This window comes from Rahnella sp. AA, from assembly GCF_002834385.1.
Classification (GTDB): Bacteria; Pseudomonadota; Gammaproteobacteria; order Enterobacterales; family Enterobacteriaceae; genus Rahnella.
Map to the genome: position 1 here is coordinate 1 of NZ_PITQ01000015.1, position 115,343 is coordinate 115,343.

At 52.7% G+C, this 115,343-nt stretch carries 100 protein-coding genes, 3 tRNA genes and 4 pseudogenes (1 of these 107 running past the window's edge); 45 read left to right on the forward strand and 62 right to left on the reverse strand.

What is annotated here, in order from left to right; all coding sequences use genetic code 11:
• From CWS43_RS27435 to CWS43_RS24460, 13 genes and pseudogenes are all read left to right on the forward strand, one after another.
• Window positions 1–549: pseudogene (locus CWS43_RS27435) on the forward strand (hypothetical protein); the annotation flags it as partial.
• On the forward strand, window positions 546–2,507 hold the full coding sequence (locus CWS43_RS24405; RefSeq protein ID WP_198555923.1) for a vWA domain-containing protein: 1,962 nt from the start codon (window positions 546–548) through the stop codon (window positions 2,505–2,507). The pseudogene CWS43_RS27435 and the gene CWS43_RS24405, both read left to right, overlap by 4 nt.
• On the forward strand, window positions 2,507–3,220 hold the full coding sequence (locus CWS43_RS24410) for an ABC transporter ATP-binding protein (protein ID WP_101079755.1): 714 nt from the start codon (window positions 2,507–2,509) through the stop codon (window positions 3,218–3,220). Before CWS43_RS24405 ends, CWS43_RS24410 begins: the two co-directional genes overlap by 1 nt.
• The gene (locus tag CWS43_RS24415) at window positions 3,210–4,424 is read left to right on the forward strand and encodes an ABC transporter permease (RefSeq protein ID WP_101079756.1); all 1,215 of its coding nucleotides are present in this window, start codon (window positions 3,210–3,212) and stop codon (window positions 4,422–4,424) included. Before CWS43_RS24410 ends, CWS43_RS24415 begins: the two co-directional genes overlap by 11 nt.
• 49 nt (window positions 4,425–4,473) lie before the next feature.
• Window positions 4,474–6,039, forward strand: coding sequence for an SUMF1/EgtB/PvdO family nonheme iron enzyme (locus CWS43_RS24420; protein ID WP_101079757.1), 1,566 nt, complete (start codon window positions 4,474–4,476; stop codon window positions 6,037–6,039).
• Between the two features lie 37 nt (window positions 6,040–6,076).
• On the forward strand, window positions 6,077–6,529 hold the full coding sequence (locus tag CWS43_RS24425) for an IrmA family protein (RefSeq protein WP_232777198.1): 453 nt from the start codon (window positions 6,077–6,079) through the stop codon (window positions 6,527–6,529).
• 304 nt (window positions 6,530–6,833) lie between these two features.
• Window positions 6,834–7,892 (forward strand): FHA domain-containing protein, encoded by a 1,059-nt coding sequence (locus CWS43_RS24430; RefSeq protein WP_101079759.1) that lies wholly within the window; start codon window positions 6,834–6,836, stop codon window positions 7,890–7,892.
• A gap of 6 nt (window positions 7,893–7,898) precedes the next feature.
• The gene (locus CWS43_RS24435; protein ID WP_101079760.1) at window positions 7,899–8,870 is read left to right on the forward strand and encodes a protein kinase; all 972 of its coding nucleotides are present in this window, start codon (window positions 7,899–7,901) and stop codon (window positions 8,868–8,870) included.
• A 388-nt stretch (window positions 8,871–9,258) separates the two neighbouring features.
• Window positions 9,259–10,434 carry a hypothetical protein gene (locus CWS43_RS24440; RefSeq protein WP_101079761.1) on the forward strand — a complete coding sequence of 392 codons (1,176 nt, stop codon included), beginning with the start codon at window positions 9,259–9,261 and terminating at the stop codon, window positions 10,432–10,434.
• A gap of 62 nt (window positions 10,435–10,496) precedes the next feature.
• Window positions 10,497–11,618 (forward strand): phosphotransferase, encoded by a 1,122-nt coding sequence (locus CWS43_RS24445; protein WP_101079762.1) that lies wholly within the window; start codon window positions 10,497–10,499, stop codon window positions 11,616–11,618.
• Complete coding sequence (locus tag CWS43_RS24450) at window positions 11,608–12,678, forward strand: T3SS effector HopA1 family protein (RefSeq protein ID WP_101079763.1); 1,071 nt, start codon at window positions 11,608–11,610, stop codon at window positions 12,676–12,678. Before CWS43_RS24445 ends, CWS43_RS24450 begins: the two co-directional genes overlap by 11 nt.
• On the forward strand, window positions 12,675–13,916 hold the full coding sequence (locus CWS43_RS24455; RefSeq protein ID WP_101079764.1) for a lanthionine synthetase LanC family protein: 1,242 nt from the start codon (window positions 12,675–12,677) through the stop codon (window positions 13,914–13,916). Before CWS43_RS24450 ends, CWS43_RS24455 begins: the two co-directional genes overlap by 4 nt.
• Before the next feature lie 24 nt (window positions 13,917–13,940).
• Complete coding sequence (locus CWS43_RS24460) at window positions 13,941–15,566, forward strand: protease pro-enzyme activation domain-containing protein (RefSeq protein ID WP_101079765.1); 1,626 nt, start codon at window positions 13,941–13,943, stop codon at window positions 15,564–15,566.
• Between the two features lie 167 nt (window positions 15,567–15,733).
• Here the strand turns inward: CWS43_RS24460 and nudI are convergent, their stop codons facing one another.
• On the reverse strand, window positions 15,734–16,159 hold the full coding sequence (gene nudI, locus CWS43_RS24465; protein WP_101079766.1) for a nucleoside triphosphatase NudI: 426 nt from the start codon (window positions 16,157–16,159) through the stop codon (window positions 15,734–15,736).
• A gap of 157 nt (window positions 16,160–16,316) precedes the next feature.
• On the opposite strand from nudI, the gene CWS43_RS24470 reads away from it, so the two are divergent.
• Both CWS43_RS24470 and CWS43_RS24475 read left to right on the forward strand, forming a co-directional pair.
• A complete protein-coding gene (locus CWS43_RS24470) occupies window positions 16,317–16,625 on the forward strand; it encodes an HNH nuclease (RefSeq protein WP_101079767.1) in 309 nt (102 codons plus the stop codon).
• Between the two features lie 2 nt (window positions 16,626–16,627).
• Window positions 16,628–16,885 (forward strand): bacteriocin immunity protein, encoded by a 258-nt coding sequence (locus CWS43_RS24475; protein ID WP_101079768.1) that lies wholly within the window; start codon window positions 16,628–16,630, stop codon window positions 16,883–16,885.
• Window positions 16,886–17,086: 201 nt separating this feature from the next.
• On the opposite strand, the gene CWS43_RS24480 is transcribed toward CWS43_RS24475, so the two are convergent.
• The 11 genes from CWS43_RS24480 to CWS43_RS24530 all read right to left on the reverse strand — a co-directional run bounded on the left by CWS43_RS24480 (window position 17,087) and on the right by CWS43_RS24530 (window position 23,064).
• The gene (locus CWS43_RS24480; protein WP_101079769.1) at window positions 17,087–17,401 is read right to left on the reverse strand and encodes a hypothetical protein; all 315 of its coding nucleotides are present in this window, start codon (window positions 17,399–17,401) and stop codon (window positions 17,087–17,089) included.
• A gap of 78 nt (window positions 17,402–17,479) precedes the next feature.
• Window positions 17,480–17,845: a VENN motif pre-toxin domain-containing protein gene (locus tag CWS43_RS24485; RefSeq protein ID WP_232777200.1), complete on the reverse strand. Its 366-nt coding sequence runs from the start codon at window positions 17,843–17,845 to the stop codon at window positions 17,480–17,482.
• A 7-nt stretch (window positions 17,846–17,852) separates the two neighbouring features.
• The gene (locus CWS43_RS24490; RefSeq protein WP_232777202.1) at window positions 17,853–18,368 is read right to left on the reverse strand and encodes a hypothetical protein; all 516 of its coding nucleotides are present in this window, start codon (window positions 18,366–18,368) and stop codon (window positions 17,853–17,855) included.
• A 332-nt stretch (window positions 18,369–18,700) separates the two neighbouring features.
• Window positions 18,701–18,925 (reverse strand): hypothetical protein, encoded by a 225-nt coding sequence (locus CWS43_RS24495; protein ID WP_101079770.1) that lies wholly within the window; start codon window positions 18,923–18,925, stop codon window positions 18,701–18,703.
• A 32-nt stretch (window positions 18,926–18,957) separates the two neighbouring features.
• Entirely contained in the window at window positions 18,958–19,254 is a 297-nt protein-coding gene (locus CWS43_RS24500; protein WP_157825434.1) for a deaminase domain-containing protein, read from the reverse strand.
• Window positions 19,244–19,474: a hypothetical protein gene (locus CWS43_RS27320; RefSeq protein ID WP_157825435.1), complete on the reverse strand. Its 231-nt coding sequence runs from the start codon at window positions 19,472–19,474 to the stop codon at window positions 19,244–19,246. The genes CWS43_RS24500 and CWS43_RS27320 overlap by 11 nt, the downstream gene beginning before the upstream one ends.
• A 982-nt stretch (window positions 19,475–20,456) precedes the next feature.
• Window positions 20,457–20,801 (reverse strand): hypothetical protein, encoded by a 345-nt coding sequence (locus CWS43_RS24505; RefSeq protein WP_101079772.1) that lies wholly within the window; start codon window positions 20,799–20,801, stop codon window positions 20,457–20,459.
• A 201-nt stretch (window positions 20,802–21,002) separates the two neighbouring features.
• Window positions 21,003–22,111, reverse strand: a protein-coding gene (locus tag CWS43_RS24515) for an IS3 family transposase (RefSeq protein ID WP_369825942.1) whose coding sequence is annotated in 2 segments (ribosomal slippage) — window positions 21,003–21,850 and window positions 21,850–22,111 — 1,110 coding nt in all. Because the reading frame shifts where the segments join, the coding sequence is not laid out codon by codon here.
• Between the two features lie 182 nt (window positions 22,112–22,293).
• Window positions 22,294–22,602, reverse strand: a complete 309-nt coding sequence (locus tag CWS43_RS24520; RefSeq protein ID WP_101079773.1) for a colicin — start codon at window positions 22,600–22,602, stop codon at window positions 22,294–22,296.
• On the reverse strand, window positions 22,599–22,712 hold the full coding sequence (locus CWS43_RS27855) for a polymorphic toxin type 50 domain-containing protein (RefSeq protein WP_101079774.1): 114 nt from the start codon (window positions 22,710–22,712) through the stop codon (window positions 22,599–22,601). Before CWS43_RS27855 ends, CWS43_RS24520 begins: the two co-directional genes overlap by 4 nt.
• Before the next feature lie 88 nt (window positions 22,713–22,800).
• Entirely contained in the window at window positions 22,801–23,064 is a 264-nt protein-coding gene (locus tag CWS43_RS24530; protein WP_101079775.1) for a hypothetical protein, read from the reverse strand.
• A gap of 178 nt (window positions 23,065–23,242) precedes the next feature.
• On the opposite strand from CWS43_RS24530, the gene CWS43_RS27325 reads away from it, so the two are divergent.
• Window positions 23,243–23,434: a hypothetical protein gene (locus tag CWS43_RS27325; protein ID WP_157825436.1), complete on the forward strand. Its 192-nt coding sequence runs from the start codon at window positions 23,243–23,245 to the stop codon at window positions 23,432–23,434.
• Between the two features lie 449 nt (window positions 23,435–23,883).
• A pseudogene (locus CWS43_RS24545) lies at window positions 23,884–24,312 on the forward strand (transposase); the annotation flags it as partial.
• Between the two features lie 20 nt (window positions 24,313–24,332).
• Here the strand turns inward: CWS43_RS24545 and CWS43_RS24550 are convergent.
• Entirely contained in the window at window positions 24,333–24,578 is a 246-nt protein-coding gene (locus tag CWS43_RS24550; RefSeq protein WP_101079776.1) for an Imm74 family immunity protein, read from the reverse strand.
• Window positions 24,575–34,870 carry a hemagglutinin repeat-containing protein gene (locus CWS43_RS24555; protein ID WP_101079777.1) on the reverse strand — a complete coding sequence of 3,432 codons (10,296 nt, stop codon included), beginning with the start codon at window positions 34,868–34,870 and terminating at the stop codon, window positions 24,575–24,577. The genes CWS43_RS24550 and CWS43_RS24555 overlap by 4 nt, the downstream gene beginning before the upstream one ends.
• Before the next feature lie 415 nt (window positions 34,871–35,285).
• Between CWS43_RS24555 and CWS43_RS27860 the strand changes: the two are divergent.
• Window positions 35,286–35,390 (forward strand): annotated as a pseudogene (locus CWS43_RS27860) (integrase); the annotation flags it as partial.
• Window positions 35,391–35,433: 43 nt separating this feature from the next.
• On the opposite strand, the gene CWS43_RS24560 reads toward CWS43_RS27860, so the two are convergent.
• On the reverse strand, window positions 35,434–38,466 hold the full coding sequence (locus CWS43_RS24560; RefSeq protein WP_101079778.1) for a UvrD-helicase domain-containing protein: 3,033 nt from the start codon (window positions 38,464–38,466) through the stop codon (window positions 35,434–35,436).
• 176 nt (window positions 38,467–38,642) lie between these two features.
• Window positions 38,643–39,017 (reverse strand): annotated as a pseudogene (locus CWS43_RS24565) (type I restriction enzyme endonuclease domain-containing protein); the annotation flags it as partial.
• A 389-nt stretch (window positions 39,018–39,406) separates the two neighbouring features.
• Here CWS43_RS24565 and zorA1 point away from each other — a divergent pair.
• From zorA1 to zorD, 4 genes are read left to right on the forward strand one after another with little or no spacing between them, the layout of a single operon-like run.
• Window positions 39,407–41,596, forward strand: a complete 2,190-nt coding sequence (gene zorA1, locus CWS43_RS24570) for a type I Zorya anti-phage system protein ZorA1 (protein WP_101079780.1) — start codon at window positions 39,407–39,409, stop codon at window positions 41,594–41,596.
• Window positions 41,597–41,609: 13 nt separating this feature from the next.
• On the forward strand, window positions 41,610–42,350 hold the full coding sequence (gene zorB1 / locus CWS43_RS24575; protein WP_101079781.1) for a type I Zorya anti-phage system protein ZorB1: 741 nt from the start codon (window positions 41,610–41,612) through the stop codon (window positions 42,348–42,350).
• Complete coding sequence (gene zorC, locus CWS43_RS24580) at window positions 42,347–44,029, forward strand: type I Zorya anti-phage system protein ZorC (RefSeq protein ID WP_101079782.1); 1,683 nt, start codon at window positions 42,347–42,349, stop codon at window positions 44,027–44,029. Before zorB1 ends, zorC begins: the two co-directional genes overlap by 4 nt.
• On the forward strand, window positions 44,029–47,271 hold the full coding sequence (zorD, locus tag CWS43_RS24585; protein ID WP_101079783.1) for a type I Zorya anti-phage system protein ZorD: 3,243 nt from the start codon (window positions 44,029–44,031) through the stop codon (window positions 47,269–47,271). Before zorC ends, zorD begins: the two co-directional genes overlap by 1 nt.
• A gap of 293 nt (window positions 47,272–47,564) precedes the next feature.
• Here zorD and CWS43_RS24590 read toward each other — a convergent pair.
• The 7 genes from CWS43_RS24590 to gpt all read right to left on the reverse strand — a co-directional run bounded on the left by CWS43_RS24590 (window position 47,565) and on the right by gpt (window position 53,062).
• Window positions 47,565–47,640 (reverse strand) — tRNA-Thr (locus CWS43_RS24590).
• Between the two features lie 219 nt (window positions 47,641–47,859).
• Window positions 47,860–47,935: transfer RNA gene (locus tag CWS43_RS24595), tRNA-Thr, on the reverse strand.
• A gap of 158 nt (window positions 47,936–48,093) precedes the next feature.
• The gene (proA, locus tag CWS43_RS24600) at window positions 48,094–49,347 is read right to left on the reverse strand and encodes a glutamate-5-semialdehyde dehydrogenase (RefSeq protein ID WP_101079784.1); all 1,254 of its coding nucleotides are present in this window, start codon (window positions 49,345–49,347) and stop codon (window positions 48,094–48,096) included.
• 10 nt (window positions 49,348–49,357) lie between these two features.
• On the reverse strand, window positions 49,358–50,461 hold the full coding sequence (gene proB / locus CWS43_RS24605) for a glutamate 5-kinase (RefSeq protein ID WP_101079785.1): 1,104 nt from the start codon (window positions 50,459–50,461) through the stop codon (window positions 49,358–49,360).
• 126 nt (window positions 50,462–50,587) lie between these two features.
• Complete coding sequence (crl, locus tag CWS43_RS24610) at window positions 50,588–50,989, reverse strand: sigma factor-binding protein Crl (protein WP_101079786.1); 402 nt, start codon at window positions 50,987–50,989, stop codon at window positions 50,588–50,590.
• A 63-nt stretch (window positions 50,990–51,052) separates the two neighbouring features.
• The gene (gene frsA / locus CWS43_RS24615) at window positions 51,053–52,303 is read right to left on the reverse strand and encodes an esterase FrsA (RefSeq protein WP_101079787.1); all 1,251 of its coding nucleotides are present in this window, start codon (window positions 52,301–52,303) and stop codon (window positions 51,053–51,055) included.
• Window positions 52,304–52,603: 300 nt separating this feature from the next.
• Complete coding sequence (gene gpt, locus CWS43_RS24620) at window positions 52,604–53,062, reverse strand: xanthine phosphoribosyltransferase (protein ID WP_056781475.1); 459 nt, start codon at window positions 53,060–53,062, stop codon at window positions 52,604–52,606.
• A gap of 294 nt (window positions 53,063–53,356) precedes the next feature.
• Between gpt and pepD the strand changes: the two genes are divergently transcribed.
• On the forward strand, window positions 53,357–54,817 hold the full coding sequence (gene pepD / locus CWS43_RS24625; RefSeq protein WP_101079788.1) for a beta-Ala-His dipeptidase: 1,461 nt from the start codon (window positions 53,357–53,359) through the stop codon (window positions 54,815–54,817).
• A gap of 3 nt (window positions 54,818–54,820) precedes the next feature.
• On the opposite strand, the gene dinB is transcribed toward pepD, so the two are convergent.
• Window positions 54,821–55,906: a DNA polymerase IV gene (gene dinB / locus CWS43_RS24630; RefSeq protein WP_101079789.1), complete on the reverse strand. Its 1,086-nt coding sequence runs from the start codon at window positions 55,904–55,906 to the stop codon at window positions 54,821–54,823.
• A 280-nt stretch (window positions 55,907–56,186) separates the two neighbouring features.
• On the opposite strand from dinB, the gene dpaA reads away from it, so the two are divergent.
• Entirely contained in the window at window positions 56,187–56,912 is a 726-nt protein-coding gene (dpaA, locus tag CWS43_RS24635; RefSeq protein WP_101079790.1) for a peptidoglycan meso-diaminopimelic acid protein amidase, read from the forward strand.
• Here the strand turns inward: dpaA and CWS43_RS24640 are convergent.
• Window positions 56,883–57,650 carry a class II glutamine amidotransferase gene (locus tag CWS43_RS24640; RefSeq protein WP_101079791.1) on the reverse strand — a complete coding sequence of 256 codons (768 nt, stop codon included), beginning with the start codon at window positions 57,648–57,650 and terminating at the stop codon, window positions 56,883–56,885. The genes dpaA and CWS43_RS24640 overlap by 30 nt on opposite strands.
• Before the next feature lie 26 nt (window positions 57,651–57,676).
• Window positions 57,677–58,258, reverse strand: a complete 582-nt coding sequence (gene lpcA / locus CWS43_RS24645) for a D-sedoheptulose 7-phosphate isomerase (protein ID WP_101079792.1) — start codon at window positions 58,256–58,258, stop codon at window positions 57,677–57,679.
• A gap of 268 nt (window positions 58,259–58,526) precedes the next feature.
• On the opposite strand from lpcA, the gene fadE reads away from it, so the two are divergent.
• Entirely contained in the window at window positions 58,527–60,995 is a 2,469-nt protein-coding gene (gene fadE, locus CWS43_RS24650; RefSeq protein ID WP_101079793.1) for an acyl-CoA dehydrogenase FadE, read from the forward strand.
• A gap of 199 nt (window positions 60,996–61,194) precedes the next feature.
• On the opposite strand, the gene CWS43_RS24655 is transcribed toward fadE, so the two are convergent.
• The gene (locus tag CWS43_RS24655) at window positions 61,195–62,598 is read right to left on the reverse strand and encodes a carbohydrate porin (RefSeq protein ID WP_101079794.1); all 1,404 of its coding nucleotides are present in this window, start codon (window positions 62,596–62,598) and stop codon (window positions 61,195–61,197) included.
• A 297-nt stretch (window positions 62,599–62,895) separates the two neighbouring features.
• Window positions 62,896–63,366 carry a DUF1456 family protein gene (locus CWS43_RS24660; protein ID WP_101079795.1) on the reverse strand — a complete coding sequence of 157 codons (471 nt, stop codon included), beginning with the start codon at window positions 63,364–63,366 and terminating at the stop codon, window positions 62,896–62,898.
• A 384-nt stretch (window positions 63,367–63,750) separates the two neighbouring features.
• Here CWS43_RS24660 and CWS43_RS24665 point away from each other — a divergent pair, with 384 nt between their 5' ends.
• From CWS43_RS24665 to CWS43_RS24680, 4 genes are read left to right on the forward strand one after another with little or no spacing between them, the layout of a single operon-like run.
• A complete protein-coding gene (locus tag CWS43_RS24665) occupies window positions 63,751–65,040 on the forward strand; it encodes an MFS transporter (RefSeq protein WP_101079796.1) in 1,290 nt (429 codons plus the stop codon).
• A gap of 50 nt (window positions 65,041–65,090) precedes the next feature.
• On the forward strand, window positions 65,091–65,849 hold the full coding sequence (locus tag CWS43_RS24670) for an oligogalacturonate-specific porin KdgM family protein (RefSeq protein WP_101079797.1): 759 nt from the start codon (window positions 65,091–65,093) through the stop codon (window positions 65,847–65,849).
• 54 nt (window positions 65,850–65,903) lie between these two features.
• Window positions 65,904–67,124 (forward strand): alginate lyase family protein, encoded by a 1,221-nt coding sequence (locus CWS43_RS24675; protein ID WP_101079798.1) that lies wholly within the window; start codon window positions 65,904–65,906, stop codon window positions 67,122–67,124.
• A gap of 19 nt (window positions 67,125–67,143) precedes the next feature.
• Window positions 67,144–69,165: a heparinase II/III family protein gene (locus CWS43_RS24680; RefSeq protein ID WP_101079799.1), complete on the forward strand. Its 2,022-nt coding sequence runs from the start codon at window positions 67,144–67,146 to the stop codon at window positions 69,163–69,165.
• Between the two features lie 55 nt (window positions 69,166–69,220).
• On the opposite strand, the gene mtnK is transcribed toward CWS43_RS24680, so the two are convergent.
• Window positions 69,221–70,420, reverse strand: coding sequence for an S-methyl-5-thioribose kinase (gene mtnK / locus CWS43_RS24685; RefSeq protein WP_101079800.1), 1,200 nt, complete (start codon window positions 70,418–70,420; stop codon window positions 69,221–69,223).
• Window positions 70,421–70,537: 117 nt separating this feature from the next.
• Between mtnK and mtnA the strand changes: the two genes are divergently transcribed.
• The 4 genes from mtnA to CWS43_RS24705 all read left to right on the forward strand — a co-directional run bounded on the left by mtnA (window position 70,538) and on the right by CWS43_RS24705 (window position 73,620).
• Window positions 70,538–71,566 carry an S-methyl-5-thioribose-1-phosphate isomerase gene (gene mtnA / locus CWS43_RS24690; RefSeq protein ID WP_101079801.1) on the forward strand — a complete coding sequence of 343 codons (1,029 nt, stop codon included), beginning with the start codon at window positions 70,538–70,540 and terminating at the stop codon, window positions 71,564–71,566.
• Window positions 71,567–71,887: 321 nt separating this feature from the next.
• Window positions 71,888–72,565, forward strand: a complete 678-nt coding sequence (locus tag CWS43_RS24695) for a CsgG/HfaB family protein (protein ID WP_101079802.1) — start codon at window positions 71,888–71,890, stop codon at window positions 72,563–72,565.
• Between the two features lie 15 nt (window positions 72,566–72,580).
• Window positions 72,581–72,958, forward strand: coding sequence for a DUF4810 domain-containing protein (locus CWS43_RS24700; protein WP_101079803.1), 378 nt, complete (start codon window positions 72,581–72,583; stop codon window positions 72,956–72,958).
• The gene (locus CWS43_RS24705; protein WP_101079804.1) at window positions 72,955–73,620 is read left to right on the forward strand and encodes a DUF799 domain-containing protein; all 666 of its coding nucleotides are present in this window, start codon (window positions 72,955–72,957) and stop codon (window positions 73,618–73,620) included. The genes CWS43_RS24700 and CWS43_RS24705 overlap by 4 nt, the downstream gene beginning before the upstream one ends.
• Window positions 73,621–73,685: 65 nt before the next feature.
• Here the strand turns inward: CWS43_RS24705 and CWS43_RS24710 are convergent, their stop codons facing one another.
• From CWS43_RS24710 to CWS43_RS24725, 4 genes are all read right to left on the reverse strand, one after another.
• The gene (locus CWS43_RS24710) at window positions 73,686–74,231 is read right to left on the reverse strand and encodes an acireductone dioxygenase (RefSeq protein WP_101079805.1); all 546 of its coding nucleotides are present in this window, start codon (window positions 74,229–74,231) and stop codon (window positions 73,686–73,688) included.
• 11 nt (window positions 74,232–74,242) lie between these two features.
• Complete coding sequence (gene mtnC, locus CWS43_RS24715; RefSeq protein ID WP_101079806.1) at window positions 74,243–74,929, reverse strand: acireductone synthase; 687 nt, start codon at window positions 74,927–74,929, stop codon at window positions 74,243–74,245.
• Window positions 74,926–75,540: a methylthioribulose 1-phosphate dehydratase gene (locus CWS43_RS24720; RefSeq protein WP_101079807.1), complete on the reverse strand. Its 615-nt coding sequence runs from the start codon at window positions 75,538–75,540 to the stop codon at window positions 74,926–74,928. Before CWS43_RS24720 ends, mtnC begins: the two co-directional genes overlap by 4 nt.
• 220 nt (window positions 75,541–75,760) lie before the next feature.
• Window positions 75,761–76,390, reverse strand: coding sequence for a hypothetical protein (locus CWS43_RS24725; RefSeq protein WP_101079808.1), 630 nt, complete (start codon window positions 76,388–76,390; stop codon window positions 75,761–75,763).
• A 236-nt stretch (window positions 76,391–76,626) separates the two neighbouring features.
• Between CWS43_RS24725 and CWS43_RS24730 the strand changes: the two genes are divergently transcribed.
• Entirely contained in the window at window positions 76,627–77,787 is a 1,161-nt protein-coding gene (locus CWS43_RS24730) for a pyridoxal phosphate-dependent aminotransferase (protein ID WP_101079809.1), read from the forward strand.
• Complete coding sequence (locus CWS43_RS24735) at window positions 77,775–78,548, forward strand: amidohydrolase (RefSeq protein ID WP_101079810.1); 774 nt, start codon at window positions 77,775–77,777, stop codon at window positions 78,546–78,548. The genes CWS43_RS24730 and CWS43_RS24735 overlap by 13 nt, the downstream gene beginning before the upstream one ends.
• Window positions 78,549–78,651: 103 nt before the next feature.
• Here the strand turns inward: CWS43_RS24735 and CWS43_RS24740 are convergent, their stop codons facing one another.
• Together CWS43_RS24740 and CWS43_RS24745 are read right to left on the reverse strand one after the other, a co-directional pair.
• Window positions 78,652–79,926: a nucleoside deaminase gene (locus tag CWS43_RS24740; protein ID WP_101079811.1), complete on the reverse strand. Its 1,275-nt coding sequence runs from the start codon at window positions 79,924–79,926 to the stop codon at window positions 78,652–78,654.
• Between the two features lie 297 nt (window positions 79,927–80,223).
• Window positions 80,224–80,730: a DUF1993 family protein gene (locus CWS43_RS24745; RefSeq protein WP_101079812.1), complete on the reverse strand. Its 507-nt coding sequence runs from the start codon at window positions 80,728–80,730 to the stop codon at window positions 80,224–80,226.
• Window positions 80,731–80,943: 213 nt separating this feature from the next.
• Here CWS43_RS24745 and CWS43_RS24750 point away from each other — a divergent pair, with 213 nt between their 5' ends.
• On the forward strand, window positions 80,944–82,212 hold the full coding sequence (locus CWS43_RS24750) for a gamma-glutamyl-gamma-aminobutyrate hydrolase family protein (protein ID WP_101079813.1): 1,269 nt from the start codon (window positions 80,944–80,946) through the stop codon (window positions 82,210–82,212).
• 2 nt (window positions 82,213–82,214) lie between these two features.
• Here the strand turns inward: CWS43_RS24750 and uraH are convergent, their stop codons facing one another.
• From uraH to CWS43_RS24795, 9 genes are all read right to left on the reverse strand, one after another.
• Window positions 82,215–82,565 (reverse strand): hydroxyisourate hydrolase, encoded by a 351-nt coding sequence (gene uraH / locus CWS43_RS24755; protein ID WP_101079814.1) that lies wholly within the window; start codon window positions 82,563–82,565, stop codon window positions 82,215–82,217.
• On the reverse strand, window positions 82,562–83,059 hold the full coding sequence (gene uraD / locus CWS43_RS24760; RefSeq protein WP_101079815.1) for a 2-oxo-4-hydroxy-4-carboxy-5-ureidoimidazoline decarboxylase: 498 nt from the start codon (window positions 83,057–83,059) through the stop codon (window positions 82,562–82,564). The genes uraH and uraD overlap by 4 nt, the downstream gene beginning before the upstream one ends.
• Window positions 83,056–84,330, reverse strand: coding sequence for an allantoate amidohydrolase (hpxK, locus tag CWS43_RS24765; protein ID WP_101079816.1), 1,275 nt, complete (start codon window positions 84,328–84,330; stop codon window positions 83,056–83,058). Before hpxK ends, uraD begins: the two co-directional genes overlap by 4 nt.
• On the reverse strand, window positions 84,330–85,568 hold the full coding sequence (locus CWS43_RS24770) for an alanine--glyoxylate aminotransferase family protein (protein WP_101079817.1): 1,239 nt from the start codon (window positions 85,566–85,568) through the stop codon (window positions 84,330–84,332). The genes hpxK and CWS43_RS24770 overlap by 1 nt, the downstream gene beginning before the upstream one ends.
• 18 nt (window positions 85,569–85,586) lie before the next feature.
• Entirely contained in the window at window positions 85,587–86,339 is a 753-nt protein-coding gene (locus CWS43_RS24775; RefSeq protein WP_101079818.1) for an amino acid ABC transporter ATP-binding protein, read from the reverse strand.
• Window positions 86,339–86,989 carry an amino acid ABC transporter permease gene (locus tag CWS43_RS24780; RefSeq protein ID WP_101079859.1) on the reverse strand — a complete coding sequence of 217 codons (651 nt, stop codon included), beginning with the start codon at window positions 86,987–86,989 and terminating at the stop codon, window positions 86,339–86,341. The genes CWS43_RS24775 and CWS43_RS24780 overlap by 1 nt, the downstream gene beginning before the upstream one ends.
• Before the next feature lie 2 nt (window positions 86,990–86,991).
• Window positions 86,992–87,657, reverse strand: coding sequence for an amino acid ABC transporter permease (locus CWS43_RS24785; RefSeq protein ID WP_101079819.1), 666 nt, complete (start codon window positions 87,655–87,657; stop codon window positions 86,992–86,994).
• Between the two features lie 24 nt (window positions 87,658–87,681).
• Window positions 87,682–88,473 (reverse strand): transporter substrate-binding domain-containing protein, encoded by a 792-nt coding sequence (locus CWS43_RS24790; protein WP_101079820.1) that lies wholly within the window; start codon window positions 88,471–88,473, stop codon window positions 87,682–87,684.
• A gap of 257 nt (window positions 88,474–88,730) precedes the next feature.
• The gene (locus CWS43_RS24795) at window positions 88,731–89,570 is read right to left on the reverse strand and encodes a MurR/RpiR family transcriptional regulator (RefSeq protein ID WP_101079821.1); all 840 of its coding nucleotides are present in this window, start codon (window positions 89,568–89,570) and stop codon (window positions 88,731–88,733) included.
• 196 nt (window positions 89,571–89,766) lie between these two features.
• Here CWS43_RS24795 and CWS43_RS24800 point away from each other — a divergent pair, with 196 nt between their 5' ends.
• The 4 genes from CWS43_RS24800 to hpxZ all read left to right on the forward strand — a co-directional run bounded on the left by CWS43_RS24800 (window position 89,767) and on the right by hpxZ (window position 93,407).
• A complete protein-coding gene (locus CWS43_RS24800; RefSeq protein ID WP_101079822.1) occupies window positions 89,767–91,353 on the forward strand; it encodes a gamma-glutamyltransferase family protein in 1,587 nt (528 codons plus the stop codon).
• Between the two features lie 15 nt (window positions 91,354–91,368).
• Window positions 91,369–91,563 (forward strand): oxalurate catabolism protein HpxX, encoded by a 195-nt coding sequence (gene hpxX / locus CWS43_RS24805; RefSeq protein WP_101079823.1) that lies wholly within the window; start codon window positions 91,369–91,371, stop codon window positions 91,561–91,563.
• Window positions 91,560–92,957 (forward strand): AtzE family amidohydrolase, encoded by a 1,398-nt coding sequence (locus CWS43_RS24810; RefSeq protein WP_101079824.1) that lies wholly within the window; start codon window positions 91,560–91,562, stop codon window positions 92,955–92,957. The genes hpxX and CWS43_RS24810 overlap by 4 nt, the downstream gene beginning before the upstream one ends.
• Before the next feature lie 66 nt (window positions 92,958–93,023).
• The gene (hpxZ, locus tag CWS43_RS24815; RefSeq protein ID WP_101079825.1) at window positions 93,024–93,407 is read left to right on the forward strand and encodes an oxalurate catabolism protein HpxZ; all 384 of its coding nucleotides are present in this window, start codon (window positions 93,024–93,026) and stop codon (window positions 93,405–93,407) included.
• Window positions 93,408–94,090: 683 nt separating this feature from the next.
• On the opposite strand, the gene puuE is transcribed toward hpxZ, so the two are convergent.
• Genes puuE through CWS43_RS24830 form a run of 3 tightly spaced genes read right to left on the reverse strand, consistent with a single transcriptional unit; the run spans window position 94,091 to window position 96,550 of the window.
• Window positions 94,091–95,065 (reverse strand): allantoinase PuuE, encoded by a 975-nt coding sequence (puuE, locus tag CWS43_RS24820; RefSeq protein ID WP_101079826.1) that lies wholly within the window; start codon window positions 95,063–95,065, stop codon window positions 94,091–94,093.
• A complete protein-coding gene (locus CWS43_RS24825; RefSeq protein WP_101079827.1) occupies window positions 95,058–95,816 on the reverse strand; it encodes an aspartate/glutamate racemase family protein in 759 nt (252 codons plus the stop codon). Before CWS43_RS24825 ends, puuE begins: the two co-directional genes overlap by 8 nt.
• A complete protein-coding gene (locus CWS43_RS24830; RefSeq protein ID WP_101079828.1) occupies window positions 95,816–96,550 on the reverse strand; it encodes a GntR family transcriptional regulator in 735 nt (244 codons plus the stop codon). Before CWS43_RS24830 ends, CWS43_RS24825 begins: the two co-directional genes overlap by 1 nt.
• 177 nt (window positions 96,551–96,727) lie before the next feature.
• Between CWS43_RS24830 and CWS43_RS24835 the strand changes: the two genes are divergently transcribed.
• On the forward strand, window positions 96,728–98,230 hold the full coding sequence (locus CWS43_RS24835; RefSeq protein ID WP_101079829.1) for an NCS1 family nucleobase:cation symporter-1: 1,503 nt from the start codon (window positions 96,728–96,730) through the stop codon (window positions 98,228–98,230).
• 83 nt (window positions 98,231–98,313) lie between these two features.
• Here the strand turns inward: CWS43_RS24835 and CWS43_RS24840 are convergent.
• From CWS43_RS24840 to aguB, 4 genes are all read right to left on the reverse strand, one after another.
• Window positions 98,314–98,390, reverse strand: a tRNA-Asp gene (locus CWS43_RS24840).
• 139 nt (window positions 98,391–98,529) lie between these two features.
• Window positions 98,530–99,267, reverse strand: a complete 738-nt coding sequence (gene dnaQ / locus CWS43_RS24845) for a DNA polymerase III subunit epsilon (protein ID WP_101079830.1) — start codon at window positions 99,265–99,267, stop codon at window positions 98,530–98,532.
• A gap of 140 nt (window positions 99,268–99,407) precedes the next feature.
• Complete coding sequence (aguA, locus tag CWS43_RS24850; RefSeq protein ID WP_101079831.1) at window positions 99,408–100,493, reverse strand: agmatine deiminase; 1,086 nt, start codon at window positions 100,491–100,493, stop codon at window positions 99,408–99,410.
• 3 nt (window positions 100,494–100,496) lie between these two features.
• Window positions 100,497–101,381, reverse strand: coding sequence for an N-carbamoylputrescine amidase (gene aguB, locus CWS43_RS24855; protein ID WP_101079832.1), 885 nt, complete (start codon window positions 101,379–101,381; stop codon window positions 100,497–100,499).
• 271 nt (window positions 101,382–101,652) lie between these two features.
• Here aguB and rnhA point away from each other — a divergent pair, with 271 nt between their 5' ends.
• Window positions 101,653–102,120 carry a ribonuclease HI gene (rnhA, locus tag CWS43_RS24860; RefSeq protein ID WP_101079833.1) on the forward strand — a complete coding sequence of 156 codons (468 nt, stop codon included), beginning with the start codon at window positions 101,653–101,655 and terminating at the stop codon, window positions 102,118–102,120.
• Window positions 102,121–102,141: 21 nt separating this feature from the next.
• Here rnhA and CWS43_RS24865 read toward each other — a convergent pair whose 3' ends face one another.
• Window positions 102,142–102,867: a methyltransferase domain-containing protein gene (locus CWS43_RS24865; RefSeq protein ID WP_101079834.1), complete on the reverse strand. Its 726-nt coding sequence runs from the start codon at window positions 102,865–102,867 to the stop codon at window positions 102,142–102,144.
• Window positions 102,868–102,910: 43 nt separating this feature from the next.
• Between CWS43_RS24865 and gloB the strand changes: the two genes are divergently transcribed.
• On the forward strand, window positions 102,911–103,666 hold the full coding sequence (gene gloB / locus CWS43_RS24870) for a hydroxyacylglutathione hydrolase (protein ID WP_101079835.1): 756 nt from the start codon (window positions 102,911–102,913) through the stop codon (window positions 103,664–103,666).
• A gap of 69 nt (window positions 103,667–103,735) precedes the next feature.
• Window positions 103,736–105,121, forward strand: a complete 1,386-nt coding sequence (mltD, locus tag CWS43_RS24875) for a murein transglycosylase D (RefSeq protein ID WP_101079836.1) — start codon at window positions 103,736–103,738, stop codon at window positions 105,119–105,121.
• An 83-nt stretch (window positions 105,122–105,204) separates the two neighbouring features.
• Here mltD and CWS43_RS24880 read toward each other — a convergent pair whose 3' ends face one another.
• Window positions 105,205–106,005, reverse strand: a complete 801-nt coding sequence (locus tag CWS43_RS24880; RefSeq protein ID WP_101079837.1) for an endonuclease/exonuclease/phosphatase family protein — start codon at window positions 106,003–106,005, stop codon at window positions 105,205–105,207.
• Window positions 106,006–106,199: 194 nt separating this feature from the next.
• Window positions 106,200–107,375 carry an MFS transporter gene (locus CWS43_RS24885; RefSeq protein ID WP_101079838.1) on the reverse strand — a complete coding sequence of 392 codons (1,176 nt, stop codon included), beginning with the start codon at window positions 107,373–107,375 and terminating at the stop codon, window positions 106,200–106,202.
• 107 nt (window positions 107,376–107,482) lie between these two features.
• On the opposite strand from CWS43_RS24885, the gene yafC reads away from it, so the two are divergent.
• Window positions 107,483–108,370 (forward strand): DNA-binding transcriptional regulator YafC, encoded by an 888-nt coding sequence (gene yafC / locus CWS43_RS24890; RefSeq protein WP_101079839.1) that lies wholly within the window; start codon window positions 107,483–107,485, stop codon window positions 108,368–108,370.
• Between the two features lie 662 nt (window positions 108,371–109,032).
• Here yafC and dkgB read toward each other — a convergent pair.
• The 8 genes from dkgB to CWS43_RS24930 all read right to left on the reverse strand — a co-directional run.
• On the reverse strand, window positions 109,033–109,836 hold the full coding sequence (gene dkgB, locus CWS43_RS24895) for a 2,5-didehydrogluconate reductase DkgB (RefSeq protein WP_101079840.1): 804 nt from the start codon (window positions 109,834–109,836) through the stop codon (window positions 109,033–109,035).
• Window positions 109,837–109,947: 111 nt separating this feature from the next.
• Entirely contained in the window at window positions 109,948–110,649 is a 702-nt protein-coding gene (locus tag CWS43_RS24900; protein WP_101079841.1) for a 4'-phosphopantetheinyl transferase superfamily protein, read from the reverse strand.
• A complete protein-coding gene (locus CWS43_RS24905) occupies window positions 110,650–111,879 on the reverse strand; it encodes a beta-ketoacyl-ACP synthase (protein ID WP_101079842.1) in 1,230 nt (409 codons plus the stop codon). It abuts the gene before it with no gap.
• The gene (locus CWS43_RS24910; protein WP_101079843.1) at window positions 111,876–112,607 is read right to left on the reverse strand and encodes a 3-ketoacyl-ACP reductase FabG2; all 732 of its coding nucleotides are present in this window, start codon (window positions 112,605–112,607) and stop codon (window positions 111,876–111,878) included. Before CWS43_RS24910 ends, CWS43_RS24905 begins: the two co-directional genes overlap by 4 nt.
• A complete protein-coding gene (locus tag CWS43_RS24915; protein WP_101079844.1) occupies window positions 112,604–113,083 on the reverse strand; it encodes a hotdog family protein in 480 nt (159 codons plus the stop codon). Before CWS43_RS24915 ends, CWS43_RS24910 begins: the two co-directional genes overlap by 4 nt.
• On the reverse strand, window positions 113,080–114,252 hold the full coding sequence (locus tag CWS43_RS24920; protein WP_101079845.1) for a beta-ketoacyl-[acyl-carrier-protein] synthase family protein: 1,173 nt from the start codon (window positions 114,250–114,252) through the stop codon (window positions 113,080–113,082). The genes CWS43_RS24915 and CWS43_RS24920 overlap by 4 nt, the downstream gene beginning before the upstream one ends.
• A gap of 1 nt (window position 114,253) precedes the next feature.
• Window positions 114,254–114,829, reverse strand: coding sequence for a DUF3261 domain-containing protein (locus CWS43_RS24925; RefSeq protein WP_101079846.1), 576 nt, complete (start codon window positions 114,827–114,829; stop codon window positions 114,254–114,256).
• Window positions 114,826–115,343, reverse strand: the 3' portion of a protein-coding gene (locus CWS43_RS24930) for an MMPL family transporter (protein WP_101079847.1). The gene runs 1,789 nt beyond the window's last position; the window shows 518 of its 2,307 coding nt (coding positions 1,790–2,307); its start codon lies off the right edge, out of view; the stop codon is at window positions 114,826–114,828. The genes CWS43_RS24925 and CWS43_RS24930 overlap by 4 nt, the downstream gene beginning before the upstream one ends.

A 115,343-nucleotide genomic window follows, 5' to 3' on the forward strand; every position in this document is an offset into this window, starting at 1 on the left:
CCAATATCCGCACCTGACGAACGTAAACCAAAATCGCCGTCATCTCGTGTTCCGATGATAGTTGCCGCACTGCTGGTGTTGTTGATTGTCGCGGGAGCCCTGTGGTGGTTTTTAGGGCGAGGGACCGCTGCCAATATGCCTGCGACAGCAGATAAACAACCTGAAGCCCCGGCAGCAGCGGCTCCACCGGCAACACCGGCAGCCAGCGAATGTTCGCCCGCCAGCCTCAGCAGCCAGAGCGAGCTCGATTTCGTACAAAATTGCGTGCAGCAAAAACTCGACAGCGACAAGCTGCTGGCCATCATTCAGGCGGCTAAAGATGCAAAAAAATGCGGTGTGGCACAGCGTCTTTACGCCAACCGGGCACAGGGCGGTGACAGTAAAGTAGCGCTCGCGTACGCAAGTGAATACGACCCTAAAGATCATAAGCCCAACGACTGTTTCAAAGAGGCGGACCCTGACACGGCGGCTTACTGGTATGAAACGGTACTCCAGACTGAACCGGATAACCAAAAGGCCAAACAACGTCTTGAGGAGCTGCGGAAATGATGAATATGTCTGTTTTACGGCGGGTTCTGCCTTTGTGTGGCCTGCTTCTTGGAAGCCACGTTTTTGCAGCGGATGGCGACAAACCGCTGCTGCAGGACGGGAAAAAAACCTTATATCAGCGGGTGCTCACGACCCCCGGCTGCAAGCTGGGTAAAACTGCCGGCGATGACAAAGGTGAATTACAACCGGCCTTTAGCAGCCTGTACGTTTATCAAAAAACCGATGCCAATGGCGAAAGTTGGGTCAAAGTTGGCCCGGACAGCTACGGGAAAACGATCGGCTGGTTGCCGAAATCGTGCACGGTTGACTGGAAAATGCAGCTGACGCTGGCCTTTACTAACCCCGCTAACCGCGATCGTCTGCTGTTTTTCAAAGAGAAAAAAAGCCTGGACGATATTTTCTCAGCCCCCGATCCGGTATCTCTGGTGGCGCCGCTGCGCGCGAAGTTAAAACGTGACGGCCACGCAGAGGGTGTGCTGGCTCAGGAGCCGGAATACTTTGTTGATCTGCAAAAGCAGTTTTATCTTTTGCCTATTTTGAGCGGTGAAGAGGTCATGACCGAAAACGGGTTCTATACCCGTTTACTGAACGTAGCCTCCGTGAGCAAGCCCGATCCCAACGCCAAAGAGGGAGACAGCGTTAACCAGCTTAAAGGATTTAATGCATCCGTTGTCTTCGTCATTGACTCCACGCTTTCAATGGGCCCGTACATTGAGCGCACCAAAGAAGCGGTGAACAAGATCTACGACAAGATCAAACAAGAGAACCTCCAGGGACAGGTTAAATTTGGGCTGGTTTCGTACCGGTCAAACAACAAAGTGGTGCCGGGCCTCGAATACCGGACAAAGATCTATGCCGATCCCAATCAGGTAAAAGATGGCGAGGACTTTCTGAAGAAGGTCGCCGACCTGAAAGAGGCCAAAGTCTCCAGCTCCTTATACGACGAAGATACTTACTCCGGCGTGCTGTCTGCTATTGACGACATTGACTGGAGCCCGTTCGGTGCACGTTACATGGTGTTAATCACCGACGCCGGGGCAATTGACGGGAGCAGCAAACTGTCAGGAACAGGCATGGATGCTAAACAGCTGAGGCTGGAAGCCGGCAACCGGGGGATCGCCATCTATACCCTGCATCTGAAAACGCCAAGCGGCAAAGATGACCATGCTAAAGCCGAAGCTCAGTACCGGGATCTCTCCAACTTTGACAGTACGCAATCCAACCTTTACCAGGCCGTGGATGCGGGTGATCTGAAAACGTTTGGTCAGCAGGTTGATACGCTTGCCGCAGCCATTACCGAACAGGTTAAATCCGCTTATATGGGCGAGCCTGCCATCGGAAGCGCACTCTATTCCAAAGATGAGGGTAAGAAGCTGACGCCGGAGCAGAAGTTGCTTCAGGATACGGCGCTGATTGGTCATGCTATGCAGCTGGCATACCTGGGTAAAAAGAATGATACCCGGGCACCGCTGGTGTTTAAGGCCTGGATCAGCGACCGCGACCTGATTAAGCAAAACATTCCCACCACCGACGTCCGCGTGCTGCTGACTAAAGGACAACTGAGCGACCTGAGCGATGCGGTGAGCCAGATCCTGCAAGCCGCTAATGAAGGCATGATCTCCCCCGCAAAAATGTTTGAACGGCTGCGTACCGTCGCGGCAACGATGGGTGCCGATCCCAATCAGCTCAAACAACAGGAAAATGCCAAAATTAATGACCTCGGCGTGTTAGGGGAATATCTCGCTGACCTGCCCTACCGCAGCGACGTCCTGAATCTTGATGAAGAGACCTGGAAAAGCTGGGATGGTTTATCGCAGGAGAAATTCATCCGCACCCTGTCTGCGAAGCTGCGCCATTACCAGAAATACAATGCTGATGTTGATCGCTGGGTTGAACTCGCAAAAGGCAGCGATCCGCGCGATCGCGTCTATCCGATCCCGCTGGAAATGATGCCCTGATGCTGCACATTGAAGATCTGTGTGTGGTACGCGGCGAAGGAGATCTGGCTCACCGTGTTTACCTGCCGCAGCTTGAGCTGCGACCAGGCCAGGTAATGGCGGTGACCGGCGAAAGTGGCTGCGGTAAAAGCACGCTGCTCGAGGCCATCGGCCTGTTGTTACGCCCCGACAGCGTAGGCCGCTTCGATCTGAGCGGGGCAAATCAGCAGCGTGATGTCGCGGCATTGCTCAGCACTCATCAGCAAGCACAACTGGCAGACATTCGCGCACGCCACCTCGGATTTGTGCTGCAAAATGGCGGCCTTCTGCCCTACCTGACAGTGCAGGACAATATACGGTTGCCCTGTCAGTTACTCGCAATGATCCCCGACAAAACTCTGCTGGCCAGGATAACCGATACCCTGAAACTCGGGCCACTGTTGTCTAAATACCCGGCACAGTTATCGTTTGGTGAAAGGCAAAGAACCGCATTCGCCCGCGCTATCTTGCACCGTCCTGCCCTGGTGCTGGCCGACGAACCCACCGCAGCGCTTGACCCCCACAATGCCCGGCAGCTGTTTAGCCTGTTCATTGATCTGGTTCGCCAGGAGGGGATGATGGCGCTGGTCGTTTGCCACGACTGGCCACTGGTGCAGCGTTTCAATTTACCTTGCCTTGTTGCCCGCCCCGATGAACAAGGGCAAGATCAAAGAGGAACCTGTTTTGTCCCGTAACCGAATCCTGCTGCTTGGCCGTCTGGCGCTACAAGATCTGTGGCACGACCGCATTATCTCTTTTTGCATCATATCCTCGCTGGTTGCGGTGATTGCTCCGCTTCTGCTCCTCTTTGGTTTGCGTTTTGGAATTGTCAGCCAGTTGCAGGATGATCTGGCAAAAGATCCCCGCAACCTTGAAATCCGCATGCTCAGCAGCGGGAGTTATGACCAGGGCTGGATAACGCAGTTGCGCCAGCGGCCCGATGTCGGATTTGCTATCGGCCAGACACGTTCACTTAACACCCTTGCCGACCTTCAGACGGACAGCAGCCATTTCATCGAAAATGCCGAGGTTATTCCTACCGGTGCAGGCGATCCCCTGTTGGGCAGCCTTGAGCTTCTCAACGACAATGACGTCGTTTTAACACAAGAAGCCGCACGCAAACTGGCGGTCAACGTCGGTGACACGGTGGTCTTACGCGTCAACCGCCAGCTTGAAGAACGTCGGGAATGGGGGCGAAAGAGCCTGACGGTGGCAGGGATTTTACCGGCGACTTATTTTAACCGCACAGCCCTGTTTACCCGCCCGGAACTGCTCATGATGCTTGAACATTTCAGAGACGGCTTCGCTATCCCCGACCTTGGCATTAACACCGGCGATCCGTTTACTCATAAACCGCCGTTGTATGCCCGTGCGCGACTGTATGCCAAAGACATTGATCACGTCGCCAGCCTTGAGCGCGATTTGCGGTCACAACGTATCGAAACCACCAGCCGTCTGGCTGATATAGAGAATGTGAAAAGCATTAACCGGGTGCTGGGTGTCATTTTTAATACTATCGCCGCAACGGCACTTATCGGTTGTATTGCCTCTCTCATCGGTTCTTTTATCGCTAACGTTGATCGCAAACGTAAACACATTGCCGTATTGCGGCTTCTCGGCTTTACCGGCCCGGCCGTCGGGATGTACGTGATGTTGCAAGGCTGCCTGCTCAGCCTGCTGGCCTATGCTGGCGGCTATGGCATCTATCTCATTGCCAGCCAGGTCTTTAACCGGGCGCTATCCGGCAGCCAGCCGACCGGAGAAATGCTGTGCAAAATTACACCCGCACACAGTGTATTCGCGATGCTCCTGACGGCAGTCGTCGCGCTCCTGGTGGCCAGCATCGGGGCACGGCGCGCTATTAATATTGAACCCGCGCAGAGCCTGCGTGAGGTGTGACCGTTCTCACCTCCTTTCCAATTCAACTGATGATTAGCGGAGATTGTTCGTGACATTGACTCTTTCACCTCTGCGATACGGGTTAGTTCTCGGCCTGCTCGCCACTGTATCGCCCGTTCTGGCTGCCCCCTGGGCTGGCAGTACTTATAATCCCAAACCAGACAGCGAAGATGTTGTCCTGCCTATGCCTTGTGAAGGTTCGATGGTCTTTCGTCGGATCGAGATCCCTATGGCTGGCCCTCTTGACGATCTGCCTATTACGCTGGGACAAGATGGAGGGGACTGGGGGGTCATTGAACACAGCCACCCGGCTTTTATCGCCGGCAGCTTTGCTGATGACAAAAAGGGAAAAGGCCGTTATTACCTGATGGCCAAATACGAGCTGACTTCCCTGCAATATAACGCGCTAAGGGGAGAATGCTCCCCTCCCTCACGCATCCTCAACATCGCAGCGACCGGGATGAGCTGGTTTGATGCCGTCACCGCGGCCGACAAATATAACCAGTGGCTACGCACCAATGCCATCGACAAGCTGCCGAAAGAAGATGGAAGCCTGGGTTTTTTACGGTTACCGACCGAAGTCGAATGGGAATTTGCCGCCCGTGGTGGTTTAAAAGTAAACAGTGCCGAGTTTCGGGATGTGCATTACCCGATGGATGATATTAAAAACTATGAGTGGTTTTCTGGTTCACAATCGTCCAATGGCAAAGCGCAGGTCATTGGCCTTCTCAGCCCTAATCCCCTCGGCCTTTATGACATGTTGGGCAATGTTTCAGAGATGATGTTTACGCCCTTTTATCTCAACAAGCTGAACCGGCTGCATGGTCAGGCCGGGGGCTTCGTCATACGCGGTGGCAGCTTCCAGTCTGACCAGTCGGAGATCCGTAGTGCTGCCCGCAAAGAAGTGAGCTACTACGACGATGCAACACCCTACACCAGCAAAAGTACGGGCCTGCGCCTTGTGTTAGTCGCGCCGGCGATTACCTCCAAGGAAAAAGTTAAATTACTCGAAAAAAGCTGGGAAACACTGGGGGCTGAAAACCCGAATACCGAAAAGAAAAATGACGACACCAAAGATACCGCCAAAGAGCTGAGCAGCCTCGCCTCGGGTGTTGACGACGCGGCGCTGAAACAAAAACTGAAGGATTTGGAAAATCAGCTCCGCGCCAGCAATCAAAAACAACAAGAAGAGCGTGCACAGTCTATCCGTGCCAGCCTGAATTTAGGTTCTTTCCTGTGCACCAAATTGCAGGATGACGGACGCTTTCTCGATTTCTTAAATCACAACTACGAGCTGTTGTGTAAAGACAAAGACGCAGGCGATACCAATTGCGCTAACCGCAAATCAAAACTGGGTGAACAAACAGAAAGACTTCAGCAACTTACGGGTTACTACGCAAGCAGCCTGGTTGATTCAGCGACGCTGTATGGGCAGGAAGGGCTTAAACCTGAGGTCTCTGTCTTCGATCAAATGCTCACACTCAACAAGCGCCTTTCCGGCCTCAGACCGTTCCTGGCTGCACACTGGCAGAATCAGCAGAAGTATTTAGAAAACGGCAAGATTGATACAGCAGGCTGGCTGGAAAGCTGCAAGCAGACAACAGGGAATAATTAATCCTCTTATTCAAAAACCATTCTGAGGCACAGACTTTATGAAACGGATAGCAAACATATTCTGGGTAATTTTGCTGTTGGGGTTGGGCTGGAGTATGCCCGGTAAAGCCGACGGGAATCGCTACATAAGCATTCGCAATACTGACAGCATGTGGACGCAGGGGGTTTGCTCCCTGATGTTCAGGCTGGATAACGGCGGTGAGGGAGAATTCAGTCATCTTTCTATCACTTTACAACTCAGTGACAAAGAAGGTCACTCCCTGAGCGAAGGGGTATTGACTGTTCCGCCATTTGGAGACAGCGACGCCAGCCGTTCCGTCGACGCCGCAACCGAGTTCAGCTGCGATGCAGTTGAAAAAGCCAGCGCCATAACCATTACTCAGGTAATCGAATCGCGTGACAACAATACATCGGTCAGGCTGCCGGTATCTATATTTGACCCGCAAATCTATCAGCCATTAAAAATGGTCATCAGCCATAACCCTGCATAAGATTTATTAAAATCGGTATCGCGCCTGCCGGACATTTTTATCCGGCAGGCAGTGATCTCACGCCCAACCCTTAGTGACTGAATTATCAATTATATTAACAAGATGTGCTATTGAGAGTGTTTTTTATTTGCATCAAATGCGGATATATACTAGAAATTATGAAACACTATTTTATGTCAGCAATAAAACAAGCTTGTTATAAGAGGTAGTGCAAGAATGCTGAGTTATACTATTCTGGCGATCTTATTTATTTCTGATGAAATAAATAACCCTTGTATTGAATGCTTACCGCGTTGTCACTGACATGGATAATTTCGACTGGAAACTATCAGCAAATTCTATTTCTTCCGAACTCTCTCAGCACGTATATTCCCGTTTCCCCGCTGATTCAGAGGGAGGGGGGGTTAATGGTGGCTTAATAAAATCATCGGGTGGAGGATATATTTGCCTTCGCCATTACCATACGTTTGGCCGCTCAATGAACTGTCACGCAATATTTTCCACATCCGATATTTCCCGCATACATATGGCAATATTTTGGAAGGGGAATAACTGGTATATTAGAGATAAAAGTAAAAATGGAGTATGGGTTAATAACCAGCGAGTTATTAAAAATGAGCCCTGCTTATTGGAAGAATCAGATACCATTATGTTATCTTCAATAACAGGCGAAACGCTCACCCTTATCAGTGCCAGAAAACCCTGTGATACAATGGTAAGTGTTAACCCTCAATGCCCGCCACTTTATTTAAAAAAACCCATTACGATAATTTCAGATAGCTGTTTTTTATTATATGACGGCAGTAACTGGAGTTTGCATACGTCAGAAGATAAGGAGGCCTATCGCGAGATACTCAATGGCGAAGTGATCTCACTCGTTGGTGAACATTACTATCTGCAATCCGCCCAGGAAGAATTTGATACATTACAAAATCATCCCATAGCACGTTCAGTGGACGATCTGGTCTTTTACTTTGAGGTATCTGAAGATGAAGAGGATATCAGGTTGAAAATCGCAGATTCAGAGCAGTCCTCGGTCATCAAAGGAGAGCGTCTTCAGAACCAATTGTTCTTATTGCTCTGTCTCGCAAGAAAATCCATCGCGGATTGTTTACGGGGATACGCCCAAAACAATCGCGGTTGGTATGACCTGAATGAGCTATCAAAAGCATTGGGAATAAAGCCGGATAATACCCGCATTCGCGTGCACCGGCTTCGGCACAGGCTGGGTGATGTTATTGATTTTAATGATATAGATGCCTGCCAGATATTACAGTTACAAGACGGCGCTGTGCGTATTAATTCATCTAAACTGATCATTGTTAAGGGGGGCAAGCCAGAGACCGGTTCAGGCTGCTCTTGACGAATAATGGAAAACTTGCAAAAAATTAAAAGACTCCTGAATGAAAAATCCTTTTCAGGAAAGTACGAACTTTTAAATCAAATAAAAGAGGGTCTTTTTAGCACCGTATTTAAAGCAAAAGATAAAATAAGTCATCAGGATGTAGTGATTAAGTCTCTGCATTTCTCCCCTGACCTCGATAAAGTAGAAAAGCTGACAAGGATCGCAAGCTTTGAACAAGAGTGTCAAATTACTTCGAGGCTATCCCACCCCAACATTATACGATTCCTGAGTAGAAATGACATTTCCGGCGACAGCCCGTTTGTCATATTTGAATATGTTAACGGCATATCACTGGACGAACACCTGAAACTATATGGCGCATTAGGTGCTGAAGCAGCAATTACTATCATGTCTCAAATCATGGATGCCATACGCTATATTCACAGCTGCGGGATTATCCACTGTGACATTAAACCATCCAATATCATCCTGAGCGAAAGAGCAGGAAAACCTCACGCTGTTCTATTGGATTTTGGCATCAGCATCTTATCCCCTGCTCTGTGCAGAAAGGAATTTCATCATCGGCCTGCTTTATCTCAGGCACGATCCGGCACGCCAGGTTATTGTTCACCAGAGCAATTACGGGGTGAAAATGTCACATACCGAAGCGATTTTTACATGTGGGGATTAGTATTTCTCGAATGTTTAACCGGAGTGCCTGCTATTTCAGGATCAACACTGGGACAACTTTATTACCAGAGCCTCAGCACAGCTCCCGTATCCATTCCGGCTGCACTTTTAGCACATCCTCTGGGTTATCTTCTGCATAAAGTACTCCGGAAGGAACCCTCAGAACGCACGTCCGATGCTGCCAGGCTCCTTAATGATCTGGGACAGATAGCTATTGACGATCTTGCGGGAGACCTCCCTCTCAAAATACAGCCACATGAGGAGAAACCGACAATCGATTTGTATCAAATCAAACAGGGAAAATGATGCCATAACACAAAACTGCTGAGATGGAGAGCCGGTAATGACGGTAATTCATGACAGTTTCATAACTGAATTATGAACATTTCTTAACTATCTTTTTGCTGACAAAAGGCCTTGCCTGAAATTATTTACGGGGTGATTAAGAATATATTTAAAGACTCCATTTCCATAAAAAGCATAAGGTTAGTTTATTTTTATCTACCTCGTGTAATCCGGTGTAATAGCCATCGATGACATGAGTACTAACATGTGGATGCGCTAACAAAACATGAGATAGGCTTATTTGATATTCCATGTATCGCGTGCAAAAAGAAAACCACTTACTGCATGTCGCCAAACAACGACAGTAAGTGGTTTGCGTTACTCAAAACAAGCTATGAGGAACCGTTACATGTTTACTTATTTTCCAACTGTTTGTCCAGCTAACAACGCGAATGGCCCTGCAAACCAAACTCAGCCTCCCATCAGCCTTCCTGGCTGCGTGCAAACCGGGCAAACTTTCTGCTGCGGAAGCGATCAGGCCCAGGGGCAGACCTATTTCCCATCGATTGGTCATTGCGCTGCGCAGGCTCAGTCCCCTGTCAGCCTTCCTGGTTGCGTGCAAACCGGGCAAACTTTCTGCTGCGGCAGCGATCAGGCTCAGGGGCAGACCTATTTCCCATCGATTGGTCATTGCGCTGCGCAGGCTCAGTTCCCAACCCTGAGCATGCAGTGCGTAGGTATCACAACCAAAATATTGACGCAGGTTGCAGGCTGCAGCGGACAAGCTCAGGCGCAGACGTACTTCCCATCTATCGGCTCTTGCGCCGCGGCTCAGGCACCCACGATCACTATCCCTCAGGACTGCGGTGTGAGCTGGAACTGTAAACCACCGCATGCACAGGCTCAGGCGCAGACGTACTTCCCGTCCATCGGCTCTTGTGCAGCAGCTCAGACACCCACGATCACTATCCCTCAGGATTGTGGCGTGAGCTGGAACTGTAATCAGGGAACTGCACCGGCTCAGGCGCAGTTCCCAACCCTGAGCATGCAGTGCTTGCAGGTCACAACCAAAATATTGACGCAGGTTGCAGGCTGCAGCGGACAACAAGCTCAGGCACAGACGTACTTCCCGTCCATCGGCTCTTGTGCCGCGGCTCAGACACCGACGATCACCATTCCTCAGGATTGTGGTGTGAGCTGGAACTGTAAACCACCGCATGCACAGGCTCCGGCTCAGGCGCAGACGTACTTCCCGTCCATCGGCTCCTGTGCTGCGGCTCAGACACTCCCTATCACTATCCCTCAGGATTGTGGTGTGAGCTGGAACTGTAATCAGGGAACTGCACCGGCTCAGGCGCAGTTCCCAACCCTGAGCATGCAGTGCTTAGGCTTCACAACCCAAATATTGACGCAGGTTGCAGGCTGCAGCGGACAAGCTCAGGCGCAGACATACTTCCCGTCCATCGGCTCCTGTGCTGCGGCTCAGACACCCCCTGTCACTATCCCTCAGGATTGTGGTGTGAGCTGGAACTGTAAACCACCGGCTCAGGCGCAGACATACTTCCCTTCTCTTGGTTCTTGCTGATTCGGTTCACTGTATCACCGGCGATTATTCGCCGGTGATTTTATACATGAAAGGGAGCCATCATGCGTCTGACACTCAACAACCTGGCTTATTTTTTGGTTGATAAAGGTTTTTTACATCCGGAATATCTGGTGAGTGGCAATTATAAAGTCATTCAGAGACAGAGCAGGAACAGCATCTTTCAGGTATTTTTGGGTAATCACCCGGGGGGGCTATTTATTAAACAGCTTTTATCCCTGGATCCTCAAAATGCCTATTTAATGCAAAAAGACGCTACGGTCCATTGCCTGATCCAGCAGACCGATATATTGCCGGAAATGCGCACATTCATCCCTCACTATTATGGTTATGAGCCAGATAATCACGTTTTTGTTACTGAGTTTTTCCCCAGTGCTATCAGCCTGCACGAGCTTATTACTCAGCGAAAGTCTGTCGTTCCGGAAGAGATTGCCCGGATGGCGATCATTCTTGCAAACCTGCATAAAGACCTGAGCGGACAAATAGAGAATAATTCCGGGCTACGTTTTTTTAACCGGCAACCCCCGTGGATTATGCTATTTGGTGATTGGGATAACCCGCAGGTTAAAAATGCCGGACCGAGCCAGATACCTATTGGGCAGTTTATTCAGCAACGGCCAGAAATAGCGCAATTTTTGGAGGATCTGCGATATGCCTGGTCCGGAAATACGCTGATCCACGGCGATATAAAACTCATTAATTTTATCCATGTGCCCGGGAATAGTGCCAGCGAGATGAAATTAATTGATTGGGAAATTGCCGATATCGGAGACCCCATGTGGGATGTTGCAGGGCTTTTGCAGAGCCTTCTTACCTTATGGATCTTCTCCCAGAACCCGAATCCCATGTTGCAAAACCAATCGCAACCCGGAATGGAATTTTTAACCTGGGAAAGTACTCTTTCGGCCTGCCATACCTTCTGGCTGAGCTATAGAAAATCCCGTGCGTACGCTCATCCTGACCAGGCTCTTGATAGCGCAGAAAACCGGCAAAAGGTTATTCATTTTACTGCGGCCAGAATGCTGCAAACAGCCTGTGAATCCACCATAGCGAGTAATGAAATTTCGCCGCAGAGCAACCGCATTGTGCAAATGGTTATGCAGATGATCACGGCACCACAGGCCTGGACAACACAGATTCTGGGAGCACAGTCTAATGAACTTTGAACAGCAGATTAAACAGATTGCGGATCGTGTAGATGTCACGAATTCAAATAGTTACCGGATTGATGGCCAAATATATTCAGTATTTCATAACTATGCCTGGAACGAATATATTGGCCCGCTGAGTCAGTTTGGGCATAACCAGACCCATGATGCTCAGCAACAAAAGCAGTTTCTGGAATCGCAACTTAGCCTGGCCTTGTACTCCAGGATCTACTGCGGCGTGCCAGACGGGAAAACGCTTATGACGCTGCCCAAACGCAATGAGCGTGAAGCATTTATGCAGACATTAAGTTTACCGAATAGCTCGCTGGAAACTCCCGATCAGAACTGGAAAATTTACCATGCCGATGCACAAGGGATATGGGCTGAGAAAAATGGCAGACTGAGACAGGCTTACCCTAACAGATTTATTCCTGCTATTCCTAATGCCCCGCTGGCAGTGAATCAGTACATCCATTTCCTGAGACAAAAAGAAAATAAACATATTCAGCAGGTATTTTATTATGTTCATAGCAACCGGTATATGGAACATGATGCACCACAGGTAAGGATATATTGGCATATTACGCCAGAGGGTGCCGCACCATTGATAAAACTGATCACGGATTTATTAAATCAAAACAGCATAGCTTTTAATTTCAAATGTCTGAACCATCCAGATTTATACAACCGGGCCGATAGCGCGGTACTGTACCTCGAAAAACGTTATTTCGATTATACCCTGCGAATATTAAAGCCACATTTAGCCTCACTGGCTAAATACATGCTGGAAACCTCACCTTTATTTACACAAATCATTGCCAGAGGGATCTCTTTTGCTGAAGACCCCGGCAACGGGCAAAGTTTCGGTATGCATCGCTGCCAGCTTATCGCGAAAGGGCTGCTGATGGCCTGTGAAAAAAAATCCGCCAACGCGGGAGCGGTTGACGCAGAAAGAATGAATCAACGTTGCATAACGGAGGCGTTCAATAGCAAAGGCATTGAGATCGCCCGCCTGCACCTTAACCCTAATTCACTCAGTTTACCTGTCGGATTTGACGATACGGAGCCTGCACTATGACCCGGTTACAATACCTGAATGCTGCCGAAAGCATTGGTAAGAGTTTACAACGAGAGTGCATCCGCTTTAATCATCGAAGTAACTGGCAGGGTGCCGTCGTGGATTCAATCAATAATCAATTTCAGGTGGTGACGCGAACCTTTGACGCATCCTTATACAACGGGCTGGCCGGTATCGCTCTTTTTTTAGCTGAATTATACAGGCAAAAGCCAGATCCTGAATTATTTGAGACCCTTTCGACCACCATTAATAATATCCAATATATGACAGGGCAACCTCATCAGCTGGCGACTTTTAGTCTGCATGCCGGGCAATTAGGTATTGCATGGGCAATGTGGCGAATTGGAAATATTCTCGAACGTCCCGACTGGAAAGCGCAGGGGCTGAATTTACTGGAACATATCCACACACTTCCGGTGCCTGATAATGAGCTCGATGTGATTGGCGGGGCAGCCGGTGCCATTCCAGCCTTGATTAAAATTCATCAGGCTGAAGGCGACGATCGCTGGCTTTCGTGCGCCGTGCGGTTGGGCGATTTTTTATTAAGTAAAGCACACAAGACGCCTGGGGCAATGTACTGGCTCACGCCTGGGAATGAGCGCGGATTAACGGGATATTCCCACGGCTGTGCAGGCTTTGGGTTGGCACTTATCGAACTCGGCGTTGCGACAAAGCGCAACAGTTACGTCAATGCCGGATTGCAGGCGTTTAACTATGAGCGGGAAAATTTCAGCCCACAGCATCAGAATTGGCCAGATCTTCGATCCCTCTATCAGACCCCGCAATTCAACCATATGTGGTGCCACGGCGCCCCCGGCGTTGCATTGTCTCGTTTACGCGCCTGGCAGCTATTAGATGAACCAACATTATTGCAGGAAGCGCTGACTGGCCTGACGACAACGTATCAGCAGCTGCTACAACAGCTCGGGACACAGCCAGAACAGATCAATTTCAGCTTTTGTCATGGTGGAGCGGGCAACGCGGAAATTCTTTTCATGGGCGCAGAGATATTACAGCGCCCCGACTTCGCAGAGCTGGCACATCAAATTGCCGCACTCGGTATCGAAAAATATCAGCTAACAGATACCCCCTGGCCGAGCGGCGTTTTTGATCCCAGTGGCATAGGCGAATCAGGTAAAGAAACCCCCGGGCTGATGCTGGGGCTTGCTGGCACAGGCCTGTATTACCTGCGTTTGTTTGATCCGACAAGGGTTGAAACCGTGCTACACATCCGCTAATGCTTGATAAAGAGGCATGAAAAAATGAATATTCTGACTGACGATATCTTTCAAACCCTCCCTCCTGCGGCTGTTTATCAATCTGCGGCAGATGATGCGGCTGAACTGAAATTAACCTTTCATTTGGCTCCGGAATCTCATGCCAACGCGTTTCAGATGGATATGGCTTTTTCTTATACCGCGCCTGTAACTCGCAATTATCTGACCGCAGATGCGCTTGAAGAACACACTGTCGCCAATGATGAAGCCCTGCAAAAGCTCGCCGGCTTTGTTGTACAAACGGGCGCGAAAATAGAAAGCAGCAGCGTTAAAAAGCGCGAAGTTTCCGTGAGCGGTACCCTCGGGCAATTTTCTCAGTTGCTGGGTATCACTTTCCATCTTTACCGGCAGGATAGCGGTAATCTGTTTTTGGCCTACCACGGGCATATCCGGCTTCCCGATGATTTACGCCCTTATATTCTCAATATTGAGGGGTTAAATATCGGATTATCAATTGCGCACGTTCCTTCCCGGCGTATGAAATTATTACAGGTTGCGGATCAATCATCCCCTCTGCAGGATTTGGCGCAAAAGCAAATACAGGCGACAGATAACTTATTGCTTCAGGAGCCACTCCCCCCCGCCGGTTATTCACCGCAGGAGATCGCGGAAATGTACCATTTTCCCGATAATCTGGGAGAGGGACAAACCGTGGGAATTATTGCGTTAGGCGGGGCTTTCCAGCCCGATGACCTGGCGGCCTTTTGCACGACCTTCAACCTTGTTAAGCCCGACGTCAAAATTATCGGGGAGGAACCGTCTCAGGATCCACAATCAAAGATAGTGAATGACGTTGAAGTGAACATGGATATTCAGATGGTGGCGGGGATTGTCCCGAAAGCGAAAATTGTCGTGTATTACGCCGACTCATTTCAGGAAGGATTCCAGATTATCCTGGATGATACTGACAATGAGGTCAGCGTGATCAGTACCAGCTGGGCGAGTGGAGAAAGTTTTGTGCCTGCAGCAACCAAGGCGCATTTGTCCATTTTGCTTCAGCAGCTCAGCTTACGCGGGATCACAGTGCTCGCGGCATCCGGTGACGATGGGATCTACCAGATTGGGTCGAATTATAAGATGGCAGGGATCAATCTTCCTGCTGGCTTTGATCGCGTGATTGCCTGCGGTGGAACAACGTTATATCGCAACGGAATCGAACAGGTCTGGCTGGAAGGCACCAATGCATCCGGCGGGGCGTTCAGTAATTTTTATCCGGCTCCGGCGTTCCAGAATAACGCGCTAACCCACTATTTCCGCAATTATCCTTATCTGACAAGAAATGCCAGCGCCACTCCTGATGTATCGGTTAATGCCAGCGGGGTGAACCATGCCATCATGATCTACAATGGAAAGCCTTTTCCCGCAGCAGGAACCAGCGTCGCAACCCCGATTATTGCCGGTCTTATTGCACGGTTGAATACATCGTTGGGATACAGGCTGGGTTATATCAATCCGTTTTTTTACCAACTGATGGGGTCGAACGCGTTTGCCAGCAACATTCCCGGCAACAACGGTTTGCCTTCTGCATCCGTCTGGGATCCCTGCACCGGATTAGGCTCACCCAATGGGAATAATTTACTGAATTTTATAAAAAACGCTGAAAAAAGCTAACACAGAACGCCCCAGTTTCTGGGGCTATTTTTTCCCTTACGGCAAGTTTTTTTCGAAAACCTCAGTGTGCAAATGGCTCTAATTTATCGAACGTTTTTTCGTGTGGAAAATATTCGTAATCTCAATAATCAACGACTCTACCCTGCCATAAAGGCGAAAATAGCCTCTTAAATGAGTCCCTTTTGAGTAAAAGTGATACGAGTCGCCTCATTTAAATCCATATTTTTCATCGCTTCAGATGGCACCCAGATAATTTCCTGAAATTCTTCGTTGAAGGTGATTTTCCGGTTAGCGCTAATACAGTCAAAGATGAGATAAATCATGTAAATTTCTTCGGTGGTGCCATCCGGATACGTTTTAATCCGGGTATCGTCACGAAAAGCCCACGGCTTAACATCGGTGATAAGCAGTTCTTCTCCTAACTCCTCCATGATTTCGCGCCGCAGCGCTGCCTCCATCGTTTCTCCAGGTTCCATCCCGCCACCGGGCAAAGCCCACTGTCCGGGGAAAACCCCACGATCGGAAGCCATTTTACAAAGCAAAAACTCACCGTTATTTTGTATAACAGGGCACACGATTGTTCTCTGACGCATTTGATCTCCTTGTTCGCGTTCAGTCAGTAAGTTAATAGTCCCACTAACAGATGTATTGCCCCCCAACTTAGCGGCGATATTGTTTACAATCTTCGCCTCTGGGTAATCCCCCCATTTTCAACGGAGGTGACAAGTAGAATCAGGACATTCGCTGAATATGTTGCATCGGCGTGAAGCCATTCAGTGCCATATTCGGACGTTTGGGAGCTTTGACTCGTTCCGTCGAGCCTTTTGGAAGGCAGTGGCTTATGATCCTGAGCTGAGCAAGCAATTTGATCCTAACAGCTTAGATACGATGAAAAATGGACGAGCTCCATACGTTAGAAAACAAGATCGAGTTGGCAAACGAGTCAAAATTGAGTTGCACCATAAACAGGAAATTTCTAAAGATGGGGATGTATACAACGTTGATAATCTGAATGCAGTAACCCCTAAAGATCTTATTGAAATTCAGAAAGGTAATTGAAAATGGACAAAAAAATATTATCCGACTTCACTGAAGGTGAGTTTTTGGATTTTGTAACCGGTATTTGTAAAGACACTTATACAACAGAACAAGAGCACATTTCAGCAGTACTTCTGTTTGAACTGTTAACAGAGCATCCAGCTGGTTCCGATCTGATCTATTATCCAGAATCTGGAGTTGATAATACTCCAGTAGGAATAGTCAAAACTATCAAAGAATGGCGAACTGCTAATGGTAAACCTGGGTTTAAATCAGAATAATTAAGAGACTGCGGCTCTTGTATGGGGCCGCATTAGATGATCTCCTCCCTGAAAACAATGCCAGTCTAAACTGAAGTATCCGGTCTTTCTTTCATCTCACTGAGAGGCATATCTACCATGAAAATGCCCCAACCAATTTTAATCGCTTCGGCCTGATATGGCGGCATCTCCGCACAAACAGCGATACCAGACCGGGACAAATTATTTCTGTGCTTTTACATAGCCACTGATTCTATGAATAACAGAATATTCGGTACCCAATTCCGTTTGTAACATTGTCACTAATTCGAGACCATTTTTCTTAAAACTCTCGGCTAATTCAGCATGCTCAAACCCTGAAAAAGCCGGATCATTCATATCTAACGTGCAGTCATATACAGATGCCCACTCCAAGAGTCGCACCTGAAGGGCTTCTGAGATTGGCAAATCTCTTGGGTCAATATTACCCACAACTCCCGGCGAAGCCTCCCATAATGGAAAGCATTGATAATCAGCCATCAATTTAATTATCTTCATTATCCTCTCCCTGCGGGATTCGCTCCAACAATGTAGCCGTTGTTTCCAACAGTTATCGCAATCCGCTGTGATTGATCATTAATAGTTACTTCGTAGATTGGTCGCCCCGTGCCAGTTCCTTGGTAACCAACAATATTTCCCTCTGTAACAGCCTGCATAACTACGTTTGGTATCTGCGACTCCGGTACCCCTATGCACGCCTGCCAATGCCGAATTCCCGGCCACACCACCTGCCAGCCCGGCGGCCAGAGTACTCAGCGCACTCACATTCGCTTTCTGATCATTCGTCAGATTTTCCGGCTTTATTCCCGGATACAGTTCACTGGCAATCGCTTTTGCTGCCAGTTCACCCGCCGCCGCGCCGGCCGCACCGCCAGCCACGGAACCGCCCTGCAGATACGCAATAACGGCCCCTGCCAAAGCATGGCCAGCCGTGTTGGCCACAACATCATCACCGGTGGCTTTTTTCACCGCCAGCGAAAGATAAGGTGCCAGCCAGTCCGCCCGCCAGCGCCTGGCTCATATCGCCACCGGAGAGGCCTTCCAGCGCACCGGAGATAGCCGTGCCCGCCGTCCAGAACGGGCTGCCGATACCGTATTTTTGCTCTGCTGCGATATATTCCGGTGAGTTCTCCAGCATCGTCTGCCTGTCTTCTTTCGAGGCATTGATGTACGCATCGGTCCCCGACAACCGGGCAAGCGCATCACTTTTGGCATTGACCTGCGCCTGCAGCACCATGTTCTGCATCGTCTGCGCGCCAATCTCGCTGATGGCCTGAGCGACTGCCTGATTTTCTTCTATTTTTTGTTTGTCAAAAATCTTGTCGATATGCCCGTTGGCATCGTCCGTATCCCGGCTCAGCGTACCCACATCCTGCGTTTGCTGGCCGGTATCACGCACCGTAATACTGCCGTCGGCCACCGCAGAGCGGGTCGTGCCCGACGCGCTGCCGCTGGCGTTGGTCATCACCGGCAACACACCACCGACATTCTTCCCCTTGGCGTTATCATTCGAGAAACCGGCGCTGATTCCGCTGGCACTGGGCCGGTGTTAGGTGAGTAAACAATTGTAATAATATTCAGAGAGTTTGAATGGCGTTTCTTCTGCTTGGTAGAAACCATCAATCATCCTAATTTCTAGAAGACTCCCTTTTGTATCAACAAAATCCGCCCCAACTGCCCTAGGCTCATCAACTGTGTAGATCGGCTAATCCAGCAAGGATTGGCCTCCATCTCGTCCGTAATCGTGGTAATGCTGGTCGGCTTCAAAGCATCGGCTTTCGCTTTTGCACCAATAAATTATCTCAATTTCAGTTGAGCATCGCCTTGCCCAGCCAAGACTTTAGTCACACAGAGCATCCAATCCTTCCAAACCGCCGGATCAGCAGTTTCACCATCGGCAAGATAGCTCATACTACCCAACAGGGAACCTAACTCGTCCGACATCGTTCGCTGATAAAGCTCTACGAGAAATTCATACATCGCAAGATACGCGAGCTCTGGTGTCAAATTTTCGGTGCTCATTGCTATTTTCCTTTCGAATTTAGTAGGAGGAATTACACCGCCATTATCGGATACATTAACAGTAATATTTGGATATTTGGTTTGAACATTTCGATAGTATTTGAGCAAATTAGGCAAGGAGCGCGTTCAGTCAGCAAGTTAATAGTCCCACTAACAGATGCATTGCCCCCCAACTTAGCGGCGATATTGTTTAAAATCTTCGCCTCAGAATCTACTGCCCTGTTAAGCATTTGAGGTGGATTACTAGCCGTTGGTACAATAAAGCCTGGAAACGTCTCTGGAACCTCGCCGACAAAACCTAACGCCTGTTGTTCAGCACTACCAGCCATAATCATCTTTCATTATTTGATAAAATTGATCATAAGCAGCCCTCTCGTTATCAAATCTTTCTTTATAAGTAATTCCCCCTCGACTGTTGTATACAACATCCCATATATTTTCTTTATGAACGATACATAAACATTCACCATCTTTAATCCCACTAAGGCTGTAAATGCCTTTGGGAACGTTTCTTTTATCTAATTCACAAAGCAGCTCTTCTTTCGTCATTTATTTTCTCCAAAACATCCGTTATCTAAATGCCATTAAACTGGCTTCAGCAACTCATATTGTATCCCTTGCCCTTTTACCAAACCAAGGAAGAATTTTTCTTTGCGAAACACGAATAATTAGTTTTAATACCTCATACACATTATATGGTGCATTTGCTGAAATGATGTGAACGCCCTGTTTTGTGAACACCAATTTGTCGGATTAGTCAGAAAATTACCAGGCGATACTAGCTGTGCGCTTGCGGCCAAAATCACAACAGCCATTTTTTTAATTGTATTAAAACAAAACTATAGTCTTCTTCTCATCGGCAAAGGAAGCAAGCATAGAAGGCTTATCTCTTTCAACATACTAAACAATCCAAAGCTTAGTTTCTCTAACAACACAGGTATAATCACTGTTTCGCAATGCTCCTAGTGGATAGCTATTCTTATTTACCCCTAAAATATCTAATTGTTTTATAAGTTTTTCGCCTTCATTTATCTACCATCCTGTGTCTGCTGGCTGCTGTCCCTCATGGTAATCGTTCCGGCTGCAACAGCAGACTGCGTCATGCCCGCGCTGCTTCCTGGCTGAAGTTCGGCAATGTTATTCACCGCTATCCAGGGCAATGACTGCCAACACCATCTGTACCTCATAGCTTTCAAGGGCCGATGTAACGCCCCCTTCATGCGCGTTCTTAAAATTACGGCTGCCAAAATAATCGGGTTTTTACTGGATCAAAGAGCATGATTTATCCTCAACATGGGTTATTTCCACAAAATATGACAGGTGTTTAATTTTTCGCAGCCCCGGAACCAACAGTATTGGCATTGAAATTACCATCTTTCAAATTTTGAATTGCTTGCTGCTTTATTGACCCCGGTAAATTCGAATTTCTGATCGCGGTCTGTGAGTATCAAGTGCCTTCGCACTTATAGTTGTTTTAGTTAATGTCTTATAATAATCAAGTATCTTAAAACCAGGAGAAACAATACTATATTCATACATCATTTTTAACTAAAAAAATATTAATATCATCTATAGCATCACTTATATAACCTGAAATCGCTTTGTTTTTTTCTTGCTGTTTAAAAGCATCCAGAACTTTATCTATTTCTAACATTCCGTGAATGCGTACAATATGCCCTAAACAGGTTGCAGCTATTTTACTAACCTCAATATTATCGCTTTTTAGACAATCCAAACAAATATCCTGCGCCCATTTCCAATCACTTTCATAGAAAGAAATTGACACTAAAGCAGCACATATTTTATTTACATCATTAGAGGCCAAATCAGAGATTAAAGCATCTCTAGATTGACGTTTAGGATTTTGAAAAAACATGCATTACCTCGTAATAATCTTGCCTTTATTATTAACCATACCAGCCTGTTGAAGCGCATTTTTCATGTCTTGAGTAAGATCTTGCCAACTTCTAACATGCCCATGACCTGCCCCCAGGATTAAATACAACGCTCACTTAGTAATGTCGGATCCTGACCCTGACCCCGAATATGTTCCAGGCATAATCAGGAATAACCGGCTTCAGGTTGGTTGCTTATTCTGGCAACCGACAGATTTTTCGGCAAATTCAGATGGGGTCATCCAGCCCAGCGCAGAATGGGGACGACTCCGGTTATAGTGTATGCGCCAGGCTTCGATTTTGCACCGGGCATCCTCCATCGACATAAACCAGTTCTCGTTCAGGCATTCCTGCCGCAGCCTGCCGTTGAAGGACTCCACCGTGGCCTTATCCGTGGGCGTACCCGGTCGCGAGAAGTCAATCCGGATATCACGTTCGTACACCCATTTATCCAGCATTTTTCCAGCAAATTCAGAACCATTATCAGTTTTCAGGAGCTGTGGCAGCGGTCGCCTCAGCGCAATGTTATTCAGCATCTCAGCCACTTCTGAAGACCGCAGGTTCTGGCCCACGCAGATCCCCAGACATTCGCGCGTGTAGAGATCGATTACCGTCAGCAGGCGCAGCCGCCGACCGTCAAACAACGCATCGGAGACAAAATCCATACCCCATACGTGGTTGGGATACAGCCCCTGCGGAGGGGACTGACGTTTCAGCGCAGATTTATTGCGGCGGGGGCGTTTTAGCCGCAGCGACAGCCCCTGCTCACGGTAGAGCCGGTAGATGCGCTCGTGGTTATCACGCCAGCCTTCCCGTTTCAGCATGACGTGTACCCTGCGGTAGCCGTAGTGGACCCGGGTTTCGGTTATCTCCCTGATGCGCAGTCGCAGCGCACTGCCGTCTGCCGCAACGGAGCGGTAGCGGAACGAACTGCGGCTGACCTGCAGCGCAAAGCAGACCTGTCTCTCACTGGCACCATAGCGGGTCTGTAAATCCCTGACCCACTCGCGCAGGCGTGCCAGCGTCAGCTCTTTTTTGCCAGCACATCCTGAAGCATGGCCTTGTCGAGGCTCAGATCGGCAACCAGCTTCTTCAGGCGAAGGTTTTCCTCCTCGAGCTGCCGCATATGTTTCAGTTCTGAAGGAGAAATCCCGCCGTACTTTTTGCGCCAGGTGTAGAACGTGGCATCGGAGATGCCCAGCTTGCGGCAGACTTCCGGTACGGGCGTACCCAGCTCAGCCTGCTTCAGGGCAAAGACTATCTGCTCTTCGGTGAATCGTGACTTTTTCATCGGCACAACCTCCGCTCGTGAGGGAGTGAATATCATGCCGGAATTCTGTTTCTGAATGGGTCAGGATTTTGGGGTAGTGTCAGCCTCAGAATCTACTGCCCTGTTAAGCATTTGAGGTGGATTACTAGCCGTTGGAACAATAGAGCTTGGAAACGTCTCTGATTCATTTCCTTTTGCACCTACTAATCATACTCTCGACGACAGTAGACAAAACCTCCCAAGCACTCAAGCTTCCCAATTGGATCCGATTCAAACTTGCATTCCAGATTTATTCGAAAAATTTTTTCTTGACCAATTGAAGCTGAAATATTTGTAGCAACAACCTCTAAGCTTTCCCAATCAAAATCTGTGGGTTGTCTGTCAAGGTAGTAACAAATATGCAACGTTCGATCATCCGCTAGAGAAATAGCGATCGCTCTTATTGCAGGGTATATCTCACCAATCAGAGCGCGCCAAACACACAAAACTAACCACTCAGGAAAATTTTTCATGGCTTCACCTCAACAGTAGCCGGGTTTGTTGGAACAATATGCGCTCCGTTTTTGCCTGAATGTATTGTTCCATATCTCGTCGCCAAGCCAGAGGAGCCATCAACACCAATGTTTTGACCAAATTCACTATGCCACTACAGATTCACTGACAAATACAGAATGCTAAAGTTCCTCAAGATAGATATTACTGAGCTTATGCTAAGAAGCAACGCCTCTAAGAGCACCTGGTTTTACGATTAGAAGGTCATCCTTTTCTCGTCTTTTGCATTGTTTAGCAAAATCTACTGCCATGACAGGATTACTCAGAAAGATATTATACTCGCTTTCACTTATCTCATAATATTCTTCATAATCAATCATGTGATTGGTTACAGGAATGGACAGATAATATCGAGCAGTCTCTGTTTCAATTCCAATAGAATATCTTTCCTCTCTGCTAAAAAAAACGTCTTTAAATTTCATTAAATTATCTCATCTAAATTTAACAGGAGAAACCGTGTAATCACTGGGTAATATACTCCCCGCATCAATTACTGCTTCGGCGTTATTGTTTGGTAGTATACCTCCCGGTATCCAAAATTCATTCACACCGGCCTCATTACCAGAAGGAATCCGTAGATTAAAATCACCAGGTTTAGGGATGTCAACACGTACAACATTACCTGTAGAAAAGAAGCCGGAAGGTAAACCGGTAGCTGGACTGCTCCTCCGTCGCGGTGGTGATGTTCACGTCACGACCGGCGTTCAGGGCAAGGTCGCCGTTGGCCTCAACCCTTCCTGCCCGACATTTTCACGGATACTCACGCTTTTATTGCTGTGTCTCTCGCTGTAGGTGCCGGTCTGCTGCGTATTCAGGTTGACTTCGCGACCGGCGCTAAGCTAGGCATTGAGGAGTTGCGCCACTTGCGAGTTCAAATCCCATCCTGCGCTAAGCGTCAGGTCGTTACCCGCGCAAGCGCCTGCACTGACCGTACTGGCCTGGCTGCCGGTAGTCTGTGTGCTGGATTTTTGCCGTGGATTTACTTGTGCTCAGTGCGTTGTCTGTAATGTTAATATCGTTGAGTGCAACCGGTTGCAAATCGCTGCTGATGTTGTTGATATTCCCATTTTCAGCAGAACCAGCTACTGGCGTACTCGGGGTCGTAGTCGCTTTTGCACCATCTAGATATTTAAAATTTCAATATACAAATCATCTGTACCTATAAAAGTGTAGTGGCACACTGAATTTGGCCACCTGAACAGAGGTGATATCATCGCCTCATAGTCAAAACAGGTGACATTATGACCGGACGTAACAGACGCAACTTTAGCCCCGAGTTTCGCCTCGAAGCTGCCCAGCTTGTACTCGATCAGCACTACACTGTTGCCGCTGCTGCCACTGCGATGAATATCGGCAAATCCACGATGGACAAATGGGTTCGACAACTGAAAGAGGAACGAGCGGGAAAATCACCCGTCGCTTCACCCATGACACCTGAGCAGATTGAGATACGTGAGTTGAAGAAAAGACTTCAACGCGTTCTTGATGTCAGGCTCCCTGAAAAATTCTCATTAGTTGAGAAACTCAGGGCGCGGTTTCCTGTTGCCGTTGTGTGCAACGTGTTTGGGGTTCATCGCAGCAGTTATAAATACTGGCGGCAGCCCAGGAAACCTGACGCCACGAGGGTGGCATTACTGAGCCTTGTGCGTGAAGTTTATCGCGAAAGTAACTGTTGTTGCTTTTGCACCTACTAGCTTTCAACTTCCAAGGTATGCCCTCCCCTGGAAAAATCGGCCTGAATATCAGCAACGATCATATCGACATCATCGACAGTCATAATCTGATTTTGATTTGGAGCATTCCAAAACTTTAAAGACCCCCTGTACAACACGAAACCCATTTTATCGCTACCAAGAAAAAACATCTCACCCTGAGCGGTCGCCGTTCTATCTCCAATTTTCACTTGGATATGACCCCGAGAGACTTCAAGAATCATTGATCCCCCCTAACATAAATAATTTTTTCACCCATTGTTACAGGATCAATAGTAATAATTTTATCTACGTTAGGGTTTTTAATCAATGCAGGCAACTCCGCCGTTTCCCAAACATTTCCAGGTCGTAAACTCTGCCCGATTACTGCACGCACCGTTCCAGAAACCCCACTTGCGTACTCTGCAGAAATATCTTGCCATGCCTTCACAACAGCCGGATTTGTAGCGTCCCATGCAGGCATTTGTATGCCGCGTTGAGCCATCAATGCTTCGAGGGTAGTCCCTCCTTGTTGCGCCGCAATCTGCTGAGCTATATCTGCGCCACCAACTCCATCAGTTCGGCCGGACCAAAAAAACGCCTCACTCGGTTTAGTCGATACATCTTTTGCACCAACCCCAACCCCAACCCCAACCACAGGCCCTAACCCTGAACTTACTACTTTATGTGTCAGTTCAGGATTTTCAGTGTCAGGAAGCGCACCAAGTATCTCATTCTCCTCTTTCCTTATCTCTTCTGCATCCTTCTCGAATTCGCTAAGGTTAGCCTCCGCATTATTCTCCACCGCCGTTTTCCCGGCCACCGCCCCTGTCCCTGCAGCCACTGCCGAATTCCCGGCCACGCCACCCGCCAGCCCGGCGGCCAGCGTACTCAGCGCACTCACGTTGGCTTTTTGGTCGTTCGTCAGCTCGGCAGGGTCTTTTCCTGGGTACAACTCCTGTGTAATAAGATAGGCGGCCAGTTCCCCTGTCGCAGCACCTGCTGCGCCACCGGTGACAGAACTGCCCTGCAGATAGGCAACTACCGCACCAGCAAGCGCATGACCGGTAATATTTTCAACGTCGTTAACATTGCCTTTGCTATCCGTGGTAGCCGCCTTCACTGCCAGCGACAGATAAGGTGCCAGCCCGCCCGCCAGCGCCTGGCTCATATCGCCACCGGAGAGACCGGCCAGCGCACCGGAGATAGCCGTGCCCGCCGTCCAGAACGGGCTGCCGATACCGTATTTTTGCTCTGCAGCGATATATTCCGGCGAGTTCTCCAGCATCGTCTGCCTGTCTTCTTTCGAGGCATTGATGTACGCATCGGTCCCCGACAACCGGGCAAGCGCATCACTTTTGGCATTGACCTGCGCCTGCAGCACCATGTTCTGCATCGTCTGCGCGCCAATCTCGCTGATGGCCTGAGCGACTGCCTGATTTTCTTCTATTTTTTGTTTGTCAAAAATCTTGTCGATATGCCCGTTGGCATCGTCCGTATCCCGGCTCAGCGTACCCACATCCTGCGTTTGCTGGCCGGTATCACGCACCGTAATACTGCCGTCGGCCACCGCAGAGCGGGTCGTGCCCGATGCACTGCCGCTGGCGTTGGTCATCACCGGCAGCACACCACCGACATTCTTCCCCTTGGCGTTATCATTCGAGAAACCGGCGCTGACGCCGACGCTGCTGGCGCTGTAGTTCGCCTTATTCTGGATATCGCCCCATCCCAGCGTGCCGGTATTCAGGCTGTTATTCGCCGCATCTGCGGTCGAGGCAATCACCGCGCCGTTCAGCTGCGTATGGTCGCCGACATAAATGTCATAGCCCTGTTTACCGGCAAACAGCCCGCTCTGGTCACCCACGCTGGCGTATTCACTTTGGGTTTTGGACTGGCTCATGCTCAGGGAGGCAGAACCGGTCATTGAGCCGAAGGTGAAGCTGAACCCGCCGCTGACGCTTTGCTGTTTGCTCTGGTAATTGTCCGTATCCTGCAGGCTGGTAAGCGTTAAATCACGCCCGGCGTCGGCGGTGATTTTATCGCCCAATGCCTGCGCACCGGATAATACAGTGTCGCGCCCGCTGCTTAACGTCAGGTTGTCGTGAGCATTCACGCGGGTGTTCACATACTCAGTGGTGTCGCCATCCGATGCCCCTTTCGACGCGTAGCCACTGCCCTGTATGCCCAAACCCGTCTCTTTGCCCAGCGAGATATGTGCGCCAACGCTCCAGCCGCTGGCGCTGTCACTGCTGGTCTGTTTGCTGTTGTTGCTCGCCGCCTCCAGCACCAGGTCATTCTGCGCGGCCAGGGTGATATTGTTCCCTGTCACGCCACTGCCGGTGATATGGATATCGCCGCTCTGGCCGTTACTTCCGGTCGATACAATCGCCACATTCTGACCACCGGTGATGGTACTGCCGGTGACCTGATTCTGCTCCAGTTCGGAAGTGGATTTGCTCTTGCTGGCACCGATATTGACCTGCAGCTTAATAAAGTTGCCGCTCACGTTTCCGTTCATGAGCTGAGCAGCCTGCGTCGGTGCGCCATTCATCGATGCCATCCAGCCCTGCTCGGCGGCCTGCACGCCGTACAATGCCTGCATCCGGCTGTCACTGGTCTGCGAGGCCTGTTTGGCAAGGCTGGTCAGCGACAGCAGCGCATCCGTCACCGGGCTCGACAATGACACCGTCACGCCGCTTTGCTTTTGTTCGTAGATTTGTTTGCGGGTCAGCATGTCGTTGCCGGGGTCGATGGTGACCGAACCGCCGACGATGTTGACGTCGTTTTTGGCAATCACGTCCGAGCCGCCGATGTGCGCCTGCTCACCGGCAATCAGGTTGACGTTGCCGCCGGTGCTGCCAACCGCGCTGCTGCTCTGGCTTTGCGTCGTGCCGTCCTGGTTGATTTGCTGACGCGATGATTTGCTGCCGACAGTGACACCCAGCCCGCCGCCGCTGAACATGCCGCTGGTTTTGGTCTCGCTCAGGCGGTAGCTGGACTGCTCCTCCGTCGCGGCGGTGACGTTGAGGTCTTTACCCGCTTTCAGCGTCACATCCCCGTCCCCGACCACCGACGAGCCTTTCACCGTCAGGTCCTGCCCGGCAACAACTGAGACTTTATCGCCGCTCAGCTGTGAGGCCTTTTCGGTGGTGGCGTAATCCTCTGCCACGGTGTGCGTGGTCGTTTTAGAGAACAGGTGTTTTTTGGTTTTGGTCTTCTCGTCGTAGCTGTACTGGCTCTCCTGCGCGGTGGTGATGTTCACGTCACGCCCGGCGTTCAGCGCCAGGTCGCCGGTGGCTTCAACCTGCGCGGCTTGTGTGGTGATATCCCGCCCGGCGGTGACCGTGGTGCTCCCGCCGCTGGAAACCGCCGTCCCTTCCTGCCCGATATTTTCACGGATACTCACGCTTTTATTGCCGTGGGTCTCGCTGTAGGAGCCGGTCTGCTGCGCGTTCAGGTTGACGTCGCGACCGGCGCTGAGCGAGGCGTTAAGGTCGGCGGTCAGCTGCGCCGCCTGAGAGTTAAGGTCACGGCCCGCGCTGAGCGTCAGGTTGCCGCCGCTGCTCACCACCGTGCGGGTGGCGTTGTTGTCGTCGGCTTTATTTTTACCACTTGTCTGATGGCTGCTTTTGTCCATCGCGTTGAGGTTGATGTCGTTTACCGCCGCCAGCGTGGTGTCGCCTTTAGCTGTTACCGCACTGCCTGCCACCGTCAGGTTGTTACCGGCGCTGGCCGACAGACTACCGCCTGCGCTGACTTCACTGGCCTGGCTGCCGGTGGTCTGCGCGCTGCTGTTTGCCGTCGATTTACGGGTGCTCAGCGCGTTGCCGGTGATGTTGATATCGCCCAGCGCGACCAGTTGCAAATCGCTCCCGGCCGTCAGTTTTGCACCGGTGTTGTTGATGCTGTTGCCCGCCGTCAGGGCAAGCCCGCCGGTGGCCGAAATGCCCGCCACATCCCCGGCCTGGGTATCACTGAAGGTCAGCTGCGCCGTTTTGCCTCTGCCGGTGGCCGGTGCCGCCGTCCACTGCTGCGCCTGCGTGACGTTATTGATGTCGCCGCTGACCGAAGCCAGTGCGACAGTTTGTCCGGCAATAGATGAGCCGATGTTATTGATATCCCCCAGCGCGCTCAGCTGCAGGCTGCCGCCGGAGGCAATCAGCCCGGCGCTGAGGTTATCCAACGTGCTGCTGCTTTTCGCCGCCAGCTGCGTTTGCGCCTGCAGCGTGCTGCCGGCGTTGACGATATGACCCGCGTCGAGGTTGACGGTATTCCCGGAAATCACGCTGCCGGTGACGGCATTCGTGTCATTGGCCGCGAGGTAAAGTTTGGGCGCAAGCACGGTCTGCCCGTCGACGGTGGTTTTCTCCCACCAGACGATGCTTTTGGTCAGCGCCGCGACCTGCTCCGGCGTCAGGCTGACGCCTAACTGCAGCCCCAGCCCGGCCTGCTGCTCCGCCGCGTTGTCTATCAGGTACTGCATCTGCGCCAGGTCGGAGCCGGTGCCGCCGATATAGCGCTGGCCGGTCTGGCTCAGCACCGCGTTATCAACGTAGCGGGTATCAAAGGCCGCATCGCCGAGGAATTTGTAGTCGTAGTCCGGCGTCAGGTTCAGCCGGTTCATAAAGTAGGCCGAGCCGATGAACTGGCTTTCGTCGGTGTAGGCCGGTGCCGTTTCAACGCGCGGGTTAGATGGGGTTCCCGTCTGCACGGCAGGCGTCAGCGCGCCGGTGGTCGGGTGGGCAAGATAATCGTTGAGCGCGTTAAACAGCGCCGGGTCGGTTTTGCCGATGCTGGCGAGCTGCGGATTGGTGGTGATGAGATACGGGCTGGCCGAGTTGGTGCTCGCCACAAACAGGCCGTTATTACCGGTTGGAAGCGGATAATCGGTCAGCGCCGCACCCTGATTGCCGATTTGCTTCAGGGCATCGGTGAACGAATTGTTCCACTGCACTGAGCCGATGGTCAGGTTCTGACCGGCCGCCAGTGAAGCGCTCTTCGTTGCGCTAACCGCCTGCAGGCCAGACGTGCCGTTCAGCGACGGTGCGCTGATGGCATGGGATAAGCCACCCGCATTCGCCGTGGTGGTGGTGTTGCTGATGTTATTGCTGAAGCGGGCGTTAACCGCCCCGCCCGCCTGAATGACGGCGCGGAGACCTTCACCGGTGCTGACGGTTTCGTATTGAGGTGCACCGGTGAGGTTGTAGATCACGGTTGAATTCAGGCTGTTGACGAAATCATAAGTACTGCTGTAGCCCGTTTTTCGGTATTGCGCGATAAACCCCGACTGCGCCGGGGCTTTCCCCAGTTGATCCGTATATTGATAAACGAGGTAGGTATTTTCCTGGCTGTTTTGATACGACTGGTTATTGAGGGAGGCACCGGAAAGGGCAATGTTATTGCCGGCCAGCATCGTGCTGGCCATATTATCCAGTGACCCGGCAGAGACGGTTAGATCATGATTAGCCGCAATACGCCCCGCACCGCCATTGGCAACCGCTGTCAGCGTTGATGTGCCCTGCAGATAGCGTTGAGTGGCACCTGCCGCAGTGGGATCCAGATAATAAGTACTGATACTTTCAGTTTCACCATTGTTGCCATTGCCAGGTATGATCCGATTGATTGTCTTGGTATAAATGCCCAGATCTTCATCGCTCAAGTCCCCAAGTTTCACCTTGATGGAACTGGCGCCTGAGGAGGCCGCATTGCTGGCGGCTGCCTGATACGAACTCGACGTACTCAGCCCGTCACGCTGATTCAGCAGGTGCCCGGTATTGATGGTGATATCGCCGTTGGTGGTTTCGATATCCCCCGAGGTATTGACCACTTCACTGTTGGCATTACCCGCTGCATCACGCTGCAGCCACAGGCTGTTGCCCGCCAGAATATCGCCGTAGTTGTTATGGATGCTGTCGGCCAGCAGCTGCATGTTGTTACCGGCATACAGCAGCGCGCTGTTCGCCAACTGACCCGCGGCGGACATCACCACGTTGCCTGCGCCACCGACAAACCCGCTGTTGTTGAGCACGCCCCGGCTGGCGAGACGGATATCCCCGCCGGACTGCACGCTGCCGCTGCCGTTAAGGGTGATGTTGTTCGCATCCACGCCCACCGTACCGCTGCCGCCGCGCAGCTGGCCGCTGTTGGCAAAGTTACCCGTGGCGCTGAGCTGAATGCCGTTACCCTGCAGTGTCCCGAGGATGTTCAGGTCGCCCTGCGTGCTGAGGTTCAGGTTCTGCCCTGCCGCCAGTGTGCCGGTCTGGGTGAAACCGGAGCCGAGCTGCAGCGTCATATCACCCAGAGCCAGCAGGCTGCCGGCCTGATTAAGCGACGGCGTCACCAGCGTCAGGTTACCGGCGCTGTAAAGTTTACCGCCCGCCTGATTGTCAGCGTTCTGCAGGTTAAGCCCCAGCGTCTGGCTGCCCAAAACGGTGCCGGTGTTGTGCAGGGCGTTCCCGGTCAGTTGCAAACGGTCACCCTGAAGTTGCCCCTGATTGGTCACCTGCGACACGTTCACCGCGCTGTCACCCAGCCCGGTCAGGGTGCCGCCGTTGGTCAGCGTTCCGCCGGTCATCGTCAGCCCCTGCGCCTGCAAAACACCCGTATTCGTCAGCGTCGGAGCGGAGACCGTTAACTGACCGCCGGTCAGCAGCGTGCCCTGATTATTGAGATTGTCCGTCAGGGTCAGGTGGCTGACGCCGTCGCCCTGCAGCTGCCCCTGGTTGAGCAGCGTCTGCGCACCCAAATCTAATGTCCCCTGGCTGCGCAGCGTGCCGCCGCTCAGGTTGGTGATGCCGTTTTGTACCCTGGCCTGCAGGCTCTGCTGGCCCTGCAGCTGTCCGCCGTTGGTCAGGCTGTCCGCGGTCAGCACCAGATTATCCGCCTGCAGGTTGCCGCCGTTGACGATACTCGCCGCGTTAAGCGTGCTGGTGCCGCCGCTCAGCAAGGCGCCGCCCTGCTGCACCTGCAGATGGCCGCTGAGGGTGGCCGCCAGTGCGCTGACCCCGCTGGCCGTACCGCCGCCGGTGAGCGTGCCGCCGGTCAGGGTGAGATTATCCGCCGACCAGTTCCCCTGATTGCTGAGGCTGGCGGCCTGCAAGACGGCGAGTCCGGTTGAAACAATTTTGCCCTGCGCCTGCGTGTTGAGCGCGCCGGTCAGGGTCAGGTTCGCCTGCGCAGTGGTCCGGATGGCACCATTGAGATCCAACTGACTGGCGTGTAAATCCGCGCTCCCGGCCTGCCAGCTGCCGTTGTTGGTGACGTGCCCGGCGGTGACGGTGAGCGCCCCCTGGGTGAGCATCTGCCCGCCGGTGGCGTTGGTTAAGTCCTGCTGCAGCTGCGCCGTCAGGCCTTTCAGCCCAATCAGGTTGCCGCTGTTGTCCGCGCTGTTGGCGGTCAGGGCCAGCGTGTCACCCTGAATCTGCCCCGTGTTGCTGACGTGGTCAGCGGTGACTGTTGCGGTGTTATCACTGAGCAACTGGCCGCTGTTTTCCAGCGTCGCGGCGTTCACCTTGGCATCGCCGGAGGAAAGCAGGCTGCCGGTGTTACTGAGGTCACTCTGAACCTGAGCGTTCAGACCGGCAGTCCCCAGTGCGGTACCGGTGTTGGTCAGGGTGTTGCCGGTAAGCGTAAGCTGCCCGCCCTGTAACCGCCCCTGATTTTGGGTATCGTCGGCCTGCACGCCAAGCGTGCCGCCGGAAATCACCTGCCCCTGCGCGCCGTTATTCAGCGTGCCCGCCGTCAGCGTGGTATCCCCGCTGCCCTGCAGCAGACCGTTATTGCTGATGCCCGTGGCATTCACGCCAACGGTTTTCGCCAGAAGCTGGCCGTTATTGATTAACGTGGGGGCATCCACGGTCAGGCCGTTGCCCGCCGAGATCACCCCCGCGCCCTGATTGGTCAGGCTGGTTTGGGCATGAATACCCAGATCGCCCGCAGAAATGCTGCCCTGATTGTCCAGCGTATTGCCTTCCAGGTTCATCAGGTTCTGCGCCGCCAGGCTGCCCTGCTGATGCAGGGTTCCGGCAGTAAGATGCAGGCCGTCGTCCGCCGTGATCGCCCCGCTGTTTGTGAACGTCGTCGCGCTGACATCGACATTATCAGCGCCGAGCGTCGCGTTATTGGTCAGGGTGCCCGCACTGATCGTCAGCGCCCCCGGCGTCACCAGTTTACCGCCCAACTCAGCGCCTTCAGACGCACTGATCCCCAGCGCGTTTTTGCCCTGTGTTTGCGAGCCGTTGCCCGTGGTCAGTTGTTGCGTGTTCAGCGCCATGCTGCCATCGGCAGACAGGAAACCGTTCAGGCTGGCGTTGCCTGCACTGAGGTTCACATCCCCCTGACTGGTTTGCACCGAACCCGCATGGCTGGTCAGTGTATCCGCCGTGAGATCTGCGCCCTGCGTGCCGGTGAGCGTGCCGCCCAAATCCGCCTGTGCCGTTTTCAGCGTCAGTTTGCCGTCGGCCAGTAATGTACTGGAATCGCCGTTCGTCACGCCGTCACGGACATTCAGCGTCAGGTCGCCGTTGGTGCCGGTCAGCCCCTGATTATTGAGCTGGTTCAGGGTGAAGGTCTGGTCACCGCCGGACTGCGCCGTGCCGGTGTTGGTGAAGGTGCCACCGTTAAGCTGCTGCGTACCCAGCGACTGCAACAGGCCGCTGTTACCGAGCGTGCCAAAGCTGAACTGCCCGTTGCGGTTGGCCGCCAGCGTACCGGCGTTACTGAAATCACCGGCGGTGAAGTTCAGGTCACGGCCAGCAATCAGGCTGCCCGACCACTGGCCGCCCTGTGCAATATCCGAGATGATGTCGTTCTGCGCCGAGGTTTTGCCACCCTGCGCAGCATTGAGCCGGTCAGCGGTGACTGAGAGATTGCCGCCCGCACGGGTTGTGCCGTCGAGCTGTTGCTGCTGTGCGGATAACTGCATATCGCCGGCGGAGGCGAGAGAACCACTGCTGGTCACCTGCAATGCGCCGCCGCCTGCCGCCAGCGTGTTGCCGTCCAGCACACCGGCGATCGTGGAAGCGTGGCCTGCCGTCAGGGATAAATCTTTGTCGCTGTGGATACTGCCTGATGCGCCGACGGAGAGGTCTGTCGCGTTCAGGTCAGCGTTGCCGGTGGTGGAAATCTGGCCGTTAAGCACCTGCTGCCCGGCGGTGAGCTGAATATCCCCGAGGCTGGTGATGAGCGAGTGTTGCCCGGCGTTCAGGGACGTGCTGTTAAGCGTCAGGCCGTTTTTGCCGGTCAGCGTGCCGTCGGCAATCATCTGCCCGCCGCCGAGGCTCAGCCGGTCACCGGCAAACAGTGAGCCTTGTTCGCCCACCGTCATCTGGCCTGCGACCTGCACACCCAGCCCCTGCTGCGAGCCAATCAGCCCCTGATTATTCAGGGCAGTGGCGGTGATATGTTGTGCCCCGCCGGACTGCAGTGTGCCGCTGTTGTTCAGCGCCGTGGCCTTCAGCGTCTGCGCGCCCTGCGCCTGTATCAGGCCGCCGTTGGTCAGCGTCTGTGCCTGAAGCTGCACGCCGCCGCCCGCCGCAAGCTGGCCGTTATTGGTGAGGTCACCCGCCGACGTCAGCGTCGTATCGCCGCCTGACTGCTGGGTGCCGTTAAGGGCGATGGCCTGCGCATTCGCCGTCAGTTTGCCGGTGGCGGTGGCGTTGCTCAGCGTCAGCTTACCGCTGGCGTCAATCTGCATGTCGCCGACCGACGCATTCAGGTTACCGAGGTTAACCCCGACCCCCTTGTCGCCGGAGACCAGATGAATACGGTTGGCGTACATGCCGCCCAGCGCGCCGGTGTCGATAGCCACCGACGGCACGCCTGCGCCGGATACCGGCGTGGCGTTGCCCTGCGCATCCACATGATTCGCGCCCAGGGTGACGTTTAAATCTCTGGCGTACAGCCCGGCGTTAATCTGCGCGGCGCGTGAAATCAGCGAGAAGGCGTCGCTCTGGCGGGCGTCCAGCCCCTGGCCTTCGACGGTAATGCTGCCCTGCGTTACCTCAAGGGACTGCAGCGAGCCGTCCGCGCCCAGCACCGGTTTGCCGGTGGTTAACGTGGCGTTCGGGGTATTGAGAAAGCCGCAGCCGTTACAGGTGATGCCGTACGGGTTGGCGACCATGACGTTCGCCGCTTTACCGGCGACTTCCATGTAGCCATTCAGCTGCGACGGATTGGAGGACACCACCTCGTTAATGATGCCCTTCGCTTCCTGCCCTGCGGCAAGATTGGGGTTGTTTTGAATCAGACCGCCGAGCTGAGTCTGCGTGAGCTTGCCGGTGGCGTTGTTGAGGATGAGGCCCTGCTGGCCGACGTTGAAATCATTGTAGGTGTTATGCGAAATCCCGGCCTGATTCGGGGTGGCGATATTGACCACCGGCACGCCGTTGGCGGCCTGGTCGGTACGGGTGTTGCCGCCTGCGACCGTCACGCCTGCCGCAAATGCGGGCACCACAGGCTGCCACACCAGCCAGCCCATCAGCCCGTACGCCAGCACCCTGCGCCATAAGGCAACAGGTTGTTCTTTCGCCGATTTCATCCCCGAATTCCTTCTCGCCAGTCAGAGTGAAAAACCAAGGTAAGCTGGCTGGAGAAAGGCACGGATGACTGTGTAACAGTACTTATGATTCACCTGTCCGCGGGCTTTCTCACGCCGTTTTGTTCCCCTTTCACTTCCGGCTGTAGCATCAGAAGAAGGGTTTAACATTCAGCACCTATCGACCGGAAAAGGATCCTTCTTTAACGATTAGCGGACTAAGAACATTTCAAGATATGTATAAAAAGGTATGGCACTAAACATTAAAAAATATTGTGAGTAAGGGTATTTGGAGAGGATTACGCCTGACGACATTCTGTCCGGGAAGGAAATAAGGCAAACCGGGCTGGATGTAAGCGCTGCTGACGTGCTGATTTAGAAATACTTAGATACAAGCCGTTTAAAAAGCAAAGAAGGGTTACCCCTGAACCATGTTCCGGAAGACAGATTGATACGCACTTACCAGGCAGGTCAGCAGGCCAGGAAGCTTAAGGATTTGTTCATGCGATGGGGAGGCGTTCTGAAAGCTTCCACAGACATCGTTGTTTTAGGTATCCACTCAATCATCATCTCTCCTGCATGATTGCTGCATGTTGTTTTGCGGTATCGACCCTGCGTTCGTACTCTTCGCTCGTAATGTTTTCATAACAACAGTCTGCCTCATCCCGACGATAGCGGTTGCAGCCATAAAAAGCGCCACCGTCTTTGTTCTTACGCTTAACCATGATGCCAAGGCCACAACGCCGACAGACAATTTCAATCTCCTGACATTCCGGATTCACGCATATCTTTTGCATACTATTGTGCATCACCATCGGAGAAGTGCATTGCTTGCAGGAACTGGCCATGTAATCACAGGCTGGCGAGTGGGAACAGACATAGAATTTTTTATCATAGCGACTCACTTTGCCCGTTAAGGAGCCGGATTCACATTCAGGACAACTCCACTGACCGATTTCAAGAGAATCACTTTTCGTGATGAGCTGTTTACCCATTCTTGCAATCTCCTCAACAAAAGCTGAGGTATTTTGGCTATCAAAGATCATAAATACATAGTGTCGGGCACGCGTAACGGCAACATAAAACAACCGACGCTCCTCAGCAAACAGGTATGGCTCTTGCTCTGGGAGAAGAAGGTCTATCAGCTCATCATTTTCTTTAGCTGATGGAAAACTCCCTTTCTCAAGTCCCAGGAGTAGCACGTAATTTGCTTCCAGTCCTTTACTGGCATGCGCGGTTTGATATTGAATGTCCAGCAGTGGAAATTCGACCATTAGTGCCTTTACGTCTAACGTCTTCAAATCCCGCATATTTTCCAGGCGATAGCGGCCGATAAGCATGACTGGAGCCCGACGGATACTGTTCAGTCTCAGTTCCCGGCTATGGCAACGAGCAAGCGCCCTCTTAATTTGCTGACGATAAGCCTCAGCTTTTCTTTGATTGCGATCGGCCAGGTTAATACTGGGTACTTTTTCCTGAATATCGAGCAGTTGTACCGCCGCATGATCCACCTGGACGTGGGTAGTAATCTCTTTCTTCAACTGTGCAGGATTACGGGTGACAAAGGTGGAACTGAGCTCATGTATACGATTGTTAAATCGATAACTTTTGTCCAGAGGTAACATTTTCGCTGGCGAAAACTGATGATCAAAGCGGGTAAAAAAGCGGAGATCTGAGCCATTGAAACGATAAATAGCCTGCCAGTCATCCCCTACCGCAAATAGCCGCATGTTATCCCGGGTGGCCAGTAACGCTTTTAACAACTTACCTCGTCCACCCGAAAGATCCTGAAACTCATCAACCAGAACATAGTCATAGCGATGATGGAATTGTCCCTCCTGAAGTGCCGTTGTCGCTTCAGCAATCATATCGCTGAAGTCCATCTCCTGTTGTTCTTTGAGATACGCTTCGTAGGCATCATAGATGGGTTTAAATAACACGATAAATGCCTGGGTGCGCCCCATATCTATACGCTGAGGTGATGCCAGGAGGTCTGAAAACGAAAATTGCCCTTCCTTGAAAAGGCTAAGGAAACGGAGCATCAGATCGATAAATCCTTGCCACGGCGATGAACCTGAGTTTTTAAGCTCATCCAGAAGCGTGTCTGTATCACGTAAATGCTGTGGTTCTTCCACCCGATTAAGTATATCGAGGATATTTTCTTCAAGTATTCCTTCGCTCAATTGATAGCTGTATAACTCTTCCAGGCAGGTATTATGCTGTTTATGCAGTTTCCGTTTCCAGGCAACCCCCTCAAGGTATGCGTTCTGGTCAACAAAGGGGGCCGTTCTCATTTCCCGGTCTACGCCTAAATATTCAATATAAGTCTTACTTCCCGGCAAGTAGAAGTCCGGTTTATACTGGCGGCGTTCAATGGTCGCTGTGCTGACTTCATAATTGGCTTCGTACTCGAAGGGAACAGAGTACAAATATAAGTAGTTGGCAACCCGTAACTCGCCTACACTCTTAACCCATTGCCCAGTCAGCGTAATCAGGCGGCAACTTTGTAGAAACTCATGGTATTCTTCAATAGCATTGAAATCATATTCACAACGCCCTGGCGTGCTATAACATACAAAATATTTAACTAATTGTGTTTTATAATCATCGCTGAGGCTTATTTCTGCTTCTAATGCAGACTCAATAAATTGTCTTAATTCATTATCTTGCTCGGCAAAACGTGTAAGCGAACGCTTGACACCAACGCTTTGAGCAACAATACGATTGCCGAACGCATGGAAGGTTGTCGCTTTTAACTTGTCACCACTTTCTGGCAATCGCTCAGAGATACGTTCAGCCATTTCCCGCGCTGCTTTATTACCGAAGGCCAGCATTAAGATATTTTCAGGCTGAGCTAAGCCGGCCTTCAATAGATATCCTGCTTTACCAATCAGTGTCGACGTTTTCCCTGTCCCGGCACCAGCAACAACCAAAGTATGATCTTCATTAGTGACGCAGGCTTTGCGCTGAGGAGCACTCAGCGGTTGTGATTCAATCTGATCAAAGAAAGTTTGATAAGACGACAAGAGTCGCGGGATTACTTGCTCGTTAAAGTGATTTCTTCCCGATTCTGAAACATCAGTAATGGATAATTTCAATGCCAGCTGTGCAATGGGGTTATCACCTTCTCGGGCAATAAAATCAGCGTCAATGGCAAGATCCTGCAGACGTTGTTTAACCAGAACGAGTTGAGACAAAGAGCGCCATTCCCATGAAGAAAAATAGTGTTCACCTTTCTGATAACATCTGACAACCTCAAGTAGCTCTCGCCACTCAGCGCTATGCTGAAAAATATCCAGAGCTGCGCATTGTATCCTTTGGATAAACATTTCAAGCTGCTGAACATTGAAACCATTTAGCCGATACGACGTACTTTCTGTCCCAATAGCCATATTTGAATACAGCCATTTACGATTGATCTTAACATTTCGAATATCATCAATAGGCAATTGCACTTCCGCACCATGGTGTTTGAATGCCAATTGGCCCGGAGAAAGCGTTATTTTATTTGAGCGTCGGCGTAAAATGCCCCACAGGTCATAAAATGGATGAGTACTGAGGTTGTGTTCACTTTGCAACTGTGGGGTAAATTTGTTCATTCTTGATGGAAAAGCCGCAAATGTAGAAGTTAAAAAAAGATAACTGAATAAAAGAAAATATTCAGCATTGCCGTTAAGTTCCTCGTAATGACATATTCATCAATTCATTCGAAGCTTCTTTCGGTTTGACGGAGGGCAATATTCTGCTCTCGTAATCAAGGTAAAGAGTTAAGGTGTCATACCATACACCTGCTTGACACGCCTTCCGCCTGCTCCAAAACCAGCGCTACGGCACCTGCTGTTTTATATGGCGTATGCTCATACTTACGCAGCGTCTGACGCACCAGAATACGCAGTCGTACCCGTACGCTTTCCCGCACTGCGCTTTCGTTTTGTGCAAGCGCATCATCGCACACCATCGCCTCCAGGAACGCTTTCGCTGTCTGGATCAGTTCTTTAATGACCTGCGCGGTTTCAATCGCAAGATTACGCAGTGGCATCTCCCACACTTCTTCCAAAAACTCACCGGACAGCAGGCCAACATTCGGTTTATCCCGTCCAGCTAAGGCGAATACATCCTCAACACCGGTAGCGGCAACGGCGTAATCCAACTCGTTAAGGAACTGCTGTTCAGCGTTGTTCATGAAAATCCTCAGGAAAGATCACTGCGACAACCGCAAATCACACTATCGTTGATTAAGCTTTGGAATGATTTTCGCAAAATGATACCCGTAACGAATGCAATCACAAAACGATACTGCGCAAAGAAATTTGCATTTGTTCACGTAATAATAGGAAACTGAACCGCCGTTCCGCTTGCCGCCCACAACCCTGCGCTATCTCGCAATGTTTGCATGCTGAACAACCCTATCGCATAGAAACGGTAACGGTGATTAATGTTGAAAATGAGTAACCTCGCGAAAATTTTGATTAAAAGTAATCAGAATGTTGTCGATGGTTATTTTGTCGTGTTATTTCTGAATATATAACTGGGAAAATTATGTCGTGGCTTAATTCTGTTTTATTGGCACTTACTTCTGTGCCGCCCTATATGGTACCAGCAACCGTTATAGTCCTCGTCAGTATTGCCTTTCTCTGTTTTATGTTCTTTTATCGTGTCAGAGCCTTCAATATTATTAACAGGCTGAAAAAGTACACACGCTCAATTAATAGCATTACAAACGATAAGCCTGAGAATCAGCTCGAACATCTAAAAAATTTGTTTGTTCAGCCTGAGTTCAAACATGCCTGGAGTGAATTTTCGGAATCCCTGCACCCTCAGACTGAGCTGGTCGGCAGTGAGGAAAAAGTTGTTAAGATTCGCGCCACGGCACCCAGCGCCAGCTATTTCTCTGAACAACAACTGGTGGATATTCCCCTCAATACCGAATTCTTTAAACATCTGCCTGGCATCCTCACCGGCGTGGGGATTATCGGGACATTCTACGGCCTGATGATCGGTCTGAATCACTTTGACCCCAGCACGCCCGAGCAAGTCACCAGCAGCGTCAATAATCTGCTGCATGATGTGTTGTATGCCTTCCTCGGCTCCGCATTCGCTATTTTCGCCTCCATCCTGATCACCTGGCTGGAAAAAATGGCCATTGCAAAGTGCTATAAATATCTTGAGAAATTTACCGCTTCCCTCGACACCCTCTATGATAGCGGCGTGGGGGAGGAATATCTCGCCTCGCTGGTGAAGTCCAGTAATGAAAGCGCCACCCAGGCGCGCCACCTGAAAGAGAGCCTGGTCACCGATTTACGCGATATGTTGCTGCATCTGGCTGAAAGCCAGAAAGTCGAAAATGAACGGCTGGCCAATACGCTAAGCACCACTTACCGCGAGGCAGGCTCGCAATTTGCCGACCAGGTGAGCGGTGCAATTGAAAATAGCCTTAAGTCCCCACTGGATAAGATTGCGGGGGCAGTTCAGACCGCCAGCGGCGATCAAAGCGGCATGGTTCAGAATATGCTGCAGGATGTACTGACCGCATTTATGGCGAAACTCGATACCACTTTTGGCCAGCAATTCAATAATCTGAACGACATGATGGGACAAACCGTTGGCGCGATCCAGACAATGCAAAGCGGATTCTCCGCGCTGCTTCAGGATATGCGTCAGGTTAGCGACGATTCCCGCCAGGGGAGCGCGCAGCTGATTGAACAGCTGCTCTCTGAAATGAAATCCGGCCAACAGGCCATGCAGGCCGGCATGAATGACATGCTCACCAGCTTACAGGCATCTGTCGCCAAAATTGGTGCAGAAGGCGAAGGGGCCGGTGAACGTATGGCCCGCCAGCTCGAGAAAATGTTTGCCGACAGCGAAGCACGAGAAAAAGCCCAGGCAGAACATATGTCCGCCTTTATTGAAGCGATTCAGAACTCAGTGCAGCAGGGGCAAAGCGCAACCATGGAAAAAATGGCGAATTCTGTCGAAGCGCTCGGCGGGCAGTTAGGTAGCCTCTTTGGGCAGATTGATAAGGGTCAGCAACAGATATCAGCGAATCAACAGGCTAATCAGCAGTCACTGCACGAGCAGACGCAGCGGGTGATGAGTGACGTAGACAATCAAATTAAACAGCTGATTGAAACGGTTGCCAGCCAGCATCAGGGAACAACAGAAACACTTAACAGACTCGCAGAACAAACCAACCGACAAATTCAGGATATGCAAAACGGGGCGGAAAAAATGCGTGTTGCGGCCGAACGCTTTGAACATGCTGGTGATATGGTGTCGCAAGCCAATCACCTCACCGCTGATGTACTGAATAAAGCACAATCGGCCGGTTCATCGCTTTCCCTTGCCACCAGCGAACTTTCTTCCGTGGTGGCGGATTATCGTAACAATCGAGAAGCCGTCAGCAAATCCATTGCCATGCTGGAACAGCTCGCAGCGAATACGCAATCTGAACAGACCACCCGCAGCCAATTTATTACCGATCTCAAGCAGCACAGTGAACGCTTGCAGAGCTATAACCGGGAAGCGCAGACCTTTATGGAAAATGTCAGTGACGTGCTTGGTAAAGGTTTTGAAGACTTCTCCGAAGGCGTTTCGCGCAGCTTGGATAAAACGCTGGGCAAACTGGACGTCGAAATGGCGAAAGCCTCTACCCTGCTGGCGGGTTCTGTCGAACAAATCGGAGAAAGCGTCAGCGAGCTTGATGATGTTCTGTCACGCGTTCGCGCTTAAGGGGTGACAGCTGATGTTTGGAAATTCATTTGGTGTTAAAAAACGCCGCGGTGATGAAGCCGAGAAACCTTTCTGGATCTCCTATGCCGACCTGATGACTGCCATGATGGTGTTATTTTTAGTGGTCATGGTGGCGTCGCTGAGTTCTGTAACACAGCGGATTCAACGTGCGGAGCAAGGTGAAAAAGCGCGGGGGCAAGACATATCCAGATTGTGTGAGCGACTGGAGCTACACGCCCGCAGTGTGAACAAAACCATCGTGGTGGATTGCCACGATAATCGCATTAGCTTTGGCGAAGCCGGGCGTTTCGATCACAACCAATTTTTCCTGAACGCTGAGGGACAAAAAGCATTACAGGATGTTGTTCCTCTGGTGCTGGAAGCATCAGATAGCGAAGAAGGCAAAAAGTGGTTTAAGCAGATCGTGATTGAAGGTTTTACCGATACTGACGGTTCTTATCTTTACAACCTACATCTCTCCCTGCAGCGCTCTGAATGGGTCATGTGCAGTTTGCTTGATAGCCGCAGCCCCCTGCAAAAAAGTATTTCCGCAGAGCAGCAGATCCAAATCCGCAAGCTGTTCCTGGCAGGTGGCGTCTCATTTAATAACGCGAAAGAAAGCAAAGAAGCCAGTCGCCGCGTAGAGTTACGCATGCAATTCTTCGGGCTTAAAGATAAACGAGATGGTGCTGACGGGGTGAATTTCCCACCGGTCGTCAATAAAGAAGTTTGCCAGCTGGTAATGCCACAATGACGCCTGCATTGAACTCTCTTGCGCAACGCATTGCAGCTAAGCTGTCTTCAAGCCAGCAGGATGGTCATTATCTACACAATGATTTTCACGCACTGACCTCCGCTGGGCTCGATATGGAAAAGCGGTTTGATAAAGCAGAGAAAATCCCTCCTCCTCCTCATGAAATGCGGCTGGCGGCTCTGCGTCGTTTTCGTCTTGCTGAAGAACTGACTGAGCGTGAGTGGCGAATGGTGTTTTATGGCCTCGCTGATAATGATCCGCTATGCCCTGACAGGCCTGTATTACTTGAGGATGAGCAATTTTTCCCTGAGGTGAACAGCGCTATCAAAAGGCGGATCGAAACCAAAACGCTGAAACGCCGGGATTGGGCAGCGCTCTGTTCAAGCTATTTTGCCTACAGGAACGAATCTCCAGAAACCAACCCGCACTGGTGTGTACTGCGTGGACACATCGCCCGGGGCTACTCCGTGGTGAAAGCCGCTATCCGCAGAGAAAAGTCGTGGATGAAAACCATTGAGTTTTATCACGACATTTTTACGCCTCAGGCTGGCGGTGTGATATCTCAACAGCTACTTTCCGGTGAGAGCAATTCCTTATCATCATTAGAAAAAATAGCGCAAATCCCCGATAGCAGCTGGTTGTGGAAGCGTATTTTCACGGTCCTGCTGGCACAGCTGGATACCTTGGACGATCCGCAGTATCTGGACAAAATTAGTTGGCTATTGAGTCTGGCGGCACAGTGGGTGCGTTTTCGCGATGACATCATGACGGCAGCGCTGACCCGTTACTATCATTCTACGTATCGGGATCAGGCACATTCAGCCTTAAAACAGGCCGCGCTGGAATATTGGGATAACCCGCAGTTGAAAAGCCAGCAGAATAAGTGGCATCAGTATGTATCTGAACCTGTCGCTGCGATGGTGCGGGGCTGGCTCGCAAAACAAGATCTGATGCACTTCTTCGAACTGCTTCGCGGCAATGGCGATGTCGATCAGGCACGACTCCACTATTGGCTGCGCTTTGCTAACCAGATGGGATTCACGCGCATCGTGATGGGGCCTGATGCCTGGCAACACCGCGGCAGCGATTTTGTGAAATTCCGCGAGGAGAATCGCGGGCGTCTGAGCCATTTGCGTGGTGGGCGTAGTTTTGATAACGCTATGATTATGCAAATTAACGATTACATCTTCGTTGAATTTTCCGGGACGGGAAATGCAATGTATTACTACAGAGTGAACCAGGCACCTTTTAATCCGGAGTCATCCTCACTTGATATAAAAATCCACCTAAAAGACAGATCATTATGTCCTGATCCTCTCAAACACATGCCTAGGGCAGAAGGTTATAACAAGATTCGCATCACCGGCTGGATGCTGAAATACGACGATGAACTGCGCAAGCTGGGTATTCGCTGGATGGCTGAAGAACCCGTCAAGTTTATTGATAAGAAAGAGCTTTCTCCAGTCCCTAAGTCTGATATCAAAATCATCAATCCGTTGCGGGATACGGCCATACAGCGCCTGGTTGAAAACACTTCATGTATCGTCAGCGATAACCGGCAAAAAGGTGGGGTACTGTCTGTGCAGCTCAAAACATCTGATGACACAACAGAAAGAGAGCTGCTACGGCTCGGTTTCGCCCCCGTGACTAAAGAACCCCATCGCTACTGGATAAAATAATGCTGAAACGTCTGTTAAGTAAACTGACGGGAAACCGTCAGCAGGTAGAACGCCATCTAAAAAACCAGTATCAGGTTGAGGATAATGGGCTCAGTTTTCCACAATCGGTGGTTGATGATCCGGATCTTTGGGCTCTGGCATCCTGGCTTGAGCAATTGGCTGAAGAAGACTATCTGATATCACTAACAGACCGATGGTTGTTGAGCTGGGAGGCATTGTACCGGCTGCTGGAAGATGAAGAGCATGCCAGCAGTCTGCCTCTAATTGGCGTACCGGAGGTATTACCGTTACGTGCAAGTTTGAGTTCGCGAGGGGCATTAAGCGATCGTGATTTTCGCGTCTGGATTGCTGAATGGGCCACACTTCCGGCGCGTCACCCCATCCGCTTCAGTCGTACTGGTGCTATTTTTACACATGAAAATCAGCAGCATCTGTTATCGCGGGAAAACTGGACACTCTTGCAGGTAACTGAGCAGCTCAGTGCACAACAATCACTGTCTCCCGGTGAAACAACCAACCAGTTGGGGTGGGCGACTATCCGTAAATGTGCGAAACTAGCCGCCGCAAAATTTGATGATTATTTAGAAAAAACGCACGTCATCAAACCCACTTCATTGTCGTTACGCCTGAGAAAGGCAACGATTGCAGATACTGCCGTTATCGAGATTGAGCCCCACTTCGAGGACCAACCCGATAACTGGCTCGGCAGTTTTGACAAAAACGCTCAAGTTCATGACAGCTACCGCATCCCCGGAGAAAATGGCGAACTCAGCCATGTCATCATCCCACCCGAAGTAAAAGAAGTACTCAATTCAATACATTCAATTCCTGGCCGCCGGGTGGCCGGTAGTGAAGCACTTTCCTTTGTCCGCAACCCTTATACGTTCCTCGGCGAAGATGCTGCCAGTGTTATTGCCCCCGAAGAACATGAGCAGGCACTGTTTGATGCCCATATTTTCTTCCATCATTTTAGGCTTCAGCCCCGGGTCAATGACGAGAATAAGATAGGGGATGTAACGTTGGTACTGGAGCCGGTCTCTCCAGTGCCGCAACCGGAAGTGTTATTCCTCTTCTCTGCTCCCTGGGAGCTGGATAAATTTGTTCAGGCTCTGGGTATAAGTGTCGCTGCACAAATGCCTGCGGGTTCCTGGCAGGGTTACGAACTGGAATTGAGCCAATTCACTGAACAGCAATGGCATGATTGCCAGTCACTGTTGTCACGCTGGCAACAAGAAGTCGAAGGTAAAGAATTTAGCGATGTCCTGGATCTGGGGAAATATGGCGATCGCGTCATCGGCATCGGAGAGTTTGAAAAAATATCTTCACCCTGGCTGACCAAAGCTCAAAGCGAAAACTGGCTCCCTGACGATATCGATTTCTCGGCATTTTCGGTCGAAACACTCGATGGCTGGCAACCTGATAACCTGTACCACTTCGATGAACTGCAGGAGAGAATCACCCAGGCAGAAGCTGCTGGCGAAACGCATATCCTCTCCCCCTGGAATGACACTGAATTGCCGCTGGATGCCGCTAAAACCTTCCGTAAGAACTGGGAAAAACAGCAAAATACAGCAAATGAATCAGAGAACAATGTTGTTGATAAAGCGGCCCGAGCTGTACTCAAAATTGAACAGAATATTGAAGAAGCGGCCTATATCAAACAGCGCCGCGATTCACTCCTCAATGCACGTCATGCTGAACCCGAAATTCCGCTGAGCCTGAAAGAGCACATCCGACTCAAAGACCATCAGCGTGAAGGCATCGCCTGGCTTCAGCAACTTTTCCTTCGCTCGCCTCAGGAAACGGCAGGTTGCCTGCTGGCGGATGACATGGGGCTGGGTAAAACGCTACAAATCCTGAGTTTCCTGGTCTGGTTCATTGAAAAATTCCCGCAAGAACCGCCAAGCCTCATCGTTGCTCCTGTCTCTCTTTTAGATAACTGGGAACGCGAACTGGACAATTTCTTCTACACCTCCGGCATTCCGGTGTTGAAATTGTATGGCGAAACCATCAAAGCGGTGAAATACCCGAAACAGGCTATCCCTGCTCATCTGCAGTCTCAGGGGATAAAAAACTTGCTCAAACCCGGCTGGCAAGGTGAGGCGAAAATCATTCTGACAACCTACGAAACGCTTCGCGATCAGGAGTTCTCACTGGCACGTCAACGCTGGTCCATTATGGTGTGCGACGAAGCTCAAAAGATAAAGAACCCGGCGGCATTAATCACCCATGCGGCCAACGCAATACAAGCCAGATTTAAAGTGGCATGCACCGGTACTCCTGTCGAAAACACGCTTGTAGATCTGTGGAGCCTATTTGATTTTGCTCAGCCGGGTCTATTAGGGGCGCTCAATGAATTTGGCAAACACTATGTTCGCCCTATAGAGAACGAAGCAGGTCGTGATACGGAACGGCTGGAAAGCTTGCGAGCCTTGATTGAACCACAGACATTGCGTCGTACCAAAGAAGAGGTCGCGCGCGATCTGCCGCAAAAAATTGAAGTCAGCAGCTGTAAACAACTGCCGTTTTCCAGTGCCCAGAAGCAGCTGTACCTTTCCTCGATTGCCAACTGGCAACAACAACAGGCGCTAAGCGAGGGAATGCAACAGGCGGGCACGGGGATGCTAGGGTTATTACATCGACTCAAGCTCATTTGCGCGCATCCTGCAGTGATTAGCCCTGAGCCTCGCTACCGGGAAGGCTCGCCAAAACTTAACTGGATGCTGAAAACGCTGGATGAAGTAAAACATACCAGTCAAGACAAGGTAATTATCTTTACCGAACTGCGCGATCTCCAGCGAGAAATCCAACATGCAGTCCATCAGAGATTCGGTTTCCGCCCGGTGATAATCAATGGCGACACCAGTACTAAAAGTCAGAGCCAGAACAGCCGCCAGCGATTAATTGATGATTTCCAGGCTCAACCCGGCTTTGGCGTGATTATTCTCTCTACCGTCGCGGTTGGCTTTGGGGTTAATGTTCAGAAAGCCAACCACGTTATTCACTTCACCCGCTGCTGGAACCCGGCAAAAGAAGATCAGGCAACTGACCGCGCTTACCGTATCGGTCAGACAAAGGATGTGTATGTGTATTACCCGACGGTAAGGGACTGCGATATTACGACATTTGAGGAAACGTTGGATGTCTTGCTCAACCGCAGGCGTGCGCTTGCAAGAGATATGCTTTGCGCTTCCCCGGATTTAAGCGGGGCAGATTTCGAAGGTATGTTCAAAGGTGCGTGAACCCGCTACCTCAGTTATTACATTTAGCATTGACGCAATAATATTTATGCCATTACATCGTGATCCCTCTTACGCGGATGGATCACCGTGTCATTATCTTTGAATCACCACGGGTTTAGCAAATACCTCAGAGTCAGGGATGTCTCCTGCTTTTTTACGATACCGTGTATAAAACGCGCGCGGAGGGTCACGGAAAAAAGCTATACCATGCAAAACAAGTATTCCAATAAGTGTACGAGAGCAAAATCGACGGATTTTGGAAAGATGAAAGGATGATAGCTGCTTGATGTGACTGGTGCCGATAATAGGAGTCGAACCTACGACCTTCGCATTACGAATGCGCTGCTCTACCAACTGAGCTATATCTGCTTTTTGAGGGATTGTCTGGGGGCTACGGGGTAACAAACTATTCCAAACCGCCAGCCTCCGTCAAGACCCTGAAAGGGCGTTTGGTGAGTTCTTAATCACCCTGCGCACGTTATGGATATTATGTTTATTTTGACGTGAAAATACGGGCTGAAAATAGCCAGTCATCGCCGGAGTGTGGAGGATTAACGTTTTGATATTTCTGGGATTGGTTCTGAAAAATGGTGCCGACTACCGGAATCGAACTGGTGACCTACTGATTACAAGTCAGTTGCTCTACCTACTGAGCTAAGTCGGCTTTTTGAAGTGTTACCGGGGAACTACGGGGTGCTAAATTAGTGAAATCTGGCGCTGCCGTCAAGCCCCTGAAAGTGCGTTTGCTGCTTTTCTCATCAAACGGTGCAAGATAGGAAATTTCTACCGGTTTCATAGGGTTGAAACCGGTAGAAAAAAAGGTCACGGGCGCACTAAATCGTCGCCATAACCAATCCATTTATAGGTCGTCAGGGCTTCTAATCCCATCGGGCCGCGGGCGTGCAGTTTTTGGGTACTGACCGCCACTTCTGCGCCTAAACCGAATTGGCCGCCATCAGTGAAACGGGTGCTGGCGTTGACATAAACCGCCGAGGAGTCGACTTCACGCACGAAACGGTCGGCGGAGCTGATTGAACGGGTGAGGATCGCGTCGGAATGTTCGGTGCCGTAGGCGCGGATATGCGCCACGGCGGCGTCCAGATCGGCGACGACGGTGACGTTCAGATCCAGCGACAACCATTCGTCCTGATAATCTTCCTCAGTCACGGCCAGCACTTTCGCCGGGCCATTTTGCAGATGCGGCATGGCGGATTCACTGGCATGAAGCGTGACGCCCGCACGGTGCATACGACCACTCAGCTCCGGCAGGAAACGTTCTGCAATCGCCTGATGAACCAGCACGGTTTCGAGGCTGTTACAGGCGCTCGGACGCTGCACTTTTGCGCTTTCAATCACCGTCAGCGCTTTGTCGAAATCCACGCTTTCATCCACAAACGTATGACACACGCCAATACCGCCTGTGATCACCGGAATGGTGGACTGTTCACGGCACAGTTTATGCAGCGCCGCGCCACCGCGTGGGATCAGCATGTCGACGTATTTATCCAGACGCAGCAGTTCCGCCACCAGCGCGCGATCCGGGCTGTCGATGGCCTGAACAGCGGCTTTTGGCAGGCCACATTCTTCCAGCGCCAGCTGGATCACTTTGACCGTCGCCTGATTGGTGTGATGCGTTTCTTTCCCGCCGCGCAGGATAACGGCGTTGCCGGTTTTCAGGCACAGACTGGCGACGTCGATGGTGACGTTCGGGCGCGCTTCATAAATCACGCCAATCACGCCCAGCGGTACACGGCGGCGTTCGAGACGCAAACCGCTGTCCTGCTGAGAACCGTCAATCACCTGCCCGACCGGATCGCTCAGGCGGCAGACATCGCGCACGTCGCTGGCGATGGCGGATAAGCGCGCAGGCGTCAGCAGCAGGCGATCGAGTAACGCTTCGCTCATACCGCTTTCGCGGGCGGCGGCCATATCCAGTTCGTTGGCAAGAATAATGCTCTGGCTGTTGGCCTCGAGCATGTCAGCCATCAGCATCAGCGCACGGTTTTTCTGCGCGGTGCTGAGGGTGGAGAGCTGCCAGGACGCGGCTTTCGCGGCCCTGCCCATCTCGTTAAGCATGTGTAACTCCTTAACTGACAATCATGTCGTCACGGTGAACGGCAACCGGGCCGTATTCGTAACCGAGAATTTCGCTGATCTGCTGCGAGTGATGGCCGGCAATCATGCGCATCGCATCGCTGTTATAACGGCTGACACCGTGCGCGAGGTCACGTCCGTTCAGGTTGCGGATGCGGATCACTTCACCACGCGAGAAATCGCCTTTCACTTCGCGGATGCCTTTTGGCAGCAGGGAACTGCCGCGCTCCATCATGGCGGAAACCGCGCCGTCGTCGATGGTGATTTCACCGGCTGGCGGTGCGCCGAAAATCCAGCGTTTACGGTTTTCCAGCGGGGTTTCCATCGCGTGGAAACGCGTGCCGACGGAAACACCGTTAATCACATCGCCAATCACGCCCGGCAGGCTGCCTGCGGCAATAATGGTGTCGACACCTGCACGGCACGCGACATCTGCGGCTTGCAGTTTGGTCGCCATTCCGCCGGTTCCGAGGCCGGAAACGCTGTCGCCCGCCACACCACGCAGTTCATCGTCAATCGTCATGACTTCGCGGATAAGCTCTGCTTCAGGATTAGTGCGCGGATCGGCGGTAAACAGGCCACTCTGATCGGTCAGCAGCAGCAGTTTATCGGCACCGGCCAGAATCGCAGCCAGCGCCGAGAGATTGTCGTTATCGCCGACTTTAATCTCTGCGGTGGCAACGGCATCGTTCTCGTTGATTACCGGCACGATATGGTTATCGAGCAGCGCGTGCATCGTGTCGCGGGCATTCAGGAAACGCTCGCGATCTTCCATATCGGCACGGGTCAGCAGCATCTGACCAATGTGGATGCCGTAAATCGAAAACAATTGCTCCCAGAGCTGGATTAAACGGCTTTGCCCGACGGCAGCCAGCAGCTGTTTGGAAGCAATGGTGGCGGGGAGTTCGGGGTAGCCAAGATGTTCACGCCCGGCAGCAATCGCGCCCGACGTTACAATCACAATCCGGTGCCCTGCCGCATGTTGTTGCGCGCACTGGCGGACAAGCTCAACAATGTGAGCACGGTTGAGGCGGCGCGAACCGCCAGTGAGCACGCTGGTGCCCAGTTTTACAACCAGTGTCTGACTGCCACTCATTAGTCTTTCCATTAAGGTGAAATAAGAAATGCTTCGTTGTCTTTGTAACAGGGGAGAAGCGTTATGCCAACCGGCATAACGCTATAATAGCAGCATTCAGTATGGGAATGGGTAGTACAGAAGGTGTCAGGCGGAGAGCTTCACCGGTTCTTCGCTGAAATCATCAGCCGGTTCCAGTTTGAGGGACATCTCTTCGATCATCGTGTTGAGTTTTTTGTGGAACCCAACCAGAGTGGTCTCGAGTTTCTCACGCACTTCAGCATCTTTAATGTTTTGCGCCTTCCAGATGCCGTCTTTATCGAACAAACCGAAGTGATATACATAGGTAAAACGTTCGGCTTCAGCCTGCAACTCTATCCACCACCCCCAGAATTCACGCTTCTCAGGAGCGGGCTTCACGTTCACACAGACCGCAAGGCAGTCAAAGAAAAAGCGGTCGTTTTCGCATTTCCCTTCTCTAATGTACGGCCCGAGTGTACCGAAACGTTTCATTAGCCTGCTTTTAGGATGACCACTTGGTAACGTCATTGTACAACCTCCATAGAAAGACGATCCTTTTTAGCAAACCGTTAAGAATTAGCAACCATTAAGTTAACGCATCTGCTTTTCCAGCCATTCACAAATCTCGTGTAATGCGCTGTCAAAGTGCTGGTAAAGCGGCTCACTTTTGATGGTCAGAATCTTGCCTTCAGAGGAGGAATCCGCAATCAGCCTGGCTTCGCTCTTCGGGCTGAAGATATCGCTTTCCCAGTAGGCGGCGAGCATTGGCGTCGGTGTTCTGCGCCCTAACAGCCCCTGCGTTTTCAGAGAATATCGATTAAGTTCGGTTTTCAGCGCGGAGTCCGACGCCGTTGACATTCCGATACGGCTCGCCAGCACGTCCATGTACATATCCGGCACCTGCTCCTGACATTTCGGATCGCTCAGCAGCGAATGCACCAGCGCGCCCAGCGTCGCCACAGCCCGCACGCGGCGCGGCTCGAGATACGCCAGCCGCACGGCGACGTTCGCCCCAAAGCGATAACCCAGCAGGCTGACGCGGCTCGCATCCACCCACGGCACATCAGAAAGCTGCATGAGAACCTGCTGATGCAGGAAGCTGGTGTCCTGCGTCAGTTTCCATTTAGAGGAGAAACCGATCGACGGCATGTCGATGGTCAGCATCGCAATGCCCATCGGCGCGAGATAAGAGCGGAACAGGCGCTGATGGTCACTTTGCAACGTGTCCAGCCCGCCGCACACCATCACCGTCGGGAACGGTGCTTTGCCTTTGTTTGGCAGATGCAGGAAACCGGTGATAGGCGCGCCGCCCGGGATTTTGAACTCCAGCTCTTTCAGATCATACGGCGAATGTTCGGAGGATTTCTCAAACGCTTTATTGGCCAGCGCTTCCGCCTGCTCCGCCAGCGTATCGCCTTTCAGATGCGGATAACCGGCAATGCTGTAAAGGTTCGCGGCTTTAAGCCAGTATTCGCTGGCAAGATTGGCGTCTTTCTCATCGGCGGCTTTTTGCTGCCAGTGCATGGCCTGATTCGACCATTCATAAATCCAGTTGCCGTTGCGATAGCCAATGACGGTATCGAGCAATAACGGGTCGCTGTGTTCGGCCTGAGAAACGGCAATGCGCGACAGCACTTCCTCCACTTCCAGCGGATCAACGCCGCGCCACATCCACATCAGACGGTTGATTGTCCGGTACCAGCAATTCACGGTATCGCCTTCCAGCGCTGAGTGCATCGGCGGGTGCGTATTGTGATGATGAACGCGATGAACCAGTGTCGAAGTTTCCGGATATTTGAATGACGGTTTGAACAGTTTTTCCGTGAGATTGGCTGGAGCCATGATGCGAGATCCTCCGTTAGCAAGCAGCTTTTCGCCCGCAGGCGAACGTTTCAGGCAGGGATTATAACCCGCCCACGTTGCGACAAGACAGGAGTGAGGTCAAGCGGAAAGGATTTCAAGTCAACAAAAGCAAAACGCCCGGCAATTAGCCAGGCGTTAAAAGGGGGGGCACTGCATCCCCTAAATCCTTCGTGCTGCATCAAGGCGGCAACGGAGCAAATCGCCGGGAGCATACAAAAGTATGTGACCGGGGTTTGCGAAGGCAGCCAACGCAGAGGCAGCACGAAGGATGACGAGGATTTACTTACCGACCAATGGCGGGACGAACACCACGCCCATATCCCACGGCTGTTCAATCCAGGTGTTCTGCGGGATATCAACCACATAATCGTCAACCAGCGGCGCACCGGCAGGTTTGGCGAAAATCGTGATGAAATGCGCTTTCGGATACATTTCGCGGATCGCTTTTGCGGTGCCGCCGGTATCGACCAGATCGTCGATGACGATGAAGCCTTCACCGTCGCCTTCTGCGCGTTTCAGCACTTGCATTTCACGCTGATTGTCGTGGTCGTAGCTGGAGATACATACGGTATCCACATGACGGATGCACAGTTCGCGAGCCAGTAACGCTGCCGGAACCAGACCGCCACGGCTGACGGCAATAATGCCTTTCCATTGTTCTGCCGGCAGCAGGCGTTTAGCCATAGTGCGGGCGTGGATTTGCAGCATGTCCCAGGTTACAACGTATTTTTCGCTCATAAAGGTGTCCCAGCCAGTGAATTGACGGCTTCTAAAAATGTATTCGAGGGGAAAAAAGGTTGCGCAGGATTATAGTGAGTCCCGCCTACAAAAACCAGCGGTTATAGTACCGCCAGCCCGCAAAAAACCTGGATTTTCTCCCCGCGCCCGCGCACAGGTTAAGATTAAGTGATATTCTGTCAGGCCACTCGCCACACAGTCTGGCGGGGATTACTTAACCTTAAACCTACAGCATCTCAATCAGTTCCCCTGCAAATGGAGCCTGAATGAGCTGACTGTCACAGGAGACTTATAGTGTCTGAACTGTCTCAGCTTTCGCCACAGCCGTTGTGGGATATTTTTGCCAAAGTATGTTCAATTCCGCACCCTTCTTATCATGAAGAAGCGCTGGCAAAACACATCGTTGAATGGGCTCAGGAAAAGGGTATCCACGCTGAGCGTGATGAAGTTGGCAACATTTTGCTGCGCAAACCGGCCACTAAAGGCATGGAAAATCGCAAAGCCGTTGCCCTGCAGGCTCACCTCGATATGGTGCCGCAGAAAAACAACGATACTGTTCACGATTTCACTAAAGATCCGATTCAGCCGTTCATCGAAGACGGTTGGGTAAAAGCCCGCGGCACCACGCTGGGCGCAGACAACGGTATTGGCCTGGCTTCTGCACTGGCAGTTCTGGCTGATGACAGCGTAGAACACGGCCCGCTGGAAGTGCTGCTGACCATGACCGAAGAAACCGGCATGGCGGGTGCATTTGGCCTGCAACCGGACTGGTTACAATCTGAGATTCTGATCAACACCGATTCTGAAACCGAAGGCGAAATCTACATGGGTTGCGCCGGCGGGATTGATTTTACCGCCACGCTGCCACTGAGCCGCGAAGCGGTTCCGGCCGGTTTCACCACGCTGAAACTGACACTGAAAGGCCTGAAAGGCGGCCACTCCGGCGCGGATATCCACCTCGGTCTGGGCAACGCCAGCAAACTGCTGGTGCGCTTCCTGTCTGAACACGCCGACACCCTCGGCCTGCACCTGCTGGATTTCACCGGCGGCACGCTGCGTAACGCCATTCCCCGCGAAGCCATCGCGACGCTGGCGATTGCAGCCGATAAAGCGGACGCACTGAAAGCCGCTGCACAGGAATTCCTGGCAACGATTCAGTTTGAGCTGTCTGCGGTTGAGAAGAAAATCGCTTTCGTCGTTGAAGCGACAGAAAGTGCTGCGAAAGCGCTGAGCAAAGACAGCCAGAGCAAATTCATTGCACTGCTGAACGCCACACCAAACGGCGTGATCCGCATGAGCGATGACGTTAAAGGCGTGGTCGAAACCTCCCTGAACGTTGGCGTTGTCACCATGAAAGATGACGAAGTGGCGATCAACAGCCTGATCCGCTCCCTTATCGACAGCGGCAAAGAATATGTCGTCAGCATGCTGAATTCGCTGAGTGAACTGGCTGGTGCGAAAAGCCTGGCAAAAGGCAGCTATCCTGGCTGGAAACCTGAGCCAAGCTCTCCGGTGATGACGCTGGTGCGTGAAACCTACGAAACGCTGTTCAGCAAAACCCCGAACATTATGGTGATCCACGCCGGTCTGGAATGCGGTCTGTTCAAAAAACCGTACCCGGACATGGACATGGTTTCCATCGGGCCAACCATCACCGGGCCACACTCGCCGGATGAGCAGGTTGAAATCGCCAGCGTTGAGCTGTACTGGAAACTGCTGACAGCACTGCTGAAAGCGATTCCTGAGAAGAACTGATTTTTAAGCTCCCTCTCCCTCGCCGGGGAGGGAGCTTAAATCAAGCAGCAGCTGTCTTTCTATTTGTGGATCCTGCAACGTGACATGCAATCCCACAAGACGCACACCCCGCCCTCCGCGCCGCTGTTCCCACGCTTCACGCGCCACTTTCAGCAAATCTGCTTTATTGAGCTCCGGCCAGATGTGTTCCTGCGTAGTCTGCTGAAAATCATGAAATTTGAGTTTCACGCCCTGACGCGCGATGCGTAAATTCGGGCTGACCCGGCTCAGGCGCGTTTGTAATTCAGGATATAACCGTTCGATCAGCGCCACACACTCTTCCCAGCTGTGAATGTCTTCCGCCAGCGTACGTTCAACGCCGACGGATTTTCGCAAACGCTCTGGCGAAATTTCACGCTCGTCGATACCCTGACAACGCTCCCACAGCACACGGCCAAATTTGCCAAACCGCTTAAGCAACCTGGCTAAATCATAACGCTGCACATCACCGCAGGTCACAAGCCCCTGCTCCTGCAAACGCTGGGCAGTAACTTTGCCGACGCCGGGGATTTTACTCAGTGGAAGATTCTGTAAAAAAGCCTCAACGTTGTCTGGCGTAATCACAAACTGGCCATTGGGTTTATTGAGATCTGAAGCAATCTTTGCCAGAAATTTGATGGGCGCAATGCCCGCCGAGGCCGTCAGATTGATTTCATCGAAAATCGCCTGACGGATTTCAGCGGCAATCAGCGTCGCGGAGCCATTGCATTGGGTCGATTCTGAAACATCCAGATAAGCTTCGTCGAGTGACAGCGGTTCGATCAATGGCGTATAACGCGCAAAGATTTCGCGGATGTGGTTCGAGGCTTCTTTATAGGCTTCCATTCTGCCGGGAATGACCTTCAGGTGCGGGCAAAGCTTGAGCGCCATTCCGGTCGGCATTGCGCTGTGTACGCCAAATTTGCGTGCCGGGTAATTAGCCGTGCTGATGACGCCACGCCGGTCGCGGCTGCCACCGATGGCGATAGGAATGTCGCGCAGGGAAGGATCATCGCGCATCTCGACGGCCGCGAAAAAGCAGTCCATATCCACATGAATGATTTTACGCATAGCCCCTCCCGATAACTGTATAAGTATACAGTTATCGGGAGGGATTTCAAACACAGAAAATGGCGGTTAATTTGACTTAATTAATCGTCATTAATGGCAAGGGTATATATTTACCCTTGCGAAACACGTTATTCATTATTTGGTGATTGCTAAAAAATTAATCAGTATTAATATGACATCGTTTCAGACAGGCAGTACATAAGAAGAAAATCAGTGGCGGTCTTACAGTCAGTTCATCTGTAGACAAAATAATCAAAATTATTATCAAGCAGGACTTAGAATGATCAGAATCGCGCTGTTTCTTGCGATGCTCCTCAGTTTGCCTTTATTTACAGCAAATTACGCCGTGGCCAGCGATGCTGTCCCGGTCAACGCGACACTTAAAAAACAATTGTTAGGTGCTCCCGTTTATATCCAGATTTTCAAACAAGAACGTAAACTCGAATTGTATGCGCAACTCGATGGTGAATTCCGTCTGATCGGCAGCTACGGCATCTGTGATTTTTCTGGCGGTTTGGGAAATAAACGCCGTGAGGGTGATTTTAAAAGCCCGGAAGGTTTCTACAACGTGGATATTCACCACCTGAAACCGGACAGCCGTTTTTATCGTGCCATCAATATCGGTTTCCCGAATGCATACGATATTTCGCAGGGATATTCAGGTAAGTATCTGATGATCCACGGTAACTGCAAATCTATCGGTTGTTACGCCATGACTGACGGCTATATGGATGAAATCTTCACGTACGTGCAGGCAGCCTTCCAGTTCGGTCAGCGCAATGTGCAGATCAGCATTTATCCGTTCAAGATGACCGATGCCAACATGCAGTCGCACAAAAACTCAAGCTACATCACTTTCTGGCGTGAGCTGCAGCCGGGATATGCGTACTTTGAGAAACACCATCAGCCACCGAACGTCGTGGTGACTAATGGGAAATATGAAGTGCTGCAACCGTTGTCAAACATCCCGCTGCCTTCACAGCTGGCGTTCGCCCCGGTGAAATAATGCGAATTCACCTGGAGCAATTTTGTTCCAGGTTTCGTTTGCCGTCAGCGGTTGCGTGGCAATCACGGTGACGACATCATCCGGTGTCGTCTGCTGCTGAAAATCAATTTCCACATCCTGATCCAACAACGTTGCCTTTCCGAAAGGCGCCCGCCGCGTGATCCAGTGAAGATTGGTCGAACAATAGGCCATCACAAAATGCCCGTCCGACAACAACATATTAAACACGCCCTTCTGTCGTAACTCATCCGCCAGCGACGCAATATAGCGGAACACCGGCGGCCAGCTGGCCGGACGGCGCGGATAACGCTGCGTAAGTTTATGCAGCAACCAGCAAAATGCGTATTCACTGTCGGTTTGCCCGACCGGACGCAACGTGCCGGTATCCAGCTGGCGATAACCGCGAAGCTGGCCGTTGTGCGCGTAAGTCCAGTTATGGCCCCACAATTCGCGGGTAAACGGATGGGTATTCTCCAGCGCCACTTCGCCACGGTTTGCCTGACGAATATGGGAAATCACCGCGCAGGATTTGATCGGGTATTCCTGAACAAGGCGGGCGATAGGCGAATTGAAACTCGGCATCGGGTCTTTAAAAGTACGACAGCCATTCCCCTCATAGAAAGTAATGCCCCAGCCGTCTTTATGCGGGCCTGTCCCGCCACCGCGCTGCACTAATCCACTGAAACTGAAGCAAATATCAGTTGGAACGTTAGCGCTCATCCCGAGCAATTCGCACATCTCCCGCCTCCTTTACAGCAAAGGCATTACGCCTTCGCCATCTCTTTTTCAATCAGAAGAATTAAAATATGAATCACTTTAATGTGGATTTCCTGCACGCGGTCAGCGAAGCCAAAGTGCGGCACGCGAATTTCCACGTCAGCAGAACCGTCCATTTTACCGCCGTCTTTACCGGTCAGGGTGATGACTTTCATGCCTTTGGCGCGCGCGGCTTCAATCGCTTTGATCACGTTACCGGAATTGCCGGAAGTGGAGATGCCCAACAGCACATCACCTTTCTGGCCAACGGCTTCCAGATAGCGGGAGAAGATATATTCGTAACCGAAATCGTTGCCCACGCAGGAGATGTGGCTGACGTCGGAAATCGCAATCGCCGGGTAGCCCGGACGGTTTTCACGGTAGCGGCCGGTCAGTTCTTCTGCGAAATGCATAGCGTCACAGTGTGAACCGCCGTTACCGCAGGAAATCACTTTCCCGCCCGCCTTGAATGAATCGGCCAGCAGCACTGCTGCACGTTGAATAGACTCAATATTTGCCGGATCGCTGATGAATTTATTCAGCGTAGCAGCAGCTTCGTTCAGTTCAGTACGGATAATATCCTGGTACATAGCAGCCTCTTTTATGTCCATTTGCAGCCAGCTGTGGCTGGCCGATAGCAATAAAACTTTCCGCTGAGCAGTTTAACGGAAAGCCGAAACAGCGAGAAGCCATGAAGCGGTAATGATTCCTATAGTTTCCGTTTTTGACGCTTCGTGCGGCCGGTTTGTGAGCTGTGTTGTAATTAGTATGTAAACACATTGATAAAGAAATGAGCATGAACTAAAACCATTGTATCCCTACAACAGGTCAGACCTCCTACTACTCAGGAGCTTTACTATGATGGTTCTTAGCATTGTTGCATTTGTCGTGATCCTTGGTGCGTTGTTCTACCACAAGGTCAATCTTGCCTTTAGCAGCCTGATTTTACTGGCATTTACCGCTGCCATGGGCGCCATTCATCTGTGGACGCTGTGGCTGTTATTGCCGCTGGCGATCATCCTGCTGCCGTTCAATGTGCCCGCGCTGCGCCGCGCATTGTTCTCCGCGCCGGCACTTCGCACCTTCCGTAAAGTGATGCCCGCCATGTCACGCACGGAAAAAGAAGCGATTGAAGCCGGTACCACCTGGTGGGAAGGCGATCTGTTCGGCGGTAAGCCGGACTGGAAAAAATTGCAGGATTACCCTGAACAACACCTGACCGAAGAAGAGCAGCGCTTTATCGACGGCCCGGTGGAAGAAGCCTGCCGTATGGCGAACGACTTTGAGATCACACACGAACTGGCTGACTTGCCGCCGGAGCTGTGGGCGTATCTGAAAGAACACCGCTTCTTTGCGATGATCATTAAGAAAGAGTACGGCGGTCTGGAATTCTCCGCTTACGCTCAGGCCCGCGTGTTACAGAAACTGGCGGGTGTGTCCGGAATTCTGGCGATCACCGTCGGCGTGCCGAACTCCCTCGGCCCGGGCGAATTGCTGCAACATTACGGCACCGAAGAACAGAAAGACCATTATCTGCCGCGTCTGGCTGAAGGTCTGGAAATCCCATGTTTCGCCCTGACCAGCCCGGAAGCCGGGTCTGATGCGGGGGCGATCCCTGATTTCGGTATCGTCTGTAAAGGCCAGTGGCAGGGCAAAGAAGTGCTCGGCATGCGCCTGACCTGGAACAAGCGTTACATCACACTCGCACCTATTGCCACCGTGCTCGGCCTGGCGTTTAAACTGAAAGATCCGGATCATCTGCTCGGTAATGAAACGGATCTGGGCATTACCTGTGCGCTGATCCCAACGGACACCAAAGGTGTGGAAATCGGCCACCGCCACTTCCCGCTGAACGTGCCTTTCCAGAACGGCCCGACGCGCGGTAACGATATTTTCGTTCCGATCGATTACATCATCGGCGGCCCGAAAATGGCCGGTCAGGGCTGGCGTATGCTGGTGGAATGTCTGTCCGTGGGTCGCGGTATTACCCTGCCGTCGAACTCCACCGGCAGCCTGAAATCACTGGCGATGGCGACCGGCGCTTACGCGTACATTCGCCGTCAGTTCAAACTGCCGATCGGTAAAATGGAGGGCATTGAAGAACCGCTGGCACGTATTGCCGGTAACGCTTACGTGATGGACGCCGCCGCAACGCTCATCACCAACGGCATTATGCTCGGTGAAAAACCGGCGGTGCTGTCGGCGATTGTGAAATATCACTGTACCCACCGCGGTCAGCGCGCCGTGATGGACGCGATGGACATCACCGGCGGTAAAGGCATCATGCTCGGTAAAAGCAACTTCGTGGCACGTACCTATCAGGGCGCGCCGATTGCCATCACCGTGGAAGGAGCCAACATTCTGACCCGCAGCATGATCATCTTCGGGCAGGGTGCTATCCGTTGTCATCCTTACGTTCTGCGTGAAATGGCGGCGGCGGAGAAAAACGATCTGGACGATTTCGACCGTGCGCTGTTCGGGCATATCGGCCACGTCGGCAGCAACAAAGTGCGCAGCTTCTGGCTCGGTCTGACCAACGGCCGCACCAGCGATACGCCAGTTAACGATAAAACCGCGCGTTATTACCAGCACATTAACCGTCTGAGCGCTAACCTCGCGCTGCTGGCCGACGTATCGATGGGCGTACTGGGCGGCAGCCTGAAACGTCGCGAACGCATTTCCGCCCGTCTCGGCGATATCCTCAGTCAGATGTATCTGGCGACGGCGACCCTGAAACGCTTCGACGAAGAAGGTTGCAACGAAGCCGATTTACCGCTGGTTCACTGGGGCGTGCAGGATTGTCTGCATCAGGCCGAAGTGGCTATCGACGACCTGCTGCGTAACTTCCCGAATGCATTTGTGGCGGGCGTGATGCGTCTGGTGATTTTCCCGCTGGGTCGTTCACACACTGCACCGTCGGATCGTCTGGATCACGAACTGGCGCGCATTCTGCAAGTGCCTTCAGCCACACGCAGCCGCATTGGCCGCGGTCAGTATCTGACGCCAAGCGAGCACAACCCGGTCGGGCTGCTGGAAGAAGCGTTGCAGGATATTCTGGCCGCTGAGCCGGTGCATAAACGCCTGTGCGAAGCGATGGGTAAAAAACTGCCATTCACCCGCCTGGATATTCTGGCGCAAAAAGGTCTGGATGCCGGCCATCTGAGCGCCGACGATGCACGTATTCTCAGCCGTGCGGAAGAAAGCCGCCTGCGTTCTATTAACGTCGATGATTTTGAGCCGGACGAACTGGCTGCGAAAAAGCCGCAAGCGGAGGAAGAAAGCGTAAAAAAGGATGACGCCAAACCGCGCCATACCGAAGCGGCATAATCCTTAAAATTTACGGTTAAAAAAAGCCTGAGTGTTTACGCACTCAGGCTTTTTCTTTTCATATCCTTCCAGATTACCCTAAATAATTCGGGTCGCAGGAAGGCGGCAAGTAAACGCATCCCCCGGGAGCATAGATAACTATGTGACCGGGGTAAGTGCGCGCAGCCAACGCATCTGCGGCCTGAAGTATGAAGGGTAATCAGAAGTAATATTTGAATCTTACACGCCCGCCATACCGCTGGTCGCTGTCATTTTCGCTGCTGTAATGTTTATCCGCTTCCAGCATCGACACGTACGCACCCAGATAGACGTTGAAGTTTTTCATGTCCATCACATTCGGGATCAGATAGCTCGCGTGAATGGTATGAATATCGTAGCTTCCCGGTTCGCTGAACCAGTTATCCCCCGCGTTATCGTTATGCGTCGGGCGCAGGCCATTGGCATTAAATTCTTCGATACGGTTATGCGCGAAGATGTACCCCAGTTCGAAGTTTTTCCATAACGCATTGGCGCCTGCGGTGAAATCTTTCTCGTCCGATGCATCCATGTATGCCGTACTGAGATTCGCTACGATACCATTGTCCGGATCGGCTTTTTGCCCGTTCCACGTCATTGTCATGCCATAACCATTACGCTTTGACTGATCAATAGTTTCGCCCTGATCGTTCTTATAGCCGTAAGCATTGTTGACAATGTTGGTTTCCGCCGCCGCTGCTACCGAGAACACATCCCCTTTCCAGGCGATAATTGGGCGCAAATATGCGACGTTTTTATCCTGTTCCAGCTTATTGCCGTGATAGTTGCCGTCAGCAAACAGCGAAGTGCCGTCCTCAAGCAGAGTGTTCAGTTCGAAATACCAGTTGCCGAGGGTTTTGTTCAGCAGGATGTTACCGCCGCTGTCACTGCGCCCGCGACCTTCTTTCATCATGTACACATAGCCATAACCGTCGGCATACAAGTCATTGGCCGTGTTACCGGAGTATTCAATGAAAGTATCCTGATTAAGCGGGAACATATCGTAGGCCTCAAACCGGCCAACTTTTGCCATCCAGTTCTGTTCTTCACCGAAGAAGAACGCCGCATCATCCACGCCCATTGAACCGGTTAAATCTGCCGTCGGCTGTACGGAGAACCCGGAGAACTGCCCGTTATCATTACGGCGATACCCGTCAAGCCCGATCAGCAGTCGCCCGTTTACGTCCCAGCGCTCATTGCCACCGTTCCATTTATTATCATCGCCATTCCTGGCAGAAATTAATTGCCCGGTGCGGCTCGCACCGTCGATGTTAAATTCCACATCTCCATATAATTTCAAATTATCGAAACCATTCAGTGTCAATGGTTTGTTTTTAGAAATACCATCAGCTTTTACTTCTACCGGCGTGGCTTCTTTCACGCTGGCTATTTCCTGCTCACGTTTTACATCCTGTTTCTTTAACAGCTGGATTTGCTTTTCCGCCGTGTCTGCGCGCGCTTCGGCCTGTTGAAGACGCTGCTCAAGCTGTGCCATACGGGCTTCGAGGCTGGTTGCCGAGCCTGACGCCAGAGCAGAACCAGATACAGCGATCCCCACTAATAAAGCCAGTGTCTTAATCTTTCTCATAACTTAAGATGTCCTTCTCACCAGAAAATTAAACCTGCCGCTTTTAGCTTAAACGGCGTTGTTTTATTTTTATTAAAATAGTGCCCGGAGGTTTCATAATGAGAATTGAAGATAGATTCAGGCCGGATAAACTGTCAAAAATAAACTGGGGAAACGTGAAGTAAAACTGTAATAACGAAATTTCATCCTTACAAAACTAATAAACGTAAAACGGGATGCTTTTGTCAGAAGCATCCCGCTTATTATTCAGATTAAATATATTTCACAAAATATATTTATCTGGCGAATATTCAATTCTCAGCCTTTTTTAGGCCGTATTTTCGCCGTCAGGCCTTTGAGGAAATAGCGCAGAACCTGATCGCCACACGGACGATAGTTTTTGTGCCCTTCCTTACGGAAGAATGCGCTCAGTTCGCCTTCAGACACTTTGAAGTCCGCAGCAGTCAGCACGGCGATCATGTCTTCGGTTTTCAGCTCAAACGCCACGCGCAGCTTTTTCAGCATGATGTTGTTGGTCAGGCGCTTTTCCACTTCCGGTGCCGGGAAACGATCGTCCTTACCGCGTTTGAACGTAATCAGGCCGTTAAGGAAGTTCGCCATCACTTCGTCCGGCACTTCCATGTACCCTTCTTCATCTTCTTTTTTCAGGTAACGGGACATCACTTCAGGGCTGACTGGCGTACCGGTGGTTTTGAGGATCTCAATCAACTGGCCTTCGCTCAAATCCAGCATGTAGCGCACGCTGCGTAAGACATGGTTATGCATCATAATTCTGTATTCCTGTTAAAAGTAAACCGAGGAAATGCCACCGGGTTTACCCCTACGCACCTCGAAGGCGGGCATTATACAAGGCTGCGCGCGCGGGTCGCCTGTTAATTGTGGCAATTTTCGCAGTTTCTCACTTTTGAGGGAAAAAACAGCAGTTCCCCCACAATTTTTACTGTATGCGACCCGGCCTTCTGATTTTAGTTTAGCGCATACATATAAAATCCAAATAAAAATTAACCATTTATCACATTAATAGATCTAATTTATTTTGAGACAGCTCACATTACTTTATGTTGCCTAACCCTTTTAATAACACAATAATAAAACAACGTTTCATTTATATGAAATCAGTACTTCAAATAACCAATAAATGCAGGATGGCATATGAAAATCAAAGGACTACGGTGGTGGATAATAGCACTTGTCACACTGGGAACTATCACTAACTATTTATCACGCAGCGCACTGGGAGTTGCTGCACCGACATTAATTAAAGACCTTGGCATCAGCCAGCAGGAATATTCTTACATTGTCAGCGCATTTCAGGCAACGTATGCATTAGGCGCACCCGTTGTGGGCTACATTATCGATGTAATAGGTTTAAAAGTGGGTTTTGCTATTTTCGCTGTCGCCTGGTCTGTGTTTAATATGGCCCACGGTTTTGCGGGCTCATGGCAACCTCTTGCCTGGCTAAGGGGATTAATGGGCGTAGCGGAGTCAACGGCGAATCCGGGAGGAATGAAAGTAGTCGCCGAATGGTTTCCGGCGAAAGAACGCGGGATCGCCTGCGGATTATACAGCATGGGCACATCCCTCGGTGCGATGTTAGCGCCTCCTTTAGTGGTCTGGGCTATTATAGAATATAACTGGGAAATGTCCTTTGTCATTACCGGTGCCGTAGGGATTATCTGGGTTATTATGTGGCTGGTGTTCTATCAGTCGCCGGAAAAACATAAATCCATTACCCGGGAAGAAATTCAATATATTCATGATGGTCAGGAGATTGTTAATACTCAAACAACTAAGCCACGTCGTACACCTTTAAAAGAAATGCTGGGAAACCGCAATCTCTGGGGAATATCCCTGCCTCGTTTTATGGCCGATCCGGCCTGGGGAACATTGCATTACTGGATGCCGCTATATCTGGTCACTGTCCGTCATATGGATTTACATGATATTGCTATTTTTGCCTGGCTGCCTTTTCTGGCCTCCGACTTTGGCTGTATGTTTTCAGGTTTCATGTGCCGGGTATTAAACGCCCGTGGGGTTTCTATTATTAATTCCCGCCGCATCACATTTACCTTCGCTGCTATGCTGATGGTGTCGATGGCGGGCGTCGGGTTGGTCAGCAATGTTTACGTCGCCATTGCTCTGTTTTGCATCGCAGGCTTTGCACACCAGTGCCTTTCCATCACTGTCATCACCATGTCTGCGGATCTGTTCAACAAAAACGAGGTCGGCACGGTTACCGGTTTTGCGGCACTTTCCGGGGGGACGGGCAACTTCCTGTTCTCTCTTTTTCTCGGGGCGACGGTTGCGACAGTCGGCTATACCGCCTTCTTTGTCGGCCTGGGATTTTTTGATCTCATCGGTGCATTTTTCTTGTGGATACTGGTGCGTGATGCGGTAAAAACGCAGCCTGAAGATCCCCTGACCGGGCTCAGCAGTCATTAGTCAGATATAAAACTCTACAGTGATAAATTAAAAATAATAAGGACATTGATATGAATATCAAATCGCCACTGCGCATAGCCTGTGGTTTGGTTACCCTGTTGCCATTATTTAGCCACGCTGTCACTTTCGATGTGCGCGGAGGATATAAATCCGCCAGCCATATTTATGAATCCCGGTTTAAAGTCAGTCAGGGTTGGGAAAATGGCTGGTGGGCCAGTATGGAAACAGATAATAAGGATAATAAAAATAATGGTCGCGGGGCTAACGGCACAGATAAAAGTGACAGTTCACACTCACTGGGCGATATTACAACGGACTATAACGAGATCGAAACCAATTACACGTACAAATTAAATAAAAAATGGAGTTTACAACCCGGTGGCATCCTTCACTGGAGTACGAACGGAACACAAATTCGTCCTTATATTCGTCTGAATTATAAAATTAGCGACAATCTGAATTCAGGGTTGCGTTATCGTTATGACTATAACGACTATGAAACCAAAAATACCGACAATGAACTCCATCGCGACAGCGTAAATCGCCTGGATTTATACCTGGGTTACAAAATAAACGCCACCTGGAGCCTGAATTACCAGGGAACTATTTATCGTCACACCAGTGCGGATTATGAATATAAAAATGGCAAGTCCTGGTCTACCGAAAATGCTTTCACCGTCCGCTATAAATGGAATAACACTGTCAGTAACTATGCCGAATATGACTATCTGGATAAAACAGGCTATTACGATGGCGAAGGAAACAAAGCCGAATCCCGGTACCGTATCGGCATCACGTTCAATTTGTAATATCTGGCTACGGACGATGAATATCCCCCATTAATAAAGAGATGAGTAACATAAATGAATAAATTAAATGTGGTATTACGCACGCTCCCTGCGCTGCTTTTCATTTGCAGCGGATTAACCTCTGCTGCCCCTTCACGGTATTTTACTTATGATGCCGCAACACTGGCTCAGACCCGTTCGCGCGTTGCGGAGAAAAACAGCCCACTGTTGCCGGCGTATCAGGCATTGCTGACAGCCGCAGATAAAGCACTTCAGGAACCGGTGCTCAGTGTCGCCCAAAAAACGCTTTTGCCCGCCTCCGGGGATAAGCATGATTATTACAGTTTTGGCCCCTACTGGTGGCCAAACCCTGACACGGCCAGCCATCTGCCGTATATCCGTAAAGACGGTAAAACTAATCCTGACAGCAAAACTGACGCTACGGACAGCACGCGCTTAGTCCGTTTTGGCGATGATATGCGGGTGCTCGGGTTAGCCTATTATTTCTCCGGCAACAGAGCCTATGCGGTCAAAACGGCTGAAATGGCGCGAGCCTGGTTTATCAACCGCCAGACGCTGATGAACCCGAATATGGCTTATGCACAGGCGATTCCGGGTATCGTTGAGGGGCGCGGGATTGGCATTATCGACAGCCGTGTACTGATTGATGTGATGGACAGCATAGAACTTATCCGCCCGGCAGATACGTTAAGCGAGGCGGATTATCAGGCCATTAAACGCTGGTACGGCACATTTTCGCAGTGGCTGCTGACCAGCGATAACGGTTTCGAAGAAAGTAACTGGCACAATAACCACGGCGCATTTTATGACGCACAGGTCGTGGCTTTTTCGCTGTTCAGCGACCATCCGGATGTGGCAAAACAGCAAATGCGCGTTGCGATGCTGCGCCATCTGACCGCGCAAATTGACCGTCAGGGTTATCTGACGGCGGAAACTGAACGTACCCGTTCATGGCACTATACGCAATTTGCCCTGTCGGCATTTCAGCGTCTGGCGCGTTACGGAGAACTGACGGGCGTTGATTTGTGGAACTCAGCAATAGACGACCACAAGCTGGAACAGGCGCTGACGATACCGGCCCGGTTTATTGATAAACAAGCTGAATGGCCCTTCCCTGAACTAAAATTCGAACCTCAGGAAGCCCTGGGTAATCTGCTCGCGGCCACGCGCGCTTATCCGAAAAATGCCCTGTTTCGCGAAAAGGCACAACAAATGTCAGTGGCTTATCCTGATAACATCAATCTGCTAACCACCACTGCGCCGCTGGTGCGCTGATGACAAGGAAAGTCTTCTGATGAAGCAATTTAGCCAGAACGAAATGCAGGGAATACGCGAACGCTTACACAATTTTCAGCACGTTATCCACGCGCTTGAAAAAGAGAATGCCGTCGTCCTTGAACACCCGCTGATCGTTCAGAAAACCGCACTCGCCACCTGGAACCATTACTATTATTGCCCGCAACACGGCATGCGCCTGGAGTGGCGCTATGACTCCCCGAAATCTCACCGCTGCCCGGAAGACGGCCATCTGTTTCATGGCGAACCCTACGATGGCGCATGGTGGCGCTGGCTGAATGGTCTGAATGCGAAAGCCTGTCAGGAGCTGGGATTGCTCTGGCAACTGACCGGCGAACAGCGGTATCTGGAGAAAGTGAGCGAACTGCTGCTGACTTATGCCCGCTATTATCCGGATTATCAGGAACATGGCGGCATCCCCTGCAACGGCCCCGGGAAGGCGAATGCACAAACGCTTTGTGAGGCCAATTGCCATCTGCAATTAGCGCTGGGATATGATTTTATCCGCGATGCGCTTTCAGCTGAGCAGTGCGCGCTGATTGAAACCCGCCTGCTGCGCGAAGGGGCGGAGTTTCTGATGCACCATCGTCACGATCAGCTTCATAACCATGAGGTAAAAATCAGCGCTACCCTCGGTGTGATCGGAGCCATCATCGGCGAACCCCGTTATCTGAATTTCGCGGTCAACAGCCCTTACGGATTGCGCTATCAGCTTGAGCATGCCCTGTTGCCAGGCGGCTTATGGTTTGAAGGGTCGCTGCACTACCATTTTTACGCATTACAGGGTTTCTTTGCCTTTGAAAAACTGGCGAAAAACACCCCTTACAGCCTGATATCATTACCCTTCTACCGGCAAATGCTGACATTACCGCTGGCTTTGCTGATGCCGGACGGTGCCACGCCCAGGCTCAATGACTGCACCCCGGGGCAGGAAAAACTGACCCAAAGTGACCTTTACGAATTTGCTTACCAGTACGCCAGGGAGCCACTTTATGCCGAAGCCCTGCACATTATTTACCAGCATAAATCGCGGGAAAATCTCGATGCCTTGCTTTACGGCGTAAAACAATTGCCACCGGCACAAGGAAATCTGCCAGCGGTGACGCCTTTCCATGCTCCCGGCACAGGGTTAACTATCATGCGCAATGCCGCCAGCCAGCGGGCATTACTGGTGAAACACACGCCCTACGGCGGCGAACACGATCACTATGACCGGCTGGGGATCCTGCTGTTTGAGCGCGGCCATGAGATCTTCCCTGATTTGGGTACCACCGGTTATGGCGTGCCACTGCACGAGGGGTATTACAAAAACAGCGCCACGCACAATACGGTCTGCATCAGTCAGGCCAACCAGCCCCCCGCGACGCCACGGGTTTTGCAATGGCACGTCACGCCGAAGATGCAATATCTGGATGTCTGTGTGGACTGGTTAACCCCGGTCAGCATGCCCGACAGTTTTACGCAAATAAAATGGAACAGCGCGGCCTATCAGGATGTTTTCTATCGCCGCCGTTTACTGATGACGGGTGACCTCATTCTCGACGTCACGCAAATAACCAACCCGCACAGGCAGCAGGTTGACTGGACATTGCATGTGAATGCGAAAGCACTGAGCGCTTATCCGTCGGGCGGCGTGGATGCTTTTCCGGACGGGCCGCTGCAGCGGATGACGGATATCCGCACCCGGCCGCTGGCAGGCGTAATGCAACACCTTTTCGCCACGCAGGCCGGCGGGTTCTCCGTCTGGCTGTACGGTGAGGGCGATGTTTTTCAGGGAAAAGCACCGGGTAATCCGCCGTCACGATCCCTGAGCTACCTGATTGCCAGAAGCCACCAGCCGCAAATTTTACAGGCAGCGCTGTACGATTTATCGGATAAAAATCCGCTGGAGCGCGTGACGATAACCGATGACGGCCAGACGCTGAAAATCTCGGCCCTGAACAAACGGGAGAAAATTTCGATAAGCCTGTCTCTGGGGGAAGAAAACAGCGTGCCGGAAATCATCATCACGGCGAAGTAAAAGAGGCAAAAAAGCCGGTGCAGAAGCGCCGGCCTGCACTTTTTAAGGCGAAAATTCAGCTGAACTGACGGATCCGCGCAATGAAGGATTCCACATCACTGATTTGCGGTGCCGTCAGAATCAGCCATTTCCCCAGGCTCAGCGCATGGCGCTGGCAGTCAGCACGCATCGCAGCATCTTTGATGGAATCAAGATCGGCCACATGCGCCAGCCCGATGGTGCGACGGATTAATTCCGCGCCGCAATATCCGACGGCGTCATGCCAGACTTCCTGCAAGAAAACGTCAGCATATCCCGGCTCGGCCAGCGTCGGATCCTGTGATTTTTCACGCGCCAGTTGCAGGAAACGCTCAGAGAAACTCAGCCACAGTTCACGCACATCTTTCAGGCGCTGCTCACGACCATCCGCCGCTTCACGCACGCCCACCAGCCCCGGTAAACCGCAATAGTTCAGCAACAAATTACCGATAGCCGAACCCGGATCAAAACCGACAGGACCGTAATAACCAAACTCAGCATCAATGGCTTTCAGCTTACCTTCAGCCACAAAAATCGAACCGCTGTGGATATCACCGTGCAGCAATGCTTCGGCCTTACTCAGGAAACGGTGCTTAAGCGCCGCCACCGCCAGACGCAGCGGTTTATCGGCACGCAGCGCATCGACTTCAGGCTGCAACACCGGATCAAAATTATTACGTTCGTGATCAACGTACGGATCGGTAAAGAACAGATCTTCGGTGATCTGGCAAAGTTCAGGGTTGGTAAACCGTGAAACTTCGGCTTTTTTGATCTGCGCGTTCTGATAGAAATCGGACGTATGGAATAACGTCTGCGCCAGGTATTCGCCCAACTGGCTGGCGGCCTGCGGGAAATATTTCCCCTGCACCAGCTCGCTGCGCCAGATCTGATGATCTGACAAATCTTCCTGAACCATCACCGCCAGTCCGGCGTCGTGGTGTAACACTTTCACCGTATGTTGCGGACAATACTGACCGTGAATAATCAGGGTCTCGGCTTCGATACGCGCGCGGTCGAGCGTCAGCGGCCAGGATTCCCCCACGCAACGCACGTACGGCAAGGCCTGTTTCACGATCACCCGGCTGTTACCTGCGGTATCGCGGATTTTAAACACCAGATTCAGGTTCCCGTCACCGATTTCATCGGCGGTGACCAGAGATTGCGGATCTGCCACGCCACCGTATTTGCGGGCATATTCAACAGCATCTTCGGCGGTAAATGTGTAGTAGCGCGACATCCTGACCTCTCGAAATTTTCTTTTAGCCTTAAAAGTGTTTAGACGTCTATACATCCATAAAACATGTTGGCAGAATAAGTGAACAGATGCAACCGGGCAACAAGGATTTAACCAACAATGCAAAGCCTCACAACCACCAGTTTACGTATCCGAGAAAACCAACTGTGGATCCTCGATCAGCAGGCCCTGCCACAACGCGCTGACTGGCGCGAATGCCGGGATGTCAGCGAGCTGGTAGATCACATCCGTACCCTGCGTGTGCGCGGTGCGCCGCTGATTGGTTTATCCGCCAGCCTGCTACTGGCGTTGCTGGCTGAACAGGGCATGAAGCAGGATGAACTGGCGCATTCGCTGGACGTTCTTCGCGCCTCGCGCCCGACGGCGGTGAATCTGATGAATAATCTCGACCGCATGAAAATCGCGTTACAGCAGCCCGATTTCGTCACCGCGCTGACGGCTGAAGCACTGCGCCTGGTGGATGAAGACCGCGCGCTGTGCGAAAGCATTGCGACGCACGGCGCAAAGCTTGTGACGCCGGGCAGCCGTTTGCTGACCCACTGCAACACCGGCGGACTGGCGACAGCGGGCGTCGGCACGGCCATTGGCGTGATCCGCCGTGCGCATGAGCAGGGAAACGTCGAACAGGTTTGGGTCGATGAAACGCGCCCGTTATTGCAGGGTGGCCGGCTCACCGCGTGGGAGCTTGGCGAACTGGGGATTCCGTATCAGCTGATTTGCGACTCGATGGCCGCCAGCCTGATGGCGCAAAAACGCGTTGACGCTATCTGGGTCGGCGCTGACCGTATCGCCGCCAACGGCGATGTGGCCAACAAGATCGGCACTTACAGCCTGGCGGTTCTGGCAAAATATCACGGCGTGCCCTTCTACGTTGCTGCGCCACACACTACGCACGATCCGCATTGTCCGGACGGTGGCGCGATTCCCATCGAACAACGCGATGCCCGCGAAGTTACCGGCGTTTCCGGCAGCTTTGGTTCCGTCCAGTGGGCGCCTCTGGAGGCGAAGGTGTATAACCCGGCATTTGATGTGACACCTGCGGAGCTCATCAGCGGCTGGGTGCTGGATGTCGGCGTGGTGACACCCGCGCAGGTGCAGGACGGCATTTTCCTGCAACCTTTGCGTTAATTTTTCTTATTCATGGAACGGCACCCGATGAGGTGCCGTTTTTTTATACTATTGATAAGAAAAGCTCATAAATGTAAGGAAATCGAAAACCAATATCTGTTAGGATTATTCTTAGCCAAATTCAAATTTTCATTACCTGTCAGCGGGGAAGGTTATTTCCGACGAAACAGCTAATCAGATTTGGCAATTAAGTCATTTCACTGACCTTAAGTGAAATAGACAAAATTTAAGTAATCCTCCGTATTTAAGCCAAATTATCTTAATTTGGCACGGGCTGCTATTGCCCGTTAATAAAATATTTAATGGACAAGGAATAGTAACATGAGGAAATCAGTTTTCATTTTGTCGGCAATTATTGCTACAGGGGCATTGAGCGGATGTGCAACTGAATCATCGCACACCGTAGAAGTACAGAAAGTCGCTTCCTATAACACTCAATATAATGGCCCACGCAGCCCGATTTCTGTCGGGAAATTCGATAACCGTTCCAGCTATATGAGCGGTATTTTCTCTGATGGCGTTGACCGCCTGGGAAATCAATCGAAAACCATTCTGGTGACTGACCTGCAACAAACCGGCCGCTTTAATGTATTAGACCGCACCAATATGGCGGAAATTAAAGAAGAAGCTGGAATTAAAGGCCAGGCACAAACGCTGAAAGGCGCTAACTACGTGATCACCGGTGATGTCACTGAATTCGGTCGTAAAGAAGTTGGCGATAATCAGCTGTGGGGCATCCTCGGTCGCGGTAAGCAGCAGATTGCTTATGCAAAAGTGAACCTGAACGTCGTCAATGTGCAGACATCTGAAGTGGTTTATTCCTCTCAGGGTGCCGGCGAATATTCTCTGTCCAACCGCGAAATTATTGGTTTCGGCGGAACAGCCAGTTATGACTCCACGTTAAATGGCAAAGTGCTGGATTTAGCTATTCGTGAAGCAGTTAATAATCTGGTCAATGGAATCGAAAGTGGCGCATGGCGCCCGACGGCTAACCAATAATACGGATATTTTGAAATGACATTGAATAAAACCCAAAGAGCCTGCGTAAAAGGCGGCCTTATTACCCTGGCGTTATTATTAGCCGGCTGCGCAAAGCAAGATGATAAATTGTTATATAATTGGGATAAATACCAGACGACGGTATACCAATATTATCAGGGCGACAAAGTAGGTCCGGAACAACAAATCGCTTCCCTGAAAGAGTCGATTGAAAAATCCCGCGCCACCAATAAAGCCGTACCACCGGGCCTGCACGCGCAGCTGGGATTACTTTATGCCAACACGGGTCACACCGATCTGGCATTCCAGGAATTCAATACTGAGAAAAGTTTATTTCCTGAGTCAGCAACCTACATGGATTTCCTGCTGAAAAATAAAGGGAGTGTTAAATGAAACGTTTATTCCTGCTGATGAGTGTTGCGCTCACGCTGATTCTTACCGGTTGTGCGGCAAAAAAACCGGCTTACGATTACACCGCGTTTAAAGAGAGCAAACCGAAATCGATTCTGGTGCTGCCGCCGGTCAACCATTCGCCGGATGTGAACGCCAGCCACAGTATGCTTTCAGTCTCCACGCTGCCCCTCGCGGAAGATGGCTATTACGTTTTCCCGGTTGCCGTCGTGGAAGAAACTTTCAAGCAGAACGGCATGACGTCAGCGGAAGATATCCGTTCCGTCAGCGCAGCTAAGCTGCGTGAAATCTTCGGGGCTGATGCCGCGATGTACATCGATGTGACAAGCTACGGCAGCACCTACATGGTGCTCAACAGCGAAACGCGCGTTACCGCCAATGCCAAACTGGTCGATTTACGGACAGGGAAAGTATTGTGGACCGGCAGCGCCACCGCATCGGATAATGACCAGAACAATAACAGCAACAACAGTATCCTCGGCATGCTGATCACGGCGGCAGTGAAACAAATTTCCAGCACCGTCACTGACAAAGGCCATGATATTGCCGCAATGACCAGCTGGACTCTGTTCAACACGAATCCGACGGATGGCATGTTGTACGGCCCACGCTCACCAAATTATGGTAAGCAGGCAATGCGTTAAGACCCGTATTTCTGAAATAAATAAAGCCGCCCCGCAAGGGACGGCTTTCTGCAATACTGAAAAACTTACTCCCCCATTTTCGGGTAAGCATCCGCAATCTTATCGCCGGTAAAATGCGCCACCCAGCCTTCCGGGTTATCAAACACGCGAATCGCCGTAAACGAAGGAGATCCGCCCATATCAAACCAGTGGCGGGTATTCGCGGGGACGGAAATCAGATCGTTCTTCTCACACAGGATCTGGAAAATCTTGCCGTTTAGATGCAGGCAGAACAGCCCGGCGCCTTCCACGAAGAAACGTACTTCATCCTCACCGTGGGTATGCTCGGAGAGGAATTTGGTGCGCAGCACTTCACGCTGTTCATTGTCCGGACGCATGCTGATCACATCCCAGCTCTGATAGCCCTTCTCTTCCACCAGCCTGTCGATTTCATGCTGATAGGCGGCAATCACGTCCTGCGGCTGAGGGTTTTCACCTAAATCACGATCGGCCTGCCAGCGTTCGAAGCGCACGTCAATCTTGCCCAGTTCGGCGGCGATGGCCTCACCGTCACGGCTTTCCCAAACCGGCGCGGAAGGATCCTGGTCACTAAAAATCGTCAATGCACTCATGGTCAACCCTCTTATAAGAATGTTTCTAAGGCTATCTGATCAAAACGATTAACTTGCAGGTGGTCGCTGAGTTCGTCAGCGTCATCACGGATCAGCTGACAGGTGTGCCAGCCCGCTAAGCGTGCAGCGTCCAGTTCCTGACGGATGTCCGATAAAAACAATAAATCAGCGGGCGGTAAAATCAGCTGTTCGGCGATGTTCTGATAGGATTCTGTTTCACGCTTGGCGCCAACGCGGGTGTCGAAATATCCGCTGAACAGCAGCGTGAGGTCGCCCGCATCGCTGTAACCAAACAGCAGTTTTTGCGCGTCAACGGAACCGGAAGAATACACGCAAAGCTGCAAACCGTCGGCTTTCCAGGCTTCCAACTGCGGCGCGACGTCCGCGTACAAATGCCCGTGAAAATCTCCGTTTTCATAACCGGTACGCCAGATAATGCCCTGCAACACTTTCAGCGACGTCGATTTGACGTCGTTATCCATATAGGTAAAAAGCTGATCAGTCAGGGCCTCGACGCTGGCCTGCGGGCGGTCGATTTCGGCCCGCAATGCGTTCAGCGCAGCCGCCACTTCCGGCTCTTCGTGCTGATGACGCAGAAATTCGGCGAGACGCTGACGGGCATACGGGAATAACACCTGATGCACAAAACGGATATCCGTGGTGGTGCCTTCAATATCAGTGACGATGGCGCGGATCATTTGGCCTCCAGCAGGCGGCGTTGCAGTTCACACTGGAACAGAAATTCCAGCCCTTCCAGATGGCGGCGCGCTTCGGCCACATCCCTTCCCCAGCAGGTCAGACCGTGGCCGCGCAGCAGAAAACCATACTGCAGCGGCGCGTGCTCTGTGCTGGCAATAATCTTCTGCACCAGCGCGGAAATATCCTGGCTGTTGTCGAAAATCGGGATCACCACCTGATCAAGGTGCGTCGTCTGGCCGCTCAGCGATTTCTGCATTTCGTAACCTTCCAGCACCAGCACACCGCTGCGTTCCACACGGGACAAAACGGTCGAATTCACCGAATGGGTATGCAGCACCGCACCGGTTTCAGGATAGCGGTTATAAAGCATCGTGTGCAGGCCGGTTTCCGCCGACGGGCGGCGTCCGCTCGGCGCGAGGCCGCTTTCCAGCTCAACCAGCAGAAAATCATCTGCGGTGAGCGAGCCTTTGTCCTTCCCCGATTCGGTGATCAGACAATGTTTGTCGCCTTCACGGACCGACATATTCCCGCCTGTCGCCGGGCTCCAGCCCTTCTGACCAATCCAGTGACAGGCCGCCAGCAGCGCGCCCAGTTGCAAATTCTCTGTCATCGTAATCCTGAAAAATCGTGCGTTGAGGGCCTGAATCCGGCGTGAAAATTGCGATATATAAATAATTGATATGGCCTAGATTGAATTAGCATTTAGCCATCTAAGCGTCTCGATTGCCAAATATTAACATCGTGTATCGGGAAAATGAAAGGGCAAATAGCAGAACGCTTGGTCTTCTTATGGCGCTAACTTCTGGCCTAAAAAAACCTGCCGGAGCAGGTTATTTTGCAGGGAGTTCAAATTTAGAAATGATGGCCAGCCTTTGCTGGTAATGCTCAGGGTCTCCCCAAAGCCACTGTTCGTAACGCCCCACATCATCTTCTGATGCAATGTTATGTAATTCGCAACTGATCATGTCGTAAGCATAAACTTTAAGCCCGTAAATCAAGGCGTCATACATTCTGGCCTGCCAGAACGACATGCCATCGTGAGTCTGGTTCATGTCAGACACGATCACATCGTATTTTTCGAGCAGATAATTGAGGAAAATTAGCCCTGCAAGCTCGTGCAATTCTTTTCTGTGCTTAGGTTTCTGAGTGCGCCATACCAACACCTGCGTCACCGGGCGACAATTGAGGAAATGATCGGACTGAATCACAACGCGGTTGTAGTAAGCCACGTCCTCAGAAACATCATTGATTAACGCCAGTTCGAAATGGCGCTGAGTAATTTTTTCAGAAAGGCGATTATCAACGCGCACAATCCGGTAACCGGGAGATAGCGTCAAGCCGACAACATCAAGCTCCTGCCCACGTGCCAGCTCGGAATAGAGGGTGCTGTTATCTATGCCGTCGCTAAGATGAGCGAAGACTTCGTTAACTTTCACCGCATTTACCAATTTAACCGGCATATGACCCTCTGTAAGCGTTGAACAACTTCAGTTGTAAGGCGTTTAGTTTATATCTTAACCAGTTTTCAGGCAACGGATAGCGTTCGCAGAATGCCCGCAACCCGCTCTGCGCGCGCCGCTCCGCACCGTCATTCCGGTCATATCCTTATTCTTCATTGATTTAAACCCGGCTTTAACATCGTGTTATATTGTGAGCAACATCGCTATCTGCACCGGTCCAGGAGTATTGACCCGCCATGAGCACAGCAGCACTGATCCCCGAAAGTAAACTACCTGCATTAGGCACCACCATTTTTACTCAAATGAGTGCCCTGGCGCAGAAGCACAACGCCATTAATTTGTCTCAGGGTTTCCCTGATTTCGACGGCCCCGAATATCTGCGCAACCGTCTGGCGTATCACGTCAGCCAGGGCGCAAACCAGTACGCGCCGATGACCGGCACCGCGCCACTGCGCGAAGCGATTGCCGCGAAAACAGAACAGATTTACGGTTACACGCCGGACGCCAATACCGATATCACCATCACCGCCGGTGCCACAGAATCTCTGTACATCGCCATCACCACGCTGGTGTCGAAAGGCGACGAAGTGATTGCCTTTGACCCGAGCTACGATTGCTACGCGCCTGCGGTGGAACTGGCCGGTGGCGTGATGAAGCGCATTCAGCTTCAGCCGCCGGAATTCAAAGTGAACTGGGCGGAATTTGCCGACCAGATTACGGATCGGACCAGACTGGTCATCATCAACACACCGCACAATCCGTCGGCGACGGTCTGGAGCCACAGCGACGTTGAGCAGCTCTGGCAGGCTATCGCGGATAAGCACATTTTTGTGCTCAGTGATGAAGTGTACGAACACATTTGCTTTGCACCGGAAGGGCACGCCAGCGTGCTGCGCCATCCTGAACTGCGCCAGCGCGCCATCGCGGTGTCTTCTTTCGGCAAGACCTACCATATGACCGGCTGGCGTGTTGGTTACTGTGTCGCGCCGGCGATTATCAGCGCCGAGCTGCGCAAGGTTCACCAATATCTGACGTTTTCCATTACCACGCCGGTTCAGCTGGCGCTGGCGGATATGCTGCGTGAAGCGCCGGAGCACTGGCAGGAATTACCGGCATTTTATCAGGCCAAGCGTGACCGTCTGGCGCAAGGGCTGGCGAACAGCCGCCTGAAAGTGTTGCCGAGCCAGGGTACGTATTTCCTGCTGGTGGATTACAGCGAAGTCTCGGATCTGGACGATGTTGCATTCTGTCACTGGCTGACTGAACATGTGGGCGTCGCGGCCATTCCGATGTCAGTTTTCTGCGCCGCGCCCTTCCCACATAAACTGATCCGGCTGTGCTTTGCCAAACAGGAAGCCACGCTGGATGCTGCTGCGGAGCGCCTGTGTCAACTTTAAAACTGTCCGTATTGCAACAGCCGCTGGTATGGCTGGACGGCGAGGCCAACCTCGCGCATTTCGACGGTCTGCTGGGTTCACTGACCGGCCGCGACCTGATCATTCTGCCGGAAATGTTCACCACCGGCTTCGCCATGCAGGCACCGGGCAGCGCGCTGCCGCAATCCCGCGTGGTGGAATGGTTGCATCAGTGGGCCAAAAAACTCGGTGCAATGATTGGCGGCAGCGTGGCGCTGAGCACGACGGAAGGCGCGGTAAACCGTTTCCTGCTGGTCGAGCCGCAGGGCAAAGTGCATTCCTATGATAAACGTCATCTGTTCCGCATGGCGGGCGAACACAACTACTATGTGCCGGGAAACCGCCGGGTGGTTATCGAATGGCGCGGCTGGCGTATTCTGCCGCAAGTCTGTTACGACCTGCGTTTCCCGGTCTATTCGCGCAACAAGCAGGATTACGATCTGGCGCTGTACGTCGCCAACTGGCCTGCCCGCCGCAGTCATCACTGGCAGACCTTGCTTGCAGCCCGCGCGATTGAGAACCAGGCCTATGTGGCCGGTTGCAACCGTGTCGGAGATGATGATAACGGCCATCACTACACTGGCGACAGCCTGATCATCAACCCGCTGGGCGAAGAGCTGGCACGCGCCGAGCCAGGTTCAGCGATGATTATCGAGGCTGAATTGTCGCTCGAGGCGTTACAGGATTACCGCGAAGCCTTCCCGGCATGGCGCGATGCCGATACGTTCCTCCTGCACGATTAAAGAAAGCGGCAGCACATAAACATCAGAAAGCCCACCCGCTGTATTTGCAGCCGGTGGGCTTTTATTTATTGATGATTATTTACAGGTAGTTATTGAGTCGTCATTACGGTTGCGGCAAACCGGCAATCAGCGCGTTGATCAGATCAGAGTTCGTCACCTGCTGCGGATGAACCTGGATCTCCTGGCTGTACAACGGTGGCAGTGTCTGGCAATAGTCATCCAGATCGGCCTGCGCAATCGTCGGCACCCCATACTGGAATGAGTTCGGATTTTCCGGCGGCAACGCACCTTCCATGGTGGAACCGTAAGCACCGAGCTCAATCAGGCTGTGCGATGTCTTATCCGGACCATGCGCAAACACAAACGTGCCGTATTTAGGATGGCCAAGATAAGGCAGCACTTCATCGTCACTCAGGTTGCTTCGCAGGTTATAACGCAGCTGCGCATAATTACGGGTTACCAGCAAAAACGCCGTCTGAATCAGCGAGGCTTTTTCGTTACCCGGCAAACACATCAGCAGGTTGCCAAAGTAGTCAAGAAACGCCACGGCATTCCCTGTGCCGCCCTGCGCAATATCCTGATTTGCGGCCGCAATGAGATACGGCGCCAGTCCTTCATCCGGTTGCCCGAGGGATGGCGCGGTATAGCTGAGCGCGTCCGGATAAATGGCTTTTAACGCCGTCACGATCCGGCTATCAGACGGTAAATCTTTAATATTTCTGAGCTGATCCGGCGTTAAATCCGTGTTGATACTTTCCTTAACCTGCGTCAGCGTGGCATCGAAAGCCGTTTCGCACAGCGCCACCGTCTGATTATCCATAACGGCGTCGGTGAAGAAAGCTGGCACCGGCGCTGAACTGGCATCGCGGGTAAAACAGTTATTTCCATTAACCGCCGGGTAACTGAAAGTATTCTGTGCCACAACGGCCAGGCCATCTGCGAGCGTCGGGAAATCCGCCTTGGTATCCCAGTTAATACCGGAATATGTATCGAAAGCGGCAGAAATAACTTTAAATCCTCCGGTAATAATCGAACCGGTACACATGCAGCACGGATCCAGCGACGTCACAATCGTAATATCAGACGGCGGTGGCATATCGACACCCGCTTCAATCTGCGCATAATACCAGTCAATTAACTGACGTTCACCGTGAGCCGTCGGATCACTGGTTTTATTATCGACAACCACATTATTATTAATCGCATTCAGCACATTACCGCTGGCATCGAGCATAACGCCACCCACGCTGAACGTATTCTGACAATAGGCCACCAGCGCCTGTTCTGCCGCGGCTGTGGCCGCCGCTTCGACGGTCACATACGTTTCACCCGCTTTAACTGCCGTACCTTTTAATGAATTACAGTTGCAATTACACATATTAATTCCTTCCGTTAGATTACGTGTATTGATTAAGATTCAGTAATTCGCGAAGCGTTATTTTATAAACACGCCGAAATTAAAGAGACTGCATCGTGACAAAATAACCTGAATTAAAAAAACGGAAGGTGTTGTGCCAGCGATGGCACCGGGTTTATTTTATAAATCTGAAGTTATTTGGAGAGGAATTCATTTGGTTATAATTTTGGTGAATATATACTTCATAATACCGCCCTGAATTATATATTTCAGGGCGGGTATTTAATTAGCGATTCAGGTAATTAAATAAAATCGGACTTAAACCTGCCCGATAAAATCCGCTTTACCGATGTTCACGCCCAGATGGCGTAAAATGTTGTAGGCCGTCGTGACGTGGAAATAGAAGTTCGGCACGGCAAATACGGTAACGTAGCTGTGTGCAGTAAATTTCATTTCGTGATTTCTGCCTTTCACCACGATCTCACGGGATTCATCCCCTTCCAGTTGCTGCACATCCACGCTTTCGATAAAACGCAGAGTTTTGGCGATACGCTCCTGCAAATCAGCAAATGTTACTTCATTGTCTTCCATCGCAGGTGCGGCGATACCGGCCAGACGGGCAATCGCGCCTTTTGACATATCGCTGGTGATTTGCACCTGGCGTGCCAGCGGATACATGTCCTCAGCCAGACGGGTATTCAGCACTTCGTCTTCCGATTTTCCGTTTTCCTGCGCCCACACCGCGCCTTTTTCCAGTAACGCAGAAAGATTCTTTAAACCGCGTACAAATTGTGCCGCCGTACTGCCATAAAGAGATGCTGACATGATGCTTCCTTAGTGAATGGGGAGTTAGAACAACCGGCGCTACATTAGCGCGTTATGGTCTAAACAGTGTGGCGTTTCGTAGTAGTGATGTGTTACCAGACATCACTTTTGCGGGGCGTCACGCTCTTTTTGTCAAAGCTTGTAAACATCACCCTGCATGGATCAATTCTTGCATTAAATCCCCCCGCAAAAACATCTGACAGAGGATCCCTGATGACCATCACTTTTATTGCACACTCCACGCCCGAACCTGCGTTGTACGGCGCGATGGCAGCGATAGTTGCTGAATTGCGCGCTTTGCCGCTGTGTCACTTTCCCGTCAGTCATGATGCCCAACGTTATCCGAACGCCCGCCAGCACGTTACGGCACAAGGACACGTACTGACCAGCGGGCTGGTCTGGCTAGAGCGCCTGACCGGGCGCGGCGCGGGTGCGGAGTCCGGGCTTGAATCCCTGATTTATCGGGCACTTAAGGAAGATATCGTGGTACCGCTGCGCGAACCCTTATCCGCAGAACTGGCCGCCAAAATCACAGAACAAGGTATTGAAATTGAGTCACTCACCGTGGTGCGCAAACAGGATAAATTCCAGCTGGAAGACGGCGCAACCGGCAAAATTCGCAGCAACGGCTGGGGGCGTGATGGCTTTGGCCGCTGGGCGCTTGGTTCCGTTTCGCAACCGGTGATGCGCGCAGGAAAAACACTGCGCGTGGCGCTGGTGGGTGATTTTGCCGAACAGCGCGACAGCTACCCGGCGATGCTCGCTGCACTGGGAGACGCCGCCGATGCACTGGCAATGAACATTGATGTTATTTATGTGACACCTGCGTTACAGGGCAGCCAGCTTGACTGCACTTTGTTTGATACCGACGGCATCATTTTGCCGGGCGCCACGCTGGCCCAGAATGATTTTCAGGCCAGCCAGCTGGCGAGTGCCGCCTGGGCGCTGGAAAACCAGATACCGGTGCTGGGCATTAATCAGGGAATGCATCAGATGATAACGGCGCTGGGGCAGAGAGTACTTGGGCAGGAACGGGTCGTCATGCACGGGCCGTCAACGCTGGGTAGCCTGCAAACCGGCCTGCCACTCAGCGATCGCGCACAGCCTCGTCTGGGCAATCATCCGGTGATGACCCGTCACGGCAGCCTGCTGGCCAGTAAAATGGGCGAAGAATTTACGCTGCGTTATAACCAGCGCCGCTATCTGAACCCTCTTTTGCTGTCGGAGCTGGAAAACGCCGGGCTGAGTATCTCAGGTTATGACGAAAGCGGGGAACAGGCACAGGCTATAGAACTGGATAATCATCCATTCTTCCTGGGAGTTCAGGGACAACCTGAACTGATGTCACGCCGCGAGCGCCCGAATTCACTGCTGATGGCCTTCCTGCAACAGGTTCGCCAGAGCAACCGCGACCATGACGTCAGCCACGCGGCGCTGACCCAAAGTGTGCGGTTAAAACACCCGCATTTATCGATGGGGTAAAATCAACTGCCTCTGTACGTCGAATACGAATAGGGGCTGATTAACAGTGGCAGGTGGTAATGATCCTGTTCGCCGGAAATTACCACGTCGATAATCGCAGAGTGATAAAGCGTATCGCGACCGGTTGCCGCGAAATATGCGCCGATGTCGGCACAAAGCCTGTAATGGCCGGAGGCCACCGGCTCAGGCGTGAGTTTTGCAGCGCGGCCATCAGCGTCGGTTTGGGTTTCAGCGATCAGCGTAATTTTCTGGCCGTCGAGTTTTTCCAACCAGACGCGCACCCCGGCTGCGGGCTGGCCGAGCGACGTATCCAGGATATGCGTGGTGACTTTCGTTTTAGAAACAGACGTCATGATTGCAAACTCTCCTTAAAGCGTAACAACGTGATTTCTTTGAGCTGTTGCGCGGTTTCCTGATATTCAGCATCCGGTGAATTCTGCAAGCGCCGTTGCAGGCTCTCGAGAATTTCCTCTGAACTGCGGCCTTTGGCGCGGATCAGAAAAACCCGCCCGAAACGCTGTTCGTAACGCTGATTGCCGTCATGCAGCGCATCAATAACAGCCTGCTGGCTGATATTCAGCGTCGCCTGCTCGCCACGGGAAAGCTGCGCTTCTTTACCGCTGCCATTCACCCGCTCGCCGATACGCGGATGCGCGGACAACGCCCGGGTGATGTCGTCGGGCTGCCAGCTTTCGCAGGCGGCTTCCGCGCTTTGCAGCGCCTGTTCCACCGAAGAATACGGGCGTCCGTCGCTGACTTTTTTCGCCCAGCCGGGAATATTCACCAGCGGGCGGAGCAATGCTACGGCTTCGAATTCAGACAGCGCATTAAATTCCTCAGGCGTCACAGATGCCCCCCGTTGAAACTCAGTACCGTGTTGATATACGCCTGCACCGCATACGCCACATCGCCAGTAGTCACAGATTCATCTGGGTGATGGCTGATGCCGTCTTTGCAGCGCACAAACAGCATGCCGACCGGCCAGCATTCGGCCATCGCAATCGCATCGTGCCCCGCGCCGCTTGGCAGCGACATCGCCTGCCCCTGCAAATGCAAAACGCTCTGGCTCAGGCGATGCTGCAAACTTTCGTCGCACTCCGTCGCGCTGATACCGTAAAACTGCTCGGCGGCGAACGTCAGGCCGCGACGGGCGGCGATCTCATGGCCTTGCGCCAGCAGGACTTTCAGCAGCGCGCCTAAATCGTCATCGCGCGGCCCGCGCACGTCGAGCGACAGTTTCACCTGCCCCGGAATGACATTCACCGCGCCTGGCAAACATTCCAGCGTGCCGACGGTGGCCACCAGATTGCGTCCGGTAGTGGTTGTCAGCGTTTCAATCGCCAGCGTCCATTCGGCGGCGGCGGTCAGTGCATCCTGACGTTGCCCCATCGGCACCGTTCCGGCGTGACCCGCGTGACCGGTAAATTCGCAATTCAGGCGGCGCGCGCCGTTAATCGCGGTGACAACGCCGAGCGGAACATTGGCCGTTTGCAGGCACGGCCCCTGCTCGATATGCAGTTCGAGATACGCGCAAAAATCGCCGACCTCGCGCCGTGATGCGCCGATCGTCAGCGGGCTGAGCCCGACATTTTCCATCGCCTGCGCGACAGTGATCCCCTGCGCGTCCTGACGTTCCAGCCAGTCAGCAGGCCAGGTGCCGGTCAGGCCACGGCTGCCCAACAAGGTGATGCCAAAACGTGTGCCTTCCTCATCACAGAACCCGACAATTTCCACGGCCATCGGCAGACGGATCCCGTTCTGATGCAGATGCGAAACCACTTCCAGCGCCGTCAGTACGCCCAGCGGGCCGTCGTAACGCCCGGCGTTACGCACGCTGTCGAGATGCGAACCGAGCAGCAGCGCAGGCGCGGAAGGATCCAGCCCTTCGTAGCGCCCGCAAATATTACCGACGCTGTCCTGCCAGACGCGCATCCCCGCCGCCGCCATCCATTCGCCAACCTGACGGTTAGCCTGTAAATGTTCAGCGGAAAGATACACACGGGTCAGCTGTCCCGGTGTTTCACTGATGGCTGCGAGTGCATCGCAGCGCACCATCACCCGTTCGGCTGCCCGTGCAGCACTTTGGGAAACCGCGGCCAGCGTGAGGGCTTCTGCCATTACTGACCTCCCGCGTAATGATCCCAGGCGGCCTGCGCGCCCGCGCCGTATTTTGAAGCAAAGCCCAGACGGTTCAGCACCGCTTCCAGTGCCACCAGCGTCTGCAATACGCAGTCTTTACGCGCGTTGTAACCCATGGTGCCGATACGCCAGATTTTCCCGGCCAGCGGACCAAACGAGGTGCCGATCTCAATGCTGAAATCATTGAGCATCATCTGACGCACCTGCTCGCCGTGAATGCCCTGCGGGATCACCACGCCAAGCACGTTATTCATGCGGTGATTGAGGTCGCCGTAGGCTTCCAGCCCCATTCCCTGAATGCCCGCCAGCAACGCGCCGCCGTGCAATTCGTGACGGGCGATGCCGTTATCCAGCCCTTCTTCCAGAATGATGCGCGCACATTCGCGGGCAGCAAACAGCATGCTGGTGGCTTCGGTATGGTGGTTCAGACGTTCCGGGCCCCAGTAATCCATGATCATGCCCAGATCGAAATAGTTGGAGTAGATCATCTCTTCGTCACCGTCGGCGTGATCGGCGGTGCGGATCCCTTCTTCGACACATTTACGGCGGCGGATTTGTTCTTCAAAACGCGGGCTGATGGTGACCGGCGAACTGCCGGACGGGCCGCCGAGGCATTTCTGCAAACCGGCAGAAACCGCGTCTAAACCCCAGGCATCCGTTTCCAGCGGGTTGCCCCCGAAGGACGCCGTCGCATCAGAGTAAAACAGCACGCCGTGACGGCGGCAGATTTCGCCCAGTTGCTCCAGGGGCTGCAACATGGTGGTGGACGTATCGCCCTGCACGGTCAGCAGCCAGCGCGGTTTCACCGATTTAATGGCGTCTTCGATTTGCTGCGGATCAAACACTTCGCCCCACGGCACTTCAATCGTATGGACTTCGGCACGACAACGGCGGGCGATTTCACACAGCAGATGCCCGAAACGGCCAAACACCGGCACCAGCACTTTATCGCCCGGACGGATACCGGAAAGCAGCACGGCTTCGATACCGGCGCGCGAGGTGCCGTCAATCAGCAATGTCCACTGATTTTCGGTTTTGTACAGTGCGCGATACAGCGCCATCACTTCGTTCATGTAGCCGGTCATCACCGGGTCATATTGCCCGACCAGCTGGCTCGCCATCGCCCGCAGTACACGCGGATCGGCGTTGATTGGCCCCGGCCCCATCAGCAAACGGGTTGGCGGGTTGATTTGTCCGAGTGTTTGGATGCCTGACATAGTTAATCCTTTAAAATGTTAACTTGCGGTGGCTTCATTTAAGCCACGAACGGATGCGATAAATTGTTTTAACTCCGGCGTTTGCGGATTGGCAAACAGCGCGCGGCTTTCGCCCTGTTCCCACACGGTGCCCTGATGCATAAACACCACGCGGTCACCCACTTCACGGGCAAAATTCATTTCATGCGTGACCAGAACCAGCGTCATACCCTCTTTCGCCAGTTGCTCCAGCACTTTCAGGACTTCGCCCACCAGCTCCGGATCCAGCGCAGAAGTGATTTCATCGCACAGCAACACTTTCGGGTTCATCGCCAGCGCACGGGCAATCGCCACACGTTGCTGCTGGCCGCCGGAAAGATTCGACGGGTAATAATCCATGCGATCCGCCAGCCCGACCTTCGCCAGCATCTGCGCGGCCAGCTCACGGCATTCAGCCGCGGATTTTTTCAGCACGCGGCGCGGCGCTAACATGACGTTTTCCAGCGCGGTCATGTGCGGGAAAAGATTGAAACTCTGGAACACCATCCCCACCGAGCGGCTGATATCACGCGCCTGAGAATCACGGTCGGTAATGGTCATTCCGCCAAGTTTGATGCTGCCTTCCTGATAGCCTTCCAGCCCGTTCATGCAGCGCAAAAGCGTACTTTTGCCGGAGCCGCTGCGGCCTATGATGGAAATCACTTCACCGCTGTCGATGTCCAGATCCACGCCTTTCAGCACGTGGTTCTGGCCGTAAAATTTCTGAACCTGATTGATAGTGATCAGTGGCATTACTGTTTCTCTCCACGCAATGATTTTTCTAAATGCTGGCTGTAACGCGACAGCGGATAGCACATCAGGAAGTAGCCCAGCGCCACTAATCCAAACACTTTGAACGGCTCATACGTCACATTGTTGAGCATCGTTCCGGCTTTGGTCAGTTCGACAAAACCGATAATCGACGCCAGCGCCGTGCCTTTGACCACCTGAACGGAAAACCCGACAGTCGGTGCAATCGCAATCCGCAACGCCTGCGGGGTGATCACGCGCCATAACGTCTGGCCGAAATTCAGGCCGAGGCAGCGTGAAGCTTCCCACTGGCCTTTTGGCAGCGCCGCAATACTGCCGCTCCAGATATCGACCAGATAGGCACTGGTGTAAAGCGTCAGCGCCAGGGAGGCAGCTGTCCACGGGCTGACGTTAATACCAAACAGGCCCAGACCAAAGAACGCCAGAAACAACTGCATCAGCAGCGGCGTACCCTGAAAGAGCTCGGAATAAAGACGGACAAAACGCGTTAACCAGCGGCGTTTCGTCAGGCGCATCAGCAACAGCGGCAGCGTCACCAGCGTACCGCCAACGAACGCCACCAGCGAAAGCAGTAAGGTCCAGCGCGCCGCCAGCAGCAGGTTGCGCACAATGTCCCAGTCGGTGAACGTCATCATCAGTTTGCACTCCCAAAGAAGCGGCGTCCGGCCAGCAGCAATAACTGACGCATCGCGACTGACAGCAACAGATAGAACAACGTGGTGACCAGATACACTTCAAAACTGAGGAACGTGCGCGACTGAATCAGGTTCGCCGCAAACGTCAGTTCTTCATAGGACACCTGCGAAACCACAGAAGACCCGAGCATCACGATAATGCACTGGCTGACCAGCGACGGATAAATACGTTTCAGCGACGGCGGAAGGACAATGCGCAGAAACGTCTGGCTGCGGGTTAATCCCAGCACGCGCCCCGCTTCCCACTGGCCTTTCGGCGTCACCTGAATGCCCGCGCGGATAATTTCGGTGCTGTACGCGCCGAGGTTAATCAGCATCGCCAGCAGCGCCGCTTCCCCGGCGGTCATCTTCAGGCCCATTCCCGGCAGACCAAAAACGATGAAAAACAGCTGCACGACAAACGGCGTATTGCGGATGGCTTCGACATACACGCCCCAGACCGTCCGCAGGGTTTTGTTGCTGCCGCAGCGGATGGCGGCACCGCAAATACCAATCGCGATGCCGCCAACCGTTGCCATTACCGTCAGCTCAATGGTGGTCCATAAACCGGCCAGCAGTTCCGGCATATAAGGCCACAGCGCGCTAAAGTTAAGCTGATAGGTCATGAAAGATCTCCGTCAATCAACCTGTTACGCGCCGATGGACGCAGGCAGCGGTGCCTTCATCCATTTTTCAGACAGCGTGTTCAACGTTTTATCTTTGATACCTTCGGCAATCAGTTCATTCACTTTGTCTTTCAGCGCCGGTTCGTCCTTACGCAGGCCAACGTAGCACGGCGAATCTTTCAGCATTACCTTAGAAACCGGCGCTTTTTCCGGGTTCATACGGGCAATCGCGGCGACCACCAGATTTCCGGTCGCGATATATTCCACCTGGCCGGACAGGTACGCCGACAGCGTGGTGTTGTTGTCTTCGTAACGCTGAATTTTGGCATCTTTCGGTGCCACATCGGTCAGCGCCAGATCTTCCACCGCGCCACGGGTCACACCGATGGTTTTACCCGACAGCTCTTTCAGATCCGCCAGCTTGTCGCCCTTCGCGCCAAATACGCCGAGGAAGAACGGTGCGTAAGCGTTGCTGAAATCAATCACCTTTTCGCGCTCGGCGTTTTTGCCAAGGCTGGAAATCACCAGATCCACTTTGTCGGTTTGCAGGTAAGGCACGCGGTTGGCGCTGGTCACCGGCACCAGTTGCAACTTAAGTTTCATCTTATCGGCCAGATAATGCGCCATATCGATGTCATAACCTTCTGGCTGCAAATCCTTGCTCACTGAACCAAACGGCGGGAAATCCTGAGGAACCGCCACACGCAGCACGCCGCGCTTCTGAATATCCTGTAACTGATCGGCCATCACACTGGATGCCTGAAGTACCAGCATTGCAGCACCTGCCCACGCCAACAGCCGTTTGTTCATGTTCATAGATTATCTCCGGTGAAAGGTTTTTGGAACGATAGATTCTTATATTTAGAACTCTGCAACGAATGTGCCAAAAACAGTACGCCGAAAAAATTGTGCGCAAAGTCACGTCATGACAAGGAATTAGGCAAAAAACCAGAAAAACAGGAAGGGATTTCTTGCCCTGAAGCAGGGCAAATCAGTGGAGCGGGAGAAAATAAATTGCACCATTATTGTGCTCAGGCACCAAAAAAGCGCCTGTTTTGTTCGCAAAGCGGGAATCAGCGCTGTTCCAGTTCGTCGAGTTCGTTGTACAAATCACTGATCTGATGAATTCTTTGGCGGCCTGACGCCAGCATATCGTGCAGCAGCGCATTACTGAGCAAATTCGCCAGGCTCATCGCGGAAGAATAGCTGTCGAACGCCGACACGCTGTCGAGCGGTGCCGCCAGATGCCACGCCGCCAGCGGGATCAGCGTCTGCGCCTGCGGTTCGCAAATCAGGAGCACCGGCACACCAATTGTCTGTAATTGCGTGAGAATCGCCTTCGCCATCCGCGGCCTGCGACGGAACGCCACAAAAATCACCACATCCTGCGCGGTGAGATCCACCAGCTCTTCCGCCAGCGTCTGCCCCGGCTGCGGCATCATCATCACGCCGGAACGCACCTGAATCAGCTGCTGACGCAGGTGCAGCGCCACCGGATAACTGTTGCGAAACCCCAGCAAACGAATCTGCCGCGCCTGGCTGAGTGCTGCGGTAAGCTCACCAAACGCTGCGCCGTCAATCTGGTTAATCCACTGCGTCAGATTCGCCATTTCCTGTTTATAGTGCCGCGATAACAAGGTGTTACCCTGAACCGCATCACGACTGTCGGTCAGCGGCATTCCGCTCTGGCGCAATGTACGCATTTCGTCGCGCATGTCCCGATAACTCGGGTAGCCCAGTCGTTTAAACAGGCGGCTGACTGTAGCCTTTGAGACCCCGCTAAGCCGCGCCAGCTCGGCGCTGTTGTAACTCATCAGGTCATCGATGCTGGCGAAAATAAAATCCGCCACCCGCTGTTCCTGCGGTGTCAGCTCTGCGTAATGGTCACGCAGACGCTCATCAATCTGTTTCATGCCTGGCCCTTGTAACGTAAGTTTCAGTGAATCAGCGGAACATACCATGCACTATGCTTGCCAATGCAAGCGAAATTATAAATGAACGCGGGGCGATCCCGCCGATGTGGAACACCTCTTGCTTAACTTTATCCCTGCGCGTATTTCCCCCTGCACGCGCGGGCATCATAAAAAGAGTCGCAAAAAAGGACATCGCATGATTAACAGTAACAGCGCCCCGCTGGGCATGGCGGTCACACCTCATCATCTGGCAAGCCAGAGTGCGCTTGCAGTATTGCGTGAAGGTGGCAATGCCATCGAAGCCATGGTGGCTGCCGCCGCGACAATCGCCGTGGTTTACCCGCACATGAACGGGCTGGGTGGTGATGGCTTCTGGCTGATTGTGCCACCGCAGGGCAATCCGGTTGCCATCGACGCCAGTGGTGCTGCCGGAGAGCTGGCTACGCTCGATTTTTACGCCGGTGAAAGCCATATACCGCACCGTGGCCCGAAAGCCGCACTGACCGTTGCGGGTACCGTGGGAGGCTGGCACGAAGCCCTGAAAGTTTCCGCAGAATTTGGGGGCGAACAAAAGCCGCTGTCCCGCCTGCTGCGTGATGCGATTCGCTACGCCGCAGACGGCATTCCTGTCACCGCCTCTCAGGAAGCCGCAACCCGCGCCAAACAACACGAACTGGAAGACATCCGTTCGTTTGCCGACGTATTTTTACCCAACGGCGATGTCCCTCGCGCCGGAAATCGTTTTACACAGCCGCAGCTGGCAAACACATTATCAATGCTGTGCGAAGACGGGCTGAACAGTTTCTACCGTGGCAAGCTGGCCGACAACATGGCGGCTGACATGGAGAAGCTCGGTATGCCGGTGACGCGCGCCGATCTTGCAGCCTATCAGCCGCAGCGCCGTGTCCCATTGCGCCTCAAACACAGCAAAGGCGAAATTTACAATCTGACCCCGCCAACGCAGGGGCTGGTTTCACTGGCAATCCTCGGCCTGACTGACCGCCTGCCGCTGGAAACCATGGACGAAAGCGCCACTATTCACAGCGTGGTTGAAGCCACCAAACTGGCATTCGGCCTGCGTGACCGCTTCATCACCGACCCGCGCATGATGACTCAGGATGCCCAGGACTTACTCGATCCGCAGTATCTTGATGCCCTCGCCACCCGCATCAAACCGCACAGCGCCGCCGACTGGGGCAAAGGGAAAGGGCCTGGCGATACCGTCTGGATGGGCGTGATGGACAGCAGCGGGCTGGCGGTTTCCTTTATCCAAAGCATTTATCACGAATTTGGCAGCGGCGTCGTGCTTCCGGGCAGCGGCGTGCTGTGGCAAAACCGCGGCGCGTCTTTCAGCCTTGATGCCGGTCATCTGCTGGCACTCGCACCGGGCAAACAACCTTTCCACACGCTGAACCCGGCAGCCGCGCGTTTATACGATGGCCGCACGATGGTTTACGGCTCAATGGGTGGCGACGGCCAGCCGCAAACGCAGGCGGCGGTGTTTATCCGCCACGTCGTACAGGGGCAACCGCTTCAGCAGGCGATCAGCGGCCCGCGCTGGTTGCTGGGCAGAACCTGGGGCGAAAGCTCTGATTCCCTGAAACTGGAGGGCCGCTTCGAGTATCCGACCCTGGCGGGGTTGCGTCAGCGCGGTCACGACGTCGAACTGTTGCCGGATTTCAGCGAAGCCGTCGGCCATGCGGGCGCCATTGTGCGCCACACCAACGGCATGCTTGAAGGCGCTTCCGACCCGCGCAGCAACGGCAGCGCGGCCGGCTTTTAAACTGAGGAACTGATCATGAAAAATACCCCTGCGGCCACAGACTGGGCCGCCTACATCAGCCAGATGGAGTCCGTTCTGGCGCTGGAACTCGACGATGCACGCCGTCAGGAACTGCTGGTGCAGTTCGGCCGCATCGCACAGATGGCACAACCGCTGATGGATTTACCGCTCGACCCGCGTCTGGAAATCGCCGGGGTGTACAGAGCATGAAATCGTTTGATAGCTTCACGATTAACCAGCTGCACCAGGCGATTACAGAGGGTGAAATCTCTGCCACTGAAATCGCGACTACCACTCTCGATGCCGTTGAACAGGCGAACCCGGCCATCAACGCTTATACACATATCACCCGCGAACGCATGCTGAGCGAAGCCGCTAAAGTAGATAAAACCCGCGCCAGTGGAGATGCATTACCGCCGCTGGCGGGGATCCCTTATGCGGTGAAAAATCTGCTGGATGTCGCCGGTGAAGTGACGCTGGCAGGTGCCAGCCTCAACAGCAGCAATGCCGCAGCACGCGCTGACGCATGGACAGTTTCACGTCTGGCCTCACAGGGTGCCATGCTCTCCGGCATGCTAAATATGGATGCTTACGCCTACGGATTCACCACCGAAAACAGCCACTATGGCGCAACGCGTAATCCGCGTGATCTGGCGCGCGTTGCAGGCGGATCTTCCGGCGGCTCAGCGGCGGCGGTCGCCGCAGGCCTGGTGCATTTCACACTCGGCAGTGACACCAACGGTTCGATCCGCGTGCCTTCTTCATTAAGTGGGATCCTCGGTCTGAAACCCACTTTCGGCCGGATCTCCCGCCGGGGTAGCCAGCCATTTGTTGCCAGTCTTGATCACCTTGGCCCGATGGCGCGGTGCAGCGAAGATCTGTCGCAGGTTTATGACGCCATTCAGGGCACCGATCCGCAGGATCATTTCCAGGCCGACAAACCCAATACCGAGACATTCTCTCAGCTCAGACGTGGCCAGCAAGGCTTGCGATCCGCTGTGCTCGGTGGATATTTTTCGGCCTGGTGCGATGACAACGCTAAGACTGCCGTCCGGCAAATCGCCAGGGCGCTGGAAGCTCAGGAAGAAATTGAAATGCCGCAGGCAGAACTGGCACGTTCCGCTGCGTTCATCATCAGTGCCTCAGAAGGCGGGAACCAGTACCTGCCCAAGCTGCGTAGTATCCCGGAACAGTTCGAGCCACTTTCACGCGAGCGTTTGCTGGCCGGTGCGATGATTCCGGCAGCATGGTATGTGCAGGCACAGCGCTTTCGTCAGCAATTTCAGCAGCAAATCTTGCCCTTATTCGATCATTGGGACATCCTGATCGCCCCTGCCACCCCCTGTACGGCAACGCTAATCGGTCAGGAAACCATTCATATCAACGGACAGGATCTGCCGACCCGCGCCAGCATGGGTATGCTGACTCAACCGATTTCGTTCCTTGGCCTGCCGGTAGTCACCGTTCCGGTAACGACGACAACCGGCCTGCCGATAGGATTACAACTGATTGCGCCACCGTGGCGTGAAGACCTGTGCCTGCGTGCCGCCTGGGCGCTTGAGCAGCAGGGCATCGTGAATGTTTGCAGTTCTCCGGTAGTGTGAGCCCGATATATGACGGGTTTGGATTACCGTTTTCCAGGGTGAAATGAAAGAGTAAAGAGAGTAATCATGAAAACTGAACATATTGACCGCCCGGCGATCCTTGCCGAAATGAATGCGGCATTTTATCGCTACGAGCAGGCGTTGATCACTAACGATACTGTCGTACTCGACGAGCTGTTCTGGCATGACCCGCGCACCGTACGCTACGGTGCGGGCGAAAATCTTTACGGCATTGAAGCCATCCGCGCGTTCCGCTCCGCGCGATCGCCACAAGGGTTGGATCGTGAACTGGTGAATACCACCATCACCACGTTTGGCGACGACATGGCGGTCGCCAGCACGGAGTTTCGTCGTGAAGGCAGTGACCGTATTGGCCGCCAGCAGCAGACCTGGGTGAAAATGGCCAGCGGCTGGAAGATCGTGGCAGCGCATGTCAGTGTGATGATTTGACCGAATCATGGGCGGTTCAGCTTTGAAAAGCTGAGGAAACGGTTCTTTCAGAATTGAAAGGTGAACATTTCGGTTTATCACGTGCACTAACTGCTCGCTATTCGATTGGGGAAAATTTCGGTTTTTCAAATGCGGTGACCGCTTAACTTTCAGTGCCGAAACCGACCAAAGGAGGAAAGTGCTTTTCCTCCTTTGGATTCCTCCACGCCTTTTTACTCCGCGCTGCCGCTGGGTCGACGGACATGTCCTGTAACGCAAGCGTGTGACGCAAATCCAGGCACTTCGTGCTGCCTTCACTCGGTCTTCGAGCCTCTGGTCTCGAAGCCGCTCCGTTCAGCTGGATTTTGAGCGCGCCATCTCACCATTTTTAAAAAAACCAGAAAACTTGCACTACCTATTTGGTTTTCTGAAATGATCCGAGACGGTGAAGTTGTGACCTAAAAAGCACCTGGCCGCGTTCAAAAATCATGCCATAGCGAGAGGTGAAAAACCGCGCGTCTGTTTGCGCGGGTTGTAACCCGAGCGAAGGGAACCGCGCAGCGGCGGGATTTTGCGGCAATAGCATAAGCGACTGCAACATAGCCCGTCTGCACAGCACGTGTTTTAAAGAGCCGGAGATTCTCAAGAGGCGCGGCGACAGGCGCCTCTTGAGGCCGGTTTGGGTGGCAACCCAAGGTCTTGACTTATCCTTTAGCCGCTACCGCTAACGGAGCCGAAGCCGAAGCCGGATGCTCTCTCCCCCAATGATCCGCGATCTCCTGCCGTTTACATATCCAGACCCTGTCATGTGACTCCACATAATCGAGAAATCTCTGCAACGCCCGGAACCGCCCCGGCCGGCCGAGGATCCGGCAATGCATCCCGATCGACATCATTTTAGGCGAGGTTTCCCCCTCCTCATACAGCACGTCGAACGTGTCTTTCAGATAAGTGTAAAACTGCTCGCCGGTGTTAAAGCCCTGTGGCGAGGCGAACCGCATGTCGTTAGTTTCCAGCGTATACGGGATCACCAGGTGCTGTTTAATTTCACCGTTTTCCAACCTGACCGGCGTCCAGAAAGGCAAATCGTCGCCGTAATAATCGCTGTCGTACTGGAACCCCCCTGATTCAGCAACCAGCTGGCGGGTGTTCGGGCTATCGCGTCCGGTGTACCAACCGAGTGGTGCTTTGCCAAACAGACCACGCAGTACGGTGATGGCTTTTGCCATGTGCTCCGCTTCTTCGGCTTTGCTCATGTTCTGATAGTGGATCCAGCGCCAGCCGTGGCTGACCACGTCGTAATCCGCCGCTTTAATCGCACTGACAATTTCAGGATTGCGCGCCAGCGCCATTGCAACACCGAACACGGTCAGGGGCAGGCCACGCTTCTGAAATTCATTGTGGATCCGCCAGAAACCGGCGCGTGAGCCGTATTCATACAGCGAATCCATTGACATATGACGATCGGGGAAACTGGCTGCGCCGATAATATCCGACAGAAATTGCTCCGAGCCGGCGTCGCCGTGCAGGACGTTATTTTCCGCGCCCTCTTCATAGTTGAGGACGAACTGCACCGCGATCCGGGCATTCCCCGGCCAGTTTGCGTGTGGCGGGCGCCCGGCATAGCCAATCAGGTCGCGCGGGTAATTTTCAGTAAAACCGTATTCAAAATCAGACATAGTTATCTCTCAGATTCAGCCCGGCAAAATGACCAGACAAAGGTTTTTCCAGCGGATAATCCAGATCACCGTGTTTACTGGTGGTCAGCCGAAGCGCGGCCAGTGACTCGATCATTTTGACCGCGGCACTGACCCCGTCGATCACCGGAATATTCAGTTCCCGCGTCAGTTCCTGAGCCAGATCGGCCATACCGCCACAACCGAGCACAATCGCCCCGCTGCCGTCATATTTTTTCACGGCGATGCATTGTTCACGTACTTTCTGCTGCGCCAGCCCGCTGCCGTCCTCCAGTGAAAGCACCGGAAGATCGATCGCATGCAGCGCCGCGCAATGGCGTTCGAAACCGTACTGATGCAGTAAATGGCGGGCGATGGTGAGAGTTCTTGGCAAAGTGGTGACAATGGAGAAACGTGTTGCCAGCATCGTGGCAAGATGCATGGCCGCTTCAGCAATGCCGATAACCGGCGCACGCGCCAGTTCACGGGCGGCCAGTAAACCCGGATCGCCAAAGCAGGCAATGATATGGCCATCTACGCCAGCTTCGCGCCCGGCTTTCACCTGCTGCAAAACGCCAAGTGTGGCAATCGCCTCGTCGAAATGCCCTTCAATCGACGGTGCTCCCTCCTGCGGACAAACCGCCACGATTTGTGTCTCCGCAGCCGCGACAGAGCGCGCAGTTTGCGCCATCACTTCCGTCATCGCCACGCTGGTGTTTGGGTTGATCAGTTGTATACAGAGCGGATTTGCCATCAGCCAGGCTCCTTACCGGTGATGACCGCCTGAGCGGCAAAAATTTGCGCAAAATCCGGTACCTGTCCGTTGTTCTGCTCGAAACGCAGGCTGGCAACGATGTTGTCAAAATGATGCGCCATGCTGCTGGTCAGGCCGGCAACATCACGCTTTTTCAGAAGGCCGATAAGATCGTCATGATCATGGCAACGGCACCCCTGCTGCCACGGAGCGCCCCAGGCGGCAATCGCCAGTGAAGATCGCAACGTCAGCTGGGAGACCGACTCGGCCAGCACTTTATTACCGGAAATCGCCTGAAGCTGGACATGAAAAGCGGCAGAAAGGCGGATGGCGGCGGCACCGTCACGTTCATCGTGGGCACGCTTTTCTTCCTGCACAAGCTGCTTTAGCGCCGCCAGGTGTGTGGACTGACAACGGGCAATCACCAGCGGCAGATTAGCGCACTCCAGAATTTTGCGGGTCGCGAAAACATCGCGGGATTCTTCCTCATCCGGCGTGGTGACGTGCGCACCACGTTTGGGCAATAACGTGACCAGTTGCACTGCGGCAAGGCGCTGCAGCACCCGGCGGATGCCCGTCCGGCTGACAGAAAACACTTCCGCCAGCGCTTCCTCCGGTAATTTGCTGCCGGGCAAAAGCTGGTGCTCAACGATAGATCTCACCAGCGCGTTATAAATGTGGTCGTCCTTATCCTCGGTAAAATAGGCCGTATTCAGCCCGCTCCAACTGATCATTGCTGTTACTCCGTATACCGTTTTGTTTATTAATCGTATACCTGAAAACTATTTTTTGTATACAAGAAGTGAAATTTGGCCTGATTCATGCAGTGTTCCCGTGACTGCTTTTTACCTTTGGGCAGCCGGTATCCGGCTTCCGACTTTTACATGTTGTTTATGACAGGAGCACGATTTATGCCAAATCAGGAAATCACCTCCGCCACGGCACCCGCTGAGCGGAGCGCCGGTATCATCAAACCTTATTACAGCCCGCGGCTGTGTAACGATGATTTAGCTCCCACCCGCGACCAAAACTGGAGCTGGTACAACATATTTTCTTTCTGGATGTCCGATGTACACAGCATGGGCGGCTATGTGGTCGCAGCGAGTTTCTTCACACTCGGCCTGACCAGCTGGCAGGTTTTGCTGTGTTTGCTGTGCGGGATTTGTATTGTGCAGATTTGCGCGAATCTGGTGGCAAAGCCAAGCCAGCAAGCGGGCGTGCCCTACGCGGTGATTTGCCGTCAGGCATTTGGTGTCTTTGGCGCGAACATTCCGGCGGTGATCCGCGGGCTGATCGCGTTTGCGTGGTATGGCATTCAGACCTATCTGGCGGCCAGCGCACTGATGCTGGTGTTGCTGAAATTCTTCCCGTCCCTGACGCCGCTGACCGTGCCGCACTGGCTGGGTTTATCTGCGCTGGGCTGGATTTGTTTCGGCATCATGTGGGTGTTGCAGGCGATGGTGTTCTGGCATGGGATGAGCGCCATCAAACGGTTTATCGACGTTGCGGGCCCTGCGGTTTATGTCGTGATGCTGATGCTGGCCGGATGGATTTTGTATAAAACCGGGCTGAGCAATATCTCTTTCACGCTGTCGACAAAAACGCTGACCGTCGGCCAGCAGGGCTGGGAAATGCTGACCGCCACGGCGCTGGTCGTCTCTTACTTCTCCGGTCCGCTGCTGAACTTCGGTGACTTCTCACGCTACGGTAAAAGCATGGGTGAAATCCGTCGGGGCAACCGCTGGGGCCTGCCGTTTAACTTCCTGCTGTTCTCGATTGTCACCGTTGTTATCGTATCCGGTACACAATCCCTGTTTGGCCAGATGATTACTGACCCGATTGAAACCGTCAGCCGTGTGGGTAACAGCGTCGCGGTCGCGCTCGGTTTGCTGACGATGATCATCGCGACGATTGGTATCAATATTGTGGCGAACTTCGTGTCACCGGCATTCGACTTCTCTAACTGTTCACCACAGAAAATCAGTTTCCGCACCGGCGGGATGATTGCCGCCGTCGGCTCTGTTTTGCTGACACCGTGGAACCTGTTCCAGTCACCGGAGCTGATCCACTACACGCTCGACGTTCTCGGGGCATTCATCGGGCCACTGTTCGGCATTCTGCTGGCGGATTATTACCTGATCAAACGCGGTCATATGGATGTCGATGCGCTGTTTAACGCCTCTCCTTCCGGCCGATACTGGTATCGCAACGGGTTCAACCCGAAAGCTATCGCGGCGCTGGTGCCTGCGGTGCTGATTGGTCTGGTTATTAGCTTTACGCCAGACCTGCATCAGGTGGCGAATTTCAGCTGGTTCATCGGAGCATTTCTGGCAGGCGGTTTTTATCGCTATATCGCCCGTCATGACCGCGCAGCAAGTAACGCGATGGGCTATATGAAAACAGAAGTGGAATAACGCATTACCACAGGAAGAAAAATAGCCAGGAAGGCTGAAACGACGAAGCCCTGAGTGATTTCTCACTCAGGGCTTCTGAATAGTGGCGGAACGGACGGGGCTCGAACCCGCGACCCCCTGCGTGACAGGCAGGTATTCTAACCAACTGAACTACCGCTCCGCGTTTTGTTCTGGTTAAGAACGAGGCGGATATTAAGGAATGCCCGCCATTACGTCAATGCTTTTCCTGATATTTCCTACCGACTGCACAGTTTTTCCACACTGCGGATATTTTCAATACAAATCGCAGAAAACGCGCGTCACGAGCGCCATAAACAGCTACCGCCCTTTTTCACCACCAAATCTAGCCGTTCTTCATGCCACGCCAGCTCCTGTTCTGAAGCCGTAATGACTTTCAGCCCGGAGGCAGGGCGCGCCACGCGCTGGATCCCCAACCCGTCAGCCCCGGTATTTTGTTCACCTTCATGGGTGAATTTGATACTGGTCTGCCCGCCGGTCATCATCAGATAAACTTCTGAAAGAATTTCGGAGTCAAGCAATGCGCCGTGCAGCGTTCGTTTGCTGTTGTCGATCAGGTAGCGATCGCTCAGCGCATCGAGGTTGTTACGCTTGCCGGGAAACAGCTTACGCGCCATCGCCAGGCTGTCGGTGATTTTGCAGAAGGTTTCGGTTTTCGGCAGATTACGGCCGAGCATGTCGAACTCGTAATCCATAAAACCGATGTCGAACGTTGCGTTATGAATGACTAATTCTGCACCGCGAATGTATTCGATAAAATCGTCGGCGATTTCAGCAAACGTGGGTTTATCGGCCAGGAATTCGTCACTGATACCGTGAACGCCGAACGCTTCGGGATCGACCAGACGATCGGGCTTGAGGTAGACATGGAAATTGCGGCCGGTCAGGCGACGGTTGATCACCTCAACGGCACCGATCTCAATAATCCGGTGTCCTTCATAGTGAACGCCGAGCTTATTCATACCGGTGGTTTCGGTATCGAGAACGACGATCCTGTTAGATGTGTTGTGTAAATCCATGGCTCATTACCCACTGTAACGGATGCATGCGAAATTGTGCTCAGGGTATCATCAGGCAGGCGATTAAGTCATTCAATGGCGCACAGACTGTAACGATGAAGAACGGTTAGCGGCACGTTGTTGCACCGCTAACCGTTTAATTACGCGGGGATCTGCTGGGTAATGCAGTGGATATTGCCGCCGCCCAGAAGAATTTCGCGAGCCGGAATACCGGTTATCTCGTAATCAGGATACATCTCGCCAAACAGCGCTTCAGCCTGATTATCGGTTTCAGGATCCAGCAACGGGAAGATAATGTGTTTATTGCTGATCAGGTAATTGACGTAAGAGGCCGCCAGACGGTTGCCTTCATGACGCTCAATCGCAGTGCCCGGCAATACGCCAATCGCCTCTTCCGCAGTGGCATGCATAACCGGAGGGGAAGGCATCTTCCAGATTTTCAGGCTACGCCCTTGTGCATCTTTTGACGCTTCCAGCACCTTTAATGCCGCAGCGGACCGCGCATATTGTGGATCTGACCGGTCGTCAGTCCAGTGTAATGCCACTTCTCCCGGACGAACGAAGCAACACATATTGTCAATATGGCCGTCAGTTTCATCGTTAAACACGCCATCTTCAAGCCAGATAAATTGCTTAACGCCGAGATATTCCCGCAACGCCGCCTCGATCTCTTCCTTAGACAGGTCCGGGTTACGGTTCGGGTTGAGCAGGCATTCGGCCGTGGTCAGTAAGGTCCCTTCCCCGTCAACGTGGATAGACCCCCCTTCAAGCACCAGATCCGTCGAAACATACGGTATATGGTGATAGTCAGCCACCTGACGGGCCACCCGCTGGTCGCGCTCCCAACTGGTGTAGAGGCCGCCGTGGAAGCCTCCCCAGGCATTAAACGTCCAGTCAATGGCCAGACGCCCGCCCTGCGGGTTGACCACAATGGTCGGGCCGGTATCGCGCATCCATGCATCATCGCTTTCTATTTCCACCAGCGTAATTTGTGCTGGCATGACGTCACGGGCGTTATCCATTTCGGCAGCGGGAACCGCCATAAACACCGGTGTTTTGGTCGCGATAGCCGCAGCTACATGGGCAAAAGCCAGTTGCGCCGGGCGCCCGTTCGAGCGCCAGTTATCTGTTCGATAAGGCCAGATCATCCATACCGCTTGCTGTGCGGCCCACTCGGCAGGCATCGCAAAACCTTCACGCAGGGGTGAGACAGGAAGAGAGGACATCAGTTATTTCCTCGTTGAACCGTCTGAGGTGGCAATCGCACCGTACATTTCCGGGCGACGGTCGCGGAACAGGCCCCATGAAGCACGCTGAGCAGCTATCGCATCTAAATCAAAAGTGTGTACCAGCACGGTTTCTTCGGTTTTACCGGCCTGAGCAACCAGTTCTCCGGTCTGATCGGCAATGAATGAAGAACCGTAGAAGGTCATTTCATAATCAGGAATGAATTTACTTTTTTCCGTACCGATGCGGTTCGACGCGATCACCGGCACCAGGTTTGCCGCCGCGTGGCCTTGCTGAACACGGGTCCAGTGCGGCTGGCTGTCAATTTCCGGATACGCTGGCTCTGAACCAATCGCCGTCGGGTAGAAGATGATTTCTGCACCCTGCAATGCCAGGCAACGCGCGGTTTCCGGGAACCACTGATCCCAGCAAATCCCCACGCCAATTTTCGCATAACGGGTATTCCAGACTTTGAAACCGGTATCGCCAGGAATGAAGAATTGTTTTTCCTGATAGGCCGGGCCGTTTGGAATGTGCGTTTTGCGATAAACATCCAGCACACTGCCGTCAGCGTCAATCATGACCAGCGAGTTGTAATAGGCGTTGTTGCACTTCTCGAAGAAACTCAGCGGCAGCACCACTTCGAGTTCTTTTGCGAGTGCTGAGAAATGACGGATGAGCGGGCTGTTGGCCAGCTCCTGCGCCAGGCCGTAGTGTTCCGGGCTCTGATCGATACAGAAGTACGGTGCGGCAAAAAGTTCCTGAATCAGAATGACTTGCGCGCCCTTGGAATGTGCCTCGCGAACCAGTTTTTCGGCATTAACAATATTCTTTTCCAAATCCCAGCTGCAGCTCATTTGTGTTGCAGAAACCGTTACATTTCTCATCAGACATCCTTAAAGCATTGAAAAATTTGCAGTGAAAAAACCATGAAAGACGGAACTCACTCAGAGTTTTGAACTGCCACTCTGCCTTTTCCTATTATATTGCAAAAGACAGCGCTCTCCAGCCTAAAGAGTGATGAATGCCCAGATATCCTGTTGCAAAAGCCCCTCATCGCCCCTCTTTCAGACAGTTGCACCCCAAGAAATTACTGTGCCCGGCAGGACGGTTTATGTCAGACTTGGTTTTTATATTTGATGAAAGAGCCTGCCAGAGATGACCAAACAGGTAGAAATTTTCACCGACGGCTCCTGCCTCGGCAACCCCGGCCCCGGCGGTTTCGGTGCAATTTTACGCTATAAACAACACGAAAAAGAGTTCAGCGCGGGTTTCCGCCTGACCACGAATAACCGCATGGAAATGATGGCGGCCATTGTTGCGCTCGAAGCCCTTTCCACACCGTGCGAAGTCACGTTAAGCACCGACAGCCAGTATGTGCGCCAGGGAATTACCACCTGGATCCACAACTGGAAAAAACGCGGCTGGAAAACCGCAGATAAAAAACCGGTGAAAAACGTCGATTTATGGAAGCGTCTTGATGCCGCAATTCAGACTCACCAGTTGAACTGGATGTGGGTAAAAGGCCACGCAGGTCATCCTGAGAACGAACGCTGCGACGTGCTGGCAAAAGAAGCGGCGGGCAATCCGACGCTGGAAGATGTGGGTTATCAGGCGGAGAGTTAAACGGCCGCGCATCGGGTACACTCAGTCCCGATGCTCTTCCCGATAGCTTTTTGTCGCCCCGACGGCCTGCTGTATTTTCTGTTTCTGCGCGTGAACTTTTTTCGCCGTTGGCGTCAGCGGGAACGTGCGTTTACGGGCGATAATTAACGTCATGCAGCCCAGCGCGGGCAGATGCGTGCTCAGTAATTTGCCGCCATTCTTTTTCCACGGCAGCACATGAAAACGCCGGTGAACCATCACTTCATAATTGAGCAAAGACAGCCAGTCTAACAGCCGCATCTGCGTAAACAGACGGCTGCTGTAGGGTTGCCGTTTACGAAAGAACGGCATCAGTTTCCCGATACCTAACAGACTCAGCGGGTTAAAGCTGCTCAGCACCATCCAGCCATCATCAATCAGCACGCGATCGACTTCACGCAGGATGCGGTGCGGGTCATCGGCATACGCCAGCGTATGGCTTAGCAGGCAGGCATCGACCGATTTCGCCGCAAACGGTAAATAGTAAGGATCGCCCCTGACGTGCAGCCCTTCGCCTTCGGGTGCAAAGTTAACCTGATGTGAGATAGGACAGGCTTCTGCGTTGATTTCGGCACTTAATGCGCCGATTTTCAGCAGATGAAAACCGTAGAGTTTTCCCCACCAGGGTTGCAGTTGTTGCTCAAGCGCGGCACGGTAATAGTCCCCACAGGGAATATCTTCCCAGGATGCCGGTGCAACAATGGTCTTACGGGCGCGGGCTGGTCGCATATTTTATTATCTTCTTTCAAGCAGTTGCCAAAGAGAGGTTGCCATGAATCTTATCAGTATTCCTGCCCTGCAGGACAATTACATTTGGATGCTCGATGACCAGAAAGGCCATTGCCTGATTGTGGACCCCGGTGAAGCGGCGCCTGTTTTAGCCGCTCTGAAAAAGGCGAATTTAACGCCAACAGCGATCCTCTTAACACATCATCATCACGACCATGTGGGTGGCGTAAACGAAATTTCCAGCCATTTTCCGGGTGTAAAAGTGTACGGACCTCACGAAACTGAGAACAAGTTTAGTCAGATTAGTCTTAAAAACGGCGATAAATTGGTAATTGGCGGTCTGGAATGGCAGATCTTTGCTACGCCCGGCCACACACTTGGTCACATTTCATACTATAGCGCGCCTTATCTTTTTTGCGGAGACACGATGTTTTCCGCCGGATGTGGCCGTCTGTTCGAAGGAACGCCGGAGCAAATGTACCAGTCGTTTCAACGGTTAGCGACGCTGCCTGACGAAACATTAGTCTGCGCGGCGCACGAGTACACTCTCTCAAATCTTAAGTTTGCGCGTGCCATTTTACCGGAGGATCAGGCTATTCATTCTCATGAGCACAAAGTGCAACAAATGCGGGAAAAGGGACAATCTTCCCTGCCATCAACGCTGGGTCTTGAGCGTAAAATTAATGTCTTTTTACGTTGCGATGATATTGATTTACAAAACAAATTAAACCTTAACGATGCATTAAGGACAGGCTCGCAGGTTTTCGCCTATTTAAGGGCACTCAAGGACACCTTCTAACCCCAAAGGTTGTGTTTTTTTTCGAAGCAAAGTATTATCGCTCGTCTTTTAAGCAACTATGACACACACATGAAGGCAAACGCGATCCTAATAATCGCCTCCATGTTGCTCACAGGTTGCCAGGCGTCCAGGCAGGGCGTGAAGGTACCCGAGCAACATGCACAGAGTTTGTCTTCGGCAAGTCAAAGTGAAGCAGGACAGTACACAGATGATGGCCGAGCGGCCTCTGGGGGATGGTTGGATGGAAACGACACCCTCTCCCAACAAAATCTGTGGAACTTCATAGGCGACGAGCTGAAGATGAAGGTTCCGGATAATCCCCGGATCCGCGAGCAAAGAGTTAAATATTTAAAAAATAAGAGCTATCTCCACGATGTAACATTACGGGCAGAGCCGTACATGTACTGGATCACCGAGCAGATTAAGAAACGTAATATGCCGATGGAACTGGTACTGCTACCCATAGTGGAGAGCGCTTTTGACCCAAAAGCAACCTCATCAGCTAACGCTGCTGGGTTGTGGCAGATCGTGCCACAGACGGGTCGCAACTATGGTTTGAAACAAAACCAGTGGTATGACGGACGCCGCGATGTTGTGGCTTCGACGACTGCTGCGCTTGATATGATGCAACGCCTGAACAAAATGTTTGGTGGTGACTGGTTACTGACCATTGCCGCATATAACAGTGGTGAAGGCCGCGTGATGCAAGCGGTGAAAGCCAATAAAGCGAAAGGTCGATCGACTGACTTCTGGGCGCTGGCGCTTCCTCGTGAAACGTCAATTTACGTGCCTAAGATGTTAGCGCTGAGCGATATTTTAAAGCACAGCAAAAAATACGGTATCAGCCTGCCGAAACCGAGTGAAGACCGTGCCCTGGCGCGTGTTGAAGTCGGCCAGCAGATGCAGTTGACCCAGGCCGCTGAAATGGCCGGGATGTCCCTGACGAAGCTGAAATCGTTTAACACTGGCTACAAGCAGGGTGTAACGGCGCCGAATGGCCCGCATTACATTGTGCTGCCGAAGGCGCATGCCAACCAGTTAAAAGACTCTCTGGCTGATGGTGATATTGCCGCAGTTCAGGAGACGAAACTGGCCAGCAACACTCCGTCAGGTGCAAAAGCGTACAAGGTTCGCTCCGGCGACAGCTTGTCCAGCATTGCAACCCGGCTGAATGTGAAAACCCGTGATTTACAGCGTTGGAACAATTTGCGCTCAGCAGGCGCGTTAAAAGTTGGGCAAACACTGCAAGTGGCGGATAACAGCGTCAGCAATACCAGCATCAACGGTGGCAGCATCACTTATCAGGTACGTAAAGGCGATTCGCTATCGAGCATTGCCAAGCGTCACGGCGTGAATATCAAAGATGTGATGCGCTGGAATGCGAATGCCGATAACCTGCAGCCGGGCAACAAGTTAACGTTGTTCGTCAGCAATAAGATGAGCCCGGATACCTAAAAAGTACCGACCATAAAAAAGCACCCTGAACATTCCGGGTGCTTTTTTTATGCCTGCATTTTTTGACCAGCGAGAACTTAGCGTTATTGCGTCAGGGATTTACTGGCCAGGAACTCCACACGAAGCGGATTGTGGTCAGACGCGCGCGTTTCCATGACCGACGCACTCGTGACACTGAGATCACGATAGAAAATGAAGTCCAACGGCCGGCCAAAAGCACGTTTGCGGTAATCGGAAGGAAAACGCACCTCCTCCAGATGAATATTCCCCGCAAAGCCAAACAGTGCGTTGATGCGCTGTTTGCTCCAGGCATTGAAGTCCCCCGCCATAATCACCGGCCCTTTGTGGTTAGCAATTTGCTCACCAATCGGGTCAAGCTGCTTACTGTAGACGTCGATGCCGATACTGAAATTCACCGCGTGAATGTTCACAACCATCAGCAAGCGACCATCTAAAAGCGGATAGACCGTGACCAGCGCCGATTTAGCCAGCCTCAGAAGCGGCTCACGCTCACGCAGCGGGCAACAATAAACCGGATGCGCCGCTGACAGCGTCATCACGCCAGAGGGGTGCTGAGGCAGCATAAACGCCGGTACCTGATCGGCCGCCAGATAATTGGACGTTGCAAAACGAATCAGCTCCGGCGTGGTCTGCGCTTCCTGAAGCAACACCAGCTGCGCATCTTTGCCGTAATCGCGCAGAACCGACAACCAGTCAGCCCGCTGCTGTTTAAATATATTCCACACCATGACGCGCAAAATATTCGAATTGGGTAGAGCAGCACCCGGCGGCAAATCTGGCCCCAAATGTGCGAGGACTCCGGGAAAGATTTGCTCTGCGGGCTGACCTGCGACATACCTCATTGCATATGTTTTTTTCCGCACGCTAATCGCCTGTATACCCGTTGTATCGATGCTATATGAGAGGATGACTCTCAGCGAAAGTTCAGTATACGCCTGCAGACGCTGAGGCCAAATCTGTTTACATTGGTATACAACCCGGTCACATCTACAGGCTAGCATAAAAACAAAAACGGCCCGCCAGAGGCGAGCCGTGCAGACACAGAACGTTGTTAAATTCAGGCAACAGCAGGTTTTAACTTTCTGTCCAGATGACCACTGAGGCGGATCAGCAGCAGCGCGCCGAGGACAATCACCGCGCCAATCCACGGCGTTTGCGCCAGCCCTATCGTGGAAACCACCTGCCCGCCGATCACAGAACCTAATGCGATACCAACGTTAAACGCGGCGATGTTCAGGCCCGACGCCACATCGACGGCGTCAGGCGTCACTTCTTCCGCCTTCTGTACTACATACACCTGCAAGCCCGGCACATTACCAAACGCAAAGATCCCCATCACCAGCAGCGTGATTAACGCCGGAATGCCAAAGCCGGAGGTGAACTGGAAAATCAGCAACAGAGCCGCCAGCGCCGCGAAAATCAGCGTCAGGGCTTTCACCGCGCCATGACGGTCGGCCAGTTTACCGCCCCAGATGTTCCCGATAGCCACTGACACGCCGTAGGCGAGCAAAATCCAGCTGACCATACTGGCCGAAAAACCGGCCTGCTCCTGCATCATCGGCGCCAGGAAAGTGAACGTGGTGAACACACCGCCGTAGCCCAGTGCAGTAATCGCGTAAATCAGCATCAGGCGCGGGTTCATCAGTACTTTAACCTGATCGGAAATACGCGCCGCCGGTTTGTTTTTGATGTTGTTTGGCACCAGGATCGCGCTGGCAATAATGGCAATCACGCCAATCATTGAAACCGCGAGGAACGTCTCACGCCAGCCAAAATGCTGCCCGATAAATGTCCCCAACGGCACGCCGGTGACCAGTGCCACGGTCAGCCCGCCGAACATCAGCGCAATGGCCGAAGCGGCTTTTTCTTTCGACACCAGGCTGGTGGCAATCGTCGAGCCAATCGAGAAGAACACACCGTGCGCCAGCCCGGTCAGCAAACGCGCGATGACCAGCGTGTTGTAATTCGGTGACTGCCACGCCAGCAGATTGCCCAGCGTAAACAGCACCATCAGGCCGATGAGCAGCGCTTTACGCGGTACGCGCCCTGTCAGCGCCGTCAGCACCGGTGCGCCAATTGCCACGCCGAGTGCGTAAATAGACACCAGTAAACCCGCTGACGGGACACTGACGCCCAGCTGTCCGGCGATTGTCGGCACCAGGCCCACGATGACGAACTCTGTCGTTCCTATAGCAAACGCACTGATGGTCAGTGCTAATAGTGCAAGCGGCATAACCTTTACTCCACAATGAATTTCGATTTGATGGCGGCTATTATCGGCTTGTGCTTAAATGACAGAAATAACCAAAGTATCAAATCATTTATGCTGGAGTAACAACAATGCGAGCCAGTTCAGAAGAGTTGATTACCTTCGTCACCGTGGTGGAAAGCGGCAGTTTCAGCCGCGCGGCGGAACAGCTGGGGCAGGATAATTCGGTGGTCAGCCGGACGCTGAAACGTCTGGAGCAAAAACTGGGGATCACCCTGCTCAACCGCACCACGCGCCAGATCAGCCTGACGCACGAAGGCGAGCGTTATTTTGTCCGCGTACAGAAAATCCTGCATGAGATGGCAGCCGCCGAAGATGATTTGCTGGAGAACCGTGACGATCCGCAAGGTCTGTTGCGCGTCGACGCCGCAACGCCGGTGATCCTGCACGTCATTTCCCCGCTGGTGGCAGAATTTACCGGGCGCTTCCCGAAGATGTCGCTGGCGCTGTTTTCGTCCGAGAGCAACATCAACCTGATCGACCACAAAGTGGATGTCGCCATCCGCGTCGGCGAGCTTGAAGATTCCAGCCTGCGGGCGCGCAAACTGATGATGAGCCACCGGAACGTACTGGCATCGCCGGAATATCTGAAAAAATGGGGCACACCCAAAACCGCCGATGAGCTGCTGAAACACCGTTGTCTGGGTTTTAACGAAGTGGTCGCACTGAACAAATGGCCGCTGTTGTGCGCTGACGGCCAGCAACTGACGGTCACACCGTTTATCAGTTCAGGCAGCGGCGAAACCCTGCGCAGGCTGTGTTTGCAGGGAAATGGCATCGCCTGTTTGTCCGATTTCATGACTGACGAGGATGTACAGCGCGGAGATCTGGTGAAGTTGCTGGTACCGGATGTCATGCGGATTGCGATGCCGTTGCATGCGGTTTATTACAGTGACCAGACGGTGAGTACGAGGATTCGGTGTTTTATTGATTTTCTGAGCGAAAAGCTTTCCGGTTAACCGGGGGACAACCTCCTGGATCGAGAGAGTTTCGGTTTCTCACGTGCGGTGATCGCTTCAATCAGGTCAAGACCTTGGGCTCGCCGCCCAAACTGGCCCAAAGGGTTTTAAACGAAACCCTTTGGAATCCTGCGTTTTTTTAACTGCGCGCTGTCGCTCGCTGGCTATGTTTCAGGAACTCATGGTATTGCCGCGAAAGCTTGCCGCTGCGCGGTCCCTTCGTTTCGGTCTTCGAGCCACTGGTCTCGAAACACTCACTCAGCAAACTTTCTGAAAGCGGCCAGAGGCTTTCTCAAATTCTATAGCATTCTGCTTTTTTGTTTTCGACAGTCGATATGGCGCAATTAAAAAACCTGCCGAACGGAGCGGCTTCGAGACCAGTGGCTCGAAGACCGAGAGAGGGAACCGCGCAGCGGCAGGGTTTGCGCCACGCACAATAGCAACAGAACATGTCCATCGTTCCAGCGACAGCGCGGGTTGAAAAAGCGGGGAGGAGTCCAGAGGAGGGAAAGCACTTCCCTCCTCTGGTCGGTTTCGGCGCTACGAGCTAAGTGATCGCTAAACTTGAGAAACCGAAATCATCTCGATCAGCCCTCACAGCAAGTGAGAAACCGAAATCATCTCGATCCAGATCTAGCTCCCGCTTACTCACCCGAAGGTAATCAATCCCATGCTGGCGCCAGGCCCTCAGGGCTCACTAATCGCCCTTGTTTCTCAAGCGCAGCAATCTCCTGCATATCGGCATCGGACAATACCAGTTTCTGCGCCAGCAGGTTGCTCGCCAGGTTTTCACGTTTCGTCGATGACGGGATCACCGCGTAACCCAGTTGCAGCGCCCAGGCCAGAACGATCTGCGCTGGCGTGGCGTTGTGACGTCCGGCGATCGCGATAATCGTCGCGTCTTTCAGCGCTTCGCCGTAAGCCAGCGTCATGTAGGAAGTCACGGCGATGCCGTTTTCACGGGCAAAATCGACGACGGTCTGGTTTTGCAGGAACGGAGAAAGTTCGATCTGATTAGTCGCAATCTGGTCGGCGCCGACGGCGTCGATCGCTTCCTGCATCAGTGCAACGGTGAAGTTAGAAATCCCGATTTCACGGGTCAGACCCATTTTCTTCGCTTCCACCAGCGCATTCATGGTTTCTGCCACGCTGACGGCCTGATCCGGCGATGGCCAGTGGATCAGCGTCAGATCGACATAATCAGTTTTCAACTTACGCAGGCTTTCTTTCAGGCTGTCGATCAGCTTGTCGGCCGCCAGGTTTTCAATCCAGATTTTCGTAGTGATATACAACGCTTCACGCGCAACGCCGCTTTCCGCCAGCGCATCGCCAACCGCCGCTTCATTATCATAAATTTGCGCCGTATCAATGGCGCGATAGCCCAGTTCCACTGCGGTTTTTACTGAGGCTTTTACCACGTCATCTTTCAGACGGAACGTACCCAAACCGAATGCAGGAATGCTCATCATATTCTCTCTTTGTTTTTTAAAAGGTCAGCAATGCGGGAGAGTATGGACCGGCTTTTCATGGATAAAAACGACAGGTTTGCTACAAGACTTTTGCTTTCAAAACAATAATCAGGCCAGCGAATACCAAGACCAGCGGCGGAGGTTTAGCGGAATAAGCTGCGGGATAATTGACCCGTTGCGGGCTTCGAAAATATGCTCTTCACATGTCGTCACGCAGGCAGGCAATGCCATTGCCGACATAACGGTTTCTCCGGCGGCCCACCACAGTTTGCTGTCCGTTGCGGATTCGGGGGAAAATTGCCCGGCAGCGGGATCCAGCCGGATCCGTTCCATCTGCCACACGCTTCCGGCCTGCTGTTTCAGCCAGGCTTCGCGCAGACACCATAATTGCCAGAACGCATTTAGCGGGTTTTCCTGTTCCGTCAGCCAGAAAAATTCGGTTTCGCTGAATGCCTGCCTCGCCACGTCCAGATACCGCGCCCGTGGCCGTATCTGTTCGACGTCACCGCCCGTTTCGCCCGCGGCGCACAGCACCAGTTGCAGGCTGTTAACGCTGTGACTGAGGGAAAAATGGGGCAATGAAGGATCGGTAAAAGACGGTTTACCCCGCGCGGAAATTTGCATTTCAGGCAGCATTTCCTGTCCGCTGAAAGCAAACAACGCTTCTGCCAGCAGCGCCCTGCCCGCTCGCCATTGCTGGCGGCGGGCAGGATGCAGGTTTTCACTTTCCGCCAGCAATTCTGCGGGCAGGCGTGACAGCGGAAAAGTGTCGTCCAGCGACGCGGTGATAATGCACGCAGAATTTGTCATTTACGGCCAGCGGCGGAAAACCAGCGACGTGTTAATGCCGCCAAACGCAAAGTTGTTCGACTGGATAAATTCGGTCTGAATATGACGTGATTCCCCCATAATGTAGTCCAGATCGCCGCAAAGCGGATCTGGCTGAGTCAGGTTAATGGTCGGCACAAAGCGGTCTTCACGCATCATTTCCAGCGACATCCAGGCCTCGAGCGCGCCGCAGGCACCCAGCGTATGACCGAAATAACTTTTCAGCGACGAAACCGGCGTCTGATTGCCAAACACGGCAGCCGTTGCATGGCTTTCAGCGATATCGCCACGGTCGGTTGCCGTGCCGTGCGCGCTGATATACCCGATCTCAGACGCCGGGATCCCGGCATTTTTCAGCGCCTTTTCAATACAAATCTGCATGGTGGATTGCTGCGGCTGGGTGATATGCGCCGCATCGCAGTTGGTTGCGAAACCGGTGATCTCCGCGTAGATCTTCGCGCCACGCGCCTGCGCATGTTCGAGCGATTCGAGAATTAACGCCCCGGCACCTTCGCCAATCACCAGACCGTCGCGCTGCGAATCAAACGGGCGCGGCGATAATTCCGGGTGATCGTTTTGCTGGCTGGTGGCAAACAGCGTGTCGAATACCGCCGCTTCCGACGGGCAAAGTTCTTCGGCACCGCCTGCCACCATTACGGTCTGGTAGCCGTGTTTGATGGCTTCGTACGCATAGCCGATGGCCTGACTGCCTGACGTACAGGCGCTGGACGTCGGGATCACCCGCCCTTTCAGGCCAAAAAACAGTCCGGCGTTCACCGCCGTCGTGTGCGGCATCATCTGCACATACGTCGTGCCGGTAATGTTGCTGGTATGTTTTTCCGTCAGCATGGTGGCGAATTCGCTGACCGGTCCGGTGCTGCCAGTGGATGAACCGAAAGCAATGCCCGTTTCGCCGCTGGTCAGGATCGGATCATCCAGCAAACCGGCCTGTTCCAGCGCCAGTTCGGTCGCACGCGTCGAAAGCAGGGAAACGCGCCCCATCGAACGGATGCGTTTTCGGGTGTAATGTGCAGGCAGTTCGAAATCATCAACGGGCGCGCCGAGATGCGTATTCAGCCCCTGATAAATCAGCCATTCATCCATGTGGCGGACAGCATTTTTGCCCTGTTGCAGACGCGCACTCACGTCATCCCAGTGGTTGCCGAACGCCGTGATGCCTTTCATACCCGTAATAACAACACGCTGAGTCATACCATGCCTCCGTTAATGGAGATCACCTGACGGGTGACATACCCCGCAATGTCGGACATCAGATAGCTCGCCAGCCCGGCCACTTCTTCCGCGCTGCCCATGCGTTTCAGCGGGATCATGCTCATCGCAGCGTCGAGCGCCGGTTTTTCCATATCAAGCATGCCAGTATCAATCAGCCCCGGCGCGATGCAGTTGACGGTAATTTTGCGTTTCGCCAGCTCCAGGGACAGCGCTTTGCATGCGCCAATAATTCCGGCTTTGGCCGCGCTGTAATTCACCTGCCCGCGGTTGCCCGTCAGGCCGGATACTGAAGACAACGCGATAATGCGTCCGCCCGCGCGCAGACCAATCATCGGCATGACGCAGGGCTGTAATACGTTGTAGAAACTGTCGAGATTGGTGTGGATCACGCCGTCCCAGTCTTCATCCGTCAGCGCCGGAAACGCGGCGTCGCGGGTAATACCGGCATTATTGACGACGCCGTAGTAAGCGCCATGCGCTTCAATATCGGCCTCAATCACTTCGCGGCACTGCGGGCGGTTGCTGATATCGAACTGAATCAGGCGACCGCTGCCGCCAGATGCCTGCACCTGTTGCAGCGTGTGTTCTGCCCCGTTTTTATCGCTGTGGTAATGAACCACAATCTCAAAACCGTCTGCTGCCAGCTGGCAGGCAATCGCCTGACCGATCCCTTTGCTGGCTCCCGTCACTAATACCGCACGCGTCATTCCTTTTTCCCCTGTGTGAGCGTAATAAGTTCGTCCTTTGCTGGCTGATATGTGTTCAGCCTTCCCTGAGCAACCTGAAGGTTGTCTTTTTCCTGTTTAATACTGATAACACCTTCAAAACTAGCGAGTTTTTCATCGCGTAATACCATTGAAACGCTGATAAGCAATTCACTGCCTGCCACAAATTCAGGCACGCTGCATTTTATCGCGCGGCCGCCCAGCAACATGCCGACCTGCGGTGGCTGGCCAGATTGCGCACCGTGCCAGCCGCTCCAGACGCCGATGGTCTGTGCGATCAGTTCAAGGGCATACCACGCAGGCAATCCGCCGCGTTCATTCAGAAAAGGCGCCAGCACGCCGTCAGGTGAGACGACGACGCCACAAAGCGCGGTTTCTTCCGTCACGCTGACGACGTTTTCCAGCAACACCATCGGCGTGTCGTGCGGTAAATAACCGGCGGCGGTCAGTGTGCTCATGACGGCCTCCCGATCACAATGCTGGCGTTGTTGCCACCAAAGGCAAATGAGTTGGACAAGATGACCGGACGTTCCAGCCTTTGTGGCGCATCAACCAGCCGGATATCCGGCAGGCTGACATCACGCGGCGTAATACTGAAATCCTGAGGCGGCAGGTTGAGATTTTGCGTCAGGATAAGCCAGCTCAGCGCCGCTTCTGTCGCACCGGCCGCGCCCAGCGTGTGACCGGTAAGATGTTTGGTCGAGCTGCACGGGATCTGGCTGCCGAATACGCGGTGGATCACCGCCGATTCCACCTGATCGTTGAGCGGCGTCGCCGTGCCGTGCGCATTGATGTAGCCGACGTTTTCAGGCTCAAGCCCGGCCTGTTGCAGCGCCATGCGGATTGCCCGCTCCGCGCCCGCACCTTCCGGATGCGGCGCGGACATATGCCAGGCATCAGAAGACTCACCGGTGCCCAGCAGCGCGACATCCGCCGGTTCACGCGTCAGCAAAATCAGCGCCGCCGCTTCACCAATATTAATGCCATCGCGATCCTGTCCGAAGGGCGTACAGCGGCCACGGGAGAACGACTCCAGGCTGTTGAAGCCGTTGACCGGCATCCGGCACAAGCTGTCTGCCCCGCCGACAATTGCCGCATCAGCCAGACCGGACTCGATCAGGCGCATCCCGCTGATAATGGCTTTCGCACTGGATGAACACGCCGTCGATAAGGTGTATGCCGGCCCCGTCAGCGCCAGCAGTTCTGCCATGAATTGCGAAGGATCGCCGAGCTCCTGCCGCTGATAGTCATAGCCTTGCGGGAAAGATCCGTGCTGATGCAGATGGCGCACCGCGTCTTCCCCTTCGGCAATGCCGGAGGTGCTGGTGCCCATAATCACCGCAACGCGTTCATGGCCATAACGGGCAATAACCTCGCTGACCGGCGTTTCAATTTGCGCCAGCGCCGCCAGCAGCAGCTGGTTATTGCGGCTGCGGTGCGCGGAAAGCGATTCCGGGACCGGCGGTAAATCGCCCGTGACAGCGCCCAGCCAGACCGGGCGGTTTTCCGTCAGCCAGCCTTCCTGCACAGACATGCCCGGCGAAACACCCGCCGTCAGGCTGGCCGCAATCTGCATGTTGTTGTTTCCCAGCGCGTTAACCATGCCCACGGCCGAAAAGTAAATCATGTTATTCACCGACATTCTGAATAGTGATCTGGTAATGGAACGCCAGCTGGGTAATGGAAACAGGTCGCCGCGTTTTGCCTTCCGGCAGATAGTCAATCCGGGTGATCGCGTTGCCTTTGTTATCCGATAACGTGCGCCGCAAAGGCTGGTCTTTCAGCGTCCAGCCCGGCGGCAACAGCGGCTGCCAGCTTTCCACCGGCCAGTAGCTGAACATAATATCGGCCAGAACCTGATTTGCTGGAGGCAAACCCTCAATCTTTATTGCCTGTTCAGTATGGATGCCGGTTTGATCGTAGACCACTTTAAAGAGACGGATCCCCAGCGGCGAGAGCCCGGCCAGCTGTAAAGAGTTGCCATCGGCGTTGAGCAGCACCAGCAAAGACTGCTGTTTTCCGTTGACCGTTGCCGTCAGCAATTGCTGCTGACTGACCGGTACTGCCAGCACCGGCGCGGGTAATTTCACCTGCACGCCCGGTTTCAGCCACGCCTGAGGCAGCGTTTGGGCAGGAGGGCGCGAGGCGCAGCCGCCAGACATCAAAATCAGCAGTGCCAGAACCGGCAGCGTGAAGCGGATCATTTGTTACGTCCTCTTTTTTTAGCGGGCAACGTCAGCGGCGAGAGCAAAAACGCCGTCAATATGCCGGAACTCAGCACAATGCCAAAGCTGCTGATCGCCTGCGTGGAGCTGAATACCAGCATACCGAACGTCAGTAACGTGGTCGCGACAGCCATAAAAATGGCAAACATCGACGTGGTCGGCGTCCCGCGCGGATTGGTGAAAAACAGGGTGTAGTTGATGCCAATCCCCAGGACCAGAATCAGCGCCAGCAATGAAAACAGGTTGAGATGATGACCGCTGTAACCGAGCGCGGCGATGCCCATTCCCAGCGAAAGCAGCGTCGGCACCAGACAAATCAGCCCGTGCGGCAGACGGAAACGCCAGAGATAAATCGCGGCAATGACCGCCACCGCCAGCCCGAGCAGATAAGTGAGGTAAACGCGGTACTGAGAAAACAGCTCACTGAATTCAGACTTGCGGTCAATCCAGCCGGTTCCCGGGGAAGACACCGCCAGCGCCGCCACGGCAACGG

What these genes read in the sequence shown, in the direction of transcription:
- CWS43_RS24405 (WP_198555923.1), top strand. Translation starts at nt 546, where the DNA reads ATGATGAATATGTCTGTTTTACGGCGGGTTCTGCCTTTGTGTGGCCTG.
- CWS43_RS24410 (WP_101079755.1), top strand. Translation starts at nt 2,507, where the DNA reads ATGCTGCACATTGAAGATCTGTGTGTGGTACGCGGCGAAGGAGATCTG.
- CWS43_RS24425 (WP_232777198.1), top strand. Translation starts at nt 6,077, where the DNA reads ATGAAACGGATAGCAAACATATTCTGGGTAATTTTGCTGTTGGGGTTG.
- CWS43_RS24430 (WP_101079759.1), top strand. Translation starts at nt 6,834, where the DNA reads ATGGATAATTTCGACTGGAAACTATCAGCAAATTCTATTTCTTCCGAA.
- CWS43_RS24435 (WP_101079760.1), top strand. Translation starts at nt 7,899, where the DNA reads ATGGAAAACTTGCAAAAAATTAAAAGACTCCTGAATGAAAAATCCTTT.
- CWS43_RS24440 (WP_101079761.1), top strand. Translation starts at nt 9,259, where the DNA reads ATGTTTACTTATTTTCCAACTGTTTGTCCAGCTAACAACGCGAATGGC.
- CWS43_RS24445 (WP_101079762.1), top strand. Translation starts at nt 10,497, where the DNA reads ATGCGTCTGACACTCAACAACCTGGCTTATTTTTTGGTTGATAAAGGT.
- CWS43_RS24450 (WP_101079763.1), top strand. Translation starts at nt 11,608, where the DNA reads ATGAACTTTGAACAGCAGATTAAACAGATTGCGGATCGTGTAGATGTC.
- CWS43_RS24455 (WP_101079764.1), top strand. Translation starts at nt 12,675, where the DNA reads ATGACCCGGTTACAATACCTGAATGCTGCCGAAAGCATTGGTAAGAGT.
- CWS43_RS24460 (WP_101079765.1), top strand. Translation starts at nt 13,941, where the DNA reads ATGAATATTCTGACTGACGATATCTTTCAAACCCTCCCTCCTGCGGCT.
- nudI (WP_101079766.1), bottom strand. Translation starts at nt 16,159, where the DNA reads ATGCGTCAGAGAACAATCGTGTGCCCTGTTATACAAAATAACGGTGAG.
- CWS43_RS24470 (WP_101079767.1), top strand. Translation starts at nt 16,317, where the DNA reads ATGTTGCATCGGCGTGAAGCCATTCAGTGCCATATTCGGACGTTTGGG.
- CWS43_RS24475 (WP_101079768.1), top strand. Translation starts at nt 16,628, where the DNA reads ATGGACAAAAAAATATTATCCGACTTCACTGAAGGTGAGTTTTTGGAT.
- CWS43_RS24480 (WP_101079769.1), bottom strand. Translation starts at nt 17,401, where the DNA reads ATGAAGATAATTAAATTGATGGCTGATTATCAATGCTTTCCATTATGG.
- CWS43_RS24490 (WP_232777202.1), bottom strand. Translation starts at nt 18,368, where the DNA reads ATGACCAACGCCAGCGGCAGCGCGTCGGGCACGACCCGCTCTGCGGTG.
- CWS43_RS24495 (WP_101079770.1), bottom strand. Translation starts at nt 18,925, where the DNA reads ATGAGCACCGAAAATTTGACACCAGAGCTCGCGTATCTTGCGATGTAT.
- CWS43_RS24500 (WP_157825434.1), bottom strand. Translation starts at nt 19,254, where the DNA reads ATGGCTGGTAGTGCTGAACAACAGGCGTTAGGTTTTGTCGGCGAGGTT.
- CWS43_RS27320 (WP_157825435.1), bottom strand. Translation starts at nt 19,474, where the DNA reads ATGACGAAAGAAGAGCTGCTTTGTGAATTAGATAAAAGAAACGTTCCC.
- CWS43_RS24505 (WP_101079772.1), bottom strand. Translation starts at nt 20,801, where the DNA reads ATGTTTTTTCAAAATCCTAAACGTCAATCTAGAGATGCTTTAATCTCT.
- CWS43_RS24520 (WP_101079773.1), bottom strand. Translation starts at nt 22,602, where the DNA reads ATGAAAAATTTTCCTGAGTGGTTAGTTTTGTGTGTTTGGCGCGCTCTG.
- CWS43_RS24530 (WP_101079775.1), bottom strand. Translation starts at nt 23,064, where the DNA reads ATGAAATTTAAAGACGTTTTTTTTAGCAGAGAGGAAAGATATTCTATT.
- CWS43_RS27325 (WP_157825436.1), top strand. Translation starts at nt 23,243, where the DNA reads ATGTCAACACGTACAACATTACCTGTAGAAAAGAAGCCGGAAGGTAAA.
- CWS43_RS24550 (WP_101079776.1), bottom strand. Translation starts at nt 24,578, where the DNA reads ATGATTCTTGAAGTCTCTCGGGGTCATATCCAAGTGAAAATTGGAGAT.
- CWS43_RS24555 (WP_101079777.1), bottom strand. Translation starts at nt 34,870, where the DNA reads ATGAAATCGGCGAAAGAACAACCTGTTGCCTTATGGCGCAGGGTGCTG.
- CWS43_RS24560 (WP_101079778.1), bottom strand. Translation starts at nt 38,466, where the DNA reads ATGAACAAATTTACCCCACAGTTGCAAAGTGAACACAACCTCAGTACT.
- zorA1 (WP_101079780.1), top strand. Translation starts at nt 39,407, where the DNA reads ATGTCGTGGCTTAATTCTGTTTTATTGGCACTTACTTCTGTGCCGCCC.
- zorB1 (WP_101079781.1), top strand. Translation starts at nt 41,610, where the DNA reads ATGTTTGGAAATTCATTTGGTGTTAAAAAACGCCGCGGTGATGAAGCC.
- zorC (WP_101079782.1), top strand. Translation starts at nt 42,347, where the DNA reads ATGACGCCTGCATTGAACTCTCTTGCGCAACGCATTGCAGCTAAGCTG.
- zorD (WP_101079783.1), top strand. Translation starts at nt 44,029, where the DNA reads ATGCTGAAACGTCTGTTAAGTAAACTGACGGGAAACCGTCAGCAGGTA.
- proA (WP_101079784.1), bottom strand. Translation starts at nt 49,347, where the DNA reads ATGCTTAACGAGATGGGCAGGGCCGCGAAAGCCGCGTCCTGGCAGCTC.
- proB (WP_101079785.1), bottom strand. Translation starts at nt 50,461, where the DNA reads ATGAGTGGCAGTCAGACACTGGTTGTAAAACTGGGCACCAGCGTGCTC.
- crl (WP_101079786.1), bottom strand. Translation starts at nt 50,989, where the DNA reads ATGACGTTACCAAGTGGTCATCCTAAAAGCAGGCTAATGAAACGTTTC.
- frsA (WP_101079787.1), bottom strand. Translation starts at nt 52,303, where the DNA reads ATGGCTCCAGCCAATCTCACGGAAAAACTGTTCAAACCGTCATTCAAA.
- gpt (WP_056781475.1), bottom strand. Translation starts at nt 53,062, where the DNA reads ATGAGCGAAAAATACGTTGTAACCTGGGACATGCTGCAAATCCACGCC.
- dinB (WP_101079789.1), bottom strand. Translation starts at nt 55,906, where the DNA reads ATGCGTAAAATCATTCATGTGGATATGGACTGCTTTTTCGCGGCCGTC.
- dpaA (WP_101079790.1), top strand. Translation starts at nt 56,187, where the DNA reads ATGATCAGAATCGCGCTGTTTCTTGCGATGCTCCTCAGTTTGCCTTTA.
- CWS43_RS24640 (WP_101079791.1), bottom strand. Translation starts at nt 57,650, where the DNA reads ATGTGCGAATTGCTCGGGATGAGCGCTAACGTTCCAACTGATATTTGC.
- lpcA (WP_101079792.1), bottom strand. Translation starts at nt 58,258, where the DNA reads ATGTACCAGGATATTATCCGTACTGAACTGAACGAAGCTGCTGCTACG.
- fadE (WP_101079793.1), top strand. Translation starts at nt 58,527, where the DNA reads ATGATGGTTCTTAGCATTGTTGCATTTGTCGTGATCCTTGGTGCGTTG.
- CWS43_RS24655 (WP_101079794.1), bottom strand. Translation starts at nt 62,598, where the DNA reads ATGAGAAAGATTAAGACACTGGCTTTATTAGTGGGGATCGCTGTATCT.
- CWS43_RS24660 (WP_101079795.1), bottom strand. Translation starts at nt 63,366, where the DNA reads ATGATGCATAACCATGTCTTACGCAGCGTGCGCTACATGCTGGATTTG.
- CWS43_RS24665 (WP_101079796.1), top strand. Translation starts at nt 63,751, where the DNA reads ATGAAAATCAAAGGACTACGGTGGTGGATAATAGCACTTGTCACACTG.
- CWS43_RS24670 (WP_101079797.1), top strand. Translation starts at nt 65,091, where the DNA reads ATGAATATCAAATCGCCACTGCGCATAGCCTGTGGTTTGGTTACCCTG.
- CWS43_RS24675 (WP_101079798.1), top strand. Translation starts at nt 65,904, where the DNA reads ATGAATAAATTAAATGTGGTATTACGCACGCTCCCTGCGCTGCTTTTC.
- CWS43_RS24680 (WP_101079799.1), top strand. Translation starts at nt 67,144, where the DNA reads ATGAAGCAATTTAGCCAGAACGAAATGCAGGGAATACGCGAACGCTTA.
- mtnK (WP_101079800.1), bottom strand. Translation starts at nt 70,420, where the DNA reads ATGTCGCGCTACTACACATTTACCGCCGAAGATGCTGTTGAATATGCC.
- mtnA (WP_101079801.1), top strand. Translation starts at nt 70,538, where the DNA reads ATGCAAAGCCTCACAACCACCAGTTTACGTATCCGAGAAAACCAACTG.
- CWS43_RS24695 (WP_101079802.1), top strand. Translation starts at nt 71,888, where the DNA reads ATGAGGAAATCAGTTTTCATTTTGTCGGCAATTATTGCTACAGGGGCA.
- CWS43_RS24700 (WP_101079803.1), top strand. Translation starts at nt 72,581, where the DNA reads ATGACATTGAATAAAACCCAAAGAGCCTGCGTAAAAGGCGGCCTTATT.
- CWS43_RS24705 (WP_101079804.1), top strand. Translation starts at nt 72,955, where the DNA reads ATGAAACGTTTATTCCTGCTGATGAGTGTTGCGCTCACGCTGATTCTT.
- CWS43_RS24710 (WP_101079805.1), bottom strand. Translation starts at nt 74,231, where the DNA reads ATGAGTGCATTGACGATTTTTAGTGACCAGGATCCTTCCGCGCCGGTT.
- mtnC (WP_101079806.1), bottom strand. Translation starts at nt 74,929, where the DNA reads ATGATCCGCGCCATCGTCACTGATATTGAAGGCACCACCACGGATATC.
- CWS43_RS24720 (WP_101079807.1), bottom strand. Translation starts at nt 75,540, where the DNA reads ATGACAGAGAATTTGCAACTGGGCGCGCTGCTGGCGGCCTGTCACTGG.
- CWS43_RS24725 (WP_101079808.1), bottom strand. Translation starts at nt 76,390, where the DNA reads ATGCCGGTTAAATTGGTAAATGCGGTGAAAGTTAACGAAGTCTTCGCT.
- CWS43_RS24730 (WP_101079809.1), top strand. Translation starts at nt 76,627, where the DNA reads ATGAGCACAGCAGCACTGATCCCCGAAAGTAAACTACCTGCATTAGGC.
- CWS43_RS24740 (WP_101079811.1), bottom strand. Translation starts at nt 79,926, where the DNA reads ATGTGTAATTGCAACTGTAATTCATTAAAAGGTACGGCAGTTAAAGCG.
- CWS43_RS24745 (WP_101079812.1), bottom strand. Translation starts at nt 80,730, where the DNA reads ATGTCAGCATCTCTTTATGGCAGTACGGCGGCACAATTTGTACGCGGT.
- CWS43_RS24750 (WP_101079813.1), top strand. Translation starts at nt 80,944, where the DNA reads ATGACCATCACTTTTATTGCACACTCCACGCCCGAACCTGCGTTGTAC.
- uraH (WP_101079814.1), bottom strand. Translation starts at nt 82,565, where the DNA reads ATGACGTCTGTTTCTAAAACGAAAGTCACCACGCATATCCTGGATACG.
- hpxK (WP_101079816.1), bottom strand. Translation starts at nt 84,330, where the DNA reads ATGGCAGAAGCCCTCACGCTGGCCGCGGTTTCCCAAAGTGCTGCACGG.
- CWS43_RS24770 (WP_101079817.1), bottom strand. Translation starts at nt 85,568, where the DNA reads ATGTCAGGCATCCAAACACTCGGACAAATCAACCCGCCAACCCGTTTG.
- CWS43_RS24775 (WP_101079818.1), bottom strand. Translation starts at nt 86,339, where the DNA reads ATGCCACTGATCACTATCAATCAGGTTCAGAAATTTTACGGCCAGAAC.
- CWS43_RS24780 (WP_101079859.1), bottom strand. Translation starts at nt 86,989, where the DNA reads ATGACGTTCACCGACTGGGACATTGTGCGCAACCTGCTGCTGGCGGCG.
- CWS43_RS24785 (WP_101079819.1), bottom strand. Translation starts at nt 87,657, where the DNA reads ATGACCTATCAGCTTAACTTTAGCGCGCTGTGGCCTTATATGCCGGAA.
- CWS43_RS24790 (WP_101079820.1), bottom strand. Translation starts at nt 88,473, where the DNA reads ATGAACATGAACAAACGGCTGTTGGCGTGGGCAGGTGCTGCAATGCTG.
- CWS43_RS24795 (WP_101079821.1), bottom strand. Translation starts at nt 89,570, where the DNA reads ATGAAACAGATTGATGAGCGTCTGCGTGACCATTACGCAGAGCTGACA.
- CWS43_RS24800 (WP_101079822.1), top strand. Translation starts at nt 89,767, where the DNA reads ATGATTAACAGTAACAGCGCCCCGCTGGGCATGGCGGTCACACCTCAT.
- hpxX (WP_101079823.1), top strand. Translation starts at nt 91,369, where the DNA reads ATGAAAAATACCCCTGCGGCCACAGACTGGGCCGCCTACATCAGCCAG.
- CWS43_RS24810 (WP_101079824.1), top strand. Translation starts at nt 91,560, where the DNA reads ATGAAATCGTTTGATAGCTTCACGATTAACCAGCTGCACCAGGCGATT.
- hpxZ (WP_101079825.1), top strand. Translation starts at nt 93,024, where the DNA reads ATGAAAACTGAACATATTGACCGCCCGGCGATCCTTGCCGAAATGAAT.
- puuE (WP_101079826.1), bottom strand. Translation starts at nt 95,065, where the DNA reads ATGTCTGATTTTGAATACGGTTTTACTGAAAATTACCCGCGCGACCTG.
- CWS43_RS24825 (WP_101079827.1), bottom strand. Translation starts at nt 95,816, where the DNA reads ATGGCAAATCCGCTCTGTATACAACTGATCAACCCAAACACCAGCGTG.
- CWS43_RS24830 (WP_101079828.1), bottom strand. Translation starts at nt 96,550, where the DNA reads ATGATCAGTTGGAGCGGGCTGAATACGGCCTATTTTACCGAGGATAAG.
- CWS43_RS24835 (WP_101079829.1), top strand. Translation starts at nt 96,728, where the DNA reads ATGCCAAATCAGGAAATCACCTCCGCCACGGCACCCGCTGAGCGGAGC.
- dnaQ (WP_101079830.1), bottom strand. Translation starts at nt 99,267, where the DNA reads ATGGATTTACACAACACATCTAACAGGATCGTCGTTCTCGATACCGAA.
- aguA (WP_101079831.1), bottom strand. Translation starts at nt 100,493, where the DNA reads ATGTCCTCTCTTCCTGTCTCACCCCTGCGTGAAGGTTTTGCGATGCCT.
- aguB (WP_101079832.1), bottom strand. Translation starts at nt 101,381, where the DNA reads ATGAGAAATGTAACGGTTTCTGCAACACAAATGAGCTGCAGCTGGGAT.
- rnhA (WP_101079833.1), top strand. Translation starts at nt 101,653, where the DNA reads ATGACCAAACAGGTAGAAATTTTCACCGACGGCTCCTGCCTCGGCAAC.
- CWS43_RS24865 (WP_101079834.1), bottom strand. Translation starts at nt 102,867, where the DNA reads ATGCGACCAGCCCGCGCCCGTAAGACCATTGTTGCACCGGCATCCTGG.
- gloB (WP_101079835.1), top strand. Translation starts at nt 102,911, where the DNA reads ATGAATCTTATCAGTATTCCTGCCCTGCAGGACAATTACATTTGGATG.
- mltD (WP_101079836.1), top strand. Translation starts at nt 103,736, where the DNA reads ATGAAGGCAAACGCGATCCTAATAATCGCCTCCATGTTGCTCACAGGT.
- CWS43_RS24885 (WP_101079838.1), bottom strand. Translation starts at nt 107,375, where the DNA reads ATGCCGCTTGCACTATTAGCACTGACCATCAGTGCGTTTGCTATAGGA.
- yafC (WP_101079839.1), top strand. Translation starts at nt 107,483, where the DNA reads ATGCGAGCCAGTTCAGAAGAGTTGATTACCTTCGTCACCGTGGTGGAA.
- dkgB (WP_101079840.1), bottom strand. Translation starts at nt 109,836, where the DNA reads ATGAGCATTCCTGCATTCGGTTTGGGTACGTTCCGTCTGAAAGATGAC.
- CWS43_RS24900 (WP_101079841.1), bottom strand. Translation starts at nt 110,649, where the DNA reads ATGACAAATTCTGCGTGCATTATCACCGCGTCGCTGGACGACACTTTT.
- CWS43_RS24905 (WP_101079842.1), bottom strand. Translation starts at nt 111,879, where the DNA reads ATGACTCAGCGTGTTGTTATTACGGGTATGAAAGGCATCACGGCGTTC.
- CWS43_RS24910 (WP_101079843.1), bottom strand. Translation starts at nt 112,607, where the DNA reads ATGACGCGTGCGGTATTAGTGACGGGAGCCAGCAAAGGGATCGGTCAG.
- CWS43_RS24915 (WP_101079844.1), bottom strand. Translation starts at nt 113,083, where the DNA reads ATGAGCACACTGACCGCCGCCGGTTATTTACCGCACGACACGCCGATG.
- CWS43_RS24920 (WP_101079845.1), bottom strand. Translation starts at nt 114,252, where the DNA reads ATGATTTACTTTTCGGCCGTGGGCATGGTTAACGCGCTGGGAAACAAC.
- CWS43_RS24925 (WP_101079846.1), bottom strand. Translation starts at nt 114,829, where the DNA reads ATGATCCGCTTCACGCTGCCGGTTCTGGCACTGCTGATTTTGATGTCT.